This window comes from Mycobacterium sp. IDUB_28, from assembly GCF_055419285.1.
Window position 1 is genome coordinate 134,391 of the sequence record NZ_JBVAXK010000003.1, and the last position, 111,329, is coordinate 245,719.

The following is a 111,329-nucleotide window of genomic DNA, read 5'->3' on the forward strand; positions in this document are numbered from 1 at the left end:
ACCACCGCGTTCAAGGTCGCCGACGAATTTCACCGGGATCCGGCCGGTTCGACCGCCTAGCGCAGATCCCACACCTGCAACCGGGTGCCGGCCGGCACCTCCACAACATCTTCGGGGATGTCGAGCAGCCCGTTCGCGGTGGCCAGCCAGCGCAGGTGGTGCGAAGCCGGCGGGCCGTAACTGGTGACCTGCCCGGTCTCAGCGTCCAGCACCGCCCGGCGGAACTGGCGTTTGCCCCGCGGTGAGGACACCGTCTCGGTCAGCACCGCCGCGCGCAGTGGGCGGCGCGGATCCGGTAGCCCCATGGCGGTGCGCAGCGCCGGCCGGATGAACACCTCGAAGGACACCAGCGCACTGACCGGGTTGCCGGGCAAGGTGACGATCGGGGTGCCGCCCACCCGTCCGACGCCCTGCGGCATGCCCGGCTGCATCGCGACCTTGACGAACTGCACGCCTCGATCGCCACCGAAGGCGTCCTTGACCACCTCATAGGCGCCGGCACTGACCCCGCCGCTGGTGACGATCAGGTCGGCGGCGGCGGCGTGACTGTCCAGCACCGCGTTGAACTGGGCGACGTCGTCGCCGGCGGTCGCGGTGGCCACCACCTCGGCGCCCGCCTCCCGGACGGCGGCGGCCAGCATGACCGCGTTGGACTCGTAGATCTGCCCGGGCAGCAGCGCAGCGCCCGGCGGCGCCAACTCCGAGCCGGTGGAGATCACCAGCACCCGCTGTCGCGGTAGCACCGCCAACTCGGCCAGTCCCAACGCCGCCACCAGGCCCAGCGCGGCCGGGGTCACCACTCGGCCGGCGGACAACACGGTGGTTCCGGCGGCGACGTCCTCACCGGCGCGGCGGATGTGGCGGCCGGGGCCGGCGGGCCGGCGGATCCGCACCGTCTCGACGCCGCCGTCGGTGTCTTCCACCGGCACGATGCCCGTCGCACCCGCCGGCAGCGGCGCGCCGGTCATGATCCGGTGGGCGGTGCCCGGTCGCAGTTCGAGCGGGTCGGTGCGCCCGGCCGGAATGTCCTCGGCGACGGGCAACTGCACCGGATGGTCGGGGGTGGCGGCCACGGTGTCCTGCGCCCACACCGCGTAGCCGTCCATCGCGGAGTTGTCGAACACCGGCAGTGACAGCGGCGCAACCACATCCTCGGCCAGCGTCAGGCCCAGGGCGTCGCGCAGCGACACTGCGACCGCCGGGCGCGGCCGGATCAGGTCCGCGACGATCCGCTGATGTTCGGTGACCGAGCGCATGTCAGACGGGGAACCGAACCCCGGTGAGCTGTTCGGAGATGTCCCAGAGCCGGCGTTGCAGCTCGACGTCGTGCGACTGGGCGCTGGACTGGACCACGGTGGGATTGCCGCGCTGCTCGGCGAAGCCGTCCGGCCCGTAGTACTGGCCGCCCTGCACCGCGGGGTCGGTCGCCGCGCGCAGCGTCGGCAGGGCCCCGGCCTCGGCGCTCTGGAACAACACCGGTCCGAGCACCAGCAGTGGCTGCAGGTACCACGGCACGTTGCGGGCCAGCTCGGTGCTGGAGCCACCCGGGTGCGCGGCGACGGCGATGGTGGGTGCGGCCGCCGCTGCCAGCCGGCGCTGCAATGCGTAGGTGAACAACAGGTTGGCCAGCTTGGACTGTCCGTAGGCGCCGACGCGGCTGTAGCCGCGTTCCCACTGCAGATCGTCGAAGTGGATGGCTGCGCGCAGCCGGTGACCGAGGCTGCTGACGGTCACCACCCGGGAACCTCGCACCGGCAGCAGGTGCTCCAGCAGCAGGCCGGTGAATGCGAAATGCCCCAGATGGTTGGTGCCGAACTGCAGCTCGAAGCCGTCCGCGGTGAGTTGCCTGGGCGTCCACATCACCCCGGCGTTGTTGATCAGCAGGTCGATGCGGGGGTAGCTGTCGCGCAGCCGGTCCGCACAGCGGCGGACTGAATCCAGCGAACTGAGGTCCAGCTCGGTCAGCGTGACGTCGGCCGGGCGGTCTTCGCGGCCCGCCGCGGCGGCGATGCGGGCCAGTGCCGCGTTGCCCTTCGCCAGGTTGCGCACCGCCAGCACCACGTGCGCGCCGCGGAAGGCCAGGGCTTCGGCGGTGTGGTAGCCCAGCCCGGTATTGGCGCCGGTGATGACGATGGTGCGCCCGCTCTGATCCGGGATGTCGCCGGCTGCCCAGGTGCGGTCACCGTCGCCGTTGGAGGCCATGGCCCGAACATACCCAACTGGGCCGGGGCCTTCTTGCACTCGGCATAGGCGAGTGCTAAAAATGACGTTGGCACTCGCGACCGGCGAGTGCTAGGTCGGGACGGTGAGGCCATTCGGTCGTCCGTCGCGGGCACTGCGCCCGGCCAGCGTAAGTAACGGGACTGCCGTCACCCGATAGCGCCCGTTTCATCCCCAATCCGGAGGAATAACTTCGCAATGGCCAAGACAATTGCGTACGACGAAGAGGCCCGTCGCGGCCTCGAGCGGGGCCTGAACAGCCTCGCCGACGCGGTAAAGGTGACGTTGGGCCCCAAGGGTCGCAACGTCGTCCTGGAGAAGAAGTGGGGCGCTCCCACGATCACCAACGATGGGGTTTCCATCGCCAAGGAGATCGAGCTGGAGGACCCGTACGAGAAGATCGGCGCCGAGCTGGTCAAGGAAGTCGCCAAGAAGACCGACGATGTCGCCGGTGACGGCACCACCACAGCCACCGTGCTGGCCCAGGCGCTGGTCAAGGAGGGCCTGCGCAACGTGGCCGCCGGCGCCAACCCGCTGGGTCTCAAGCGCGGCATCGAAAAGGCTGTGGAGAAGGTGACCCAGACCCTGCTCGACTCGGCCAAGGATGTCGAGACCAAGGAGCAGATCGCGGCCACCGCTGGCATCTCCGCCGGTGACCAGTCGATCGGCGACCTGATCGCCGAGGCGATGGACAAGGTCGGCAACGAGGGCGTCATCACCGTCGAGGAGTCCAACACCTTCGGCCTGCAGCTCGAGCTCACCGAGGGCATGCGGTTCGACAAGGGTTACATCTCGGGCTACTTCGTCACCGACGCCGAGCGTCAGGAAGCCGTCCTGGAGGACCCCTACATCCTGCTGGTCAGCTCCAAGGTCTCGACCGTCAAGGACCTGCTGCCCCTGCTGGAGAAGGTCATTCAGGGTGGCAAGCCGCTGCTGATCATCGCCGAGGACGTCGAGGGCGAGGCGCTGAGCACCCTGGTCGTCAACAAGATCCGCGGCACCTTCAAGTCCGTCGCCGTCAAGGCTCCGGGCTTCGGTGACCGCCGCAAGGCGATGCTGCAGGACATGGCCATCCTCACCGGTGGTCAGGTCATCAGCGAAGAGGTCGGGCTCTCGTTGGAGAACGCCGACATCGCGCTGCTCGGCAAGGCCCGCAAGGTCGTCATCACCAAGGACGAGACCACCATCGTCGAGGGCGCCGGTGACTCCGACGCCATCGCCGGCCGGGTGGCCCAGATCCGCGCCGAGATCGAGAACAGCGACTCCGACTACGACCGCGAGAAGCTGCAGGAGCGCCTGGCCAAGCTGGCCGGCGGTGTTGCGGTGATCAAGGCCGGGGCTGCCACCGAGGTGGAACTCAAGGAGCGCAAGCACCGCATCGAGGACGCCGTCCGCAACGCCAAGGCGGCCGTCGAGGAGGGCATTGTCGCCGGTGGTGGCGTGGCCCTGCTGCAGTCGGCGCCCGCGCTGGCCGAGCTGGACCTCAAGGGTGACGAGGCGACCGGTGCCAACATCGTGCGCGTCGCGCTCGAGGCGCCGCTCAAGCAGATCGCCTTCAACTCCGGGCTGGAGCCCGGCGTGGTGGCCGAGAAGGTGCGCAACTCGCCCGCCGGGACCGGCCTGAACGCCGCCACCGGTGAGTACGAGGACCTGCTCAAGGCCGGCGTTGCCGACCCGGTCAAGGTGACCCGTTCGGCGCTGCAGAACGCGGCGTCCATCGCGGGCCTGTTCCTGACCACCGAGGCGGTCGTCGCCGACAAGCCGGAGAAGGCGGCCGCTCCGGCGGGCGACCCGACCGGCGGCATGGGCGGTATGGACTTCTAAGTCCGGGTACGAAAAGAGCCCGGTCCCTGGCAACAGGGACCGGGCCTTTTTCGTCTCAGCGGGACGCGGTGCCGGCGGTGTGGATGCCGTAGGGCACCGCGTTGAGCAGCGTGACCGTCACCGCGGCGCCGTTGGGCAGGCGATACGCCCGGCGCTCCCCAGGTCGCGCGCCTTCCAGCGCGGCGCCCAACGGGGCCTGGTTGGAGTAGACCTCGATGTCACCGTGTTCGGCACTGCGCACGCCCAGCAGGAACGTCTCGACCGCACCGGTGTCGTCGAAGCGGACGGTCAGCACCATGCCGGGTTCGGCGATCCCGTCGTCCGGGGGATCCTGCCCCACCGTGACGTCGGTCAGCAGATCGTGGATCTGCTGGATGCGCAGCTGCCGTTGCAGCTCGTCGGCCTGCGCCTCGGCGTCGCCGTCGAGAGCCGCGGTGCGACCCGACTCGCGAAGCGCGGCGAGTTCCCGCTGTAACCGGTCATAGCCGCGCTTGGAGATCCATACGCGTTGAGCATCGGCAAGAGTCATTCGGTGTCCTTTCGGTGTTGTCAGGGTCGACTGATGTGGCCGCGGCCCTCGCCGGTCACATCGGCCAGCTCCGGTCGCCAGCTGTCGTAGCGGGACCGGCGCAGCAGCTTGCGGACTCCGATGAAGATCAGTCCGGCCGCAACCGTCACGTTCAGCCAGACCGCCAGCGCCGCGAACACCGCTTCGCGCGCGGCGGACATCTGCGGCGCGCCGGCGTAGGAGCCGTCCCGATTCACCGAGATCTCGATGGTCTCGCCCGGTTTCGGTGCCGTGCGCGCGTGGACCTTGCCGGTGTGTTCCACCCCGGCGGCGAACCACCTGGCGTGCACCTGGGTGAGATCGCTGCGGGCGGGCACATCGAGCACGGTCGCGGTGACCTCGGTTCGACCCTGCGCCTGCGCGGCATGGAACTGGGTGCGGGAGCCGTAGACCGCGGTACCGATGGCGCCGGCGGCGGGAGCTGCCAGCAGCGACACCGCGACGGTCAACACGAGAGCGAACGCTTCGAGTCGATCGCTGACGCGGATCAGCGGGTTGCGGCTGAACAGCACCCGCAACCAGAGCGGCGCGCGCACGGTGAAGGCGGCGCCGTCGCCCGACCGCTGCTGCGGATCGGCGTGCCGGCGGGTCATCGGCGGTCTCCTATCGATGGGCCGCCAAACTTCGGCGGCAATTCCAGGATGACCCGGACGGCCCCGGCACCTGTTGGCCCAGCCGCACAATCGCACCGACTCACGTTGTAGCGTCTCGACACCGCACAGCGGCTCAGTCGAAATCGGTGGCCGCCAGCTGAATCATCATCGCGAGCCGCTTCTCGGCGTCGTCCAGGGCGAGGTCGGTGACCTCGACCATCTTGCGCATCCGGTTTCGCACGGTGTTCTCATGCACTCCCAACCGCGCACCGGCGGCGGCCGGGTCCCCCTGGGCCGCGAGCCATGCCCGCAGCGTCGCCACGTACGTGGTGCCGTGCGCGTCGTCGTGGCGACGCAGATCGGCGACGGGACCCCGGTCCGGCAGCCGGCCGGACCGCGACGCCGTGCGCAACCGCTGCAGCAGAATCTCGTCCCAGCATTCGTCGTACACCGGGACGGCGGCCGACGGCGACGCCTCGTGTAACGCCAGGCACTCGTCGGCCTCCTGCCGGGCGCCGGCCAGGTCGGTCGGCTCGGTTGCGCCGCTGATGCCGGCCACCACGGTGACCCCCTCGGGCAGTGCAGCCCTCAGCCCGGCAACCCATTGCCGGGCCGTTTCCGCTGCCTCGCCGGGTAGCAGGGTGTAGACGGTGCTGCCGACCAGGGCGCTGCGGCCCGGCCGGGACCAACCGAACCCGGCGGTGGCACGCTCGAACGCCAGCAGCAGTACCGCGTCCCGATCGGCAGCGACGGACGGTTGCAACGCGATCACCCGCAGGGGAGTGCGCGGTAGTCCCAGTCTGCTGAGCACCGTCGCGGCGTCGGCTGTGCTTTCCAGCAACCGGATCACCAGCTCGGATTCCACCTGGCGCTCGAGGTCGGCACTTGCGCGTGACCGCAACAGGTGGACGGCCACCGTGTGGGCGCTGTCGACCAGCGCGACGCGGGCCGCACCGTCCAGCGGGCGGGCACACGCCACCCAGACCGATCCCATCAGTTCGCGCCCGGAGCGCACGGCGACCACCGTCCGTCCCGTCACGCCGTGCTCGGCGTCCTCGGGAATGAACAGCGGTTCATCGGAAGCCGCCAGATGCGTGAACACGCCGTCTTCGTCGAAGAACGCCCGCAACCGCTCCGGTGTCTGGCGGGCCAGGATGGTCTGCACCCGTGCGGAATCCGCGTGCTGCTGCTGTCGGGAATATGCCAGCACCTGCATCAACCGGTCGTGGATGACGACGCCGCCACCGATCGCGTCGGCCAGACTGTCGGTGAGGGCGAACAAATCGGTCGGTCCTCGCCCGGATTCGGTCTCGCGGCCCTCCAACACCAGCCCGTAGACCACCGCGGCCAGCTCGCTCCACGACAGCGCCTCGTCGACCAGCAGCACCGCGCCGGGTTCACCGTCGAAGGACGGCTCGACCTCGGCGCGCAGCAACGTCACGACCGCATGCGCCGCGTCGGCCCACCGCATCGCCTCCTCGAGCGAGGTGGCACCGATGGCGAGCAGCACGTCGCCCGTCACCGGGCCGCGCGGCGTGGTCTCGTGCATCACGACGTTGCGCAGCTCGGTCGATCGCGGAATCGACGACCACCGCAGTCGCACCCCGTAACTACCCAGTACGTTGACCAGGCGATCCAGCGTGATCACGCGCCGCTCCTCCAGTTGCCCACAGCGTAATTCAGGGTGCGGTCACGGTAGTTTCGGTGGCGTGGCTCTCCCGACTCCATCCCCCGCCAGCACCGCCGTCGTGACCGGGGCCTCGTCGGGCATCGGCGCCGACATCGCCCGCGAACTGGCCGGCCGCGGTCACGGCGTCACGCTGGTCGCTCGCCGCGAAGACCGGTTGCGCGAGCTGGCGGACGAACTCTCCGACGGGTCCGGGTGGAGGTGAGCCTGTTCCAGGCCCAGTGCCGTCCATGTCTGCGCCGACCACGATCCGGTGCGCTCCAGTTCGTCGACGGCCTCGATCAGGGTGCGGTCGGGTGGCCCCAGCTGGTGATACCGGCGGCGTCGGCGTCGCTCCACGGCGGTGCGAGAGGTTCGATGCGGCTCATGCGTCCGGCACGCTGAACACGACGCAGTCGTGCAGACAGCCCGCGGTCGCGGACTCGGCATTGCGGTGCAGCAGGGCGCGGGTGGGCACCACCGTGCAGCGCGCGGCGTCGGTGCCGGCGTCGGCGATCTCGGCGCGCCCGTCGACGATCAGCGAGTAGCCGCCCGGTACCGGCGGCGGCCAGAGCAGGGTGACCTCGACGCGGCGGGCCAGGTTGGCCCGGGTGCCGCCGCCGACCAGGCCCACCTCGACGGTCTGATCGCGCAGCACCGGCTCGATCGTCACGGTGTGCACCCGATAGTTGTCGTCGACGGTGATCAGATAGGCGAACGGGAAGTCCGGCAGGGCGGCGGCCAGCCGCTGGAAGTCAACCTTTTTCGCGGTCTTTGCAGCCATGCACCGAGGATAGGCGCGCTACTGCGACCGCACCGGGAACTTGATCACCCGGCTCTGATCCGCGGTGTCGCGCTCAGACGGCGGATGGAACCCGGACTTGGGGATCGGGTCGCTGGGCAGGCTCAGGCTGCTCAGCACCGACTCGCGTGCCAGCGTGGGGCGCGCGCCGGGATCGCCGGACGGGTAGAAGCCGGTCGGGCTGCCGCCGTTGGTGCGCAGGCCTGAGTTGGCGGCGGGGCTGCTGGTGGGGTTGGCCGAGACGGGACTGGGGCCGCCCGGTTCGCCGGCGGCGGCCGGCGGGGGCGCCGACGCGACGACGGGTCCGCTGATGCCGGAGTTCAGCGCGCCGGCCAGACCGGGATGCAGCCCCCCGGTGGTGGCCAACGCCGAGCCGAGCAGGCCCGAACCGAGCGCCGCGGTTCCCAGACCGCCCGTCGCGTAGTGCGCATTGCCGGCCACCGCGGAGTCCAGGCCGGCCGCGCTGCTGTACATGCCCGAGTTCCAGTGGCTCAGCGGGCCGCCGAGTCCGGCGTCGCCGGAGTTGCCGACCCCGGCGTTGAGGGAACCCGAGTTGCCGAAGCCCATGTTGTCGGTACCGGAATTGAAGAAGCCGCTGTTGCCGCTGCCGGAGTTGCCGAAGCCGGTGTTGCCGCTGCCGGAGTTGAGCCCGCCGAAGCCGAACTGGTGGTCGCCGGTCAGTCCGAAACCGAAGGAGTCGCTGCCGGTGTTGGCGAAGCCGAGGTTGCCACTGCCGAAGTTGGCGATGCCCATGTTGCTGGTGCCGGTGTTGCCGAAGCCCAGGTTGTAGCTGCCGGTGTTGCCGGCGCCGACGTTGCCGATGCCGCTGTTACCGCTGCCCAGGTTGTAGTTGCCGACGTTGTTGTTGCCGATGTTGCCGCTGCCGGTGTTGCGGAAGCCGAAGTTGATCCCGTTGTTGCCGACGTCGATGCCCAGGTTCCGCAGCACCTGCTGCCAGGGGGCCAGTTGGGCGGCCGCCTTCGATGCGTCGAAGTGGTAGTTCACCATCGCAGCCACGTCCGCGGCCCACATCGCTTCGTAGGCGGATTCGGTGTCCATGATGGCGGGCCAGTTCATCCCGAAGAAGTTCGTGGACGCCAGCATCTGCACCAGGCCGCGGTTGGCGGCCACCACGGCCGGCTGCACGGTGGCGGCCACCGCGGCCTCGAACGCCGCCGCGGTCGCCACGGCCTGCGCCGCGGCCAGGTCGGCCTGCACCGCCGCCGCGCTCAGCCAGGCCATGTACTGGGTGGCGACCTCCATCATCGCCGCGGCGGACGGTCCCAGCCAGGACGAGGTGGTCAATTCTTGGGTGACAGCGGTGAACGACGCCACCGACGACGCCAGCTCCTCGGCCAATCCGCCCCATGCTGCGGCAGCAGCAAGTAACGGTCCCGCGCCGGGACCGGCGAACATTAGTGCCGAATTGATCTCAGGCGGCAACCACGCGAAATGCGGGCTTGTCACCACCCAAACCTACCCGGCTGGGACTGGCCACCGTGGGCTTATCGGGTAACCCGCTCAGACCGCCGCGGGTGCGGCCTGCCGGCCGCGCATCAACCGACCCGGCCGGGCCGCGGTGGGCTGACCGTGCTCGGCGATCACCTGGCCGGATACCACCGTCGCGACGTAGCCGTCGGCGGTCTGGTCCAGCCGACGCCCACCGGCCGGCAGGTCGTAGGCGATGACGGGTTTGTGCAGCCGCAGCCCCGCGTGGTCGATGACGTTGAGGTCGGCCTTGAAGCCGACGGCGATGCGGCCGCGGTCGGCCAGTCCGGCGATCCGCGCCGGCACCGAGGTGAGTTCGCGGACCGCTTCGGCGACGGTGAAGCGACCGGTCGCCCGGTCCCGGGCCCAGTGCGTGAGGAAGTACGTCGAGTAGCTGGCGTCGCAGATCATGCCGTAGTGCGCGCCGCCGTCGCCGAGTCCGAGTATCACGTCGTCGCGGTGCAGCAGTTCGCCCACGGTGTCCAGCGAGTTGTTCTCCAGGTTGCTGGTGGCGACCAGCAGCATCGCCCGGCCGTCGTCGTCGAGCAGCCGGTCGTAGGCTTCCGCCATCGGGTCCACCCCGCGGGCCCGGGCGCGCGCGCCGATGCTGGTCGACGGGTCCGGCTCGTAGTCGGGGTTGTCGTCGAGCGGGAAGATCCAGTCCCACAGCTGGGCGACGTAGAGGATCGGGTGCCCGGTGCCGGGCTTGTCGGCCAGGATGCGGGCGCGTACCTCCGGCTTGCGCATCTCGGCGACGCGTTCGGCCAGCGGCAGGTCGGCGATCTCGCCGTAGCTGGGGTAGAGCACGAACGGGTTGGCGCTCAGCAGCAGCCCGATGATCAGCCCGATCGGACGGGGCAGTAGCTGCGCGCTGACGTCACCACCGGCCGCGTTGGCCTTATCGATCATGGTGATGGCCTCCGGCCAGGTGGGGTCCCCGGAGTTGCCGACGATCAGGGTGAAGGTGAGCGGCAATCCCACGTCCTCGGCGACGTCGAACACCGTCTGCAACACCTGTTGGTAGCCGCCGGCCGGCACGTCGGGCACGAACTGCAGCAGGCCGCCGCCGCCGTCGACCACGCCCCGGGCGATCTGCTCGATCTCTTCCCGGGCGGCGTCGTAGCTGGGGATCGGAGCGCCGCTCTCGGTTTTGTGGATCATCAGCCGCGAGGAGGCGAAGCCCAGCGCCCCGGCTTCGGTGGCCTCCTTGGCAAGCGCCCGCATCTTGGCCAGGTCGTCGGCGGTGGCGGGCTCGCGGTCGGCGCCGCGTCGGCCCATCACGAAGACCCGCAGCGGGGAGTGCGGCAGGTATGCGGCGACGTCGATATCACGGCGGCGGGCGTCCAGTTCGTCCAGATATTCCGGGAAGGATTCCCAGGTCCACGGCAGACCGTCGGTCATCACGACACCGGGGATGTCCTCCACGCCGGCCATCACGTCGACGAGCACCTCGTGGTCCTCTTGTCGGCACGGCGCGAAGCCGACTCCGCAGTTGCCGACCACGACGGTGGTCACCCCGTGCGCCGAGGACGGCGTCAGCCGGTCCGACCAGATGGCCTGTCCGTCGTAATGGGTGTGCAGGTCGACGAAGCCCGGCGTGACGAGCAGTCCGGTCGCGTCGATTTCCCGCTCGGCTCCCCCGATCACCGACCCGACCGCGGCGATCACACCGTCCCGCACCGCGACATCACCGACGTACGGCTCACCTCCGAGTCCGTCCACGATGGTGCCGTTGCGGATCAGCAGGTCGTAGGTCATCTGAATAATCTACGACCGGGCGCAGGGTCGTGCCAGGATCGCATCGTGATCGATCACCTGGGCATCAACTGTGCCAACTATGCCGATTCGAAGAACTTCTACGACACCGTGCTCGGTGTGCTGGGTTACTCCCGGCAGCTGGATTTCGGTGTGGCCATCGGGTACGGCCGCAACGGTAAGCCGGACTTCTGGATCGCCGACGGCGTCGGCAACGGCGCCGGTTCGGGCCCGAATCGCGAGGTCCACATTGCGTTCCAGGCGCAGGACGAGGCTGCGGTGCGCGCCTTCTACGAGACTGCGGTGAGCCTGGGTGCGGAGCCGTTGCACGCCCCGCGGCGGTGGCCGGAGTATCACGCCGGTTACTACGGCGCCTTCGTGCGCGATCCGGACGGCAACAACGTGGAGGCGGTCTGGCACGGCGGCCCGTAGGGTCGGCCTGGTGACAAATCCCGACGCCGCCGTGCAGGAACTGCTGCGCGATGCATTCACCCGATTGATCGAGCACACCGACGAAATCACCGACGGGCTCACCGCTGAGGTCGCCGACTACCGGCCGACTCCCGAAGCCAACAGCATCGCCTGGCTGGTCTGGCACAGCGCCCGCGTGCAGGATCTGCAGCTCGCCGATATCGCGGGGGTCGAGGAGGTGTGGACCCGCGACGGTTGGGTGGACCGGTTCGGGCTGGACCTACCGCGGCGCGACATCGGGTACGGGCACGGTCCCGACGACGTCGCCAAGGTGCACGCGCCCGCCGACCTGTTGGCCGGCTACTACCGGGCGGTGCACGAATTCACCCTGGAGTACGTCGCGACGGTGACGGCCGCCGAGCTGGCCCGCGTGGTGGACACCAACTGGGATCCGCCGGTCACCGCGAGCGGGCGGCTGGTCAGCATCATCGACGATTGCGCGCAACACCTGGGCCAGGCCGCCTACCTGCGGGGCATCGTGAAGTAGGGCCGGCGCGTCAGCCCAGCGGCAATTCGGCGAGCACCGGGCTGGTCGGCTGCAGCGACCCGGTGCCGGGTTCGACGGTGAACGCCAGCACGGTCGAGCCGCCCAGATTGTCCAGCGTCGCCTTCGTGGACGGCGCCACCGCCGCAACGCCCATGGTGCCCGCCGACGTCGGGCCGCTCGTGCCGATCAGCCACATCTGATACACGCTGCCCGGCGGCGGCGGCGGCACGTTGTTCATCACCAACACGCCCGCGTTGCGGTCGCGGGAGAACATCACCGTCGCCGTTCCCGGCCCCAGCGGCCGGGACACGGTCCGCACGTCGGGTGCGGCCAGAACCTGCTCGGCCATCGTCGGCGACGGCCGCATCAGTACACCGAGGCCGAACGCCCCCAGGCCGATCGCGATGGTCGCCGCCGCCGCGATGAGGGCGGTGCGCCGCTGCGGCATCCGGCGCAGCGGTGTCGCAGCGGGGGTGGCCCGGGCCAGCACGGCGGCGCGCAACTGATCGGGCGGTTCGGCCGCACTGGCCGACGACAGCACCGCCATGGTCTCGCGGATGGCGCGGACCTCGTCGGCGAAGGCCGCGGCGACCGGCGCCGGCGCGGCGTCGACCCGGGCGTCGACCTCGACCCGCTCGGCGTCGGACAACGCGTGCAGGGCATAGGGGGCCGCCAGCTCCAGCAGGTCGAAGCCGTGGGGGGCGGTCATGACACGTCCAGACAGTTGCGCAACCCGCGCAGCGCGTCGCGCATGCGTGACTTGATCGTGGACAGGTTCGCCGCCAACCGCTGCGACACCTCGGCGTAGGTCAGTCCGCCGTAGTAGGCCAGCTCGATGCACTGTCGTTGCGCTTCGGTCAACCCCTCCAGACACCCGACCACCCGGCGGCGTTCGTCGCCGGCTATCGCCGAATCGGCGACGACGTCGGTTGCCGACTCGAAATTCGCTGTGCCGTAGCGTGATTCGCGTTCAGTCCCGGCCTGTTCGCTGCGCACCCGATCCACCGCGCGCCGGTGCGTCATGGTCATCAACCAGGCCAGCGCCGAGCCCTTGGCGGTGTCGAAGTCCGACGCCGTGCGCCACACCTCGAGGTAGATCTCCTGAGTGGTCTCTTCGCTGTAGCCGGAGTCACGCAGCACCCTGGTCACCAGCCCGTACACCCGGGTTTTCGTCTGGTCGTAGAACGCCGCGAACGCGGCGTCGTCGCCTGCGGCCACCCGGCGCAGCAAGGCGTCCAGGTCGTTGCTGGAGGGGGGCGGGCCGGTCATCGATCGGTAGCCTAACGCCCCTTGGTTGCACACCTGCTATTCGGAGCCCGGGGCTGCCCGGATGGCCGGACCGACGGGACTAACGGTCGCCGCTGAGCGCCGGTATCCGCTCGGTCGGCCGCTCGATGCGCGCCAGGGCGGGGCTGCGGGCCGGGCGCGTCCGCACCCGGATCGGCCACCAGAACCAGCGGCCCAGCAGCGCGGCAATCGACGGCGTCATGAAGGCGCGCACGATCAGCGTGTCGAACAGCAGACCCAGCCCGATGGTGGTGCCCACCTGGCCGATCATGCGGGCATCGCCGATGATCATCGAGGCCATGGTGAACGCGAACACCAGACCCGCGTTGGTCACCACCTTGCCGGTGCCGCCCATCGACCGGATGATTCCGGTGTTCAGACCGGCGTGGATCTCCTGTTTGAACCGGGAGACCAGCAGCAGGTTGTAGTCCGATCCCACGGCCAGCAGCACGATGACCGACATCGCCAGCACCAGCCAGTGCAGCGGGATGCCGAAGATGTGCTGCCAGACCAGCACGGCCAGGCCGAAGGAGGCGCCCAGCGACAACGCCACCGTCCCGACGATCACCGCGGCGGCCACGAAGGCGCGGGTGATGATCAGCATGATGATGAAGATCAGGCACAACGAGGAGATGCCGGCGATCAGCAGATCCCATTTGGCGCCGTCGGAGATGTCCTTGAACACCGCCCCGGTGCCGGCCAGGTAGATCTTGGCGTCTTCCAGGGGCGTCCCCTTCAGGGATTCCTCGGCCGCGGTGCGTATCTGGTCGATGCTGGCGATGCCTTCGGGCGACGCGGGATCACCCCGGTGCAGGATGATGAACCGCGCCGCGTGCCCGTCGGGGGTCAGGAAGTTCTTCATGGCGCGCTTGAAGTCTTCGTTCTTGAACACCTCGGGCGGCAGGTAGAACGAGTCGTCGTTCTTGGCGGCGTCGAATGCGTGGCCCATCGCCGTCGCGTTCTCGCTCATCTCGTCCATCTGGCTGAAGATCCCCGACATGGTGCTGTGCATCGTCAGCATCATGGTCCGCATGCTCACCATGGTGTCGATCATCGGCGGGAAGGTGGCGATCATCTGCGGCATCAGTGTGTCCAGCTGTTTGATGTCGCCGACCAGGACGTTCAGTTGCTCGGTGAGCTGATCGATCCCGTCGAACGCGTCGAAGATCGACCGCAGCGTCCAACACACCGGGATGTCGAAACAGTGCTTCTCCCAATAGAAGTACGAGCGGATGGGCCGGAAGAAGTCGTCGAAGTTGGCGATCTTGTCGCGCAGGTCGTTGGTGATCTGCTGCATCGCCTCGGTGTCGCCGACCATCTTGTGCGTGAGGCCGACCAGCTTCGTCATCAGCGCGTACATGTTCTGCATCAGCGCGATCGTCTTGGTCATCTCGTCGGCCTGCTTGAGCATGTCGTCCATGCGGTCGCGCTGGAATTTCATGGTCTGCACCTGACCGGCGTTCTGCATGCTCATCTGGAACGGGATCGACGTGTGGTCCATGGTGGTGCCGTCGGGCCGGGTGATGGCCTGGACGCGGGAGATGCCGGGCACCCGGAAAATGCCTTTGGCCAGCTTGTCGAGCACCAGGAAGTCGGCCGGGTTGCGCAGGTCGTGATCCGATTCGATCATCAGGATCTCCGGCTTCATGCGGGCCTGGGAGAAGTGCCGGTCGGCGACGGTGAAGCCCTGGTTGGCCGGGATGGACGGGGGCAGGTAGGCGCGGTCGTCGTAGCTGGGTTTGTAGCCCGGCAGCGTCAGCAGGCCGATGATCGCGATCGCCAGGGTGACCGCCAGGATGGGCAGCGGCCAGCGCACCACGGCCGTGCCGATGCGGCGCCAGCCCCGCACCGACAGCACCCGCTTGGGATCGAACACCCCGAACTTGCCGCCCACCACCAGGATGGCCGGGCCCAGCGTCAGCGCGACCAGGACCGCCACCAGCATGCCGACCGCGCAGGGGATGCCCAGCGTCTGGAAGTAGGGCATCCGGGCGAAGTGCAGACAGAACAGGGCGCCGGCGATGGTCAGCCCGGAGCCCAGGATCACGTGCGCGGTGCCGTGATACATGGTGTAGAACGCCGACTCCCGGTCCTCGCCGGCCTGACGCGCCTCCTGGTAGCGGCCGATGATGAAGATGCCGTAGTCGGTGCCGGCCGCGATCGCCAGTGACGTGAGCAGGCTGACCGAGAACGTGGACAGCCCGATCAACCCGTTGTGTCCGAGCAGTGCCACCGCGCCGCGTGCCGCGCTCAGTTCGATACCGACCGAGATCAACAGCAGGAAGACGGTGAGAAACGAGCGGTAGATGAACATCAGCATCAGCGTGATCACCAGGACCGTGGTGATGGTGATCTTGGCCATGGACTTGTCGCCACTGTCATGCAGGTCGGCGGCCAGCGCCGACGCGCCGGTGACGTAGGCCTTGAGACCGGGCGGGGCCTTGATGCCGTCCACGATCTTGCGCACGGCCAGGACCGACTCGTTGGCCAGGGGTTCGCCCTGGTTGCCGGCCAGGGTGAGCTGGACGGTGACGGCTTTGGCGTCGTTGCTCTGCGCGCCCGCGGCGGTCAGTGGGTCACCCCAGAAGTCCTGGATGCTCAGGACGTGTTTCTTGTCCTCGCGTAGCTTGCGGACCATCTCGTCGTAGTACTTGTGCGCCTCGGCGCCCAGCGGTTTGTCGCTTTCCAGGACGATCATCCCGAAGCTGTCGGTGTCGCCCTCCTTGAAGGCGTTGCCGATGTGCTTGAGCGCCACGAAGGACGGCGCGTCACCCGGGCTCAACGACACCGACCGTTCCTGCCCGACGACTTCCAGCGACGGCAGGAAGACGCTGAGCAGCACCACGACCACCAGCCAGAACAGGATGATCGGCACCGCGAGGGCATGGATCATCCGCGGGATGAACGGCCGATGGGTGTCGGTGGCGGGCCCCGGCGCCGGCGCGCCGGGGGCGTAGGTGGTGGTCACGCGGACTTGACCAGACAGAAGGTGAACGCGTTGACGCTGTTGCTGACCCGCTCGGCCTTGACCTCGTCGTCGATCAGGATGCGGCAGCCGATGCTGTCGCTATCGCCTTGTGCCGCAAGGTTGCCCACCATGGCCGCCTTGGTGGTGCTGATGTGCAGCGACCAGGGCAGCCGGGCATTCTCGACCCGTTGCGGATCGCTGTTGACGTCGAAGTAACTGATGTCCGCGACGGTACCCGGCGGACCGAACACCTCGTAAACGATGCGCTTGGGGTTGAACGGCTCGGGGTTCTTGAGGTTGCTGTCGGCGTAGGTTTCGCGCTTCTCCGAGCCGAAGTAACCGTGTACCCGGTAGACCACGAAGGCCCCCACCGCCACCACCACCAGCACGACCAGTGGAATCCACGCGCGCGACAGCAGTCTGAACATCGCAGATCCCCTTCACCCGTTGGTATGTGAATTTCGGCGACCGCGACCGGCGGCGGCCCACCGCCTCGACGCCGCATGTCCCGGGGCGGCCCTGTCGAGCGGAACTACTAAGCCTTGCCTAAGTAAATCACGGCGACGGACGGCACTGTCCACTCCTTCCCCTCGCGCACTGGATTGTAACGCATATCACGTGCGTAACAAGGCGGGTCCGATGCCTGCCACCTGCACAAATCACACTACGTGCGTTATGCAAATCACATGTCGTGCGTTATCCTCTGCCGGTGGCGCAACTCGCATTTCGGCGCGCCCGCACCGAGGAGAACAAGCGCCAACGGGCGGCGGCGCTGGTAGAGGCCGCGCGGTCGCTGGCCCTGGAAACCGGTGTCGCATCGGTGACATTGACCGCCGTGGCCAGCCGGGCCGGCATCCACTACTCCGCCGTGCGCCGCTATTTCACCTCACACAAAGAGGTATTGCTGCACCTGGCTGCGGAGGGATGGGTGCGGTGGTCGGGCACGGTGTGCGAGAACCTGGCCCAGCCCGGGGCAATGACGCCGGACCGGGTGGCCGAGACGCTGGCCAACGGACTGGCCGCCGACCCGCTGTTCTGCGACCTGCTGGCCAATCTGCACCTGCATCTCGAGCACGAGGTCGAGATCGAACGGGTCATCGAGATCCGGCGGACCATTTCGGCCGCCGCGATCGCCCTGGCCGACGCGATCGAACAGGCACTGCCGGCGCTCGGGCGTCCGGGAGCTTTCGACATCCTGATCGCCGCCTACTCGTTGGCCGCGGCGTTCTGGCAGATCGCCAACCCGCCGGCGAAGATCTCCGACGTCTACGCAGAGGAGCCCGAGGTGTTGCCGCCCGAATGGAACATCGACTTCGCCTCGGCGCTCACCCGGGTTCTCACCGCGACCTGCATCGGCACCCTCACGGGGTCCCGATGACGTCGTCGCTCGTATTGGCGAAGGCCACGGCCTCCATTAGGTTAGGGTACCTAAGTTGACTCTCAGGCTAATCAGTTGGCGGTTCTCGTATCGGTTAGGACAGCGCCCATGACGACGACCGAGCCAAGGACTGACCAGATGACGACCCCGGACTCCGTTCGCAACGAGAAGACGGCGACTCAGCGGCCGCCCAAGCGCCGACGTCTGGCCCGCCTCATCACCCGGTTCTGGCTCGTCCTCACCGTGCTGGCCGTCGTGGCCCTATCGGGCTTCGTCGTGCACCGGTTGCACGGCATCTTCGGCGTCCACAAGGGTTCCTTCGGCGGCGGCTCCTCCGGTGACGTCATCGACCAGTTCAACCCCAAGACGATCACCCTCGAGGTCTGGGGTGCACCGGGCAGCACCGCGACCATCAACTATCTCGACGAGAACTCCCACCCCCAGCAGGCGCTCAACGTGCCCCTACCTTGGAATACGGTATTGAAGTCGACCAAGCCCGGGATCCCGGCCAACTTGATAGCGCAGGGGACCGGCAGCTGGATCGCCTGCCGCTTCCTGGTGAACAACAACGACGGCCGCGGTGACGTCATCAAGGCGCCGAACCACTCGCCTCCCGAGCAGACGGTGAATGCGTTCGTCTACTGCCTGGACAAGTCCGCATGAGCGAGACCACCGAAGCGCCGCCGCGGGTCGAACAGCCGCTGATCCCGCCGTTCCTGCCGCGGATGATCCACCGGCTGGCGCTGCCGATCGTGCTGATCTGGTTGGGCATCGTGTTCGTGACCAACACCGTGGCCCCGCAGCTGGAGGTGGTCGCCAAGACCCACTCGGTGTCGATGAGTCCGACGGACGCAGCGTCCTTCCAATCGATGATGAAGGTCGGATCGAAGTTCAAAGAGTTCGACTCCGACAACTCGGCCATGATCCTGCTGGAGGGCGACAAGCCACTCGGGGCCGAGGCGCACCGCTACTACGACGACATCATCCGGCGCATCGAGCAGGACAAGAAACATGTTCAGCACGTCCAGGATTTCTGGAGCGATCCGCTGACGGCGGCAGGCTCCCAGAGCCACGACCAGAAGGCCGCGTACGTCCAGGTGTACCTCGCCGGCAACATGGGCGGCGGCCTGGCGAACGAGTCGGCCGAAGCCCTGCGCAAGATGGTGGACTCGGTGCCCGCGCCGCCGGGGATCAAGGCCTACGTCACCGGCGCGGGCCCGCTGTTCGCCGACCAGTCCCACGCCGGGGAAAAGGGCGTCATGGTCGTCACGCTCATCACCTTCGTGGTGATCATCGTGATGCTGCTGTGGGTCTACCGGTCGATAGCCACCGTCCTGATCATGCTGGCCATGGTCTTCATCGAGTTGGCCGCGGCCCGCGGTGTCGTCGCGACGCTGGGCAACTACGGGATCATGGGGCTGTCGACCTTCGCCAACAACATGCTGGTGTTGATGGCCATCGCCGCCGGTACGGACTACGCGATCTTCGTGGTGGGCCGCTATCAGGAGGCCCGTGGGCTGGGCGAGAGTCGCGAAGACGCGTTCTACACCATGTTCCACAGCACCGCGCACGTCGTGCTGGGGTCAGGACTGACCATCGCCGGCGCCATGTACTGCCTCAGCTTCTGCCGATTGCCCTATTTCCAGTCGCTGGGCGTGCCGTGCGCGGTCGGCATGCTGGTCGCGGTGTTGGCGGCGTTGACGCTGGGCCCGGCACTGCTGACCGTCGCGTCGTTCTTCAAGCTGATGGATCCGAAGCGGACGCTGCAGACCCGGGGCTGGCGTCGCATCGGCACCGCCGTCGTCCGTTGGCCCGCACCGGTTTTCGCGGTGACCATCGCGGTCGCGCTGGTCGGTCTGCTCGCGCTGCCCGGCTACCAGACGGACTACGACAACCGGCACTACCTGCCGGCGGACACGCCGGCCAACGTCGGGTACGCGGCCGCCGACCGGCACTTCGACCAGGCCCGGCTCAATCCTGAGCTGTTGATGATCGAGACCGACCACGACCTGCGTAATTCGGCCGATTTCCTGGTCCTGGACAAAGTCGCCAAGGCCGTCTTCCACATTCCCGGCATCGGCCGGGTGCAGACCATCACCCGGCCGCTGGGCACGCCGCTGGACCACAGCACCCTCGGATTCCAGATGGGTGCGCAAGCCGCCAGCCGCCTGCAGACCCAGCACTATCAGGACGAGCAGGCGAAAAACCTGCTGAACCAGGCCGACGAGCTGCGCAAGACGATGGCGACCCTGCACGAGCAGATGCAGGTCACCCAGGACCTCAGCAACACCACGCACGAGACCACCAAGCTCACCAAAGAAACCGTGAAGATCACCGAAGCGTTGCGCGACGACATCGCCACTTTCGACGATTTCTTCCGGCCGATTCGCAGCTACTTCTACTGGGAGAAGCACTGCTACGACATTCCGATCTGCTGGGCGCTACGGTCCATCTTCAATGCGCTGGACGGGATCGACCAGGTGGCGCAGAACATCCTGAGCCTCAGCGCCAACCTGGACCGGCTGGATGCGATCCAGCCCAAGCTGGTGGAGCTGATCCCGCCGCAGATCGAGAGCCAGCAACGCAATCTCGACACCATCATGTCGAACTACGCGACCACCATGGGTCTCAATCAGCAGGCGAGGGCGCAGGCCGACAACGCCACCGCCCAGGGGGATGCGTTCGACCGGGCCAAGAACGACGACACGTTCTATCTGCCGCCGGAGGCGTTCCAGAGCCCCGACTTCGCGCGGGGACTCAAACAGTTCATCTCGCCGGACGGGCATGCGGTCCGGTTGATCATCTCCCACGAGGGCGACCCGGCGACCCCGGAAGGCATCCGCCACATCGAGCCGATCAAGCAGGCCGTGCACGAGGCGATCAAGGGCACGCCCTGGGAGGGCGCCAAGGTTTACCTCGGCGGTACCGCCGCGACATTCAAGGATATGCACGACGGGTCCAACATCGATCTGCTGATCGCGGCAATCGCCGCGGCCACCCTGATCTTCATCATCATGCTGGTGATCACCCGAAGCGTCGTGGCGGCCATTGTGATCGTCGGCACGGTGTTGCTGTCGCTGGGCGCCTCGTTCGGACTCTCGGTCCTTTTGTGGCAGTACATCCTCGGCGTCAAGTTGCACTGGATGGTGCTGGCGATGGCGGTGATCCTGCTGCTGGCGGTCGGCTCGGACTACAACCTGTTGCTGATATCGCGGTTGAAGGAAGAGATCCATGCCGGGCTCAAGACAGGGACGATCCGCGCGATGGCCGGTTCGGGCTCCGTCGTGACCTCGGCGGGTCTGGTCTTCGCCGCGACGATGGCGACGTTTGCCTTCAGCCCGTTGAAAGTCATGGCGCAGGTGGGTACGACGATCGCGCTCGGTCTGTTGTTCGACACGTTGATCGTGCGGTCGTTCATGACGCCGTCCGTGGCCACCCTGCTCGGGCGCTGGTTCTGGTGGCCGCAACATGTGCGCCCCCGCCCGGCCAGCACCATGCTGCGCCCGTACGGACCGCGTCGCGCGGTGCGCCAGCTGATCCTCAACGACGTCGACGAACACCCGCCGGGCGGGCTGGTCAAGAAGCGCTGAATACGCCCGAGCGCCGCCGCGCCTACAGGGCGGCGACGTCGCGCATGATGTCGCGCAACTCGGACACCGGGGCGCCGCAGGTCAGGCAGTAGGTGCCGGACGTGCGCGCGAGCTGGCCGACCTGGACCAGCACCTCGGCCTCGGCGTGCCACAGGCAGGCGATGCACAGGATTTCGACGACATTGCCGAACGGGTCGACCTGCGGATGGTTGCATTCGTCCACCGCGTGCCGGTGCACAACGTAGCTGGCCCGGTTGGTGCACCCGGAGTCGGACTGACAGGTGATCGTTTGCCAGTCCAGGGCCGCGAGCGTGCCAGGGATCCCGTTGCCAGTCGTTTGGCTCATGATGACCTCCAGCTCCCGTACCACAGTTGCATCCGTCGTTTGCACGTATTGCGGAAATTGGCTGGGCCGGAGTGTCCATTATGGGTACCTTCAACCCGTCCGGGCAAGGGTCGGCCGCATGTGATTATCCGCGTTCCCTTAGTTATGGCACCCTAAGAAAACCGTACTTTTCTGACCACTACGATTCTTCCCGCTGGTCAGAGGTTCGAAACATCCGCCAAACGGTCACCGACAGGATGAATTCCGGGTCCCCCGATCGGGGGACAACGCCGTGAAGCTAGGGTCCGGTTGTCGGCTCGATCACGCAGAACGCCACACACATCGCCGACGCGGGAATGGACACCCACTGCAGTTGTCCGTCTGCCTGCCGCTGGCAGTAGATGGGACCGGGTTTTCCCCACACTTTGGCGCCCTCCGGCGAGCACGCTTTGCCCAGATCGCTGTCGGCGTGCGCCGGGGCACTCCCGACAAGGAGGGCGACCGGAACGGCCGCCGCCGATACCGCGAGCGCGACGAGTTTGCGCACCGCTATCCGGCCCAGTTCCAGACGGACATGTCGCCACGCGGGTACTGGTTGCAGATTTCAGTGCCCTTGGCGACGACACCCTTGTTGTTGAAGAAGATCTTCATGTGATTGACCCAGGCGAAGGTCAGCGGGTCGCCGTTGTAGAAGTTCTCCGAGTAGTCCCGGCGCTCTGCCGGCGACAGCGAGTAGAACCAGTGCGCCTTGTTGATCGTCGCTTCCTGGAGGTTCGCATGGTTGTTGAAGTCGATCATGTACCGCTGGTAGTACACCGGGCTGGTGTCGCGGACCGCCGCCAGGTACTGCTCGGCGTCACAGGTGGTCGCGATCTGCCGGCGCGGGATCGGGAAGTCTTCGGTGGAGTCGGCGGACGCGGTCGCAGGGGACACCGCGGCGGCCACGCCGAGAAGTAGCGCCAAGGCGCCGGTGCGGAGGCTGTTACTGAGCCGAGACATATTGATTACCGTAGCACTTCCAGGAGGCCGACGGGATGCCGGGAGAGAATCTGTAGCTCATCTCACTACCCACTGCGATCAGGAATTATCACGTGTGAGGGATCGGGCCGCAGCTCGGGCGGCGCCTGGCTGTAGTCGCCGAACGGGCCGTCTCTGCGCTCGACGGCGCTGCGCACCCCCTGCGCTTGTGCCGTCCGGATGAAGTCCAGTGCATCTGGGGTGTTCCGCATCAGTCCGTCGAGAATGCCGCCCAGCAACTGGGTGGACGCCAGGCCCATGTTCTCGTAAGCCTGGTTGACGATCAGCTTCTGCGCCCGCAGCTGCGAGAGCGGGATCTGCGCCAGTTCCGCGGCGATCTCGGCGACCCGCGCCTCCAGTCGCTCGAACGGCACCGCCTCGTTGATCAGCTCCACCTCGGCGGCTTGGACACCCGTCAGCGGCCGGCCCGTCAACGAATGCCACTTCACTTTCGCCAGGCTCAGCCGGTACAGCCACATGCCGGTCAGGTACGCGCCCCACATCCGGCTGTACGGGGTGCCGATCACCGCGTCCTCGCTGGCGATGACCAGGTCAGCGCACAACGCGTAATCGCTGGCACCACCGACACACCAGCCGTGCACCTGCGCGATCACCGGTTTCGAGGCGCGCCAGATCGCCATGAATTTCTGCGTGGGGCCGGTCTCGCGGGCGCTGACCATCGCGAAATCCTTGCCCGGGTCCCACTGGCCATCGGTCATCATCGCCTCGCCCCAGTGCTGAAAACCGCCGCCGAAGTCGTAGCCGCCGGAGAACGCGCGGCCGGCACCGCGTAGCACGATGACCTTGACGTCCTGGTCGCGTTCGGCCAGGCCGATGGCGGTCTCGATCTCGTCCGGCATGGGCGGGACGATGGTGTTGAGCTGCTCCGGACGGTTCAGCGTGATCGTGGCCACCGGACCGGCGGTGGAGTACAGCAGCGTCTGGAACTCGGGTGTCATAGCGCGAAGCGAAGCCGGTGCCGGACGCCGATGTCAAGAACCTCAGCATTCGGCAGCGGCGCGGGCCCGGCGCCGCAGCGCCCACCCGATCACCGCCGCGATGCACAGCACCCCGGCCGCCACCAGCAGGTATTTCTCGTACGGCTGGAAGTACTCGTAGAGCGCTGCGATGTGGTTGCCGGCCAGGTATCCGGCCAGCACCCAGATCACCACCCACACCGCAGAGCCGACCGCGTTGTAGCCCAGATAGCGCCGCCACGGCATGCGGGCCAGCCCCGCGACGATGCCACTGGCCTGGCGCAGCCCGTCGACGAACCGGCCGAGCGGCACCACAATGGGGCCGCGCTTTTCGAAGAAGCGCTCGGCCTTGGCCAGCCGCTCGTCGGTCAGGAACACATAGCGCCCGAACCGCAGCACCAGCTCACGTCCCCCGAACCGCCCGATGGCGTATCCGGCGTTGTCGCCGACGACGGCGGCCAGGAATCCCGCGACCATGACCAGGGCCACGTGCAGGTGGCCGGCACCGGCGTACATGCCGGCCGTGATCAGGATGATCTGACCGGGCAGGGGGATGCCCACGCCCTCCAGCCCGACCAGCACGATCACCGCCGCGTACCCGAACTTGTCCAACGTGGGGCCGAGCGACTCGAAGACACCCGGCAGCTGCGATGACATGACTTCCAGGGTGCCCAAAGAGCCGCGGTGTTAGACGTGTGGCGGTAGAGGCGAACCTCACGATGCCTGGTTCACCGGGCCCTCGACCGGGTACCAGCCACAGGCAGGATGTCCGCGCTCGGACAGGGGTGACTAGGACTTATGCGCCGTACTTCGAACAACGCCCGGCCCCGGCGGGAGAGCGGGGTGCGCCGGGCGCTGCATGAATTCCTCGGCGTGCCGCTGGCCATCATCGCCGGCTTCATCGTGCTGGCGATCCTCAACAGCGTCCTGGACGGTAACGAGGTGAGCTGGCTGCAACCGGCCAAACACCTGCTGGCCAAAGTGGCACCGCCGCAGGAGAACCAGTCGATGCTGCGCACGGTGGCGCCCGGGATGCTCACCTTGATGACGATCACGTTCGTCCTGTTGCTCACCCTGGTGCAGCGGATGTCCGACGTCTTCACCTGGGTGGTGGTGGAACAGTTTCTCAGCCGTCGGGTGAACCAGACCTTCTTCGGCTACTTCGCCGGCCTGTCGGCGTACTACGTCGTGGTGCTGACGCTGGTGGATCCGCAACAGGCCGTGTTCAGCACCGTCGCGGCGCTGATACTCAGCGTGCTGGCCCTGATGGGGCTGGTGGTGTTCGGCTACCTGGTGCTCGACCAACTGCGGCCGCCGTCGGTGGTGGAGCGCATCGTGCAGGTCACCATCGCCACCCGCGCCCACCAGCTGTACTGGCTGCGCAGGGTGCGGTCGCAACCGCTGCTCGCGCACCTGCCCGGCCGCACCGTCCGCTCCGGCTGCACCGGATACCTGGTCGACATCGACCTGGACCTGCTCGACCGCGCCCTGCAGTCCGCCCAGGGACCGGCCGAGATCGAGTTCAACGCCAAGCTGGGATCGCACATGGTCACCGGGACCGACCTGGCGACGGTGCGTGCCGCGCGGGACGACGAGCGCGAGCGGCTGGCCGATGTCGTCCTGGACGCCCTGTGCTGCGGCCGGGAGCGCCAGCTCACCCGGGAGCCCTCCTACGGGGTGCACCAGCTGTCCAGCATGGGATGGGGCGCGGCCACCCAGCGGGACTCCGAGGCGGCCCTGGTGACGGTGGACGGGCTGCATGCGCTGCTGGCCCACTGGGCGCAGGAGGAAACCCCCGGCCCGAAGGGCGACGACCTGGCGGTGGTGTACCGGTACGACACGATCTGCGAGGTGTTGAAGGCGTTGTCGAGCGTCGCGGCCGCCGCCATCGTGGGCGGTCAGCATCAGACGTGCGCCCAGGTGCTCAACGTCTACGCCAAGGCGCTACCGACGCTGTCCGCTGAGCACCAGCGCACCGCGGCCCAGCATGTGCGCAACACGCTGACGACCGTCGCGCAGCACCCGCGCACCGCGGAACTCGAGCATGCCCTGAGCGAACTGGGCCGGGCGCTCGGCGACAACGGGCACGGCGAGGTCGCGGCCGAACTGAAGCGCATCGAGGCGGACCTGGACAACCGGGTGCCCGAGCACCGCTGATCAACCCAGCATCCGCCACAGGAACGAGTAGGTCAGCGCCGACTTGAACGCGAGTTGCTCATTGTCGGCCGCCCCGCCGTGCCCGCCCTCGATGTTCTCGTAGTACCAGACCCGGTGACCGGCGGCCTCCAGCGCGGCGGTCATCTTGCGGGCGTGTCCGGGGTGCACCCGGTCGTCGCGGGTCGAGGTCGTCAAGAGGATCGGCGGATAGCTCCGGTCGGCCGAAATGTTCTGGTACGGCGAATACTCGGAGATGAACGCCCAGTCGTCCGGGTTGTCCGGGTCCCCGTATTCAGCCACCCACGAGGCGCCGGCCAGCAGCAGGTGATAGCGCTTCATGTCCAGCAACGGCACGTTGCAGACCAGCGCACCGAACTTCTCCGGGTACTTGGTCAACATGATCCCCATCAGCAACCCGCCGTTGCTGCCGCCCTGGGCGCCGAGCTGGCCGACGGTGGTGATGTCACGGCGCACCAGATCGTCGGCGACCGCCGCGAAATCCTCGGCCACCTTGTGTCGCCCCTCGCGCATCGCCTGGGTGTGCCAGCCGGGGCCGTACTCGCCGCCGCCGCGGATGTTCGCCAGCACGTAGGTTCCGCCGCGGGCCAACCACAACCGGCCCAGTACGCCGCTGTAGCCCGGCGTGTTGGCCGTCTCGAAACCGCCGTAGCCGTACAGCAGCGTCGGGCCCGGGCCGTCGATCCCGGCGGGTCGCACCAGGAAGTAGGGGATGGCCGTCCCGTCCGCCGAGGTCGCGAAATGCTGTGTCACCGTGAGGTTTTCCGCGTCGAAGAAGGCCGGCGCGGACTTGATCGGTTCGAGTTCGGCGGGGCCGGTGCCGCGCAACAGCCGCGATGGTGCGGTGAACCCGCTGGAATCCAGAAAGAATTCGGCGCCGGTGTCGTCGGCCGCCACGACCACGGTATTGGTCGAGTCGGGGATGCCCGTGATCGGTTCGCGCTGCCAGCTGCCCGGTGACGATCGCAAGGGCGGCGACGCCGGGCGCGGCGGGTCGTCACGCGAGGGTGGTGTCACCATCTCGACGCGGCTGGCGACGTCGGCCAGCGTGACGATCAGCAGCCGGTCCCTGGTCCATGCGTAGTGGTACAGGCAGGTGTGCTCGTCGGGCTCGAACACCACACTCAGATCCCTGGTACCGGCGAGGAACTCGTCGTACCTGGCGGCCAGCAGCGACCCGGCCCGGTAGGTGGTGTCGCCGACCGTCCAGTCACTGCGCAGGTCGATCAGCAGCCATTCGCGGTGCACCGACATGCTGCTGGCGTCGCTGGGCACCTCGATGGGCAGCAGCTCGGCGCCGCGCAGCTCGTATCGCTGCCGGTTCCAGAAGTCCAGGGAGCGACCGACGAAGGTGCGCACGAAGCCGGGGGTGCGGTCGGTGGATCCGCCGACGCTGACATCGGTGCGTTCGCCCTCGAACAGGGTCTCCGCCTCCGCCAACGGGGTACCGCGCCGCCACCGCTTGACGATGCGCGGGTAGCCGGATTCGGTCATCGAGTCCGGACCGAAGTCGGTGCCCACCAGGACGGTGTCCGGATCTGCCCAGTCGATCTGCGACTTGGCTTCGGGCAGCTCGAACCCGCCGGTGACGAATTCGCGGGTCAGCATGTCGAATTCGCGCACGATCACCGCGTCCGAACCGCCCGGGGACAGGCTGACCAGCGCGCGGGTGAGTTCGGGCTCGATCACGTTGGCCCCGGCCCACACCCAGTTCCGACCGTCCGCGCGGCCCAGTTCGTCGACGTCGATAAGCACGTCCCAGTCGGGTGCGTCGGTGCGGTAGCTGTCCAGCGTGGTGCGCCGCCACAGCCCCCGGGGATTGGCGGCATCGCGCCAGAAGTCGTAGAGGTATTCGCCGCGCCGGCGCACATAGGGGATGCGCGCGTCGGTGTCGAGCACCTCCAGCGCCTCGGCGCGCATCGTCTCGAAGTCGCCGGTGCAGTATTCGGCAGTGGTGGGCTCGTTGCGCGCGCGTACCCAGTCCAGCGCCTCCTCGCCGGTGACGTCTTCCAGCCACAGGTAGGGGTCGTCGGGAGCTTCAGCTGACATGAACCCATTGTGGTCCCGGCGGTACTGTGAGCTGTATTACACGAACTGACGAGGAGCCGAGAAATGCCTGTCTTCGCACGCCCGGGTTCCGCAGATGCGGTGATGACCTTCGAGTCCCGGTACGGAAACTTCATCGGCGGCGAGTGGGTCGCGCCCGCGTCCGGCCGTTATTTCGAGAACCCGACGCCGGTGACCGGCCAGTCGTTCTGCGAGATCCCCCGCTCCGACGAGGCCGACATCGAGAAGGCACTGGACGCCGCGCATGCCGCGGCGCCGGGCTGGGGCAAGACCGCGCCCGCCGAGCGGGCCGCGATCCTGAACAAGATCGCCGACCGCATCGACGCGAACACCCAGGCGCTGGCGGTGGCCGAGGTATGGGACAACGGCAAACCGGTCCGGGAGACACTGGCCGCCGACATCCCGCTGGCCGCCGACCACTTCCGCTACTTCGCGGCAGCCATCCGTGCCCAGGAAGGCGCGCTGTCCCAGATCGACGAGGACACCGTCGCCTACCACTTCCACGAGCCGCTCGGGGTGGTCGGGCAGATCATCCCGTGGAACTTCCCGATCCTGATGGGCGCCTGGAAGTTGGCGCCCGCGCTGGCCGCCGGCAACGCGATCGTGCTCAAGCCCGCCGAGCAGACCCCGGCCTCGATCCTGTACCTGATGTCGCTGATCGGCGACCTGCTGCCACCCGGCGTGGTCAACGTCGTCAACGGCTTCGGCGCCGAAGCCGGTAAGCCGCTTGCCTCCAGCAACCGGATCGCCAAGGTCGCATTCACCGGCGAGACCAGCACCGGGCGACTGATCATGCAGTACGCCAGCCAGAACCTGATCCCGGTCACCCTGGAACTCGGCGGCAAGAGTCCCAACATCTTCTTCAACGACGTGATGGCCGCCAACGACGACTTCCAGGACAAGGCGCTGGAAGGCTTCACGATGTTCGCTCTCAACCAGGGCGAGGTGTGCACCTGCCCGTCGCGCAGTCTGATCCAGTCCGCGATCCACGACGAGTTCCTCGAACTCGCGGCGATCCGCACCAAGGCCGTCCGGCAGGGTGACCCGCTGGACTCCGAGACCATGATCGGATCCCAGGCCTCCAACGACCAGCTCGAAAAAATCCTGTCCTACATCGAGATCGGCAAGGGCGAAGGCGCGAAAGTCATCACCGGCGGGGAGCGCGCCGAGTTGGGCGGTGACCTGGCCGGCGGCTTCTACGTGCAGCCGACCATCGTCACCGGCAACAACAAGATGCGGGTGTTCCAGGAGGAGATCTTCGGCCCGGTGGTCGCGGTGACCCCGTTCGACAGCTACCAGGAGGCGATGGACATCGCCAACGACACCCTGTACGGCCTGGGCGCGGGGGTGTGGAGCCGCGACGGCAACACCGCCTACCGGGCCGGGCGCGAGATCAAGGCCGGACGAGTGTGGGTGAACTGCTATCACGTGTATCCACCGCACTCGGCTTTCGGCGGCTACAAGCAGTCCGGGTTCGGCCGCGAAGGCCACAAGATGGCGCTCGAGCACTACCAGCAGACCAAGAACATGCTGGTCTCCTACTCCGACAAGGCGCTCGGCTTCTTCTGATCGCGGCCCCGCCGGGGCGCGGAAACCGCACTGCGGCAACGTGACCGGCGGTCGATTCGTGGTCATGTTGTGACCGGCAACGCGCCGCGAACGTGCCCGGCCCGGCAGCGCTGACTCAGTAAGGTCGTACAGCGTGATTCCCCTTCCGCGTGCGTGGCTGCTGGCCAGCGCCATGCTCGTCGGGTGCGTGGCCGGGCAACTGCTCGCGGTGGCAGCGCGTCTGCTGGTGGACACCCGGATGCGTCCCGATGTGGTGATCGCGCTGGTGGTGGGGGTGCCCAGCGTGCTCGGCCTGTCGTTGATCCTGGTCTCCGGGCGGCGCTGGGTGACCATGCTCGGTGCCGCGGTCCTCGCGCTGGCCCCCGGCTGGTTCGGGATGCTGGTCGCCCTGCAGGTGGTGTCGGGTGCCTGACAAGAAGGTCGACGAGGAGTCGAGCCCGGGCACCGAACCGTTCGTGCCGGATTTCGACACCGGTGCGCAGCCACCGGTGCCCGAATACGATGCCGGCGAGCCGTCGGTGCCGTTCGTGCCGGACTTCGACACCGACTCCCAGCCGTTCCTGCCACTGGCCGGGTTGCAGCAGCTGGAGAAGAAGTCCGTGCAGCCCGCGGCGGACGTCCCGGAACCGGACGATTCCGCACCGGACAGCGCGGAACCGGACACCTCGGCCGAGCCGCCCGGACCGGTGACCGTCCCGGGCCGGTATCTGTACCTGAAGTGGTGGAAGTTCGCGCTGGTGCTGTTCGGCGTGTGGTTCGTCGCCGCGGTGTTCGGGCTCAGCCTGTACTACTGGTGGTACCACGACCTGGACAAGACGCCGTCGGTCTTCGTGGTGTTCGGGTACGTCGCCACCTGCACCGTGGCGGGGCTGATTCTGGCGATGGTGGAAGCCAGGCCACTGATCGCGGCGCTGGCGATCGCGGTGATGTCGGCGCCGTTCGCCTCGGTCGCCGCCGCGGCGCCGCTCTACGGCTACTTCTACTGCGAACGTGTCGCCACGCCCTGCCTGATGAACGTCGTGCCCTACTAGGGTGGGCTCGTGACTTCTCACTATGACGTCGTCGTCCTTGGAGCCGGCCCCGGTGGATACGTAGCGGCCATTCGCGCAGCACAGCTCGGGCTGAAAACCGCGATCGTGGAACCGAAATACTGGGGCGGGGTGTGTCTGAACGTCGGATGTATCCCGTCCAAAGCGCTGCTGCGCAACGCCGAACTCGCCCACATCTTCACCAAAGAAGCCAAGGTGTTCGGCATCAGCGGCGAGGCGACCTTCGACTTCGGGGTGGCCTATGACCGCAGCCGCAAGGTGGCCGAGGGCCGGGTTGCCGGTGTGCACTTCCTGATGAAGAAGAACAAGATCACCGAGATCCACGGCTACGGCAAGTTCACTGACGCCAACACCATCTCGGTGGACCTCAACGACGGCGGCACCGAAGAGGTCACCTTCGACAACGCCATCATCGCCACCGGCGCCAGCACCCGCCTGGTGCCCGGCACCTCGCTGTCGGAGAACGTGGTGACCTACGAGAAGCTCATCCTGACCCGCGAGCTGCCCGCGTCGATCGTGATCGCCGGCGCCGGCGCCATCGGCATGGAATTCGGATACGTGTTGAAGAACTACGGCGTGGACGTCACCATCGTGGAGTTCCTGCCCCGCGCGCTGCCCAATGAGGACGCCGACTGCTCCAAGGAGATCGAGAAACAGTTCAAGAAGCTCGGCGTCAAGATCCTCACCGGTACCAAGGTCGAGTCCATCACCGACGACGGCGACGAGGTCACGGTCAGTATCAGCAAGGACGGCAAGTCCGACGAACTGAAGGCCGAAAAGGTGTTGCAGGCCATCGGGTTCGCCCCCAACGTCGAGGGCTACGGGCTGGACAAGGCCGGCGTGGAACTGACCGACCGCAAGGCGATCGGAATCACCGACTACATGCAGACCTCCACGTCGCACATCTATGCCATCGGCGACGTCACCGGCAAGCTGCAGTTGGCCCACGTCGCCGAGGCGCAGGGCGTGGTGGCGGCCGAGACCATCGGCGGCGCGGAGACGCTGGCCCTCGGCGACTACCGGATGATGCCGCGCGCCACGTTCTGTCAGCCCAACGTCGCCAGCTTCGGTCTCACCGAAGAGCAGGCCCGCGACGAAGGCTACGACGTGGTGGTGGCCAAGTTCCCGTTCACCGCCAACGCCAAGGCGCACGGGGTGGGCGACCCGAGCGGCTTCGTCAAACTCATCGCCGACGGCAAGTACGGCGAGCTGATCGGCGGCCACCTGGTCGGTCACGACGTGTCCGAGCTGCTGCCCGAGCTGACGCTGGCGCAGAAGTGGGACCTGACCGCGACCGAGCTGGCCCGCAACGTGCACACCCACCCGACCATGTCCGAGGCCCTGCAGGAATGCTTCCACGGGCTCATCGGTCACATGATCAACTTCTGAGCAGCATGCGAACCACGACCGCCGAGACGGTAGTCGGAACGATCGGCGGGCTGGTCGTCGGCTACGTCCTGTGGCTGGCCGCCATCACCGTCGGTGACGACGTCACCACGGTGCGCAATTGGAGTCAGTTGGTGCTGTTGGGCGCGGTCGCCCTGGCGGTCGGCGCGGCGCTGGGCGGCCTGCTGATGCGCTGGCGCCGCAGGCCCGGCTGGTCGGCGTTCGCGTTCGCGGTGCCGGTGCTGCCGGTGGTGCTGAGCCTGGCCGTGCTGGCCAACCTGTACCTGTAGCTCCCGCACCGGCGCCGCCGAGCGTCACGCCAGAGTGGCTGTCGGCGCCGAGCGTCACGCCAGAGTGACGCCCCGGGGCGAGCGCGCGGCCAATGTCAGCGCGGGTTGTCCAGCGGGATCCCCAGCGCGGTGATCGTGGCCGCCAATCCGTCGTATTGCGTTGCCAGCAGGCAGAATTCGATCAACCGGGCCCGGTTCAGGTGGGACGCCAGCTGCTGCCAGGTCTCGGTGCTGATGGTGCGGTCCTTGATCAGCTCGTCGGTGGCGCGCAGCAACGCCTGCTGCCGCGTGCTGAGCACCGCGCGGGGCCCGTCGCCGTCCGGGGACTCCGGCCAGGCGAAGATCGCGGCCTGCGCCAGGGCGTCCAGCCCCGCCGTGCGGGCCATCCCACGATGGTGCTGCAGCTCGTACTCGCAGGACCGCAGGTGCGCGACCCGCAAGATGACCAGTTCGGAGTCGATCGCCGGGAGTCGGCCGCGCATCAGACGTCCGGAATAGATCGCCCACAGCCAGAACAGCGTCTGCCGGGAACCCAGGGTGGTGAACAGGTGCATCTCGGGCGCGCGCACCTTGCGCGCAGCCAGCTTGGCGATCACCCAGTTGATCGGACCCAGTTGGCGCAACCGGCCGGGCGGGATGCGCACCACCTGGTCGCCGGTCATGCCTGCTGCACCAGGTACGGCGACACGGTGCTGCGGTGCTCGTCGATGTCGAGTGCGCGGCCGAGCGCGGGGAACGCCCGCTGGGGACAGTTGTCGCGTTCGCAGACCCGGCAGCCCGCGCCGATCGGAGTGGAGACGTCCCCGGACAAATCGAGTCCTTCCGAATAGACGAGCCGGTGCGCGTGGCGGAGCTCGCAACCCAGCCCGATCGCAAAGGTCTTACCGGGCTGACCATATCGGGCCGCGCGCCGCTCGACGGTGCGGGCCACCCACATGTAGTTGCGGCCGTCGGGCATCTGGGCGACCTGCACCAGGATCTTGCCGGGGTTCGCGAACGTTTCGTAGACGTTCCACAGCGGGCACGTCCCGCCGCTGGAGGAAAAGTGAAAACCCGTGGCGGACTGGCGTTTCGACATATTGCCGGCGCGGTCGACCCGGACGAAGGACAGTGGTACGCCGCGCATCGACGGCCGTTGCAGCGTGGAGAGCCGGTGCGCGATGGTTTCGTAGCTGACCAGGTAGAAGGCCGACAGCCGTTCGACGTCGTAGCGGAAATTCTCGGCGACATCGTGGAACTGGCGGTAGGGCAGCACCGTGGCGGCGGCGAAGTAGTTGGCCAGTCCGAGCCGGGCCAGCGTGCGCGACTCGGCACTGGTGAACTTGCCCTCTTCGACCAGGCCGTCGATCAGGTCGCCGAACTCGAGGTAGGCCAGCTCGGCGGCCATCTTGAACACCTGCTGGCCGGTGGCCAGGTGGTTGCTGATCTCCAGCGTCTTGGCCGCGGGGTCGTAGCGGTGCAGCACGTTCTCGCCGAGGTCGATGCGCCGGGTGATACGCACCCCGTGCACCTCGGTGAGCCGGCGGGTCAGTTCGCGGGCCAGATCGCCGTGGTGCATCCGCATCTGGACGGTCAGGTCTTCGGCGGCGGTGTCCAGCGCGTGCAGGTAGTTCTGACGTTGGTAGAAGTAGTCGCGCACCTCTTCGTGCGGCATGGTGATGGACCCGCTGCCGCTGCTGCCGTCGAAGTAGCGGTCCTCGGTGGCGGCGGCCAGTTGCGCGGTGGTGAGCCGGTAGCGACGGTGCAGATTGACCACTGCGCGGGCCAGGCTCGGGTGCGCGTTCACCATCTCGGCGATCTCGGTGGGGTCGACGTCGATGTCCAGATCGCGGTCCAGGGTGACTTCGCGCAGCTCGGCGACCAACCGGGTGGCGTCCTGGGAGGCGAAGAAGGTGGCGTCCACCCCGAACAACTCGGTGATCCGCAGCAGCACGGCCACCGTCAGCGGGCGCACGTCGTGCTCGATCTGGTTGAGGTAACTGGGCGAGATGTCCAGCATCTGGGCCAGTGCGGCCTGGCTGAATCCGCGCTCGTTGCGGAGCTGGCGGACCCGGGCGCCGACGAACGTCTTGGACACTCCAGGAGCCTACGCTTGTTGCTAAGACTCAGTTAGCAGAGTTGGCAGGTTGGTGTTTCGGGCCGGCCATTGGCATGATTCGCATCGGCCTTCCTGGGTAAACCCGGGGGCACCGAGTGAAAATGGGGACGGGGAGCAGCACCGTGAGCCTTGACAAGAAGTTAATGCCGGTTCCGGACGGGCACCCTGACGTCTTCGACCGCGAGTGGCCGTTGCGGGTCGGCGACATCGACCGGACCGGCCGGCTGCGGCTGGACGCGGCCTGTCGGCATATTCAGGACATCGGCCAGGACCAGCTGCGCGAGATGGGTTTCGAGGAGACGCACCCGCTGTGGATCGTGCGGCGCACCATGGTCGACCTGATCCGGCCCATCGAGTTCGGCGACATGCTGCGGTGTCGGCGCTGGTGCTCGGGAACATCCAACCGCTGGTGCGAGATGCGGGTGCGCATCGACGGCCGCAAGGGCGGGCTGATCGAGTCGGAGGCGTTCTGGATCCACGTCAATAAGGAAACCGAGATGCCGGCGCGGATCGCCGACGACTTCCTGGCCGGACTGCACAAAACCACGTCGGTGGATCGGCTGCGGTGGAAGGGCTACCTGAAGCCCGGCGGCCGAGACGACGCGGCGGAAATCCATGAGTTTCCGGTGCGGGTGACCGACATCGACTTGTTCGACCACATGAACAACTCCGTGTACTGGAGCGTGGTCGAGGATTACCTGGCCTCCCACACCGACCTGCTGGACGGCCCGCTGCGGGTCACCATCGAACACGAGGCGCCGGTCGCGCTGGGCGACAAGCTGGAGATCATTTCGCACGTCCACCCGGCCGGATCGACCGACAAGTTCGGGCCGGACCTGGTCGACCGGGCTGTTACAACGCTCACATATGCGGTCGGCGACGAGACGAAGGCCGTCGCGGCGCTGTTCGCTCTCTAACAGGACAAGCGTTCTGTTAAATTAGTGTTGACCTGCGGTTCTTGTTACCGGGCGGTAGCTTCTGAACCGGTTCAGAAAATTTGCGGCTTCGCAAGATTTGCAAAATGACCGCAGGTCATAGCCGAAATTGGCAAGTGAAATGGGTAGACCAGCAGGAATGCCCTGTGCCAAGGTCGTGTTAGCACAGCAGTGAAGATGGAAGTCGAACCCGAAGCTTCCGGCTGGGTGGCAAGCAGCCACCAGCAATTCAGTAGTGAGTGAACCGTTAAGGAGCTGTCCAATGTCTGTCGTTGGAACCCCCAAGAGCGCTGAGCAGATCCAGCACGACTGGGACCACAACCCCCGCTGGAAGGGCGTCAACCGCACCTACACGCCGCAGGACGTCGTCGCGCTGCAGGGCCACGTCGTCGAGGAGCACACCCTGGCCCGCCGCGGCGCCGAGGTGCTCTGGGAGCAGCTGCACGAGATGGACTTCGTCAACGCGCTGGGCGCGCTGACCGGAAACATGGCCGTCCAGCAGGTGCGCGCCGGCCTCAAGGCGATCTACCTGTCCGGCTGGCAGGTCGCCGGTGACGCCAACCTCTCCGGGCACACCTACCCCGACCAGAGCCTCTACCCGGCCAACTCAGTGCCGCAGGTGGTGCGTCGCATCAACAACGCGCTGCTGCGCGCCGACGAGATCGCCAAGGTCGAGAACGACCGCTCGGTGGACAACTGGCTGGCCCCGATCGTCGCCGACGGCGAGGCCGGCTTCGGTGGTGCGCTCAACGTCTACGAGCTGCAGAAGGCCATGATCGCCGCCGGTGTCGCCGGGTCGCACTGGGAAGACCAGCTGGCCTCGGAGAAGAAGTGCGGCCACCTCGGTGGCAAGGTGCTGATCCCGACTCAGCAGCACATCCGCACCCTGACCTCCGCCCGCCTGGCCGCGGATGTCGCCGGTGTCCCGACGGTCGTCATCGCCCGTACCGACGCCGAGGCCGCCACCCTGATCACCTCCGACGTCGACGAGCGGGACCGCCCGTTCATCACCGGTGAGCGCACCAACGAGGGCTTCTACCGGGTCAAGAACGGTCTCGAGCCGTGCATCGCCCGGGCCAAGGCCTACGCGCCGTACGCCGACCTGATCTGGATGGAGACCGGTACTCCGGACCTGGCGCTGGCCAAGCGGTTCGCCGAGGGCGTCAAGGCCGAGTTCCCCGACCAGATGCTGGCCTACAACTGCTCGCCGTCGTTCAACTGGCGCAAGCACCTCGACGACGCGACGATCGCGAAGTTCCAGAAGGAACTCGGTGCGATGGGCTTCAAGTTCCAGTTCATCACGCTGGCCGGATTCCACGCGCTGAACTACTCGATGTTCGATCTGGCCCACGGCTACGCCCGCAACCAGATGACCGCGTACGTCGAGCTGCAGGAGCGCGAGTTCGCCGCCGAGGAGCGTGGGTACACCGCCACCAAGCACCAGCGCGAGGTCGGTGCCGGCTACTTCGACCGGATCGCCACCACGGTGGACCCCACTTCGTCGACGACGGCGCTGGCCGGCTCGACCGAAGAGGGCCAGTTTCACTGAGGATGAGGCCAGTGCGGAGCCGGGCGACCCCCGGTTCGCGCTGAAGTAGCATAGGCCCCGCCCGGCAACCCTGGGCGGGGCCTATTGCGGTGCAGGACAATTCGGGCGATCAGTGGAGAAGACAGTGAGCGATGCAGCAATCCAGCGGGTAGGTGTGGTCGGGGCCGGGCAGATGGGCGCCGGTATCGCCGAGGTGTCGGTTCGTGCGGGTGTCGCCGTCACCGTGTTCGAGACCACCGAGGCGCTGATCACCGCGGGCCGTAACCGCATCACCAAGTCGCTGGAACGGGGTGTGAGCGCCGGCAAGGTCACCGAACGCGAGCGCGACCGCGCACTGGGGCTGTTGACGTTCACCACCGACCTGGGCGACCTGGCCGACCGGCAGCTGGTCATCGAGGCCGTCATCGAGGACGAGACGGTGAAGGCCAAGATCTTCGCCGAGCTGGACCGCGTGATCACCGACCCCGAGGCGGTGCTGGCGTCCAACACCTCCAGCATCCCGATCATGAAGATCGCCGCGGCCACCCAGAACCCGCAGCGGGTGCTGGGCCTGCACTTCTTCAACCCGGTCCCGGTGCTGCCGCTGGTGGAGCTGGTGAGCACCCTGGTGACCGACGAGGCCGCCGCCGCCCGCACCGAGGAGTTCGCCGGCGCCGTGCTGGGCAAGCAGGTGGTGCGCTGCTCGGACCGCTCCGGCTTCGTGGTGAACGCCCTGCTGGTGCCCTACCTGTTGTCGGCGATCCGGATGGTGGAGGCGGGCTTCGCCACCGTCGAGGACGTCGACAAGGCCGTCGTCGCGGGATTATCCCATCCGATGGGGCCGCTGCGGCTCTCTGACCTCGTCGGCCTGGACACCCTCAAGCTGATCGCGGACAAGCTGTACGAGGAGTTCAAAGAGCCGCACTACGGACCGCCGCCGCTGCTGCTGCGGATGGTGGAAGCCGGCCTGCTGGGCAAGAAATCCGGCAAGGGCTTCTACACCTACTGAGCTACTTCTGCAGGGTGAACTGGTCGACGTCGGTGTAGCCCTGGCGGAACAGCTTCGCGCAGCCGGTCAGGTACTTCATGTAGCGGTTGTAGACCTTCTCCGACTGGATCGCGATGGCCCGCTCGCGCTGGGCCTCGAGCGCGGTCGCCCAGATCTCCAGCGTCCTGGCGTAGTGCAGCTGCAGCGACTGAATGCGCTTCATCGTGAAGCCCGCGGCCGCCGCCTGCTCCTCGACCACCGGAACCGTGGGCAGGTCGCCGCCCGGGAAGATCTCGGCCAGGATGAACTGGCTGAAGTGCACGATCTCGCGGGTCAGCGGCAGGCCCTTGGCCCGGGCCTCGCGCATCGTCGGGCGCACGATCGTGTGCAGCAACATGCTGCCGTCGCTGGGCAGCACCTCGTGCGCCATCTTGAAGAACCGCTTGTAGCGGTGGCGGCCGAAGTGCTCGAACGCGCCGATCGAAACGATGCGGTCGACGGGTTCATGGAACTTCTCCCAGCCCTCCAGCAACACCCGCCGGGACCGGGACGTGTCCAGCTCGTCGAACTTCTGCTGCACGTGGGCGGCCTGGTTCTCGGACAACGTCAAGCCCACGACGTTGACGTCGTATTTTTCGATGGCGCGCCGCATTGTGGCGCCCCAGCCGCAGCCGATGTCCAGCAACGTCATTCCCGGCTCGAGGTTCAGCTTGCCTAAGGCCAGGTCGATCTTGGCGAGCTGGGCCTCTTCCAGCGTCATGTCGTCGCGCTCGAAGTAGGCGCAACTGTAGGTCTTCGTGGGGTCGAGGAAGAGCCGGAAGAAATCATCGGAGAGGTCGTAGTGCGCTTGCACGTTGCCGAAATGCGGCGTGAGCTGCACGGCCATACGATGTCTGCCTTTCTTTTATCGGAGCGAAAGCCTGCACCCCGCCCCGATGCATTCCCTGCATGCTAGCCGCTGTCCAGCACCCCGATAGCCCACTGAAGGTAATGCCGCAGGTGAAGGGGGCTTTACGTGCCCTAACTCACTGGTCCCGGGGCGGCACGATGGGGGACGGGTGCGGTTGACCGCGGAACTTCTCCAGTGAGCCGCCGGCCTCGACGATCCCGCACAGCGCGCTCCAGCTCAGCATGGTGAGGTAGTCGATCAACTCGTCGCTGCTCATCCGCGGGTCCGACATCCACGAGTGGGTGGCCAGTTGCACGCCGCCGACGATCAGGTAGGCCCAGGGCTCCACGCCGCCGACATCCATGCCGACCTCGCGCATCCGGCGGCGCAACATCACCGCGATCATCCGGGCGATGATCCGCTCGGAATCGGCGATCACCTTGCTCTTACTGCCCGAGCTGTTCGCCATCACGAACCCGTACGGTTCGGGTTCGGCGGCCATGGTCTCCACGTACACCCGGATCACCTCGCGGGTCAGCTCGTAGCCGTCCAGATTGGAGGACAGTGCCGCGGCCATGTTGGGGATCAGGGTGGTCTGCGCGAAGCGCATCATCACCGCGGTCGTCAGATCGTTCTTGTCGACGAAGTAGCGGTACAGGACGGTTTTGGACACCCCGATCTCGGCGGCGATCTCGTCCATGCTCAGGAACCGGCTCTGCCGGCGAATCGCCTCGATGGTTCCGTCGACCAGCTCGTTGCGGCGGTCCACTTTGTGTTGGTGCCAGCGCCGCTTGCGACCATCGGTCTTCGCGCTGCGAGCCGGAATTTGCTGTGCCACTTTCGCCGATTCCCAATCGTTTAGTCGCATCGATACTACGGCTTCGGGTGGCGCGTTCGGCGGACATGCCCGCACCTGCGTGAGGGCTCCCACCAGTGTGGGTAACACTGACCGGTGGTCGAGATGGCGCATGATGGTTGTGATGACGCACAGGGCTGATGGTTCGGGCGCAACAGTGGGGACCGGGTTGAGCGCGCGGCCGCCCGAGCCGCGGCCGTCGCGCACCTCACTGGCGGAATCCTTCGCCGGCGCCGATCAGCAGGCCGATGCCGAACGGCGCACCGCCCTGCGCCGGATGAAGGCGGTCGCGCTGGGCTTTCTGCTCGGCGCCACAGTGGTGTTCCTGCTGTGCCGGTGGGCGAACGTGCACGGTGACGCCCCCGCGTGGGTCGGCTACGTCGGTGCCGCCGCCGAGGCGGGCATGGTGGGCGCCCTGGCGGACTGGTTTGCGGTGACGGCCCTGTTCAAACACCCACTGGGCATTCCGATCCCGCACACCGCGATCATCAAGCGCAAGAAAGACCAGCTCGGCGAGGGTCTGGGCACCTTCGTGCGGGAGAACTTCCTGTCGGCCGAGGTCGTCGAGAACAAGCTGCGCGACGCCCAGGTGCCGAGCCGGCTGGGCAAGTGGCTGGCCGAGCCCGCGCATGCGCAGCGGGTGGCCGCCGAAGCGTCGACGGTGCTGCGCGTGGGAGTGGAGTTGCTGCGCGACGACGACGTCCAGCAGGTGATCGACCGGATGATCGTGCGCCGCATCGCCGAGCCGCAGTGGGGTCCGCCGGTGGGCCGGGTGTTGCAGACGCTGTTGGCCGAGAATCGGCAGGAGGCGCTGATCCAGTTGCTGGCCGACCGGGCTTTTCAGTGGTCGCTGAACGCCGGCGTGGTCATCCAGCGGGTAGTCGAGCGGGATTCCCCGACCTGGTCGCCGCGCTTCGTCGACCATCTGGTCGGCGACCGCATTCACCGGGAGTTGATGGACTTCACCGACAAGGTGCGCCGCAACCCTGATCACGAGTTGCGCCGCTCAGCCACCCGTTTCCTGTTCGAGTTCGCCGACGACCTGCAGAACGATCCCGACACCATCGCGCGTGCCGACGCCGTCAAGGAGCAGTTGATGGCGCGGGAGGAGGTGGCGAACGCTGCCGCGACGGCGTGGGCCACGCTCAAGCGGCTGGTGCTCGAGGGTGTCGACGACCCGTCGAGCACGCTGCGCACCCGGATCGCCGACACGGTGATCCGGATCGGGGAGTCGTTGCGGGACGACGCCGACCTGCGCGACAAGGTCGAGGGGTGGATGGTGCGGGCCGCGCAGCACCTGGTTTCGCAATATGGGGTAGAGATCACAGCGATCATTACCGAGACGATCGAGCGCTGGGACGCCGAGGAGGCCAGCCGGCGCATCGAGCTTCATGTGGGCCGTGACCTGCAGTTTATCCGGATCAACGGGACGGTCGTCGGTGCGCTGGCCGGGTTGGTGATCTACGCCGTCGCGCAGCTGTTGTTCTGAGCGGACGGCCGACCGCTTGCAATTGCAAGCACTCCTTCGTAATCTGGATGGTGTACGTGACCACCCCGATCAAGGAGCAACCATGCCGGCGGAGGAGAAGCTGGGCACCAAAGTGTCCACCAAGGCTTCCGACGTGGCCTCCGACATCGGCAGCTTCATCCGGTCGCAGCGCGAGACGGCACAGGTGTCGATGCGGCAGCTCGCCGAGCGGTCCGGTGTCAGCAATCCCTACCTGAGCCAGGTGGAGCGCGGATTGCGAAAGCCGTCCGCCGACGTACTGCGCCAGATCGCCAAAGCGCTGCGGGTTTCCGCTGAGGTTCTCTATGTGCAGGCCGGGATTCTCGAGCCCCGCGACGCCAGCCAGGTGCGGGACGCGATCGTCACCGACGCGGCCATCACCGAGTCGCAGAAGCAGGCTTTGCTGGATGCATACGCCTCGTTCGTTCAGCAGAACGAAGCCGACCTGGCCTAGCCAACCGAGATCGGTGGGCCGCGACGAACCACTCACAACTTCCCGCCGACCCGACCAACCAGGAGGTTCCAGCAAGCCGCGTGACCGACGTCAATCCGCGGGTCTTGACCACCTCCCCAGCAGGAGCCGCCGCTTGCGCCAACTTCCAAATCAAAACTCAATGCTCTGATATCGCAACAGTGAAAGGAATTAGCAATGGCTGAGAACACCAACAACATCGAAGACCTCCGCGCCCCGCTGCTCGCCGCGCTCGGTGCGGCCGACCTGGCGTTGGCCACCGTGAACGACCTGATCGCCAACCTCCGGGACCGTGCCGAGGAGACCCGCACCAACTTGCGGGACCGTGCCGAGGAAACCCGCAGCAACCTGCGCGAGCGCGCCGAGGAGACCCGGACCGACACCCGCAGCCGGGTCGAGGAGAGCCGCGCCCGCCTGTCCAAGCTGCAGGAGGACCTGCCCGAGCAGCTGACCGAGCTGCGTGACCGCTTCACCGCCGAAGAGCTGCGTAAGGCAGCCGAGGGCTACCTGGAAGCCGCCACGACCCGCTACAACGAGCTGGTCGAGCGTGGCGAGGCAGCGCTGGGCCGGCTGCGCAGCCAGTCCGCCTTCGAGGACGCCTCCGCGCGGGCCGAGGGTTACGTGGACCAGGCGGTCGAGCTGACCCAGGAGGCGCTGGGCACCGTGGCGACCCAGACCCGCGCGGTCGGCGAGCGGGCCGCCAAGCTGGTCGGCATCGAGCTGCCCAAGAAGGCCGAAGAGGCTGCCGCCCCGGTGAAGAAGGCCGCGCCGGCCAAGAAGGCTCCCGCCAAGAAGGCCGTTCCGGCCAAGAAGGCTCCCGCCAAGAAGGCCCCGGCCAAGAAGGTCACCCAGAAGTAGTCCGTCCGGGAACCGCACGAACAACTCGACTCCGAGTCGCCCTCGCCTGGGGTGACTCGGAGTCGACGTTTTCCAGGCACCCCGCATAGGCTGGTGGACGTGCACATGGTGAACCTCATCCTGATCGTTCTGAGTATCGCTGTCGCCCTGACCGCGGTTTATGCCTTTGTGCACGCGGCTTTGCAGAGGTCGGACGCTTATATCGCCGCCGAGAAGCTGACCAAGCCGGTGTGGTTGGTGATCCTTGGCCTCAGTGCGCTGCTCAGCTATTTCCTGGGCATCATGGGGACGGTGCTGGCCGCGGTCGCCACCGGCGTCTACCTGGCCGACGTGCGGCCCAAGCTGCTCGAAGTGCAGGGCAAGTCGCACTAGCGGATGAAAATCCTGATCGTCGCGCCGGCGGCGGCGCTGCTGTCGCTGACCGGCGCGGGTCCCGCGGGCGCCGCACCGGTGAATCCGCCGCCCTACATCGACCACACCGAATGGGTGTCCTGGGGACCTGCCAGCCTGCGCGTCTATCCGACGCCGTCGGGTCGTGCCGCGGCCCGCGCCTCGGATCTGCCCGCCGCCGGTCAGGCCTGGGCAGAGGTGCTGGCGCGCTCGCCGCAGGCCGACACCCCCGGGATGCGCGCCCAGTTCGACTGCCACTGGCAGTTCGCCGAACTCGCCCGGCCCGGCAAGACCAGCTGGAATCTGGAGCCGTGGCGACCGGTGGTCGACGACGCGGCCATGGTCGCGGCGGCGTGCAATCCCGGCGGACAGGAGGAACCGTTCTGATGCCCAGCCCGCCGACCCGCAGCCAGCTCGCTGCACTGGTGGACCACACCCTGCTCAAACCCGAGGCGACCCCCGCCGACGTCGCCGCGCTCGTCGCAGAAGGCGCCGAGCTGGGCGTCTACGCCGTGTGCGTCTCCCCGACGTTGGTGCCGGCTGCGGTGCGCGCCGGCGGCGTGCGAGTCGCCGCGGTGGCCGGCTTCCCGTCGGGCAAGCATCTGGGCGCAGTCAAGGCGCAGGAGGCGGTCGCAGCCCTGGACGCCGGCGCCACCGAGATCGACATGGTCATCGACGTCGGTGCGGCCCTGACCGGCGACTTCGATGCGGTGCGTGCCGATATCGCGACCGTGCGGGCGGCCGCCGTCGACGCCGTGCTGAAGGTGATCGTGGAATCGGCCGTGCTGCTGGGCAGCGCGGACGAGGGCGCGTTGACGGCCGTCTGCCGGGCGGCCGAAGATGCCGGCGCCGACTTCGTCAAAACGTCGACCGGGTTCCATCCGGCCGGCGGGGCGACGGTGCGTGCCGTCGAGGTGATGAGCGCCGCGGTCGGCGGGCGCCTCGGAGTCAAGGCCAGCGGCGGCATCCGCACCGCCGCCGACGCGATTGCGCTGCTCGACGCCGGCGCCACCCGCCTCGGGCTGTCCGGCACCCGGGCGGTGCTCGACGGGCTGGATTAACTCACAGGTCGGCGAAGCAGGGATCGGTCTCGCCGGCGGGAATGGTGGCGTTGCGCGACGAAAAGTGGACGATCACGCCGCTGTCGGTGACGTCCACACTGTCGGCCTTGATTCCCAGCGGAAGTTTCGTGGTGAAGTCGGACGTGTATTCGTCGAGCGATGATTGCACCGACTCTTTGGGCAGCTTGAAGCCCAGCGCATTGAAACTTACGATGTCCAGTTTCAACCCGCCGTTGGACACCGTCGGCTTGGCGACGATGTCGTTGAGGGTGCCCTTCAATTCGACCGTTTTGTCGTTGGGATGAGTGGTCACGCTGCGGGTGACGAACTCGCCCACCGCCGGGATCGCGTTCTGCACCGTTTCCTTGATGCCCTCGGAGGTCCAGGTGACGGTGGCGTCGATCGCGCCGATGGTGCCCTTGGAATCGGGCGTGCTGTCGAGCTTGACGTCTCTGATGTCGATCTGCAGCTTCATGCCCTTGGCATCTTTGATCTGGTTGCCGGCCGTCTCGATCGAGATGTTGGTGTAGTGGTCGGTGAGCACCTGCCAGGTGACCAGCGGGGTCACTCCGAACGACGCGGTGGCCTGGTCCTGGACCTTGCAGGCCGTCGCCGCGGCGATCTTGTTGTTCGCTTTGTTACGCACTATCAGTTCGACGAGGATGCCGCCGGCCACCACCAGCGCCAGCACGATGATCAGCACCAGCACGATCGACAGCGGGTCGCGCAACGACCGCTTCTTCTTTTTGACCTCGGCCGGCCCGTCCGTCGGGGTGGCGGTCGGGGTCGCTTGGCCGGCCGTCGGACCGGGCGGCTGCGGCTGGTTGAGCCGGCGCGTACTGGCGTTGCCCAGCGCGAAGTTCTCGGTCGGCTGCGACGACGGTGGGGGATTCTGTGGTCCGCCGCGGGGATCGCCGGACTGCGGCCTCCCGCCGTAGGGGCTGCCCGGTGCCGGGGGTCGGCCGAGCGGTCCCTGGTCGCCCGGACGCGCCCAACCCGACGGGCCGTCGTTGCGTGGTCCCTGCGGAGTCGTCACTCCCGAGATTCTGCCCTATCGAGGGCCGCAAAGTCTGCCCGGTTGTGCAGGACAGCGATCTTCTCCCGGGCCGTGGCCACCGTGTCGAGATCGAGGTCGGCGACCAGCAGTTCCGGTTCGGCGCCCGCCGAGGCCACCACCGCGCCGAACGGAGAGGCCACCAGGCTGCCGCCGACGCCGGTCGGGGCGCCCGAACCGCCGGCGCCGTCACCCGGGTCGGCCTGGCCGGCGGCGGCGATATAACAGGTCGAATCCACCGCGCGGGCCCGCGTCAGCAGCGTCCACTGCTCGAGTTTGCCCGGGCCCGATCCCCAGGACGCGCACACCACGATCAGCTGGGCGCCGCGGTCGGCGAGGTCGGTGTAGAGCGCCGGAAACCGGACGTCGTAGCACGTCGTCAAACCCACGCCGACGCCGTCGACGGTGATCACCACCGGTTGCTGGCCGGGCGCGACGGTGCGTGATTCGGTGAAGCCGAACGCGTCGTAAAGGTGGATTTTGTCGTAGCGGGCGTCGGTGCCCGGCCCGGCCGCGATCAGTGTGTTCGTCACCCTGCCGTCGCCGGACGGGGCGAACATCCCGGCGACCACGGTGATGCCGGCGCTCGCCGCGATCTGGCGGACCCCGTCGGCCCAGGGGCCGTCCAGCGGCTCGGCGACCGGTTTCAGTGACACCCCGAACCGGCACATGGTCGCCTCGGGGAACACCACCAGCGCCGCGCCCGCCTCGGCGGCCCGCTCGGTGTACTCGCGCACCAGCTGCAGATTCTCCGTCGGGTCGGTGCCGCTGAGAATCTGGGCCAGTGCGATGCGCATGGCCGCGAGTTTAGTTCCGGGCGCGCGGCGGGCGACTACGCGCTTTTCGCGATCCAATCCGTGGTGTAGCGCTGCTCGATATTGATCAGCTCCGCCAACTGGGTGCCGATCAGCCGCTCCAGCTTGCCGCCGATCAACGGCACCCGCACCTGCATGGACAACTGCACGGACATGCGGGAGCCGCGGGTGTCGGGGGCGGGCGCCAGGACCGCCGTGCCCCACACGTTCACCGGGGCGCCGACCACCAGGGCCGCGATCGACGCGGTGGCGACCCGGTTGTTGATCGGAGTCCACGTCTCCTCGCGCCGCACCGACAGATCGCCCCGAAGCAGCTGTGTGATCAGGGCGGGCAGGTTCTCGTTCAGCACCGTCTGCACCGTGACCACCTCGATGGTGCCGGTGTCGCCGGACTCCCCGCCGATCCGCAGGGATTCCAGGGTGGCGATGTCGACCGGCGTTTCAGCCAGCCGGCCCAGCCAGTAGGCCTCCTGGTAGAAGGCCCGGTGAACTTCTTCGACGCTGCCCTCGTAGTCGGCCGACATGTCGAATGAACGCGGCATAGCTGCCCAGGCTACCGTTACCAGCGATGAATTCGGCCGATTCCGGTGCGCTGTTCGCCGGTGCGCGCGTCGCCGAATCGGTCCCGCTGGCGCCGCTGACCACCTTGCGGGTGGGGCCGGTGGCGCGGCGCGTCATCACCTGCGTCAGCAGCGATCAGGTCATCGCGGTACTGCACCGGCTCGACACGTCGGGCGGCGGTCCGGTGCTGGTGCTTGCCGGCGGTTCCAATGTGGTGATCGGCGACGCGGTCGCCGACCTGACCGTGGTGCGGCTGGCCAACGACGGCGTTGTCGTCGACGGGCACCTGGTTCGCGCGCAGGCCGGCGCGGTGTGGGATGACGTGGTGCGGCGATCCATCGAGGCAGGTCTGGGTGGGTTGGAATGCCTGTCGGGCATCCCGGGCTCGGCGGGGGCCACCCCGGTACAGAACGTCGGCGCGTACGGGGTGGAGGTGTCCGACACGATCACCCGGGTCCGGCTGCTGGATCGCGGCAGCGGCGAGGCCCGCTGGGTACCTGCCGATGAACTCGGATTCGGCTACCGCAGCAGCGTGCTCAAGCGCGCCGACGGCCTCGACGTGCCGGCGGTGGTCCTGGAGGTGGAGTTCGCGCTCGATCCCGCGGGACGCAGCGCGCCGTTGCGGTACGGGGAGCTGATTGCGGCCCTGCGCACCCAGCCCGGCGAACGCGGCGATCCGCCGGCGGTCCGTGCCGCGGTGCTGGCGCTGCGCGCCCGCAAAGGCATGGTGCTCGACGCGGCCGATCACGACACCTGGAGCGTGGGGTCGTTCTTCACCAATCCGGTGGTCGAGCCGCGGGACTACGCACGGCTGGCCGCTGCGAGCGACACCCCGGTGCCGCACTATCCGGCGCCGGACGGCGTGAAGCTGGCCGCGGGTTGGCTGGTTGAGCAGGCCGGATTCAGCAAAGGCTATCCGGGGGCCGAAGCGCCGTGCCGGCTCTCCACCAAGCATGCGTTGGCGTTGACCAACCGGGGCGGCGCCACCGCGGAAGACGTGATGGTAGTGGCCCGCGCCGTTCGGGACGGGGTGCGTGATGTGTTTGGTATCACACTGAAACCCGAACCTGTCCTGGTCGGTTGCGTTTTGTAACTGCTACTTTCGTGCACAGTTCCCCCGCCGCGCGTTGTTGCGGTGGGGCCACCTGTGTTTCGCCCGGTATCTTTGGATCTCGTGACGTCGTCCAGCAACCCCGCCAAGCCGGGGCCGATCAATCGCCGCATGGCGTTGGCGGCCCTCGGGCTCGGCGTGCTGGCGCCCAGCGCGCTGGCAGCCTGCGGGGGCAAGGTCACCAATCCTCAGGCCGAGCGCAAGGCGCCGCCGTCGGCGCGGCTGAACTTCCAGCCCGCTGATGCCGCGCAGGACGTGGTGCCGGTCGCACCGATCAGCGTGCAGGTCAGTGACGGTTGGTTTCAGCGGGTGGCGCTGACGAACTCGGCCGGTAAGCCGGTCGCTGGCACCTTCAACCAGGACCGCACCGTCTTTATGACCACCGAGCCGCTGGGTTACGACTCCTCCTACTCCTGGACCGGGTCGGCGGTCGGCCACGACGGCAAGGCGGTCCCGGTGGCGGGCAAGTTCACCACCGTGTCGCCGAAGAAGAAGATCGACGGCGGATTCCAGCTCGCCGACGGGCAGACCGTCGGCATCGCGGCGCCGGTGATCATCCAGTTCGACGCGCCCATCAGCGACAAGGCCACCGTCGAGCGCGCCCTGAAGGTGACCACCAATCCGCCGGTCGAAGGCAGCTGGGCATGGCTGCCCGACGAGGCCAAAGGCGCTCGCGTGCACTACCGGCCGCGCGAGTACTACCCGGCGGGCACCACCGTCAACGTCGAGGCAAAGCTCTACGGCCTGCCGTTCGGCGACGGCGCGTACGGCGCCCAGGACTTCTCGTTGAACATCCAGATCGGACGCCGCCAGGTGGTCAAGGCCGAGGTGTCCTCGCACCGTATCCAGGTGGTCACCGACGCCGGCGTCATCATGGATTTCCCGTGCAGCTACGGCGAGGCGGACAAGGCCCGCAACGTCACCCGCAACGGCATCCACGTCGTGACCGAGAAGTACGCCGACTTCTATATGTCCAACCCGGCCGCCGGCTACAGCAACGTGCACGAGCGGTGGGCGGTGCGGATCTCCAACAACGGCGAGTTCATCCACGCCAACCCGTCCAGCGCCGGCGCGCAGGGCAACAGCAACGTCACCAACGGCTGCATCAACCTGTCGACGTCGGACGCCGCCGAGTATTTCCCGACGGCGATGTACGGCGACCCGGTCGAGGTCACCGGCAGCTCGATCCAGCTTTCCTACGCCGACGGCGACATCTGGGACTGGGCTGTGGACTGGGACACCTGGGTGGGCATGTCGGCGCTGCCGCCGCCGGCAGCGCGTCCGCCGGGCTCCCAGATCCCGGTCACCGCACCCGCCACGCCGTCCACCGCGCCCAGCCTGTCGGGCACGCCCACGACGACGACCACGACGACGACCACGACGACGGCGCCCGGCTCTAGGCCAGGTGGTTGAACCTTCGCGTCGCCGACGCCTGGTCGCGCGGCCGGATGATGATCTGGTCCAGGTTCACATGCGACGGACGGGACGCGACGAACCCGATGACCTCAGCGACGTCGGCCGCCACCAGCGGGGTCATGCCGGCGTAGACGGCGTCGGCGCGCTCCTGATCCCCGTCGAACCGGACCAGCGAAAACTCGGTTTCCACCGCACCGGGGGCGATCTCGGTCAGTCGCACTGGCTTGCCCAGCAGTTCGCCGCGCAGCGTGCGGTGCAGCGCCCCTTGGGCGTGTTTGGCGGCGGTGTAACCGGCGCCGCCGTCGTAAATCTCAAGTGCGGCAATCGAAGTCACGGTGACGATCAGGCCGTCGCCGGACTCGATGAGTTTGGGTAACAGAGCGCGGATCAACCGTAACGTGCCCAGCACGTTGGTCTCCCACATCCAGCGCCAGTGCTCCAGGTCGGCCTCGGCCACCGGCGCCAGCCCCTTGGCGCCCCCGGCATTGTTGACCAGCACGTCCACCCGGTCCAGGCCCCGGGCCAGCGCCGCGACGTCGGCGTCGCGTGTGACGTCTGCCACCACGGCGGTGCCGCCGAGTTCGGCGGCCAGGGCATGCACGCGATCTGCCCGGCGTGCCACCGGCACTACGTGAAAGCCTTGTGCGGCAAGGGTTCTGGTGGTGGCCTCGCCGATTCCGGAGCTGGCTCCGGTGATCACCGCGACGCGCTGGCCTGGGTCGGGGACAGTCATCGAGACAACTCTAATAAACGGTGCTAAGTTTTCGGTGTGCACCAAAGCGTCTTGTTCCGCACCGCGGCCGCGTGTTTCTACGCGGGCGCGTGTTGTTGTCGCGCAACTCGCCGCGCCTGAACTGACGCAAGTCACGGGTGTGGCCAGGGACCCGGCCATCGCAACTCGGACAAGGACTGCCAGTGCACTCGACTACTTTCACCCACCAATCCCATCGCCGCGGGCGTATCGCCGGCCCGGCCGGACCGCTGCGCTCGTATCGTCAGGTGGTGCCCCCAGCGCTGCACCTGTCCGACTCCGCGGCGGCGTCGGTGTTCCGGGCGGTGCGACTGCGCGGACCGGTCGGCCGCGACGTCATCGCCAACGTCACCTCGCTGAGCATCGCCACGGTGAACCGCCAGGTGATCGCGCTGCTGGACGCCGGGCTGCTACGGGAACGCGCCGACCTGGCCGTGTCCGGGGCGATCGGACGTCCGCGGGTGCCGGTGGAGGTCAACCACGAGCCGTTCGTGACGTTGGGCATCCACATCGGCGCCCGGACCACCAGCATCGTGGCCACCGATCTGTTCGGCCGCACCCTGGACACCGTCGAGACCCCCACCCCGCTCAGCGCCGCCGGCCCCGCTCTCACCACGCTGGCGCACAGCGCCCGCCGCTATCTGCAGCGTTGGCACCGTCGTCGGGCCCTGTGGGTCGGTGTGGCGATCGGCGGGACCGTCGACAACGCCAGCGGTCTGGTGGACCACCACCGGCTGGGCTGGCGTCAGGCCCCGGTCGGGCCGGTGCTGGCTGACGCGCTGGGACTGCCGGTGTCGGTGGCCTCGCACGTCGACGCCATGGCCGGCGCCGAGCTGCTGCTGGGCATGCGGCGGTTTGCGGCCAACTCCTCGACCAGCCTGTACGTCTACGCCCGGGAGACGGTCGGGTACGCGCTGGTGATCGACGGGCGGGTGCACTGCCCCACCAGCGGCCCGGGCACCATCGCGCCGTTGCCGGTGCAATCGGAGTTGCTGGGCGGTTCGGGACAATTGGAGTCCACGGTCAGTGACGAGGCGGTGCTGGCAGCTGCCCGCACGCTGCGAATCCTGCCCGGCGTGGCCCCGGCGAACCGCACCGGCGCCTCGAGCGCCGCGATGGCGGACCTGTTGCGGGTAGCGCGCAACGGCAACCAGCAGGCCCGCGAGCTGCTGGGGGAGCGGGCCAAGGTGCTCGGCGAGGCCGTCGCCCTGCTGCGCGACCTGCTCAATCCCGACGAGGTGGTGGTCGGCGGCCAGGCTTTCACCGAGTACCCCGAGGGCATGGCGCAGGTGGAGGAAGCGTTCGCGGCCCGGTCGGTGCTCGCCCCGCGCGACATCCGCGTCACCGCGTTCGGCAACCGGGTGCAGGAAGCGGGGGCGGGAATCGTGTCGCTGGACGGGCTCTACGCCGACCCGCTGGGCGCGATGCGCAGGTCGGGGGCCTTAACCACCCAGTTGCCGGACGCCGAGCCCGAGGCGATCGCCAAGTAGCGCCACCAGGTCCGCGCGATCGCGTCCTGTAAAGATGAAGGGGTGCGGTACCCAGTTGTTCGCGACGACGAGAGCGCGCTGACCCGCGTCGCCCTGCTGGCGGTGCACACCTCGCCGCTGGCCCAGCCGGGCACCGGCGACGCCGGTGGGATGAACGTCTACGTACTGCAGACCGCGTTGCACCTGGCCCGCCGCGGCGTCGAGGTGGAGATCTTCACCAGGGCCACCGCGTCCGCGGACCCGCCGATCGTGCGGGTGGAACCGGGGGTGCTGGTGCGCAACGTGGTGGCCGGGCCGTTCGAAGGGCTGGACAAGTACGACCTGCCGACCCAGCTGTGTGCGTTCGCCGCCGGGGTGTTGCGCGCCGAGGCTGCCCACGAACCGGGTTACTACGACCTGGTGCATTCGCACTACTGGCTGTCCGGTCAGGTCGGTTGGCTGGCGCGCGACCGCTGGGCCGTTCCGCTGGTGCACACCGCGCACACCCTGGCCGCGGTTAAGAACGCCGCGCTGGCCGACGGCGACGCGGCCGAGCCGCCGTTGCGGACGGTGGGTGAGCAGCAGGTCGTGGACGAGGCGGACCGGCTCATCGTGAATACCGATGATGAAGCGCGCCAACTGATTTCACTGCACCATGCCGATCCGGCACGCATCGACGTGGTGCACCCCGGGGTCGATCTGGAGGTGTTCCGGCCGGGTGACCGGGCGGCGGCCCGCAGCGCGCTCGGGCTCGCGCCGCACGAGCCGGTGGTGGCCTTCGTCGGGCGTATCCAGCCGTTGAAGGCCCCCGACATCGTGTTGCGGGCGGCGGCGCGGCTGCCGGGGGTGCGCATCGTGGTCGCCGGTGGACCGTCGGGCAGCGGCCTGGCGTCACCGGACGGTTTGGCGCGACTGGCCGGCGAACTGGGTATCGCCCAGCGGGTGACGTTCCTGCCGCCGCAGTCCCGCACGGATCTGGCCCGGTTGTTCCACGCCGCGGATCTCGTTGCGATACCCAGTTATTCGGAATCCTTCGGGTTGGTCGCGATCGAGGCCCAGGCCTGCGGCACGCCGGTGGTGGCGGCCGCGGTCGGCGGACTGCCGGTCGCGGTGCGCGACGGCATCACCGGCACCCTGGTGTCCGGCCACGACGTCGGGCAGTGGGCTGATGCCATCGATCACCTGCTGCGGATCGGCGCCGGCCCGCAGGGGTGGGCGATGAGCCGGGCCGCGGTCCAGCACGCCGGCACGTTCTCCTGGGAGCACACCACCGACGCGTTGCTGCGGAGCTACCGGCGTGCGATCGGCGGCTTCACCGCCGAGCGTCAGCGTCGGCGCCGCGATCTGGTTGCCAAGCGCAGGCCGCGGCGCTGGACGGCCCGCCGCGGGGTGGGCGCATGACCGCGCAGGTGCAGCGGCTGATCGAGGATGCGTTGCAGGCCAGCGATCTGACGTACTCGGCGCACGCCGGCGCGCACGGCGGGCTGCCTGGGCTCATCGTGGAACTCCCCGGCGAGCGCAGGCTTAAGACCAACACCATCCTGAGCATCGGCGAGCATTCGGTGCGGGTCGAGGCCTTCGTGTGCCGCAAGCCCGACGAAAACCACGAGGGTGTCTACCGGTTCCTGCTCAAGCGCAACCGTCGGCTCTACGGCGTCGCCTACACGATCGACAATGTCGGCGACATCTACCTGGTCGGTCGGATGTCGCTGGCGTCGGTCGACGCCGACGAGATCGACCGGGTGCTCGGGCAGGTGCTGGAGGCGGTGGATTCGGACTTCAACACGTTGCTGGAGTTGGGTTTTCGCACGTCGATCCAGAAAGAATGGGAGTGGCGGGTCTCGCGCGGGGAGTCGCTGAAGAACCTCAAGGCGTTCGCGCACCTGATCGACGACGACGCGTGAGAGACTTTGCGGCATGGGAGACACTGCCACTCTGGTGCTGCTGCGGCACGGCGAGAGCGAATGGAATGCCCGCAACCTGTTCACCGGCTGGGTTGACGTCGGGCTGACCGAGAAGGGCCGGGCCGAGGCGGTCCGCGGCGGCGAGCTGCTGGCCGAACAGGACCTGCTGCCCGACGTGCTCTACACCTCGTTGTTGCGCCGCGCGATCAGCACCGCGCACCTGGCCCTGGACGCGGCCGACCGGCTGTGGATCCCGGTGCATCGCAGCTGGCGGCTCAACGAACGCCATTACGGGGCGCTGCAGGGGCTGGACAAGGCCAAGACGAAAGAGAAGTACGGCGAGGAGCAGTTCATGGCGTGGCGGCGCAGCTACGACACCCCGCCGCCGGAGATCGAGAAGGGCAGCGAGTTCAGCCAGGACGCCGACCCGCGCTACGCCAACATCGGTGGCGGGCCGCTGACCGAGTGCCTGGCCGACGTCGTCGACCGGTTTCTGCCGTACTTCACCGACGTGATCGTCCCGGACCTGCGGACCGGCAAGACGGTGCTGATCGCCGCGCACGGCAACTCGCTGCGGGCCCTGGTCAAGTACCTGGATCAGATGTCCGACGAGGACGTGGTCGGATTGAACATCCCGACCGGCGTTCCGTTGCGTTACGACCTGGACGCCGACCTGCGGCCGACGGTTGCCGGCGGCACCTACCTGGATCCCGAAGCGGCCGAGGCCGGTGCCGCCGCGGTGGCCGGTCAGGGTGCGTCGAAGGGCTGAATCCGGCCGGTAAAGAACAGCTTGCTGAACATCGCGTAAACGCGAGCGGAACACCTGCGCCGAAGCATGTGACTTGTCTGGTTTTAGCCGCGCTCCGCTAGGGCGCCGTTCACCTGATTTGTAGGATTTGGGCTGTGACTGTGTTCTCGGCACTGTTGCTGGCCGGGGTCTTGTCCGCGCTGGCCCTGGCCGTCGGTGTCGCGGTCGGCTTCCGGCTGGCGCGGCGGGTGCGGCAGCCCAGCCAGCAGCCCGCCGAGTGGACGGGTATCACCGTCGCGCAGATGCTGCAGCGAATCGTGGCACTGATGCCGATGGGTGCTGCGGTGGTGGATACCCACCGCGACGTCGTCTATCTGAACGACCGGGCCCGCGAGCTCGGTCTGGTCCGCGACCGCCAGCTCGACGACGACGCCTGGAAGGCCGCCAAGCAGGCCCTGGGTGGCGATGACGTCGAATTCGACTTGGCCACCGACAAGCGCGCAGGTGCCAAGTCCGGACTGTGCGTGCACGGCCACGCCCGGTTGCTCAGCGAGCAGGACCGCCGCTTCGCGGTGGTCTTCGTGCTGGACCAGTCCGACTACGCCCGGATGGAGGCCACCCGGCGGGACTTCGTCGCCAACGTCAGCCACGAACTCAAGACCCCGGTCGGAGCCATGACCCTGCTCGCCGAGGCGCTGCTGGCGTCCGCGGACGACACCGAGACGGTCCGACGGTTTGCCGAAAAGGTGCTCATCGAGGCCAACCGGTTGGGTGACATGGTCGCCGAACTGATCGAGCTGTCCCGGCTGCAGGGTGCCGAGCGACTGACGAACGAGACCGACGTCGACATCGATGCCGTTGTCTCCGAGGCGATCTCACGCCACAAGGTGGCCGCCGACAATGCCGACATCGAAGTTCGCACCGACGCGGCCAGTGGGCTGCAGGTGGTGGGGGACCAGACGCTGCTGGTGACCGCGCTGGCCAATCTGGTGTCCAATGCGATCGCCTATTCGCCGCGGGGGTCGCTGGTCTCGATCAGTCGCCGCCGGCGCGGTGACAACGTCGAGATCGCGGTCACCGACCGGGGCATCGGGATCGCGCTGGAGGATCAGGAGCGGGTTTTCGAGCGGTTCTTCCGTGGCGACAAAGCGCGGTCGCGCGCCACCGGGGGGAGCGGGCTGGGACTTGCCATTGTCAAGCACGTCGCAGCCAACCACGGCGGCAGCATCGGCGTCTGGAGCAAGCCGGGGACCGGATCGACATTCACGCTGTCGATCCCGGCGTCCGAATCCGCCGCGGTGAACACCCAGGACAAGGTGAAGCCGCTGGGCCGGGACCTGAGGCCGGGCAGAGCACAACGAGAGGAAGAGCTGAGTCGATGACCCGCGGTTACGACCATGCAGTGGGAAGCGATGAAGGAGAGTGGCGCAAATGACGAGCGTGCTGATCGTGGAAGACGAGGAATCGCTGGCCGATCCGCTGGCCTTCCTGCTGCGCAAAGAGGGTTTCGAGGCCACCGTGGTGACTGACGGACCCTCGGCGCTGGCCGAGTTCGACCGGACCGGTGCCGACATCGTGCTACTGGACCTGATGCTGCCGGGCATGTCCGGGACCGACGTCTGCAAGCAGCTGCGGGCCCGCTCCGGGGTGCCGGTGATCATGGTGACCGCGCGCGACAGTGAGATCGACAAGGTGGTCGGTCTGGAGCTCGGCGCCGATGACTACGTGACCAAGCCCTACTCGGCGCGCGAGCTGATCGCCCGGATCCGGGCGGTGCTGCGCCGGGGTGGCGACGACGACTCCGAGATCAGCGACGGGGTGCTGGAGTCCGGCCCGGTCCGGATGGACGTCGAACGGCACGTCGTGTCGGTCAACGGGGACACGATCACGTTGCCGCTCAAGGAGTTCGACCTGCTGGAGTACCTGATGCGCAACAGCGGGCGGGTGCTGACCCGCGGCCAGCTGATCGACCGGGTCTGGGGTGCGGATTACGTCGGCGACACCAAGACTCTCGACGTGCACGTCAAGCGGTTGCGGTCCAAGATCGAGTCCGATCCGGCCAACCCGGTGCATCTGGTGACGGTGCGGGGGCTGGGCTACAAGCTCGAGGGGTGATCCGGCGGCCGGTATCGGCCGTGTTCGGTGACGACGGCGGTGATCAGCTCGGCCGGGGTCACGTCGAAGGCCGGATTGAAAACGTCGGCGTCCGGCGGGGTGATGGCGGCGCCGCCGAACGTGCGCAGTTCTTCGGGCGCGCGTTCCTCGATGGCGATCTCGGCCCCGCTGGCCAGCGCGGTGTCGACGGTGGACGAGGGGGCGACCACGATCAGCGGCACCCGATGATGGTGCGCCACGACGGCTAAGCCGTAGGTGCCGATTTTGTTGGCGACGTCGCCGTTGGCCGCGATCCGATCGGCGCCGACGAGCACACAGTCCACCAGGCCCCGTGCCATCGCCGCGGCCGCGGCGCCGTCGGGTTGCACCCGGTAGGGCACGCCGGCCTGGGCCAGCTCCCAGGCGGTGAGGCGGGCGCCCTGCAGCAGCGGGCGTGTCTCGTCGACCAGCACCGACTCGACCAGGCCCCGTTCGTGCAGGTGCCAGACGACGCCCAGCGCGCTGCCCCAGGCCACGGTGGCGAGATGGCCGGCATTGCAGTGGCTGAGCAGCCGCAACGGCCGCCGCGGGCATACCTCGAGCAGGATCTGCGCGGCGTGGGCCGATGCGGCGCGGTTGAGACGTTCGTCCTCGTCGAGGATCTCCAGCGCTTCGGCCAGCACGGCCGCGCCGCCCTGGTCGAGTTTGGCGAGGGCCCGGGCGACACCCCAGCTGAGGTTGACGGCGGTCGGCCGGGCCGTGGCGACCCGTCGGGCCGCGACCGGAACGTCACCCCCTTCGCGGGCAGCGAGCACAACGCCGAGGGCCCCCGCCGCGCCGAGTGCCGGCGCTCCCCGCACCGCCAGCCGGCGGATCGCGTCGATCAGCTCGTCGACGCTGGTCAGCCGCAACACCCGGTAGTCGGTCGGCAGGGCGGTCTGGTCGATGATCGTGACGGCATCGCCGTCCCAGTCGATGGTCCTGCGCATCAGCCGACCCTAGCGTCCGGTCAACGTCCAACGATCTGATCGGCCACCGCCAGCGCGAGCGCCATGATCGACACCTGCGGGTTGACCTCAGGGCAGCTGGGCAGGATCGAGGCGTCGGCCACCCACACGCCGTGCACGCCGCGTAGTCGGCCGGCGGGATCGACCGGGCAGAGCTGATCGTCGGCGCCGGCGGCCGCGGTCCCGGTCGGGTGAAACGCGGACAGGTGCAGACTGCCGGGATCGGCCCTGGCCAGCACCTGCTGCAGCTCGGCTGCCGAGGACACCGTCATGGCGCCGGGCAGGCCGGTGAGCACTTCGACGGCGCCGGCAGCGAACAACAGGCGACCGATCGCGGTCAGCGCCACCCGCAACTTGGCGACATCGGCCGGCGCGATGTCGTAGCGCACCAGCGTCTGGCCGCGCACCGAGTGCACCGATCCGACGCCCCGGTCGGCCACCATCGCACCGAAGGTGGCGATCTGCGTTGCCCGGTCCAGCCAGTGCAGCAACTGGGCGCCGAAGCCGGGGAAGACGATCGACCCCATTCCCGGCGGCGTGGACGTCGCCTCGATCAGCACGCCGTCGGACTCGTGGAATTCATGCACGGCCGCGCTCTGCAGCACACCGCGCCAGGCGTAGACGTCGTCCTCGAAGCGGCCGGCGAGCAACGTCGCGGGATGCAGTGCGAGGTTGCGGCCCAGTCGCGGATGTCCGCCGATCCCACTGCGCTGCAACAACATTGGTGTCTCGGTCGCGCCGGCGGCGATCACGACGGTGGCGGCGAGGACGTCGATCGCGGTGCCGTCGGGACGACGTGCACGGACGCCCCGGGCCCGTCCGTTCCGGTGCAGCACCCGTTCGGCGCGCGCGTGGGAGACGATCCGTGCCCCGGCTGCACACGCCTGCGGCAGGGCGTTGAGGTGGACGCCGAACTTCGCGTTGTGCGGGCAGCCGATCGCGCACTGGCAGCAGCCCCCGCAACCCGGCGCGTTGCGGGGGATCGGTGCCGCCCGCCAACCCAGCGTGTCGGCGGCGTCCAGCAGAAGATCGCCGTTGCGGCCCAACATATTTCGTGGTGACGGAGCCACCTGCAGGGTGCGCTCCACCTCGTCGAGGTAGCCGGCCAACCGGTCGGGGTCGGCCAGGCCGAGACCGAATTCGTCGCACCAGCGCCGCTGCACCGCGACCGGTGGGCGAAAGCAGGTGCCGGAATTGACCACGGTGGTACCGCCTACCGCGCGGCCCATCGGCAGCACCACCGAGGGGCGACCCAGCGCGATGGTGGCCCCGGCGCCGCGGTACAGGCCGGCGTAGCGGTCGATCGGGTGGGTGGTGCGGAATTCCTCCACCGTCCAGCGGCGTCCCTCCTCGAGCACCACCACCTCGAGGCCGGCACGGGCCAGCGTGCGGGCCGTCATCGCGCCACCGGCGCCGGAGCCGACGATCACCACGTCGGCGGTGACAACGGAGGCGCTCTCGGCCGCCGGGGTGACAGCCAGCGGCGCATCCGGGCGCACCGCGCCTTCGTGCTGGGCGCGGGACAGCAGTTCGGCCGCGTAGCTGTCGGCACCGTTGGCCAACAGGCCGACCACCTTCATGCCCTCGACCGCCGCCCGGACGTCGGCGCCCAGCGCGGCGACGCGGTGCAGCACCCGTTCCCGCTCGGGCGGCCGCAGGCGCGCCAGGGACCGGCCGGTGGTCAGGTAGCTCGCCGCCGCCAGCGACAGCAGCCCGGCCCGTACCGCCAGCCGCGAGGGGCCGGGAAGCTGCGCCAGGTAGCGGTCGACGCGTTCGGCGAACTGCGCCGGCGCAGGGCCGCCGTGCTCCTCGGGCAGCAGCGCAGTGCCGAAGGATGCCGTCGCCCGTGCCGCCAACCGGGGGCTCACGAGCGCGCAGCGACCTGCCGCCCGAGGGCGCGGCCCAGCTTGAGGAAGAACGGATACGTCGCGAAGATGCCGCCGGCAGTGGCGTGCGCGGGCCAGTCCAGCTCGTCGGTGGCAACGTCGAAAAAGCCGCTGTTCCACATGAAGTCGCGTCCGTTGCGGGCGCGGAACGGACGCCACAGGAAGCCCAGTCCGGGCACGTTGTGGTACAGGCCGAATGACCCGGCGAAGAATACGCCGAGCACCGCGGCCTCCACGAGGTCGCGGCGATGCGCGGGAAAGCGGCGTTCGATCAGCACGCCGGAGGCGAACAGCAGCGGTGGGTCCAAGGCGAAACTCATCAGGGTGTCCTCTCATTGACCGGTGGTGCCTGGTCGCCGCGCAACCCGACCTCGGCATGGCCGGTGCCCAGCACCGACCACCGCCGTTCGCCGAGTTCGATGTGAATGTCGGCCTGCTCGGTGTTGGTGCACACGCATCGGCCACCGTCGGGATCGGTGTACTCCAGGCTCACGCAGCGCTGCGGCGGCTGGTCGACCCGGATCAACAGCGCGCGGCCGCCGATCCGCCCCTCCAGCTGCCAATGCCACAGGCCCAGCGTGGTGCGCAGCCGCAGCGAGGGCGAAAGCACTGCCGGCCAGTCTTTTCCGTCGATACGGAAGCGCACGAAAGCCAACGGCGGCAGACGGTTGAGTCCCGGCTTGTGCGACTGTGCGGTGACGACTTCCACGACATCGCCGCCACCGAGGTCGGCGTGGAGCCAGCCCCACCGCTTGGCGTTGCCGTGCCCGTAGATGTGCGCGACGTTGCCGCGCCAGCGGTCCACTCGCGACGTGGTGCCGTCGATGGTCAGGCAACCGGTGAAGTCCGCGGTGGGCGCTGCCACCACCTGGGCGCCGGGTAGCAGTTCGCGTTCCCACAGCACGCGCGGAAACGTCCACAGCGGCGCCGCGGTGTCCGTCCAGGCGAGCTGCCAACCGATCGAACCCGCTTGGCCGGCAAGCGTTTCCGGCGCCACCAGAGCGCCGGCTGCCGCGAACCACGCGGTGCCGCCGGCGGGTTCGACGGGTGCGGGACCGAACCGCTCGGTGCGCGGTGGGCCTTCGGGCGCGAACCAGGTCACCCAGCCGTGGGCGTACGGACTCCCGTGCGTCGGTGCGACGGTCTCACAGTGCACCCACAGTCCGGCGCGGGTGTCCGGATCGGAGAGGGTGGCGTACCACACCTCCAGTCGCCCCGGGTCGCCCCGCCAGCGCGGGGCCACGGCTGAGCGCATCGCGTCATCCATCACGTGCCTTCCGGTCGGGAACACGCGGCGGTCAAATACGCCGGCGCGGTCCGGTCGCCTTCTATAATTGGTTGAGCCAATGAACCAGTCAAGTCCGATACCCCCGCCGGATCGACAGCGAGTCGATGAGCAGATCGCCGCGTCGATGGCCGACGCGATCCTGGACGGCGTTTTCCCGCCCGGCTCGACCCTGCCGCCGGAGCGCGAACTGGCTGATCAACTCGGGGTCAACCGGACATCCCTGCGGCAGGGTCTGGCCCGGCTGCAGCAAATGGGACTGATCGAGGTCCGGCACGGCAGCGGCAGCGTGGTTCGTGATCCCGAGGGCCTGACCCATCCGGCGGTGGTCGAGGCGCTGGTGCGCAAGCTCGGGCCGGAGTTCCTGGTCGAGCTGCTGGAGATCCGCGGCGCCCTGGGCCCGCTGATCGGCCGGCTGGCGGCGCAGCGCAGCACCACCGCGGATGCCGAGGAACTCACCGCCGCGCTGGACCGGTTACGCGGGGCGGATACGGCCGCCGCCCGGCAGGCGGCCGACCTGGCCTACTTCCAGGTGTTGATCCACAGCACCCGCAACCGCGCGCTGGGTTTGCTGTATCGCTGGGTGGAACAGGCGTTCGGCGGTCGCGAACACGAACTCACCGAGGCCTACGACGATGCCGAGCCGGTGGTCGCCGACCTGCAGGCGATCACCGGCGCAGTGCTGGCGCACGACGCGGATGCCGCCGCGGCGAGCGTGGCGGCCTACCTGAACGCCAGTGCGCTGCGCATGGTCCTGGTCTACACCAGAAGGAACAGCGTCTGACTCGCCGACGCTGTCGCCTACTCGGCGGCCCGCGTCGCCGGGTGCACCGCAACGAGCCCTAATTGGCTGCGGCGCTTGCACATTGCGGCCAACTCGGCGTACGCCTTCTCGCCCAGCAGCTCGGTGAGTTCGTCGGCCAGGCTCTGCCACACCTGCTTGGCCCCGACATGGGCGCCCGGATCGCCGGTGCAGTACCAGTGCAGATCGGCGCCACCGGAGCCCCAGCCGCGCCGGTCGTACTCGGTGATGAAGGTCTTCAGGATCTCGGTGCCGTCCGGCCGGGTCACCCACTCCTGGCTGCGCCGGATCGGCAGCTGCCAGCACACGTCGGGTTTCATCGTCAACGGTGGAACCCCCAGCTTGAGGGCTTTGCTGTGTAGCGCGCAGCCGACACCACCGGCGAAGCCGGGCCGGTTCAGGAACACGCACGCGTCCTTGTGCTTGCGGGTGCGGTACTGCGGCTCGCCCTCGTGCTCGTCGAGCTCCAGGTAACCCTTGCGGCCCAGGCCCTTGTCGCGGAACTGCCAGTCGTCCTTGGTCAGCTTGCGGACCGCGTCGTCCAACCGAGCGCGGTCGTCGTCGTCGGACAGGAACGCCCCGTGCGAGCAACACCCGTCGTCCGGGCGGCCGGCAACGGTGCCGTGGCAGGCCGGCGTGCCGAACACGCACGTCCAGCGCGACAGCAGCCAGGTGAAGTCGGCCGCGATCAGGTGCTCGGGATCGTCGGGGTCGTAGAACTCCACCCACTCACGGGCGAAGTCCAGTTCGACCTCCTGTCCCGGTCGCGAGTTAGCCACGGGTGCAACATTAGTCCTCCGGCCGGCCGGCGACCGGCTCCCGCGCGCAGCGCGATAGCACGGGTCGACAGGCGAGTGCCTGGTCAGCCCCGCTAGTTTTGATTCCGTGCGATTGGGCGTGCTGGACGTGGGTAGCAACACGGTCCATCTACTGGTGGTCGATGCGCATCGGGGCGGGTGTCCGGCCCCGATGAGTTCGACCAAGGCCACGCTGCGGCTGGCCGAGGCGACCGACAGTTCGGGCAAGATCACCAAGCGCGGCGCCGACAAGCTGATCGCCACGGTCGAGGAGTTCGCCAAGATCGCGGTCAGCTCCGGTTGTGCCGAGTTGATGGCCTTCGCCACCTCCGCGGTCCGCGACGCCGAGAATTCCGACGACGTGCTGGCCCGGGTACGCAAGGAAGCCGGGGTCGAGCTGCAGGTGCTGCGCGGGGTCGACGAGTCCCGGTTGACCTTCCTGGCGGTGCGGCGCTGGTTCGGCTGGAGCGCGGGACGCATCATCAACCTCGATATCGGCGGCGGCTCGCTGGAAGTGTCCAGCGGCGTCGACGAGGAACCCGAGGTGGCGTTGTCGCTACCGCTGGGCGCCGGACGGCTGACCCGCGAATGGCTGCCCGACGACCCGCCCGGGCGACGCCGGATCGCAATGCTGCGCGACTGGCTGGATGCCGAGCTGGCCGATGCCAGCGCGACCCTGCTCGACGCCGGTGAGCCCGACCTCGCGGTCGCCACCTCCAAGACCTTCCGGTCGCTGGCGCGCCTCACCGGCGCCGCCCCCTCGGCGGCCGGCCCCAACGTGCGGCGGACCCTCACCGCGAATGGCCTCAGACAACTCATATCTTTCATCTCTAGGATGACGACCGCTGACCGGGCAGAACTGGAAGGAGTCAGCGCCGAGCGTGCGCCGCAGATCGTGGCGGGTGCTCTGGTGGCGGAGGCGAGTATGCGAGCGCTGTCGATAGAAACGGTGGACATCTGCCCGTGGGCGCTACGGGAGGGTCTGATCTTGCGCAAACTCGACAGCGAAGCGGACGGAACCGCCTTCATGGAGACGTCGACCGTGCAGACGTCGGCGCGTGATTCCGCAGGTCAGGCAGCTGATCGGGTAGCGTCAAACCGGTCGAGAGGCAAATCATGACTGGACCACACCCCGACGCCGAAGACACCAAGCAGATCTCGGTGGCCGAGCTGCTGGCCAGGAACGGAACCGGCGGTACGCCCACGGCCACCCGCCGGCGCCGTCGTCGTCGGGGCGACGACTCGATCAGCGTCGCCGAGCTGACCGGTGAGATACCGGTCATCCGTGACGAGCCTCGCGAGAAGGTGTCACCTGAACCGCGACCGGCGGCCGCGCCCGCCGCCGAACCCGAGGTCCGCGAGACCCCCGCCGTCGATCCCGAACCGGAGGTTCCGGCGGCCTACTGGGCCGAGCCCGAGCCGCGCTGGCCCAGATCGGAACCGCTCGCGCCGCGCAAACCCGGTCCGGAGCGCAGCCAGTACCCGCGGCCGCTACGCCAATCCGGCGTCACCGACGCCGAGCAGCAGTCGGGTGCCGAGCACATGAGTCCGGATCCGGTGGGTCACTACACCGACGCGTCGGTCGACGTGATGGACAGCGAGGTGCGCGACGCGGAATCGGTGGTCGAAGACTCCGCGTATGTGCGCTCCTACCTGCACGGCGCCGACGCGGACGAGACCCCGGACGACACATTGTTCGGCGGTCAGTCCCTCGCCGACGAGGTCGCCCGCCGGCGCAGCGACCCCCTGCCGGCCGCAGCCGACGACGCACCCGAAGCCGACCAGGGCAGTGCCCGGCGTTCGCACGGCAGGATGGCGGCGCTGGGCCGCGCCCTGCTGACCGTGCTGCAGTCGATCCTGGCGGTCGCGTTCGGTGGCGGCTTGTTCATCGCTTTCGACCAGCTGTGGCGGTGGAACCCCATCGTGGCGCTGGTGCTCTCGGTGCTGGTCATCCTCGGGCTGGTGGTGGGTGTCCGGGTGGTACGCAAGACCGAGGACATTGCCAGCACGTTGATCGCGGTCGCCGTGGGTGCGTTGATCACCCTGGGACCGATGGCCCTGTTGCAGACGAGCTAGGCGCCCCCAGAGGAGACTGTGCGCCCAGCGATCAAAGTCGGCCTGTCGACGGCCTCGGTGTACCCGTTGCGGGCCGAGGCCGCGTTCGAGTATGCGGCCAGGCTCGGTTACGACGGCGTCGAACTGATGGTCTGGAGCGAGTCTGTGAGCCAGGACATCGACGCCGTCGCCAAGCTGTCGCAGCGATATCGCGTGCCGGTGCTGTCCGTGCACGCGCCCTGCCTGCTGATCTCGCAGCGGGTGTGGGGGGCCAACCCGATCCTCAAGCTGGACCGCAGCGTGCGGGCCGCCGAGCAGTTGGGCGCCCAGACGGTGGTGGTGCACCCGCCGTTCCGGTGGCAACGGCGGTACGCCGAGGGCTTCAGCGACCAGGTCAAGGCCCTGGAAGAAACCAGCAATGTGCTGGTGGCGGTCGAGAACATGTTCCCGTTTCGCACCGACCGGTTCTTCGGACTCGACCAGACCCGGGAACGGATGCGCAGGCGTGGCGGCGGGCCGGGCCCCGGCGTTTCGGCGTTCGCGCCGTCGTACAACCCGCTGGACGGCAACCACGCGCACTACACGCTGGACCTCTCGCACACCGCGACCGCCGGCACCGACTCGTTGGAGATGGCGCGACAGATGGGTTCGGGATTGGTGCACCTGCATCTGTGTGACGGCAGCGGATTGCCCGCCGACGAGCACCTGGTGCCCGGCCGCGGCACCCAGCCCACCGTCGAGGTGTGCCAGATGCTCGCCGCCGGCGATTTCACCGGCCACGTGGTGCTGGAAGTGTCGACCTCGAGTGCCCGATCGGCCGCCGAGCGCGAAGCGATGCTCGTCGAGTCGCTCCAATTCGCCCGCACCAACCTGCTGCGCTGACATGGACGCGTTGTTCACCGCCGCGATGGCGCTGCGCGAAATCGGATCCGGACCAGGCGGGCCGGTCTTCGAAGGCGCGCTGGACCAGCATTGGACCATCGGTCCCAAGGTGCACGGCGGCGCCATGGTGGCGCTGTGCGCCAACGCCGCGCGGACCGCGTTCGCCGGCCCCCGCCAGCAACCGGTCGCGGTCTCGGTGAACTTCCTGTCCGCGCCCGATCCGGGACCGATGCGCCTGGAGACCACGCTGCGCAAGCGGGGCCGCCGGATCACCGTGGCTGACGTCGAGCTGGTCCAGGGCGAGCGCACCGCCGTGCACGCGGTGGTCACCCTGGGCGAACCGGGACACGAGGCGGCGCCGTTGTTGTCGGTCAATCCGGTGATCGAGCTGATGGTCCCGGAGCCGCCCGCTGACGTCGCGCCGATCGGGCCCGGCCACCCCTCGGCCGGTCTGGTGCATCTGGGTGCGGGTTGCGATATCCGGCCGCTGCTGTCGACTCAGGGGCGCGGCGCCGACGGCGGGCCGCCGGTGTTCCAGATGTGGGCGCGGCCGCGAGGGGTGTCGCCAGACCCGCTGTTCGCCCTGTTCTGCGGCGACCTGTCGGCCCCGGTGACGTTCGCGGTGGACCGCACCGGTTGGGCGCCCACGGTGCAGTTCACCGCCTACCTGCGGGCCCTGCCCGTCGACGGCTGGCTGCGGGTCATCAGCACCTGCGTCGAAATCGGGCAGGACTGGTTCGACGAGGACCACACCGTGGTCGACTCCGCCGGGCGCATCGTGGTGCAATCCCGCCAATTGGCACTCACACCTCCCGGGTGACCCGGTCGCCGGGTCTGCGATGCTTTGCGGCATGGCAAGAATCGCGATCATCGGCGGCGGCAGCATCGGCGAAGCCCTGTTGTCGGGTCTGCTGCGGGCCGGCCGGCAGGTCAAGGACCTGGTGGTGGCCGAACGGATGCCGGATCGGGCCAAGTACCTGTCCAGCACCTATGGCGTGCTGGTGCAGACCTCGATCAGCGAGGCGGTGGAAAACGCCTCGTTCGTGGTGGTTGCGGTCAAACCCGCCGACGTCGAAGCGGTGGTCGACGAGCTGGCCGAGGCGACCGGGGCGGCCGACAACGACAGCGTCGAGCAGGTTTTCGTCACCGTGGCCGCTGGTGTCACCCTCACCTTCTTCGAGTCCAAGCTGCCGGCCGGTACCCCGGTGGTCCGGGCCATGCCCAACGCGGCGGCACTGGTGGGGGCCGGCGTCACCGCGCTGGCCAAGGGCCGTTTCGTCACCGCGCAGCAGCTCGACGAGGTCTCTGCGGTGTTCGACGCGGTCGGCGGGGTGCTCACCGTGCCCGAACAGCAGCTGGATGCGGTGACCGCGGTGTCGGGTTCCGGCCCGGCCTACTTCTTGCTGTTGGTCGAGGCACTGGTGGACGCGGGTGTCGCGGTGGGGCTGAGCCGCCAGGTGGCCACCGACCTGGCCGCTCAGACCATGGCCGGTTCGGCGGCGATGCTGTTGGAGCGGATGGACTCCGAGCGGCGCCCGGTCGACGGCGAGCCGATGGGACTGAAGGTGGACGCCTCGGCGGCGCAGTTGCGCGCGTCGGTGACCTCACCCGGGGGGACCACCGCCGCGGCGCTGCGGGCGCTGGAGCGGGGCGGATTCCGGGTGGCGGTCGACGCCGCCGTTCAGGCCGCCAAAACCCGCTCTGAGCAGCTGAGAATTACATCAGAATAATTCACCAATTTTGGACTGATTGTCTCTCACCAGTACCAGTAACCCCACTAGTCCCGCTATTCTCCTCTTTGTACGCACGTGTTAGTGCCAGCGGAGGGGAAGCCGCTGGCATTGCGCGTGCCTGACACGATTGGGTTGCGATGACGTCTACGAACGGGCCGTCGGCAGGGAATTCAGCAGGTAAAGCGGCACGGGACGGTGGTTCGGCCGACGCCGCCGGATCCCGGACGCAGTTTCTCACCGTCGCCGAGGTCGCGACGCTGATGCGGGTGTCCAAGATGACGGTCTACCGGTTGGTGCACAACGGCGAGCTGCCCGCCGTTCGCGTCGGGCGCTCCTTCCGGGTGCACGCCAAAGCCGTACACGACATGTTGGAGACGTCATATTTCGACGCGGGCTGATCCGCGCACTGCACGTCCCACCACAGCCGTCCGCTCTACGCCCGCAGGCCGTCGGAAGCCGGTTTGGCGTTGCGTGCGTACGGTTGGGTAAAGTGTCCCGGTCATTCAGTTAGAGCCGGTACAGGTCAGATAGCGGAGTTCATGGGTTCAGTAATCAAGAAGCGGCGCAAGCGTATGTCGAAGAAGAAGCACCGCAAGCTGCTACGTCGCACTCGAGTGCAGCGCAGAAAACTTGGCAAGTAAGTCCTGGCCGCGCGTACCGTCACCGGTCCGTAACACTCCCGTTTCGCCTCGTCGATAGGCTGTCGAGGTGGATTCGTCCAGTCCGGATGGCGGGGGGACCGGCGGCCGGCCTACCGATGCCGACACCGTGCACTACCCCAAGGTGGTGCTCGTCACGGGTGCCTGCCGGTTCCTGGGCGGCTACCTGACCGCGCGGCTCGCGCAGAACCCGCTGATCAATCAGGTCATCGCGGTCGATGCGATCGCGCCCAGCAAGGACATGCTGCGCCGGATGGGCCGCGCCGAATTCGTGCGCGCCGACATCCGGAACCCGTTCATTGCCAAGGTAATTCGGAACGGCGACGTCGACACCGTGGTACACGCCGCGGCGGCGTCCTACGCGCCGCGCTCCGGCGGCAGCGCGGCACTCAAAGAGCTCAATGTGATGGGGGCGATGCAGCTGTTCGCCGCCTGCCAGAAGGCGCCGTCGGTGCGCCGGGTGGTGCTGAAGTCCACATCCGAGATCTACGGGTCGAGTCCGCGCGATCCGGTGATGTTCACCGAGGACAGCAGCAGCCGCCGGCCATTCCGCGAGGGATTCGCCAAGGACAGCCTCGACATCGAGGGCTACGTGCGGGGACTGGGCCGGCGCCGGCCCGACATCGCCGTGACCATCCTGCGGCTGGCCAACATGATCGGCCCGGCGATGGACACCACGCTGTCGCGTTATCTCGCAGGGCCTTTGGTGCCGACGATGTTCGGCCGCGACGCCCGACTGCAACTGCTGCACGAGCAGGATGCGCTGGGCGCGCTGGAACGCGCGGCGATGGTGGGCAAGGCCGGAACGTTCAACATCGGCGCCGACGGCATCATGATGTTGTCCCAGGCGATCCGTCGTACGGGACGAATTCCGTTGCCAGTGCCCGGTTTTGGCGTATGGGCACTCGACTCGCTGCGGCGCGCCAACCGGTACAACGAGATCAGTCGCGACCAGTTCGCCTACCTGAGTTACGGCCGGGTGATGGACACCACCCGCATGCGTTCCGAGCTCGGCTATCAGCCGAAATGGACGACCGCGGAAGCCTTCGACGACTACGTTCGCGGCCGTAGCCTGACTCCCATAATCGACCCGCATCGGGTACGCTCCTTGGAGGGTCGTGCTATAGCGGTAGCGCAGCGCTGGGGTAGCCGAAATTCAATTCCGCGCATCGGGGTCAGATAGGTTTGGGCATTTAACGTGGCGGGCGAAACCAGAGCGAATGTTATTCCACTGCACAGCAATCGGGGGCGGGTAGCGGCGCGCCGCCGCGCTGCCAGTCAGCGTGCGGACGCTTCGCATCAGCACCCCTCGTTGCTCTCGGATCCAAGTGGTCGCGCCTCAGCCGACGAGATCGCCGCAGTCGTCCGCGAGATCGATCAGCACCGGCGCGCCGCGGGTGGTTTGTCCGGTGGCGAGCCACCGCTCAACGACCTCGCCCAGCGCGTCGCCGCGGTGGCCGGCTTCCTCCGGCAACGACTCACCGGTGATTACAGCGTCGACGAATTCGGCTTCGATCCGCACTTCAACGACGCGATCGTGCGGCCGCTGCTGAGGTTCTTCTTCAAGTCGTGGTTCCGGGTCGAGGTCAGTGGCATCGAGAACATTCCCACCGAGGGCGCCGCGCTGGTGGTCGCCAACCACGCCGGGGTGCTGCCGTTCGACGGGTTGATGCTGTCGGTGGCGGTGCACGACGAGCACCCCGCCGAGCGGGACCTGCGGCTGCTGGCCGCCGACATGGTGTTCGACCTGCCGGTGGTGGGCTCGACGGCCCGCAAGGCGGGCCACACCATGGCCTGCACGGCCGATGCGCACCGGTTGCTGGCCTCTGGCGAGCTCACCGCGGTCTTCCCGGAGGGATACAAGGGGCTGGGCAAGCGCTTCGAAGACCGGTACCGGCTGCAGCGGTTCGGGCGCGGCGGGTTCGTGTCGGCGGCGCTACGCACGAAAGCGCCGATCGTGCCGTGCTCGATCATCGGTTCCGAAGAGATCTACCCGATGCTGACCGACGTGAAGTTGCTGGCGCGGCTGTTCGGTCTGCCGTACTTCCCGGTGACGCCGCTGTTCCCGCTGGCCGGGCCCGCCGGGCTGGTGCCGCTGCCGTCGAAGTGGCGGATCGCGTTCGGTGAGCCGATCCAGACCGCCGACTACGCGCCGAGCGACGCCGACGATCCGATGGTGACCTTCGAGTTGACCGATCAGGTTCGCGAGACCATCCAGCAGACGCTGTACCGGTTGCTGGCCGGCCGCCGCAACGTTTTCTTCGGCTGACAGCAGCGCACGAAAAACCCCCGGAGGCACAGCCGCCGGGGGTCTGTCGTTGGACCGTCGTCGTTACTTGACCAGCGTGAACTGGCAGACGTTGGTGTAGCCGTCGCGGAACAGGTCCGAGCAGCCGCGCAGGTACTTCATGAACGTCTCGTACTCCTGCTCGCCCTTGAGCTCGATGGCCTTGTCCTTCTGCGCCTCCAGCGCATCGGCCCAGGTGTTCAGGGTCGGGACATAGTTCTTGCCGATGTAGTGGTGGCGTTCGATCTTGAAACCGGCCTCGGTCGAATACCGGTCCACCTGCTCGACCTGCGGCAACTTACCGCCGGGGTAGATCTCCTTGAGGATGAAGCTGATGAAGCGCAGCAGGCTCATCGTGGTCTTCAGGCCCATCGCCTTGCCCTCTTCGGCCGTGGGCACCACGATCGAGTGCAGCAGGAAGCGGCCGTCGTCGGGCAACAGGCTGTAGTACTTCTTGAAGAAGGCGGCGTAGCGCTCGTAGCCGGCGTCGCCCGCGCCGTCGGCGAAGTGCTCGAAGGCGCCCAGCGAGACGATCCGGTCCACCGGCTCGTCGAACAACTCCCAGCCCTGCAGGCGAACCTCTTTGCGGCGGGGGCTGTCCATCTCGGCGAACTTCTGCTCACAGTGGGCGAGCTGGTTCTCGCTCAGCGTCAGGCCGATGACGTTGACGTCGTAGTGCTCGACCGCGTGCCGCATGGTCGAACCCCAGCCGGAGCCGATGTCGAGCAGCGTCATCCCGGGCTCGAGGTTGAGCTTGTCCAGCGCCAGCTTGCGCTTGGCGAACTGCGCCTCTTCCAGCGTCTTGGTCTGCGGCGCATCGATGTCCGGGTTCTCATCGAAGTACGCGCAGCTGTAGGTCATCGATGGGTCGAGCCACAGCTTGAAGAATTCGTTGGACCGGTCGTAGTGCGACTGCACTGCCTCGACGGGCGGCTTCAGCTGGGTGCTGCCCGTATTGCCTTGTGATGTCATTAAAAAGACGCTACCTGCTTCGATCAGATGGATGCAATTGCGGCGACGGTCGCCTCGGCGTCGGCGTCATGGTTCGCCGCCTCGCCAAGCATGGTGACCACGCTGGTCACCACCGGCTTGCCTTCGGCGTCGGTGACTTCGCTTCGGATTTCGGCCAGTACCGTGCCGTGGGACTGGATCACCGAGTCCAGGTAGGTGTCGAAGTGCAGCTTGTCGCCGACCATGATCGGGCGGTGGAAGAAGAATTTCTGGTCGCGGTGCATCACCCGGGCAATGTTGATCGGGATGCTGAACTTGGTGAAGATCTCCAGCTGAACGCGGCGCCCGGCGATGGCCAGGAAGGTCAGCGGGGCAGGCAGGGACGAGTAGCCGGCTTCGGCCGCCGCCGCCTCGTCGTAGTGCAGCGGATTGTCGTCCTGCACCGAGGCCGCGAATTCGCGGACCTTCTCGCGTCCGACCTCGAAATAGTCCAGCTGCCGGTAGTGCTTACCGATGATTCCTTCGGCGCCCTCGGGAAGTGTCATGCTGCCGCTCTCCGCTCAAACGATGCTCAGCGGCGCAGCTTATCAGCGTGATTGCCGGCGGGAGGCCAGCGCGGCCAGCGCGCCACCGGCCGCCCCCAGCGCCAGGGCGGACGGAACGCCGATGCGGGCGGCCTTGCGGGCGGTGCGGAAGTCGCGAATCTCCCACCCGCGCTCGCGGGCCAGGCTGCGCAACCGGGCGTCGGGATTGATCGCGACCGCGGTGCCTACCAGCGACAGCATCGGGACGTCGTTGTAACTGTCGGAGTAGGCGGTGCAGCGTCGGAGGTTCAGTCCCTCCCGGATGGCCAGCGACCGCACCGCGTGCGCTTTGCCGACCCCGTGCAGGATGTCGCCCACCAGCCGGCCGGTGAACACGCCGTCGACCGATTCGGCCACCGATCCCAGCGCGCCGGTCAGGCCCAGCCGGCGGGCGATGGTGGCCGCGAGCTCATAGGGCGTGGCGGTGATCAGCCACACCTGTTGGCCGGCGTCCAGGTGCATCTGGGTCAGCTCCCGGGTTCCCGACCAGATCTTGTCCGCGATGATCTCGTCGTAGATCTCCTCGCCCAGGCGCACCAGTTCGTCGACGGACCGGCCTTCGATGAAGGCCAGCGCTTTGCGGCGGCCGGCCGCGACATCCTCGGCGTTCTCTTTGCCGAGAATCTGGAACTTGGCCTGCGCGTAGACGAATCCGAGCACATCCCGATAGCTGAAATAGTCGCGTGCGGCCAGTCCGCGGCCGAAGTGCACGGCCGAGGAGCCCTGCACCAGCGTGTTGTCCACGTCGAAGAACGCGGCGGCGGTCAGATCGACGGGCGGCGGCGGACGCTCGCCCGTCGGGGCGGCGTGCAGGTCTTCGAGGGCGCGTTCGGCGCTGGCATTGGCGGCCAGCGCCTCCAGGTCCGGGTTGCCGGTGTAGACGATGTCCTCGCCGGGGTCGGAGGAAGCCATCACAAACCTCCCATGTCACTGTCTGGCCCGGTTGCCGGTCCCTGCCCGCCAACCCTATCCGGCCGGACTGTGACGCCGCCTGCCACCGGCGGCGGAGATGCCACACTGATGGCCATGACGACGAGCCGGCCTCAGGTGCAGTTGCTGACCCGCGCCGGGTGCGCGATCTGCCTGCGCGTGCAGGCCCGGTTGACCGAACTGGCCGGCGAGCTGAATTTCGACCTGGCCAGCGTCGACGTCGACGCCGCGGCACTGGCCGGGAACGCCGAGTTGCGAGCCGAATTCGGGGACCGGTTGCCGGTGGTACTGCTCGACGGCCGCGAGCACAGCTACTGGGAGGTCGACGAGCCGCGGCTGCGGGCCGATCTCGCCGCCCGCTGACGCGCTGGGCGGTGCTGTGAGCCGAGCCGGTAACCAGGCCGTGTCTGGGCCGGAAGTTACGGCCTGAGCGCAGCTTCGGTGCCCTCAGTACAGTCTCGACGCCGCCCGGTGACCTCGGTCGCTCATTTGGTAGCCCGCCGCAGAACCGACTACCTTGGGAAGGAGTTCACTTTCACAGAGGCAAGGGAGCGGGCCAGGTGATGCTGCCGTGAGCATCCTGCTCTTCGGGGTTTCGCACCGCAGTGCGCCGGTCTCCGTCCTGGAACAACTCAGCATCGACGAGTCCGATCAGCTCAAGATCGTCGACCAGGTGCTGCAATCGCCGCTGGTGACCGAGGCCATGGTGCTCTCGACGTGCAACCGCGTCGAGGTGTACGCGGTGGTGGAAGCGTTTCACGGCGGGCTGTCGGTGATCGGGCAGGCGCTGGCCGAGTTCTCCGGGATGTCGATGGGCGATCTGACCAAGCACGCCTACGTCCGGTACAGCGAGGCCGCCGTCGAGCACCTGTTTGCGGTGGCCAGCGGCCTGGATTCGGCGGTGGTGGGCGAACAGCAGGTGCTCGGCCAGGTCCGGCGCGCCTACGCCGCCGCGGAGACCCACAGCACGGTCGGCCGGGTGCTGCACGAACTGGCGCAGCGGGCCCTGTCGGTGGGCAAGCGGGTGCACAGCGAAACCGCCATCGACGCCGCCGGTGCCTCGGTGGTCTCGGTGGCGCTGGGTATCGCCGAACGCAAGCTGGGCACCCTGGCCGGCAAGACCGCCGCGGTGGTCGGTGCCGGGGCCATGGGTGGGCTGGCGGTCGCCCACCTGACCCGCGCCGGGATCGGCCGGGTGTTCGTGTTGAACCGGTCGGTGGACCGGGCGCGGCGGCTGGCGGCCCGGCTCAGCGAATCCGGCGTGCCGGCCGAAGCGATGGCCCTGGAGCAGTTGCCCGACGCGATGGCCGCGGCCGACGTGGTGGTCAGCTGCACCGGGGCGGTGAGCCCGGTGGTGTCGCTGGCCGACGTGCACCACGCGCTGGCCGGGGTGCGCCGCGACGAAACTGCAAAGCCGCTGGTCATCTGCGATCTGGGGATGCCCCGCGACGTCGACCCGGCGGTGGCCGGCCTGCCCGGTGTCCTGGTCGTCGACGTGGACCGGGTGCAACATGAGCCGTCGGCGCACGCCGCTGCCGCCGACGTCGACGCCGCCCGCCTCATCGTCGCCGCCGAGGTCGCTGCCTACCTGGCGGGGCAGCGGATGGCCGAGGTCACCCCCACTGTCACCGCGTTGCGCCAGCGGGCTGCTGACGTGGTCGAGGCGGAATTGCTGCGCCTGGACAACCGGTTGCCCGACTTGGCGAGCGCTCAGCGCGAAGAGGTGGCCCGTACGGTACGACGGGTGGTCGACAAGTTGCTGCACGCGCCCACGGTGCGCATCAAGCAACTCGCCAGCGCCCCGGGGGGCGACAGTTACGCCGAGGCCCTGCGGGAGCTCTTCGAACTCGACCAGACTGCGGTGGATGCGGTCGCCGCAGGCGAATTGCCAGTTCTACCAAGCGGTTTCGATAGCTCAAAGCAGTCCGCCGAGTAGTTTGGCGCACGTGATCCGGATAGGCACTCGGGGCAGTCTGCTGGCCACCACCCAGGCTGCGACGATCAGGGACGCGTTGATCGCCAACGGTCACCCCGCGGAGTTGGTGACGATCAGCACGGTGGGTGACCGGTCGTCGGCGCCGATCGAAACACTCGGCGTCGGCGTGTTCACCACCGCGCTGCGCGAGGCCATGCAGGACGGCCGGGTCGACGCGGCCGTGCATTCGCACAAAGATCTGCCCACCGCCGACGACCCGCGCTTCACCATCGCGGCGATACCGCCGCGCAACGATCCCCGCGACGCGCTGGTGGCACGCGACGGGCTGGTGCTGGGCGAATTGCCGGCCGGTTCGCTGGTGGGGACGTCCTCGCCGCGACGGGCCGCACAGCTTAGAGCACTGGGTCTCGGTTTGGAAATCCGCCCCCTAAGAGGCAACCTAGATACCAGGTTGAACAGGGTAAGCAGTGGTGATCTTGACGCCGTCGTGGTGGCCCGGGCCGGTCTGGCCCGACTGGGTCGTCTCAATGACGTCACCGAGACGTTGGAGCCCGTGCAAATGTTGCCAGCGCCTGCTCAGGGCGCCCTCGCAGTCGAATGCCGGGCCGGCGACAGCCGGTTGGTCGCCGTGTTGGCGGAGTTGGACGATGCCGACACGCGGGTAGCGGTCACCGCGGAGCGAACTCTGCTCGCCGAACTGGAGGCGGGCTGCTCCGCACCGGTGGGCGCGATCGCTGAGGTGGTCGAGTCCATCGATGAGGAGGGGCGCATCTTCGAGGAGGTGTCGCTGCGCGGCTGCGTGGCGGCGCTGGACGGATCCGACGTGATCCGCGCGTCCGGGATCGGCACGGTCGACCGGGCCCGCGAACTGGGGCTCTCAGTTGCCGCGGAATTGTTCGAGCTGGGCGCACGAGAGCTGATGAGGGGAGCGCGGGAAGACCCCGTGCAAGGAAATTGAGTGGGATTCGATAACACGTGGGAGCGACAACGATGACGCGAGGGCGTAAGCCGAGGCCGGGCCGCATTACTTTTGTGGGTTCCGGTCCTGGCGACCCCGGTCTACTGACCACCCGAGCCGCCACGGTGCTGGCGAATGCCACCCTGGTTCTCACCGACCCCGATGTGCCGGAGCCGGTGCTGGCGTTGATCGGGAAGGATCTGCCGCCGGTGTCCGGGCCGGTGCCCGCCGCACCTGCGCCGGGCAGCGCGGACGGGTCGTCCTCGGACAGCCCGCCGGACGGCCACGCCGCGCCTGCGGTGGTGTCGGGTGAGCCCGATGTCCGCCCGGCGCTCGGCGACCCGGCCGAGGTCGCCAAGACCCTGGCGCACGAGGCCCGCCTGGGCGTCGATGTGGTGCGGCTGGTGGCCGGCGACCCGCTTGCGGTGGACGCGGTGATCACCGAGGTGAACGCGGTCGCGCGCACCCACCTGCACGTCGAGATCGTGCCGGGCCTGGCGCCCAGCAGCGCCGTGCCGACCTATGCCGGCCTGCCGCTGGGTTCTGCGCACACCGTCGCCGACGTGCGCGGGGACGTGGACTGGGAGGCGCTGGCCGCCGCACCCGGACCGCTGATCCTGCAGGCGACCGCGTCGCACCTGGCCGAGGCCGCACGCACCCTGATCGACCACGAGCTGGCCGACACCACCCCGTGCGTGGTGACCGCGCAGGGCACCACCTGCCAGCAGCGGTCGGTCGAATCCACGCTGCTTGGTCTGACCGACCCGGCGGTGCTCGGCGGCGGCAGCGACCCGGCCGGCCCGCTGACCGGACCGCTGGTGGTCACCATCGGCAAGACGGTGACCAGCCGGGCCAAGCTGAACTGGTGGGAGAGCCGCGCCCTGTACGGCTGGACCGTGCTGGTGCCCCGCACCAAGGACCAGGCCGGCGAGATGAGCGAGCGGCTGACCTCCTACGGTGCCCTGCCCATCGAGGTGCCCACCATCGCCGTCGAGCCGCCGCGCAGCCCCGCGCAGATGGAGCGGGCGGTGAAGGGACTGGTCGACGGCCGCTTCCAGTGGGTGGTGTTCACCTCCACCAACGCCGTGCGCGCGGTGTGGGAGAAGTTCGGTGAGTTCGGCCTGGACGCGCGGGCGTTCTCCGGGGTGAAGATCGCCTGCGTCGGCGAGTCGACGGCGGACCGGGTCCGCGCGTTCGGGATCAGCCCCGAGCTGGTGCCGTCCGGCGAGCAGTCATCGATGGGGCTGCTGGACGAATTCCCGCCCTACGACAGCATTTTCGACCCGGTGAACCGCGTGCTGCTGCCGCGTGCCGACATCGCCACCGAGACGCTGGCCGAGGGTCTGCGGGAGCGGGGCTGGGAGATCGAGGACGTCACCGCCTACCGGACGGTGCGCGCCGCACCGCCGCCGGCGTCCACCCGCGAAATGATCAAGACCGGTGGTTTCGACGCGGTGTGCTTCACCTCCAGCTCGACCGTGCGCAACCTGGTCGGCATCGCCGGCAAGCCGCATGCGCGCACCATCATCGCCTGCATCGGCCCCAAGACCGCCGAGACCGCAGCCGAATTCGGGTTGCGGGTGGATGTGCAGCCGGAGACCGCTGCGGTGGGTCCGCTGGTCGATGCGCTGGCCGAACACGCCGCCCGGTTGCGCGCTGAGGGTGCGTTGCCGCCGCCGCGGAAGAAGAGCCGCCGGCGATGACTGGCGGCTAGGGGCAGCGCTGATGGTCTACCCACGGCAGCGTCCGCGCCGGCTGCGCTCTACCCCGGCCCTGCGCCGTCTGGTGGCCGAAACCTCGGTGGAGCCACGGCATTTGGTGCTGCCGATGTTCATCAGCGCTGAGGCCGACGCGAAAGGCGAGCCACGCCCCATCTCGTCGATGCCGGGCGTGCTGCAACACACCCGCGACTCGCTGCGCAGCGCCGCCGCAGCCGCGGTGGCCGCCGGGGTGGGCGGGTTGATGCTGTTCGGGGTGCCCGACGAGGACGACAAGGACGCGCACGGCTCGGCCGGGACCGACCCCGACGGCGTTCTCAACGTCGCCCTGCGCGACTTGGCCAAGGATCTCGGCGATGCGACCGTGCTGATGGCCGATACCTGCCTGGACGAGTTCACCGACCACGGGCACTGCGGCGTCCTGGACGCGCGGGGCCGGGTCGACAACGACAAGACCCTGGATCGGTACGTGAAACTTGCTGTGGCACAAGCAGATTCGGGTGCACAGGTGGTCGGTCCCAGCGGCATGATGGACGGACAGGTGGCCGCCATCCGGGACGGGCTGGACGCAGCCGGCCACACCGACGTGGTGATCCTGGCGTATGCGGCAAAGTTTGCCTCGGCGTTCTACGGTCCGTTCCGCGAGGCGGTGGCCTCCAGCCTGTCCGGGGACCGCCGCACCTATCAGCAGGAGCCCGGCAACGCCCGCGAGGCATTGCGCGAGATTGAGCTCGACCTCGCCGAAGGCGCCGACATCGTCATGGTCAAGCCCGCGATGAGCTATCTGGACGTGGTGGCGGCAGCGGCCAGCGTGTCAGCTGTCCCGGTGGCTGCGTACCAGGTGTCGGGGGAGTACGCGATGATCTGTGCGGCGGCGGCCAACGGGTGGATCGACGAACGCGCCGCAGCGCTGGAGTCGTTGACCGGGATCCGGCGGGCGGGGGCCGATATCGTGCTGACCTATTGGGCGGCCGACGTGGCGGGTTGGCTGGCGTGACGGAGGCGCACATGACATCTGCGGGGGAACCCGACGAGACGCGGCTGTTCTACGAGTCCGGTGCCAGCTGGTACTGGGTGCTGGCCGGTCCCCTGTCGGCGGCGTCGTTGATCTATATCCAGTGGGCCAACCACGTGCCGATCTCGCTGCTGGTCCCGTTCATCTTCCTGGTGCTGGTGACGGCGTTCGTGGCGCTGCAGGTGTATGCGGCGCGGGTGCACACCTCCGTCGAGCTGACCGAGGACGCGTTGCGCCAGGGCACCGAGACCATCCTGGTCTCCGAGATCGTCAAGGTCTTCCCCGAAGCCGAGAATTCGGTGGCATCCGGCAAACCGCTGGCCAGGTGGCAGTCGGCGCGGGCGCTCGGCGAACTCGTCGGGGTGCCGCGCGGCCGGTACGGGATCGGCCTGAAGCTCACCGGTGATCGCACTGCGCAGGCCTGGGCGCGTCGGCACCGGCATTTCCGGGACGCGCTGACCGCGCTGGTGGAGAAACGGATGGGTCCTTACGTGCCGGACATCGCCGACGAGCTGGATGTCTCCGACGACGAGTCGTCGCTGTGACCGGGCGGACATTCGCCGAGTTGGTGCTGGCCGGTCTGGCGCTGGTGGCTGCCGCCGTCAGCTGGGGTCATACCCGTTCCACGATCGCCGTCGCGCCGATCATCGAGGGGCAACCGGCCACTTCATCGGTCGTCTACGACCCGCAGCTGTTGGTGCTGACGCTGTCGTTGGTGACGGTCGCCGGGATCCTGGTGGTGATCGCGGTGGCCAGGTGGCGACGGGACAGAACGCTCAGGCCGACTTCTTCAGCAGCGGCAGAACCATTTGACGCCGCCAGGTGATGGCGTCGGCCAGGCCGCGCAGGGCCTGGTGCACCGAGTGGGCAACCGGGAACGAATCGTCGAGCAGCGTGGCGACGGTCTGGTTCGCGACGAGCATCCACTCGACGTCGGCGGCGCGGCACTCTTCGTCCATGGCGCACAGCAATGCGATACCTGCTGAGGAGAAGTGGCTGACGCCGCTCAGGTCCAGCACCACCGGGTTGTCGGCCTGCACGAAGCGGCGAACGTGGTCGCCGACCTGCTCCACATTGACGGCGTCGATTTCGCCGCGGATGGTCACCACCGTCGCCAGATGACGACAGTGCGCGCGGATCTGGGCGCCCCCGCAGTCGATCGTGCTCGAAACCGGCATCGCGATCGTCATGAACAGCCCCATTTCCCTGTTGCCCACCAAACCTGCCTTTAAAGTGCCCGCAAAACTTAATGGCACCGCTAGTCACGACTAATTCTTTGCTAAGAAGTGGCGCGACGCCCGGCCCACCGACGCCGCTGTTAGGCTGCCTCAGCGGCCGGTTGCCGGCCGGCAGCGGAGTCCAGGCGGAAAGAACCTCGTGCAAAGCGGTGAACTCAGGAGCCAGATCAAAGGCGAGATCAAGGCCCTGACCGGACTCCGCATCGTCGCCTCCCTATGGGTGGTGCTCTTCCACTTCCGGCCCATGGTGGCCGACGCGTCGCCCGATCTGCGGGAAAATCTGGCCCCGGTGCTCAATTGCGGCGCGCAGGGTGTGGACCTGTTCTTCATCCTGAGCGGATTCGTGTTGACCTGGAACTACCTGGACCGGATGGGTCACTCGTTCTCGCTGCGCGCCACGGTGCACTTCCTGTGGCTGCGGCTGGCCCGGGTGTGGCCGGTGTATCTGGTCACCCTGCACCTGGCCGCCGCGTGGTTCATTCTCACCTTGCACATCGGACATACGCCGATGCCCGACGTGGGCCGGCTCACCGCGATCAGCTATGTACGGCAGCTCCTGCTGGTCCAGCTCTGGTTTCAGCCGTATTTCGACCTATCCAGCTGGGACGGGCCGGCCTGGTCGATCAGCGCGGAATGGCTGGCGTATCTGCTGTTCGGTGGCCTGGTGCTGGTGATCTTCCGCATCCAGCACGCGACGCGGGCGCGGGGCCTGATGCTGATGGCTGTCGCGGCGTCGCTGCCGCCGGTGGTGTTGTTATTGGCCAGTGGCGTGTTCTACACCCCCTGGAGTTGGCTGCCCCGGATCGTCACCCAGTTCGCCGCCGGAGCGATCGCCTGTGCCGCGGTGCGCAGGCTGCGGCTGACCGAGCGGGGGCGACGCATCGCCGGGTACTTATCCCTGCTGCTCGTGGTGGCCATCGTCGGGATCCTGTACCTGCTCGATGCGTTCCCGATCACCGGGGTGTACGACAGCAGCGGGGTGGTCGACCTGTTGTTCGTTCCGCTGGTGATCACCCTGGCCGTCGGCATCGGCAGCTTGCCGTGGCTGCTGTCGACGCGGGTGATGGTGTACGGCGGCGAGATCTCGTTCTGCCTGTACATGGTGCACGAATTGGTGCACACCCCGTGGACGTGGGCGGTGGTGAATTTCGGGTTGCACCCGTGGCTGCCGGACAGCCCATGGCGCTGGAACATCTTCGGCCTGCTGGCCGTCGCGGTGGGACTGTCGATCCTGCTGTACCACTTCGTCGAAGAGCCGGCCCGCCGCTGGATGCGCCGGATGGTCGACGCGCGGCCCACGCCGGCGGGGCACGAACCCGACGATTCGCCCGGCACCAATCTCGATCCCATCAGCGTTGCCCCGGAAAGCATTTCGGCGCGCGCCGCCGTGCGCTGACTCAATTGAGACCGGAAACACCGCGCGTTCGACGCGGGTTCGGATCCAGAGCGACCTAAACTCGGGGGAGTCTGATGCCCCGTGAAGGTGGCCGGTTTTCCTGGAGGCGTGTCGTGGTGGGTCGGCTGGCCACGTGGATCATTGGTCTCTCGTTGTTGGCCGCTGCGACGGTTCACAGTCCGGCGCAGCCGGTGCGTCTGACGAGCTTCGATTTCCGCCCGAGCCGCATTGCGGTGATCGGCGATTCGTACACGACTGGCACCGACGAGGGCGGCCTGGGCGCCACATCGTGGACGTGCCGCGCCTGGCAGCTGCTCGCCCAGCGCGGGCTGCGCATCGACGCCGACGTGGCGGCCGAAGGTCGCGCCGGTTACGGCACGGTCGGCAACCGCGGCAGCGTCTTCGCGGACCTGACGGCCCGGGCGGTCAAGCCGGACGACGTGCTGGTGATGTTCTTCGGCTCCCGCAACGACCAGGGTGTGGAGCCACGGCTGCTGGCCGACCGGGTCCGCGTCACCTTCGACATCGCGCGCCGATTGGCGCCTGCGGCACGGTTTTTGGTGATCGGCCCGCCCTGGCCGACCGCCGACGTGCCCGGTGCGGTGTTGCAGATCCGCGACATCATGCACGCGGCGGCACGCGACGCGGGGGCGGCGTTCGTCGACCCGATCGAGCGCCGCTGGTTCGTGGATCGACCGGACCTGATCGGCACCGACGGTGTGCACCCGAACGACACGGGACACGCTTATATGGCGCGCAAGATCGCGCCGCTGGTGCGGGATCAGTTGGCCAGGTGAGGGACGGGTTGCCGACTGGAGCCGACGCCTGCTAACGCAGTGAGTCGACGCTGAGGGCGATGCCGCCGTACTCTGCTTGAATTCGATCAGCAACTCATTTTGCCGGGAGCGGCTGCAGCCCCGTTCTGCATAGCAAAGAGGGGATACAGTTTGGCGAAGTCCCCGGCTGCGGGCGGCCGCCCAGTCATCGAAAGTGGCGGGATAGGATCGGCCGCAAGTGAGCCCTAACCCAAAGCAACTAGTACGCGGTGCCAATACTCCGGTGCCGACTGCTCAGCTGACGATCCGGCTCCGATGGGGATCAGGTATCCGCGTCGACCCTGAGGCGCTTTTGGTTACCTCGACGCGGAAAGTGCGATCTGATCACGATTTCGTGTTCTATAACGCGCCCCGACACCAATCCGGCGCAGTGGCGCTTCAGGAAACGACATCTACCGCTGCCACGATGGTGGTTGATCTTCGTGCGGTCGAGTCCGGTATCGACGCGATTGTTATCGCAGGTTCTGTGGATTCCGGCACATTCGCGGACACCCGATTCGTCTCTATCACCGTTGGGTCGGTCGCCGGAGCACTGGTCGAATTCCAGCTCGCAAATCCTCAGGCTATTTCGGCGATGGTATTGGGCGAGATATATCGTCGAAACGACGGTTGGAAGTTCCGTGCCGTCGGCCAAGGATGGGACAGCGGGTTAAAGGGCCTTGCCATCGATTACGGCATCACGGTCAACGAGGAACCGCTGGTCCAACGTATTGCCCCACCCGGTGGATCGAATCCGGATATCCGACTGCCGCCCTTAGGCCGACGCGCCGACTGGTACCCAGATCCTGCTGATGGGAGCGTTCAACACTGGTGGGACGGTAGCCGCTTCACCGGCGAATCCCACCGCCTACCGGCACAGCACGACCCGGTCATCTGTGATCGCTGCGGCCAACCACGAAAGAAGCGCCGATTCGGCGCGCCCCGCCCCTGTCGGACCTGTGAAAACCATGACAACGCCGTCCTCAGCCAGTGGCGGGTGGATGCCACGAATGTGCTCGCCACGACCGGACCCCACGGACCGCCTTGGGATTCTCTCTGGACAACACTTCGGCGGGCTCGGATCGCTGAGGAGTCCGGGCGCGCAATCCTACGCCCGCTCGGACTAGCCCACCTGGAACGTGTCGTTACGTTCGCCTTCGCGGACGGCGTGATCGAACAACACGAATTCGACGAATTCGAAACTAGCGTCGCGGCACTGGGGATCGCCGATCCCTCCATTGACGCCATGCGCAACCGGTTGCTTCGTGGCCTGGAGCTTTCCCGCATCCGCGACGGTAATCTCCCTCGCATTCAGGCCCGAAGTCTGCACCTAGACATAGGCGAAACCGTGCACCTCGATGTGCCGGCGACACAGATCCGCTACCTCGCCAGTGGGCCGAAACAGAACCCAGGTCGGCTGGTCGCCAGCAGCCGCAAGCTTCGATTCGTCGGCGTCGGGAGTGGCATCGAGTTGCCCTGGACGAAGGTGATCTCGGTGCGTAGCGAATACAGGACCGTTGTCATCGAGGCGACCACGGGGCGAGGGAGCGCCACCTATGTGGTGGACGATAGTGCTTATGTGACCGCGGTTATGGCAGGAACGCTGCGAGTCGCAAAACGTCTCATACTCGATCCCGGCCGGCGGGATACCCGCGCAATCCCACAACACGTGAAAGTGGCTGTCTGGCAGCGCGACGGCGGCATGTGTAGGCAGTGTGGCGCGCAACACTATCTCGAATACGACCACAACATCCCGCTCGCCCTCGGCGGCGCCACAAGCGTCGACAACCTGCAAATCTTATGCCGTAAATGCAATCTCGAAAAAGGCGCACGAATCTGAGCCGAGAGAGCCCCACCAGGCGTGTGAGCGGTCGGGACGAGATGAGCGCAACCTGCACCAGTTTGTAGCCACCGTGGGCATGTGGCCAAACCCGGTGCCTCAATGCGTCAAAGGGCAACAGCCCACACCCTCGGCAACGCTCTACGACCTGCTCCGCAAGCAGAGTAAGCGGATTTGCAACCATAGACCGTGCCACCGATGTCACTTAAAACGTTGTGCAACAACGAGTTCCGGCATCGAAGCCCGACGTGAAAGGAGGAGTTCACGCTAGACTAGTTGGCCTAGCGACCCGTTCACAGCATTCGCTGGCGGACGGCTCTATATGAATGATTCAAGAGCTGCTGCATCGCGAGACACCATGCGGTTAAGAAGCTGAGGAATGCGACGGTCAGGGCAAATCAGACACTGCAATCATTGTTGCGCTGTCGAATTTTTCATTCAGTCGTTGCCAACATGATTGGCGGGTCAGCCGTAGATCAGGCCGCCGCCGCCGGCCAGGCCGTCGAGTCCGCTGAGTCCGGCAGTGCCTGGATCATGGTTGGCGTCCCCCGGCCCGCCCGGCCCACCGGACCCGGCGCGGCCAGGGGGTCCGCCGCTGCCGATCAAACCCGCGTTTCCGGCGTTCCCGCCGTTGCCGCCGTTACCGCCGGAATGACCGGCCCGGTAGGTGTTGCCGCCCGTCCCGCCGACTCCGCCGGCCCCGCCGCTGTTGGGGCTGCCGCCATCGCCTCCGTACCCGCCGGCCCCGCCGGCACCACCGTCGCCGTAGCCGCCGTGCAGGTTTCCGCTGCCGCCGGCGCCGCCGGACCCGCCCAGTCCACCGGTCCCGAACAGCAGTGCGCCGGTAGCGCCGGTGCCACCGGTGCCACCGGCACCTGCACTGAACAGGCCGGAGCCGCCGCCGCTTCCGCCGGTCCCACCGCCCCCGCCGGCGCCGAACAACGAGGCGACGCCGCCGACGCCACCTGCCCCGCCCAGCCCGCCGTGCAGACCTCCGGCAGTGGCGTTGCCGTCCCCGCCGGTCCCGCCCGCCCCGCCGGTCCCGCCGTTGCCGTAGAGGAATCCGCCACCGCCGCCGGCTCCACCGACGCCGCCGCTGCCGCCGGCAACGCCGACGCGGGACATGTTGTCCGAGCCGCCGGCGGCACCGCCCCGGCCGCCGTGACCACCGGTCCCGCCGTCCCCGAACAGTCCCGGCCGGCCGCCGGCCCCGCCCGTGGCACCGTTGGCGCCGTTGAAGCCGGGGCTGCCCGGTGCGGCGTCGCCACCGGCGCCGCCGGCTCCGCCGTGGCCGAACAGGTAACCGCCGTGGCCGCCGCTCCCACCGGCGCCGCCCAGCCAGCCCCGGCCGCCGGCGCCGCCGGTACCGATCAGGCCGGCCGCGCCGCCGGCGCCGCCGGCTTGGTTCACTGCGCCGCCGGTGGGGCTGTATCCGGCACCGCCGTTGCCGTACAGCAGCCCCCCGGCCTGACCATTCGGACTGGCCGCCGTCCCGTCCGCGCCGTCCCCGATCAGCCCACGCCCGAACAGCTCCTGCGCCCGAGTGTTCAACGTCCCCAACACGTCGTGCTGGGCGATCCAGGAACCTGCTTGGGCGCCGGAGGTGCCGTAGATCAGGCCGCCGGCTCCGGCGAGACCGTCGAGTCCGCCCAGCCCGGCGGTGCCCGGCCCGAGGGCGGTGTCGGCGGGCGCGCCACGCCCCCCGGTGCCGCCCTGCCCGGCGATCCCGCCGTCGCCGAAAAGCCGGGCCGCTCCGCCGTTTCCGGCGTTGCCGCCGTTGCCGCCGGAATGGCCGGCCTGGTAGGTGTCACCGCCTACGCCGCCGGCTCCGCCAGCGCCACCAGTGCCGTACACCCAGCTCCCAGCGCCGCCGTTGCCACCGCCTCCGCCAGCCCCGCCGTCACCGTAGCCGCCGTGCAGGTTGGCGCTCGCACCGGCGCCGCCGGCCCCGCCCTGCCCGCCGGTTCCGACGAGGAACGCTGCGGTGCCTCCGGCGCCGCCGGTGCCACCGGCACCTGCGCTGGACAGACCGGAGGTCCCACCAGTCCCGCCGGTCCCGCCGATTCCACCCGCCCCGAACATTCCTGCCACGCCGCCGACGCCACCTGCCCCGCCCAGCCCGCCGTGCAGACCTCCGGCAGTGGCGTTGCCATCGCCGCCGGTCCCACCGGTGCCACCGGCGCCGCTTGTGCCGTAGAGGAATCCACCCGCCCCGCCGGCTCCACCGACGCCACCGCTGCCGCCGGCAACGCCGACGCGGGACATGTTGTCCGAGCCGCCGGCGGCACCGCCCCGGCCACCGTGACCACCGGTCCCGCCGTCCCCGAACAGTCCCGGCCGGCCGCCGGCCCCGCCCGTGGCACCGTTGGCGCCGTTGAAGCCGGGGCTGCCCGGTGCGGCGTCGCCACCGGCGCCGCCGGCTCCGCCGTGGCCGAACAGGTAACCGCCGTGGCCGCCGCTCCCACCGGCGCCGCCCAGCCAGCCCCGGCCGCCGGCGCCACCGGTACCGATCAACCCGGCGGAACCCCCGGCGCCGCCGGCTTGGCTCACTGCGCCGCCGGTGGGGCTGTATCCGGCACCGCCGTTGCCGTACAGCAGACCCCCGGCCTGACCATCCGGACTAGCCGCCGTGCCGTCGGCCCCGTCGCCGATCAACGCACGGCCAAACAACGCCTCAGCCTGTGAATTCAACGTCCCCAACACATCAACGTTGGCGGCCTCGGCGCCGGCGTACGTGACGCCACTGGCCGCGAACGCGTCAGCGATGTGCTGATGAAACCGCGCGACCTGCGTGTTCGCCTGTTGATAAGTCTGGCCGAAGGAGCTGAACAGTTCGGCGACGGCCGCCGATACTTCGTCCTGGGCGGCGGCGGTGACACTGAGAATTCGAAGCGAGGCGCTGGAATGTGCGCCATGCAGGGCGGACTGGATCTCCGCCAGATTCCCCACGGCACCCGCTAGAGCGTCGGGGGCGACCAGCAGGTACGACATCGTTGTCAACCGTACGTTCAGCTCGCCCGGCGAGTTGGGCCTTTTGGACTTCCGGGGGAGGCTGACCGCAGTCCTCAACGACGCACTAGTCCTCCGAGTGCCGCTCGTCGTCCCGTCGTTTCTATCCGTAACGGGTTCAGGTGTCGCCCCGAGATCGCAGCGACTAGGTCACCGGTGTGGGCCCGGCCGTCCGGAAGGCACAGCTGGTAAATACGATCTATCGCCTGGTGTGGGATGAGTTCGGCGGCAAGGTTTCAGAAACGTAGTCGATACAACAACGAATCGAAGAAGGCGGCGTCACGTGTGCACACGAGTCCTCTGGCCGGACACCGGCGACAAGACCGGCCACTTGGTTTTGGTAGGCCGGAACATGGACTTTCACACAGACCTGATGACCAACCTGTGGAAGCAACCGCGCGGCGTACGACGCGACGACACAGTGGCCGGGAAACTCACCTGGACATCGAAGTACGGCAGTGTCGTAGCCACCGCCTACGACATCACCTCCGTGGACGGTATGAACGAAGCGGGTCTGGCGGGACACATTCTGTGGCTCGCCGAATCCAGCTATGGGGAGCCGGACGATTCGCGCACGCAGCTCGGGCAGGCAATTTGGCTGCAGTACTTCCTGGACAACTTCGCTACCGTCGCAGAGGCCACCGCGTGGATCACCGAGACCGACGTACAAGTGGTGCAGATGGACGACCCCACCGGCGGCAAACGCCCCGGCTTGCATCTGGCCCTCGACGACGCCGCCGGCGACTCGGCGATCATCGAATACATCGACGGCCACGCGCAGGTGTACCACTCGAAGGACTACCGGGTGATGACCAATTCACCGACCTTCGATCAGCAACTCGAGCTGGTGAAATCGTTCACGGGTCTGGGCGGTGACTTCCCACTGCCCGGCAGTACCGACGCCCGTGACCGGTTCGCGCGCGCGAGCTACTACCTCGAGCGGTTGCCCGCCCCGGACAGCCAGGTCGATGCCGTCGCGGCCATGTTCTCGGTTATCCGCAATGCAGCGCAACCTTTCCGCATCCCGGATCCGGGCAAACCGGATGCCTCGCAGACCATCTGGCAGGTCGTGCTCGATCTGACCACTAAGCGCTACATCTACGAATCCACCACCCGCCCCAACATCGTGTGGGTCGACCTGGCCGACCTCGACTTCACCGAGGGCACTGCCCAACTCAAGCTGGATCTGATCAGCGAACTCGCGGTCGAGGGCGGCATCTCCGGCAAGGTTGCGGACAAGTTCGAAGACAAGGGCCCGATGACATTTCTGTCCCTCGAGATGCTCCGGGGCCCGGAAGGCACGGGGCGCCGACCGAGCCCCTAACGCTGACCCAAAACCGTTGCGGCTCTAATCCTCTGCGTGCCGCTCGTAATCCCAACGTTCGAGGCGAGTCTGTAATTGCCAGACACCGAGCCCGGCGACTGGCGCAGCTGCCGTAACCAGCACCATCAACATCGGACTCATCTCAAACCTCCAAAACCCTTATATTCGTACCACGTTCGTCGGCGCATCGTGGTTCATTCGGCAACGGTGTCGCTACGAAATCGACGCGATTCAGGCACCGGGCAACGCGTGGTCGGCCGAGGCGCCGATGACGGGTGACAACAGCTGGGCGTACTCGGTGGTGACGTGATTGTCGTCCCGGAACACCAGGGTGTTGCCGACGATCATCGGGCAGCGTTCCGGCGTGCAGAACAGGTCGGTCAGGTCGGCGTAAGAGCCGCCCGCCGCGGTGGTCACCCGTTGCTCGGCGGCAATACCGTCGCCGTCGACCGCCACCGAGCGCATCGGTGCGCAGGCGCCGGCGTCGTCGAGGTGGGCCGACAGGCAGGTCGGAGCCGACGATTGCGGATCGGCGACCGGCCCCAGCACCAGCACCGTGGAACCCATGCCGCGCAGGTAGGCGACGATGGCCCCCAACTTGTCGATCCACGCCGGGTCGTACGAGGCGAAGCTGAAGTCGCCGTGGTAGCGCCGACTCATGCTCAGCACCACCAGCTTCGGTGGCTTGGCCCGCAATCGGTCCACGATCTGCGCGCGCCACTGCTCGCACTCGGTGTACTTGCGGCCCAGGTAGGGGCTGACGATCGGCAGGTCCAGAAACGGGCAGGTGACCTTGGTCAGCGTTTCCAGCCGCCAGTGCCGTTGTCCGGCCACCTGCTCCCACGCCGGATTCCACATCGCCGCGTGCGAGTCACCAATCAGCGCCACCGTGGTCGGCGACGCGGTGTCCGCCGAGGCGCACTCGCTCTGACCCACCTCGCGCCAGGACCGCATGCATCCGTTGACGAACACCGGCGCCTTATCGCCCGGCGCCGCCGCCAACGTCGGGTCCAAGTTCGACGGCACCGCCCGCAGACCCGCCGAGGCGGCGAGTGCCGCGCGGGCCTGGGCGAACGCTTGGCGCACCGCCGCCTCCTGCGGACTGAGCTGCGGGTCAGGCGCCGGCGGCAGCGCCTCGATTTTCGCCTGCGGCGCCGCGGTCCCGTGACCCACCGGCGCCGGCACCGCCGTCAGCAACACCGCGCACGCGCACGCCGCTACCGCGCTGGCGGCACCGGCCACGGCCAGGCTGACCCGTGCCGAGCGCCGCAGCGCCGCGGCGAAGCGACCGGGGTTTTCCACCGCATGCATGGTGATCACCGCCAGGCCCGCGGACACCGTCGTCGCCGCCAACCGGCCGGGCAGCCCGCCGGGATCGCCGAGCAGCGCCGGCAGCAGCAGCAACACCGGCCAGTGCCAGAGGTACCACGAGTACGACACCCGCCCGATCGCCCGCATCACCGGCGGGCACAGCACCCGTCCCACCCCCATGCCGCCGGTGACCGAACCGCTTCCGATCACCAGCGCGGTGCCCAGCACCGGCAACAGCGCCGAGGTGCCGGGGTAGGGGGTGTGCGGACCCAACTGGGTGCAGGTCAGCAGGATCAGCGCCAGCCCGCCCCACCCGGCGACCGTCGCCGGCACCAACGGCAGCCGCCGCCACTGGTCGATGGTGAGTGCGACCAGCCCGCCGGCGGCCAGTTCCCAGGCGCGGGTGGGCAGCGAGAAGAACGCCCACGGCGGCGAGCTGTGCGTCCAGATCACCGCGGCCGTCAACGACGCCGCGCCGACCACGCCCAGCAGCACCGCATACGGTGCCGCGCTCGAGGTGTCCCGGCGCAACCGGCCGACCAGCCACGCCGTGCCGATGATGAGCGCCGGCCACACCAGATAGAACTGCTCCTCCACGCCCAACGACCAGTAGTGCTGGAACGGCGACGGCAGGTCGGCGCCCATGTAGTCGGTGCCTTGCGCGGCGAATCGGTAGTTGCCGACGTACAGCATGCTGGCGATGCCGTCGACGAACACCCGTCGGGCCTGCAGCGGCGGCAGCACGATGGCGGCCACCACCGCGGTGACCACCCCTACCGTCGCCGCGGCCGGCAGCAGCCGACGCGCCCGGGCAGCGTAAAAGCCGCCGAGTGCAACGGTTTTCGTGGTCGCGACCTCACGCCACAACAGCCCGGTGATCAGGAAGCCGGAGATGACGAAGAAGACGTCGACGCCGATGTAGCCGCCGCCGATGCCCGGCACGCCGGCGTGATAGAGGACCACGGCGACGACCGCGATGGCGCGCAGGCCTTCGATGTCCGGACGGAACGCAGCCCGGGGGATGCGCTGCTCCGCGGTGACTGCCATATGTCAGGTCGCCATCCAGGCCAGCTCGGCCGGCAACTGCGCGCGCCAGTAGTCGACGTCGTGACCGCCGGGGGAGAAGCTGCCCGCCGGCTTCTTCTTGAGCTGGCTGACGAATTGGCTGCTGGAGAAGAAGAACCGGTCGCCGATCCCGCAGTCGACCCGGATGGGAATCGAGTTCAGCACCGGCAAGCCGAACACGGTGTTGCGGTTCCAGTCGTCGATGCTGTCGAACGCGCCGGGTGCGGCGCCGAGGTAGGACAGGTACAGCGCCGGGCTGATCGCGCAGATCCCGGCGGTGCGGGCCGGACCCAGCCGGGCGCCCAGCAGCAGCGCGCCGTACCCGCCCATCGACCAGCCCAGGAATCCGACCCGCGAGGTGTCCATGCCCATCGAGGTCAGCATCGGCAGCAGCTCCTCGAGCACCATGGTGCCGGCGTCCTCGCCGTTGGAGCGCCGATGCCAGTAACTGCTGGGGCCCCCGTCGACGCCCACCACCGCGAACGGCGGTTTGCCGTCGGCGACCAGCTGGGCCAGCGCGTCCTCGACACCGCAGTCCAGCATCATGTTCGCGTCGCTGTCCTTGCCGTGCAACGCGATCACCGGCCGCAGCATCTTGGTCTGCCCCGGCGGCATGGCGATGACCCAGTTGGTCTTGACGCCGCCGCGCGCCGCCGACACGAACGAACCGGTCAGTTTGGTCGGCAGGGTCTTGCCCGCCGTCGGGGGATCGAACGGAGCGGGCGCGGCCGGTGCGGCCACGGTGCTGGCCGGGTCGGCCAGGGCGCCGAGCGCCCACGCACCGGCCGCTCCGAGGCTGGCGCCGGCGCCCATGCGCAGCACCGTACGGCGGGTCAGGTCGGCCACGATCGTCAATGATGCCGGGACAACCGGAGTTTGACGCCCGTGCCACGCCGTATTGGAAGACACTCGTGACACTGCCTTGATCCACCGACGTCCGGGCTCGCGATTCACAGCGGGATGTGCTGTCGTTAGACGCCATGAGCGGCACCACGCAGCTGCGCCAAGGGTTGTCGCAACGCCAGCTGAACATGATCGCCATCGGCGGGGTGATCGGGGCGGGGCTGTTCGTCGGTTCCGGTGTGGTGATCCACAAGACCGGACCGGCTGCGTTCCTGACCTACGCGATCTGCGGTCTGCTGATCATCCTGGTGATGCGGATGCTGGGTGAGATGGCCACCGCGAACCCGTCGACCGGCTCGTTCGCCGACTATGCGACAACGGCACTCGGGGGTTGGGCCGGGTTTTCGGTGGGCTGGCTGTATTGGTATTTCTGGGTGATCGTGGTGGGCTTCGAGGCGGTCGCCGGCGGCAAGGTGCTCAACTACTGGTTCTCGCTACCGCTGTGGTTGTCGTCGCTGGGCTTGATGCTGTTGATGACCGCGACCAACCTGTTCTCGGTGTCGTCGTTCGGCGAGTTCGAATTCTGGTTCGCCGGAATCAAAGTCGCGACCATCGTGATCTTCCTGGGTCTGGGGACGGCGTTCGCGTTCGGCTGGCTGCCGGGTCGGCACACCGGCTTTGCCAACCTGACCGCGCACGGCGGTTTGTTTCCGCACGGTGTCGGGGCCGTCTTCGCGGCCATCGTGGTGGTGATCTTTTCCATGGTGGGCGCCGAGGTCGTCACCATCGCCGCGGCCGAAAGCCGGGAACCCGAGCGCGCTGTGGCCCGGGCGACGAATTCGGTGGTGCTGCGCATCGCGTTCTTCTTCGTCGGTTCGGTTTTCCTGCTCGTCGTGGTAATGCCGTGGAATTCAGTGGAATTGGGTGCATCACCCTATGTGGCGGCGCTGAAGCACATCGGCATTCCCGGCGCGGACCAGATCATGAACGCCGTGATGCTCACCGCGGTGCTGTCCTGCCTGAACTCGGGCCTGTATACCGCGTCGCGCATGCTGTTCGTGCTGGCCGACCGCAACGAGGCGCCGGCCCAGCTGGTCAGGATCAGCCGGCGCGGCGTGCCGCACATCGCGATCATCGGGTCCTCAGTGGTGGGCTTTCTGTGTGTGCTGATGGCCTGGCTGGCGCCCGACACCGTGTTCCTGTTCCTGCTCAACTCCTCGGGCGCCATCATCTTATTCGTCTACCTGCTGATTGCGTTGTCGCAGATCGTGCTTCGGCGTCGTACGCCGGACGAGCAGTTGCGGGTCAGGATGTGGTTCTTCCCAGTGCTGTCGGTGCTCACCCTGGCCGGGATCGTGGCGGTGCTGGTGCAGATGGCGTTCGATCACGAGGCCCGTACCCAACTGTGGCTGAGCCTGTTGTCGTGGATGGTGGTGCTCGGGTTGTACTGCGCGGTGCAGCGGTCGGGCCGTCGCAGGGCTTAGCCCCAACGCTTTTCGACCGCCTTGACCACGGCGGTCAGCGTGGCGTTGACCGGTGCCTCGACGCCGACCCGCGCGCCGTGGCGCGGCACCGCCCCGTTGATGACGTCGATCTCGGAGACCCGACGGGCCTCATGGTCCAGCAACGCAGACGGTTTCGCATCGGGCATGCCCGCGCCGAAGTCGCGGATGTGCGCGACGGGATCCTCGACGTCGATCGCGATGCCGGAGGCTCGGGCCACCGTCCACGCTTCGATGGCCGCGGCCCGGCTGACCGGTCCCATCTCGGCGTCGTCCATCACCTGCCCGACGGTCATGCCGGTCAACGCACACGGCGCACTGTAGGCGACGTTGCAGATCAGCTTCTCCCACTGCATCGCGGCGATGTCGGTGACCGCGGCCGCGTCGAAGCCGGCGTCGCTCCACACCTGCGCGACGGCCGCGACCGTTTGATGGGGCAGTGACGAGTACGCGCCGAAACGCATGGCGCGCATGGCATTGTGGTGCACGTGTCCGGGTGCGACCCGGGCCGCTCCGAAGCCGCTGGCGATCCCGACCGCGACCCGATGCTCGCCAACGATGTCCGCCACCGTGTCGGCCGAACCCAGGCCGTTCTGGATGGTCAGCACCGGGGTGGCGCCGTCGAGCATCGAAAGTGCTTGTCGCGCACCCGTTGTCACGTCCGCGGCCTTGACGGCCAGCACGATCAGGTCCATGGGCTCGTCCGGTGCGACGGTGGCGGCCCGCAGCTGCACAGTCCGGTCGTAACCGGGACCGGTGACCCGCAGTCCGTGCCGGGCGATGACGTCGATGCCGGGTTGGTAGCTGTCGATCACCGTGACGTCGTTACCCGCCGCGGCCAATCTGGTCGCGTAGATCGAACCCATTGCACCGCAACCGATTACCGCGACCTTCATCCGACCAGCTCCTCGATCAGTCCGGACAGGCCGGGTTTTTCCTCCAGCCCGAAGCCCGGTGCGTCGGTGGGTGAGATCCGGCCGTCTGCCAACGCACAACCCGGCGAGTAGCCGCCGAACGGCTGGAACACCCCGGGGTAGGCCTCACACCCGCCCAGACCGAGCCCGGCCGCGATGTGCAGGTTGATCAGGTGCCCGCCGTGTGGATAGGCGAACCTGCGGTCGAACCCGTGCGTCTCGAGAACCGCGAGCATGCGGGTGTATTCACCCAACCCGTAGCTCAGGCCGGCATCCATCTGGAAGATGTCCCGTCCCGCCCGCATGCCGCCGTAGCGGACCAGGTTGACCACATCGGGCACCGAGAACAGGTTCTCCCCGGTGGCCACCGCGCCGTCGTAACAATCGGTCACCGCATGGTTGAGCTCGAAATCCAGCGGATCGCCGGGCTCCTCGAACCAGCGCAGCCCGTAGGGCGCCAACGCGGTGGCCCACCGGGTCGCCGCGGCCCGGTCGAAACGGCCGTTGGCGTCCACCGCGACCCGGTCGCCCCGGCCGACCGCGTCGATGACGGCCTCGATGCGCGCCAGGTCGCCCGGCACGTCCGCCCCGCCGATCTTCATCTTCACCGCGTCGTACCCGAGGTCCAGATACGAACCCACCTCCGCCCGCAGTCCGTCCAGGCCGGCGTCCGGGTGGTAGTACCCGCCGGCGGCATACACCGCGACCGAGCGGACCGGTTCCCGACCGACATGACGTGCGATGGTCGCGTAGGCAGGCTCGTCGTTCAGCTTGGCGGTGAGGTCCCAGCACGCCAGTTCCAGCGCGGCGGCCGCGGTCGCCCGGTCCCCATGGCCACCCGGCTTCTCGTCGCGCAGCGCGCACGCCAGCACCGCGGCCGGGTCGAGTAGGCCCGCGCCGTCCAGCAGCGTCTCCGACGGCGCGGCCAGCACTCGCGGGATCAGCCGGTCCCGCAGGATCCCGCCCTGCGCGAACCGCCCGATCGAGTTGAAGGCCACCCCGACGGTGCGCCTGCCGTCCCGCTCGGCAACCAGCGCCACCAGCGACACGGTGTGGCCGGCGAAGTTGACCACCGCGTTGGCCGGCGCACCCTGCAGGGCTACCGGCCGTTCGAGGATCGAGACAATGCGCATCAAGACCCGGTGCGGTCGAGCAGCAACACTTCCTCGAACGGCAGTGCGGGGAAAACCGAGCGCCAGACCCCGTTCACGTGCCGGGCCGCCTCGTCCTTGCCGACCACCCGCGGTTCGCTCACCCGGAAGGTCTTGGCGTTGCGGCGCACCTGCGCACCGCCGGCGGCCTTGATGTTCTTCAGCCAGTCCCGGTCGGGTCCGTATGCCAGCGGGACGGCCAGGCCGGGCCGGCCGTCGACGTTGGTGTAAAACGCGTTGACCGGGGTGCGGTAGGGCTTTCCGGAGCGCCGTCCGACGTGTTCGATGATGGCGAACGGGGGCAGCCAGCCTGCCCACAGACGCTGTACGGGGTTGGTGACGTACCGGTTGATCCGGGCCAGGCGTTGAGGGAATCGCATGATCGCCATCCAACTCGCCGAGCCCGGCGCACATCAACCCGCCGTGATCTTCTACACCCTGTAGTTGATCGGGGGGCGGCGGCTGGGACACTAGTCAGCATGGGGACTGACCAGGCAACGGCGCGCACGCGCGCGTCCGCACAGCTGTTCTCCGACGCCTGCGCGGTGATCCCCGGCGGAGTGAACTCCCCGGTGCGGGCGTTCACCGCGGTGGGCGGCACCCCCCGGTTCATCACCCAGGCGCACGGCTGCCGGCTCACCGACGCCGACGCCAACACCTACATCGACCTGGTCTGCTCGTGGGGGCCGATGATCCTCGGGCATGCACACCCCGCGGTCGTCGACGCGGTGGTCAAGGCCGCCGCCGACGGCCTGTCGTTCGGGGCGCCGACCCCGGCCGAGACTGAACTGGCCGCCGAGATCATCGGGCGGGTCGCCCCGGTGCAGCGCCTCCGGTTGGTGAACTCCGGTACCGAGGCCACCATGAGCGCGATCCGGTTGGCGCGCGGCTTCACGGGTCGGCCCAAGATCGTGAAGTTCTCCGGCTGTTACCACGGGCACGCCGACGCGTTGCTGGCCGACGCGGGTTCGGGCGTGGCCACCCTGGGCCTGCCGTCCTCGCCGGGGGTCACCGGTGCAGCCGCGGCCGACACAATTGTGTTGCCCTACAACGATATCGACGCCGTCGAGCAGGTCTTCGCGCAGGCCGGCGAGCAGATCGCCGCGGTGATCACCGAAGCCAGCCCCGGCAACATGGGCGTCGTCCCACCCGCACCCGGCTACAACGCCGCCCTGCGACGAATCACCGCAGCGCACGGTGCGCTGCTGATCGTGGACGAGGTGATGACGGGGTTCCGGGTCAGCCGAAGTGGTTGGTACGGAATCGATCCCGTCGATGCCGACCTGTTCACGTTCGGCAAGGTGATGAGCGGCGGGCTGCCCGCCGCCGCGTTCGGGGGCCGGGTCGAGGTGATGGAGCGACTCGCCCCGCTGGGCCCGGTGTACCAGGCCGGCACGCTGTCGGGTAACCCGGTGGCGATGGCCGCCGGGCTGGCGACGTTGCGGGCGGCCGATGACGCGGTGTACGCCGCCCTGGACGCGAACGCCGACCGCCTGGCCGCGCTGTTGACCGAATCACTGACCAATACTGGTGTGCCACATCATATTCCGCGTGCCGGCAACATGTTGAGTGTGTTATTCGCCGACGCGCCGGTGACGGATTTCGCGTCCGCGCGCGCTAGCCAGACGTGGCGCTATCCGGCGTTCTTCCATGCCCTGCTCGACGCCGGGGTCTACCCGCCGTGCAGCGCATTCGAGGCGTGGTTCGTATCGGCGGCGCTCGATGACGACGCTTTCGACCGGATCGCCGCAGCCCTACCCGCAGCGGCCGCCGCGGCCGCACAGGAGGACCAGCCCTGATGGCCGAGGAAACCCGCGTGCACGTGGTGCGTCACGGTGAGGTGCACAATCCGACCGGCATCCTCTACGGCCGGCTGCCCGGTTTCCGGCTGTCGGACAACGGGGTCGCGCAGGCAGCGGCGGTGGCGGATTTCCTGGCCGACCGCGACGTCGTCGCCGTGATCGCCTCACCGCTGCAGCGGGCACAGGAGACCGCCGCGCCCATCGCCGCGCGGCACAACCTGCCGGTGGACACCGACCCCGACCTGATCGAGTCGGAGAACTTCTTCGAGGGCAAGCCGATGGGACCCGGCGACGGTGCCTGGCGTAACCCGCGGTACTGGTGGCAACTCCGCAACCCGCTCCGACCGTCGTGGGGCGAGCCGTACGTCGAGGTCGCCAGCCGGATGTCCAGTGCGGCCGACAAGGCGCGGGTGCGGGGCGCCGGGCACGAGGTGGTGTGCGTGAGCCACCAGCTGCCGGTGTGGACGCTGCGCCTGCACGTGACCGGCCAGCGGCTCTGGCACGACCCGCGGCGTCGGGAATGCGGGCTGGCGTCGGTGACGACACTGGTCTACGACGGCGATCGGCTGGTCGACGTGGAGTACTCGGAGCCGGCAGCCGGATGACCCGGTGGCTTGTCGCCGTGACACTGCTGACCGGGTTTCTCACGGGTTGTTCGGCCGGGAAGGACGCGGTTGCCCAGGGCGGCACATTCGAGTTCGTGTCCCCGGGCGGCAAGACAGACATCTTCTACGACCCGCCGGACACCCGCGGCCGGCCTGGCCCGCTGTCCGGGCCCAGCCTCACCGACCCGGCACGCACCGTGTCACTGGACGACTTTCCCGGCAACGTCGTCGTCGTCAACGTGTGGGGCCAGTGGTGCGGGCCGTGCCGGGCCGAGATCACCCAACTGCAGCGGGTCTACGACGCCACCCGCGCAACCGGGGTGTCCTTCCTGGGCATCGACGTGCGTGACAACAGCCGCCAGGCGGCCCAGGACTTCGTCAGCGACCGGCATGTGACGTTCCCGTCGATCTACGACCCGCCGATGCGCACCCTGATCGCGTTCGGCGGCAAGTACCCGACCACGGTCATCCCGTCCACCCTGGTGCTGGACCGCCGGCACCGGGTCGCCGCGGTGTTCCTGCGCGAACTGCTGGCCGAGGACCTGCAACCGGTGGTGCAGCGGATCGCCGCCGAGACGCCACCCGGGACGTCGGGACCGCAGTGACCGGCTTCGCCCACCTCGCTGCCGCCGGGCCCCTGGTGGTGGCCCTCGGGGTCTGCATGCTGGCCGGGCTGGTGTCGTTCGCGTCGCCGTGCGTGGTGCCGCTGGTACCGGGCTACCTGTCGTATCTGGCGGCGGTGGTCGGGGTCTCCGACGAGCAACCCGGCACCCTCAAGGCCCCGCCGGCGGCGCGCTGGCGGGTCGCCGGGTCCGCCCTGCTCTTCGTCGCCGGGTTCACCACGATCTTCGTGCTGGGCACCGTCGCGGTCCTGGGCATGACCACCGCGTTGATCGACAACCAGCTGGTGCTGCAGCGCGTCGGCGGCGTGCTCACCATCGTGATGGGACTCGTCTTCGTCGGGCTCATCCCGGCGCTGCAGCAACAGGCCAGGTTCAGCCCCGGACAGTGGACGACGGTGGCCGGTGCGCCGCTGCTCGGCGCGGTGTTCGCACTGGGCTGGACGCCCTGCCTGGGGCCGACGCTGACCGGGGTGATCACCGTGGCCTCCGCCACCGACGGCGCGAACGTGGCGCGCGGTGTCGCGCTGGTGATCGCCTACTGCCTGGGCCTGGGCGTGCCGTTCGTGCTGCTGGCAGTGGGGTCGGCCAAAGCGGTGACCGCGCTGGGCTGGCTGCGCCGGCACAGCCGGGCGATCCAGATATTCGGTGGCGTGCTGCTGATCTCGGTGGGCTTCGCGCTGGTCACCGGGGTGTGGAACGACTTCGTGTCCTGGCTGCGCGACGCTTTTGTGTCCGACGTGAGGTTGCCGATCTGATGCTCACGGGACTTGCGGCGAGGGCGCGCAATACCTGGCGCTCCCTGACATCGATGGGCACCGCGCTGGTGCTGCTCTTCCTGCTCGCGCTGGCCGCGATACCCGGGGCGCTGCTACCGCAGCGCAGCCTCAACGCCGGCAAGGTCGAGGAGTATCTGCACACCCACCCGATGATCGGGCCGTGGCTCAACGAGCTGCAGGCCTTCGACGTGTTCTCCAGTTTCTGGTTCACCGCCATCTACGTGTTGCTGTTCATCTCGCTGGTCGGCTGCCTCACCCCGCGGATCTTCGAGCACGCCCGCAGCCTGCGCGCCGAACCGGTGGCCGCGCCGCGCAACCTCGCCCGGCTGCCCAAGCACGCTGAGCAGGAGCTGACCACCGGACCGGCGGAGGTCGACGCGCTGGCCACCGCCATCGAGGCCCGGCTGCGGGGCTGGCGCACGGCGGTCAGGCACCGCGCTGACACCGTCGAGATCGCCGCCGAAAAGGGGTATCTGCGCGAATTCGGCAACCTGGTGTTCCACTTCTCGCTGCTGGGCCTGCTGGTGGCGGTCGCCGTCGGCAAGCTGTTCGGTTACGAGGGCAACGTGATCGTCATCGCCGACGGTGGTCCGGGGTTCTGCTCGGCGTCGCCGGCCGCGTTCGATTCGTTCCGTGCCGGCAACACCGTCGACGGCACCTCGCTGAATCCGATCTGCCTGCGGGTCAACAACTTTCAGGCGCACTATCTGCCGTCGGGGCAGGCCACCTCGTTCGCCGCGGACATCGCCTACCAAGCCGGGGCCGACCTCGACGCCAACACCTGGCGGCCCTACCGGCTGGAGGTCAACCACCCGCTGCGCGTCGGCGGGGACCGGGTCTACCTGCAGGGCCACGGTTACGCGCCGACCTTCACCGTCACCTTCCCCGACGGTCAGACCCGCACCTCCACCGTGCAATGGCGACCCGACAACCCGCAGACGCTGCTCTCGTCGGGCGTGGCCCGCGTCGACCCGCCGGCCGGCAGCTACCCCACCGCCCAGGAGCGGCGCCAACACCAGATCGCGATCCAGGGCCTGCTGGCGCCCACCGAACAGCTCGACGGCGCCCTGCTGTCGTCGCGCTTCCCGGCGCTCAACGACCCGGCGGTGGCCATCGACATCTACCGCGGCGACACCGGGCTGGACACCGGCCGGCCGCAGTCGTTGTTCACCCTGGACCCCCGGCTGATCGAACAGGGCAGGTTGACCAGGGAGAAGCGGGTCAATCTGCGCGCCGGGGATCAGGTCCGCATCGATCAGGGCCCGGCCGCGGGCACCGTCGTGCGTTTCGACGGCGCGGTACCGTTCGTCAACCTGCAGGTGTCGCACGACCCCGGACAGGCCTGGGTGCTGGTGTTCGCGATCAGCATGATGGCCGGACTGTTGGTATCGCTGCTGGTGCGCCGGCGCCGGGTGTGGGTTCGACTCACGCCGGACAGCGACCGGCCCAGTACCGTGAACGTCGAACTGGGCGGTCTGGCACGGACCGACAACTCCGGCTGGGGCGACGAGTTCGAGCGCCTCACCGAGCGATTATTGGCCGGTTTGGGCGGATCCGGTGTGCCGGCCGGCATTTCCAGTAAGGCCGGAAGGAACCTCACATGAACACCCAGCACATCGACCTCGGCCTGGCCCGCTATTCCGACTGGGCGTTCACCTCGGCGGTGGTCGCACTGGTCGTGGCGCTGCTGTTGCTGGCCTACGAGCTCGCCTACGTCCGGGCCCGCAAACTCGAGCCGGTCGCCGCCGGCGGCGTCAGCACCGACAGCGCGACGCCCGGCGTCGTCGCGGATGCCCCGCAACGCCCGTTCGACGAACGCGTGGGTCGCGCCGGGTTGTCCGTGCTGTACCTCGGTTGCGGACTGCTGCTCGCCTGCATCGTGCTGCGGGGACTGGCCACCATGCGGGTGCCCTGGGGCAACATGTACGAATTCATCAACCTCACCTGCATGTGCGGTCTGGTCGCCGGCGCGGTGGTGCTGCGCCGCCCGCAGTACCGTCCGCTGTGGGTCTTCCTGCTGCTGCCGATCCTGATCCTGCTCACGGTGTCCGGGCGCTGGCTCTACACCAACGCCGCGCCGGTCATGCCGGCCCTGCAGTCCTACTGGCTGCCCATTCACGTCTCGGTGGTCAGCCTGGGCTCCGGGGTATTCCTGGTCGCTGGCATCTGCAGCATCCTGTTCCTGCTGCGGACCTCGCGCTTCGGGGACCCCGAGACCGAGGGCCGGCTGGCGCAGCTGACGCAGCGCTTCCCCGACGCCCAGACCCTGGACCGCATCGCCTACCGGACCACGATCTTCGCCTTCCCGGTGTTCGGGTTCGGGGTCATCTTCGGCGCGATCTGGGCGGAAGAGGCCTGGGGCCGGTACTGGGGCTGGGACCCCAAGGAAACAGTGTCGTTCATCGCATGGGTGATCTACGCGGCCTACCTACATGCCAGGTCAACGGCGGGTTGGCGGGACCGTAAGGCGGCGTGGGTCAACGTCGCGGGGTTCGTCGCGATGGTCTTCAATCTGTTCTTCGTTAACCTGGTGACCGTCGGCCTGCACTCGTACGCGGGTGTCGGCTGACCGACGGCTACCGACCCGAGCAAGCGGGCAAGAGGGGGAGTGCAGTGTCAGAACATCCAACACCGGCCGTGGGGGCGCCGCAGGTCTATTCGGCGGACGGCGCAGGCCAGAATGCCGGTTCAGATCAGCCGACGACGCAGTTGCCTGCCGTGCCGCCCGCCGAACACGGTGCACCGACGCGGGCCTTCGCCGGCTTCCGCACCGAGCGGCGGGGATCAGCGGCCAGCGACAGCACCGTCGGTTCGGCCAGCATGACGCCGCCGCCCCAACCGGTCGAACTGCCCCACGGCCGTCCGCAGTGGGAAGCCGGGCCGACGACGGGCCCGGTCACCGGCATCACCCGGGTGGACCCGACGGCCTACGGCGCCTACTACCCCGGCCCGCCCGACGACGCCGGCACACGGGAACGGCCGCAGTTCCGCCCGGAGCCGCTGCCCCAGACGCCGTATCCGGAGCTGTCCACCACCGTGCTGCTGCGACCGGTCAAGCCGCCACCTTCGGAGGGCTGGCGCCGAGCGCTGTACGTCATGTCCGGTCAGCTGATCAACCTCGGGGAGAGTCCCCGAGCGATGCGGCACCACAACCTGGTGGCCCAGATCAACCGGCCACTGCGGGGCAGCTACCGCATCGCGGTGCTGTCGCTGAAAGGCGGGGTCGGCAAGACCACGATCACCGCGACCCTGGGCTCCACATTCGCGTCGATCCGCGGTGACCGGGTGGTCGCGGTGGACGCCAACCCCGACCGCGGCACGTTGAGCCAGAAGCTCCCGCTGGACACCCCGGCCACGGTGCGGCATCTGCTGCGCGACGCGGAGAGCATCGAGCGCTACAGCGACGTCCGCGGCTACACCTCGCAGAACGAGAGCGGGCTGGAAGTGCTTGCCTCCGACAGCGATCCGACCGTTTCGGAGGCATTCAGCGGCGACGACTACACCCGCACCCTGGACATCTTGGACCGCTTCTACGGCCTGGTGCTCACCGACTGCGGGACCGGGTTGCTGCACTCCACGATGTCGGCGATCCTGGCCAAGGCCGACGTGCTGATCGTGGTCGCTTCGGGTTCCATCGACGGCGCCCGCAGTGCCTCGGCGACGCTGGACTGGCTGGAGGCGCACGGCCACGAAGACCTGGTGCGCAACTCGATCGCGGTCATCAACGCGGTGCGGTCGCGGTCGGGCAAGGTCGATATGCAGAAGGTGGTCGACCACTTCGCGCGGCGCTGCCGGGCGGTGCGGGTGGTGCCGTTCGACCCGCACCTCGAGGAGGGCGCCGAGATCAACCTAGATCGGTTGAAGCGGGAGACCCGCGAGGCGCTGGCCGAGCTCGCGGCGGCCGTCGCCGATGGATTTCCGGGTGATCAGCGGCGGGCGAACCCGAACTTCGTCTGACCCGCTCAGCGAGGCTTGTTCTCGCCCAGTCGGCGCAGGAATTCGGGATCGTCGTCGGGCCCGATGACCCGGCTCTTCGGCCGGCTCGTCTGCGACTTCGCCGCACGCAACCCCAGATAGATCAACGTCCCGAGAATCAGGACGACGAGCAGGTAAAGCACTCGACACCTCCTGTAGAGCGAATATACCCGCGACCGGCCGGTGGCTAGGCTCAAGTTGTGTCAGAAGCGCCCAGTGACAAGACGGTTCAGGGTCCGGAGAATCAACGCGGCGTCGTCGACGTCCTCCTCTATGCGGCGGCGAGGCTGCTGCTGGCGGTGGTGGTCAGCGTAGCGATCTACGCGGTTGCGCGGCTGCTCGGTGTGAACGACTTCCCGCTCGCCGTCGCCGGCCTGTTCGGGCTGGTCGTCGCGATGCCGCTGGGCATGTGGCTGTTCAGCCCGCTGCGCCGGCGCGCCGCCGGGGTCCTCGAGGTCACAGGCGAGCGGCGGCGCACCGAACGCGCGCAGTTGCAGGCCCGGCTGCGCGGCGAGGCGCCGGCGGGCCGGGACCCCGATCCGGAGCCTGAACGGCAGGCCGGCGGCGGGACATGAGCGCCGGGCTTCAGCCCGTCGGCATCCGCACCACCTGCGCGGCGTAGCTCAGACCGGCGCCGTAGCCGATCAGCAGGGCCAGGTCACCACCCTTGGCCGCGCCGGTCGCCAACAGCTCGTGCATCGCCAGCGGAATCGAGGCCGCCGAGGTGTTGCCGGTGTGCTCGATGTCGTTGGCGACGACGGCGTCTGGGCGCAGCTGCATGTTCTTGGCCAGCAGCTCGTTGATCCTGCTGTTGGCCTGGTGCGGGATGAAGACGTCGATCTCATCGGACCGCACTCCTGCGGCGTCCATCGCCTGCCGGCCGACCTTGCCCATCTCGAACGCGGCCCACCGGAACACGGCGGTGCCCTCCATCCGCAGAAACGGGCGGGGTCCGGTCGGGTTCTCCGTGTAGGTGATCCAGTCGATGTCCTGACGGATGGCGTTGGCCTGTTCCCCGTCACTGCCCCAGACGGCCGGCCCGATGCCCTGCTCGGGCGTCTCACCCACCACCACCGACGCGGCGCCGTCGGCGAAGATGAAACAGTTGCTGCGATCGAGCATGTCGACCGTCGGGGACAGTTTCTCGGTGCCCACCACCAGCATCTTGCGGGCGCTGCCGCCGCGGATCATGTCCGCGGCGACGCCGAGCGCGTAACCGAAACCCGCACATCCCACCGACAGGTCGAATCCGGGCACACCCTTGGCGCCCAGCGCCGTGGCGACCGCGGGTGCGGCGGCCGGCGTCTGCAGGAAGTGGGTGTTGGTGGCCACGATCACGCCGTCGATGTCGGAACCGTCCACCTCGGCCCGGGCGAGTGCTTCCCGGCTGGCTTCGATCGCCATCGAGGTCGCGGACTCGTGGTCGGCAGCGAAGCGCCGCGTCTTGATGCCGGTCCGGGCATAGATCCATTCGTCGGACGAGTCGATGTTCTGGCAGATCTCGTCGTTGGTGACGACGCGTTGGGGGCGGTAGGCCCCCACGCTGAGCAGGCCGATCTTCTTGGGTCCGGTGACCGAGGCGATCTCAGACATCTTCGTCCTTCCGGGCAGTCTCGAATCCCCCAAGCCTGATCGACTCTAGGCGCGTCGGTGCGGGGCGCGCATCCGGGTCGTCAACACGTTCTCACCTGGCCAGTGTCAGCGCCGCGGCCACCGCGGTCGCCCACACCACCATGGCCAGGCCGGTGTCGCGCAGTACCGGAATCAGCTCCGGCCCGCCACGCCCCGAGCGCACCGGGCGATCGGCGCGCAGCGCCAGCGGCGTCGCGACCAAGCCCGCGGCACACCACGGTGTCGCGATCATCAGCACCAGCGTCAGCACCGCGGTGCCGGCCAGCAGGGCGTGGTAGAGCACCCGGGTGCGGCTGTCGCCCAGTCGGACCGCCAGCGTGATCTTGCCGGACACGGTGTCGGTGGGTATGTCGCGCAGATTGTTGGCCACCAGCACCGACGACGACAGCGCCCCGATCCCCACGGCCAGCACCAGCCCCACCCAGTCGATCCGCAACGCCTGCGTGTACTGGGTGCCGAGCACCGCGGTCAGGCCGAAGAACACGAAAACCGCGGCCTCGCCCAACCCTGAGTAGCCGTACGGTTTGGCGCCCCCGGTGTACAACCAGGCGCCGGCGACGCAGGCGATACCGACCCCGATCAGCCAGGGCCCACTGACCAGCGCCAGCACCAGGCCGGACACACACCCCAGGAACAGGCTGACCAGCGCCGCGGTGGCGACCGCTCGCGGCGTGGCCAGCCGCGAACCCACCAGGCGCATCGGCCCGGCCCGCTCGTCGTCGGTGCCGCGGATGCCGTCGGAATAGTCGTTGGCGTAGTTCACGCCCACGATGAACGGAATCGCGACACCGAGCGCCAGCAACGCTTTCCACCACACCGCCGCGTGCAACCAGGCCGCCGCGCCGGTGCCGGCGATCACGGGCGCCACCGCGTTCGGCAACGTCCGCGGGCGAGCACCGGACACCCATTGCGCAAATGTGGCCACCAACTGATCCTGCCCTATACGTGACAATGGGCGGATGCTCGGAGTGATCGGTGGCACCGGCTTCTACACGTTTTTCGAGTCCCGCACCCGGACGGTGTCTCCCGACACGCCATGGGGCAGTCCCAGCGCGCCGATCACGATCGGCGCCGTCGGCGAGCACGACGTCGCCTTTCTGCCCCGGCACGGTGCCAAGCACGAGTTCTCGCCGCACACCGTGCCGTACCGGGCCAACATGTGGGCGCTGCGTGCCCTCGGCGTGCGGCGGGTGTTCGCCCCCTGCGCGGTCGGCAGCCTGCAGCCCGAGGTTGGGCCGGGCACGGTGGTGGTGCCTGATCAGTTGGTGGACCGGACCAGTGGGCGGGCGGACACCTACTTCGACTCCGGCGGGGTGCACACCAGCTTCGCCGACCCGTACTGTCCGTCGTTGCGGACTGCAATCACCGGGCTGGGCGATGTCGTCGACGGCGGCACCATGGTGGTCATCCAAGGCCCCCGATTTTCCACCCGCGCGGAGAGCCGGTGGTTCGCCGCGGCCGGGTTCGGACTGATCAACATGACCGGGTATCCGGAGGCGATACTGGCTCGCGAACTCGAATTATGTTATGCCGCAATCGCCTTGATCACCGATGTCGACGCCGGAGTCGAGGTGGGGGAGGGCGTCAGAGGCATCGACGTGTTCGCTGAATTCGAGAAGAACATCCCGAAGTTCAAAGGGCTGGTGCGCGCGGCGATCAGCCGGGTCGCGGGTGAACGTACCTGCACGCACTGTCGCCGGCATGCCGGCGTTCCGTTGCCGTTCGAGCTGCCCTGAAGAACTACGACGGGTTGCCCGGGGGGCGGTAGATCTTCGGCCGCGGTGCCGATTCGCCGGGCCGGAAAATCCGCGGCGACGGGCCGGACAGCACCGAGGTAGGTGCCTCATGCCTGCCCCCGGCAGCCCCGAACCGGGTGGTGCTGGCTTCCGATGGTGGTGGCGCCATGCCGGGCCGGGTCGGGATGGGCGCGGCCGGGCGCCCCGGTCCGGGTGAGCCCGCGGTGGGCCGCTGGCCGGGTCGCCGTATCCGGCGCCGAGGTTTGCGGATACGTCCCGCGATGATGACCGCGGCGAAAATGCAGAAGGCGAGTCCGCAGAGTGTCACGTCGAACATGCTGTCGATCTGTTGCGCCAGGTTGTTCCCGTAGACCGGGTTGACCGAGACCTGATCGAAGCGGGGCGCCAGCAGTACGCCGAGGACGACCCGGGAGATCGCGAGGGTGAACACCAGCCCGCTCAGCCAGACCAGCAGCGACGACCGCAGCGGTCCGCTGGCCAGCTTGGCGCGCAGCCACCACGCCAACACCCCGGTGGCGAGAGCGAACACCGCCAACGTCATGGTGTCGTAGCGCGAGAACGGGTAACGCAGCATCACCGCGACGGCCAGGTCGGTGAATCTCATCAGCACCGAGCCCAGGCACCAGACGATGATCAGCGCCAGGCCTTTGCGGATGGCGGCCCGCCACAGCTCCCGGTCCGACCGGGTCTGGGCGGAGCTGAACAGGGCCAGCGGCGCGAACAGCGCCGCCGCGCCGGCCCACGCCAGGTATCCCTCGTACCCGACGCCGGCCGTGGAGGTGTTCTGCGCGATGCCGTGGAACGCGTCGATCTCGCGGCCGCCCGGCAGGGTCCACACGACGATGCCGGCCACCACGCTGGAGGCGCCCAGGGCCAGCGTCGCCAACCGGGATCCGTTGGTGTTGCGCAGGATCCACCGCGACGCGACCAGCACGGCGGCCAGCGCCACCGCTCCGTAGACGACGGATGTCAGGATCACCGCGATGTTCTGGGTGCCGAATTCCCCGGAACCCTCGACGCCCTGTAAGGCGTAGCGCAACCGCCAGCACAGGTTGAAGCCGGCGCTCAGCGCCGCCCCGAACATCGAGACGTAACCGATGAACCGCGCGGCCCGCAGCCCCCGGGCGTACCGACTTTCGTCGATGACCGGACTGACGAACACCGGCTGCGCACTGAGCAGAGCGCCGGCGAACCCCAGCCAGGCGCCCGGTCCGACGCCCCCCGGCACATGCACCTGGCCACCGAATTCGATCGATTGGATCGCGTCGAAAACGATGAAGCCCACGATCACCAGCACGTAGGGAAGGTTCAGGCTCAACCGCAGCTTGGCGAGCTTTGCCGGGTCGAGTCGGGCACGCGACACCGCGATCGCCGTCAGCGACAGCAGCGTCACCACTCCCACGACGGCCCACAGCACCGCTCTGCTGCCCGGGATGCCCAACCCGAAATACAGGTTCCACGGGAACAGCGGTGCCAGCAGCAACAGGACCACCGCAACGAGGTCGCGCAGGGTGTTGCGCTTGGCCAGCTGCGCGGCGGCTTCCCGCGCCGGTGCGGGGCGCTGCGCCGTACCCGCGGCGGGTGGCGATCCGGGCGGCGCCGTGCGAGTGCCCGCGATGGGGCCGGTCGGCGCGTCGTCGCTGTTCAGGCTCACGGTGCCCCCCAGGGTTTGAGGTCGGGTGCTGCGGGTGCCGCGTTGGTCTGGCGGCAAGGGAACCCCCTGCCGGGGCCACTGCGTTGTTCGGTTGCGAACATATTCTCCATTCGGACGACGTGGCAGTGGCTGAGAGCAGGCTATGAACAGCGGAAGGATTCGCTATGCCCGGCCCCGCCGGTTGAGAATGCGGTTACGCTGCGCTCATAGGTGCAAACCTTGTCGCCTGAATGACGAATAGTGCCTGACGGTATCGCAGTGTAATTATGCCGGGACATCGCTGGTTGTGGGGTAACCAGCTGAAGGAGAGCCGCAATGGACGTCGTGTTGGGGGTGGCGGTCACGGACCGGGTCGCACGCCTGGCTCTGATCGACGTGGCTGCCCGCCGTGATGAGGTCATCGACCAGTATTCGATCAATTTGCCCGCAGACTCGGTCGGGATGCTGACCGACACCGTGGTCGGCACCAGCCGGTTGCTGGCCGACGAAGGGCACCGGCTGTTCGCGACCGAGTTGTGCTGGTCCGACCACTATCAGGCCGAGCGCTTACGGCAGGCGCTGGACTACGCGGGCGTGCCGAATGTGCAGCTGGTCCCGGAGTCGCAGGCGGCCATGCGGCCGGTGGGTCCCGGCCGCGCCGCCGCTGTGGCGTTGCTGTTCGGCAGCCACCTGTCCAGCCCGATGGCATCCGGTGACCCGTCGGCGCCGGCGACCATGATGTCGGCGACGCCGATGGACGGCAATTACGGCGCGGGCCCGGACGCGACGATGGCTGCCCCGGCGTTGTCTCCCGATGCCACCATGGCCGCGCCCGCGCTGGGCGGCGACGGTGGCTACGGCTCCGGTCCCACGGGGTCGGGATTCGACCAGTCGGCACCGCCCGTCGATGGTGGCGGTTTCGGGTCCGCCAACGCGACGATGGCTCAGCCGGTGTTGCCCTCGGATGGCGGCTCATCCAGCTCGGCCGGCGGCTTCGGGCCGTCCGGCTCGGGCGTGGACCAGTCGGCGGTACCCGGCGACGGTGGCGTTTCCGGTCCGGTGGGCGACGGCGGCGGCTATGCGTCGCCGATCGAAGATCCGCACCTGCCCCCGGACCACGGCGGGTTCGGCCCGTCGGGTTCGGGCGCGGATCACTCGGCGTTCCCGGCGGATGCGACCACGGCCAGCCCGATCTGGGGCGACGGCGGGGCGAACGCCCCTCAGGGGGTCACGTCCGACGACATGACTCTGGTCTCGTACTCGCACTCCTACACCGACCCGAGTGCTTCCCCGGGCGACCCGGGTCTGGCCGGTGACGCGAACCCGCATGCGTATTTCCATTCGGGTGCGCCCGCGGGTGACCCGGGGACCCCGGGAGATGCAACCGCATACATGCAGCCCGCCGACGGGGGTCCGCCGGGGTCGGGCGACGAGCAGCTGGCGTATTCGCAGGCCGGCGAGTACGACATCCTGCCGGTCGACTCCGACGGCCTCGACGAGTACGGCGACGGGTACGCCGATGAGTACGACGACGGGTTCGACGAGGATGACCCCGAAGCGGCCGGTGGCCAACCGCAGAGTCTGCGGCGGCTGCTGATCAGCAATGCCGTGGTCGGGTTCGCGGTTCTCGGCTTCGCCTCGTTAGCGGTCGCGGTGGCCGTGACCGTCCGTCCGACCGCGGCGTCGATGCCGGTCGAAGGTCACCAGAATGCGCAGCCCGGCAAGTTCATGCCCCTGTTGCCGACGGAGCAGCAGGCGCCGGTGCCGCCCCCACCGCCTGAGGCGCCCACCGTCGGGTTCCAGGGCGGCACAGTTCCCGCTGTTCAGGCGCCGCCGCGCCAACAGAGCCCGGTGCCCGGTGGGACGCCCGCCGCTCCCGTGCCGAATCAGGCGCCGGTCGCTCCCGTGCCCATCCCGGTGCCGATCATCGTTCCGTTCCCGGGCTGGCAGCCGGGCATGCCGACCTGGCCGGTGGTGACGCCGCCGACGACGCCGTACACCACACCGGTCACCACCACGGCGCCCACGACGACTGCTGTCACGACGCCGCCCACGACTGCGCCGACCTCACCGCCCAGCACGACGGCGGTCACCACCGAGCCCACCACTACGCTGCCCCGGACGACGACGATTCCGCCCACCACGGCGCCCCCGTCGACGGCCGTTCCCACCACCGCCGCTCCCCGGCAGACAACGGTGGCACCGCAGCCGACCCAGGCGCCACAGCCGACCCAGGCGCCGCAACCGACCCAGGCGCCGCAGCCGACCCAGGCGCCGCAGCCACGGACGCAGGCCCCGCAGACGCAGGCCCCGCAGACGCAGGCACCGGCGCCGCGCACGCAGGCCCCGCAGACACAGGCGCCGGCGCCGCGCACGCAGGCCCCCCAGACGCAGGCGCCGCGAACGCAGGCACCCCAGACCCCGCGGGGTCCGCGGTAACGCCGGTTAGCGCGCCGCTTCGAATCGTCGTGCCAACGCCGCCCGGTCGAGTTTGCCGATCCCGCGGCGCGGCAGGTCTGCGACGATGTGCAGCTCGCGAGGCGCCGCGGTGATGTCCAGGGTGTGATCGGCATGGGTCCGCAGCGCCTCCAACGTCGGGGCCGTCGACCCGGGGCTCACCACGATCGCGGCGACCACCCGCTGGCCCAATCGGGCATCGGCAACTCCGAAGACAGCGCAGTCGGCGACCGCGGGGTGGGTGCGCAGCGCCGCCTCCACCAGATCCGGCAACACGGTCAGCCCCCCGGTGCTGATCGCGTCGTCCACTCGGCCGAGCACGGTCAGCGTCCCCGAATCGTCCAGTGCGCCAAGGTCATCGGTGACGAACCAGCCCGGTTCGGCGAACGGGTCGGGGTTCACCGGATTGCGGTAACCGCGGGCCAGGGTGGCACCGCCCAGCACGATGCGGCGGTCGGCGCGCACCCGCACCTGGACCCCGTCCAGCGCGACACCGTCGTAGACGCAGCCGCCGGCCGTCTCGCTCATGCCGTAGGTGCGCACCACGGTGAGACCGGCACTCGCCGCGGCATCCAGCACCGGTCGCGGCGTCGGCCCGCCCCCCAGCAGGATGGCGTCCAGCTCGGCCAGGGCGGCGGTGGCTGCGGGATCGGTCAGCGCCTTGGCCAGCTGCGCTGCGACCAGCGATGCGTATCGTCTGCCAGGCCCCAATCGTGTTATCGCAGCGGGCAATTCGTCGATGTCGAAGCCGCCCGACACATCGAGTTCCACCGGCGGTGCACCGGCGACGACGCTGCGGATCAACACCTGCAGACCGGCGATGTGATAGGGCGGCACCGCCAGCAGCCAACGGCCCGGTCCGCCGAGACGGCGGTGGGTGGCCGTCGCGCTCGCGCGCAGCGCCGCTGCGGTCAGCAACGCGCCTTTGGGTGCACCGGTGGTGCCCGAGGTCGTCACCACCACGGCCACGTCGTCGTCGATGGCCTCGCCGACCCGCAGCGCGCGCAGCAGAGCGTCGGAGTGGGGTTGGTCCGGTACCGCGACCAGCGCGGGATCCTGCCCGTCCAGGACGCGCCGAAGGGCGGGCAGCAGCAGTGCGGTGGCCGAGCCCGGCGGGACGCGCAGCTGCCGCAGGATAGCTATGCGCGGTCTCCGTTGTCCCGGGCGTCGTCGAGCGGCCAGCCCTTGGTGGCCAGTCGGGTTCGCACCCGTTCCACGTCGGCCGGAGTCGGCAGGTCGTCGGTGAGCTGAGTGATTGCGACACCGATGTCGATGTTGTCGACGTTGAGCTCGCCGCGCCGCATCAGTTCGCTTGCGACGGCTTTGATTTCGTCGTTCGTCAACCGGCGTGCCAGCAACGCGAGCACCGCAAAGGAGTCCGTCGGTGGTATGCCTTCGGGATAGCCGGCCCGCAACCACGACACAATCGAGCTGAGGAATCGGTTCATCGTTTGATCAACTTACCCGGCAGGACGGCCGGAAAACCTAGGTCGACCAGGTTTGCGTCGTCACAGCTTGGCCCCCAGGAACGGATAGTGAGTGTGATGCGCGATGAAGTCGCGCGCGATGTAGAGCACCCCGAAGATGACGACGCCGACAACCAGGGCATAGATCGTCCAAGCCAGCACCACCAGCGCGGGATTCCGTTTGTCGGCGTTGACGTTTCCGGTGCCCACGGCCTGCAACCGGACACCCAGCGCGAAGATCCCCGGCAGGGCCGCGCCGGCGAGCAGGCTGAACAGCAGGATCTTCAGGGTGGCTTCGTAATTGAACCAACCGGTCATGAGGCGTTCCTCGCTGGAATCTGGTCGTCGGTGCCGAACTCGGTTGGCGGGGATGGCGGAACATCAGGTGGCTCGACGCCGGCGACCTCGAGGCCGGCGGTGACGCTGCCCTCCCACGCCTCGTTGACGTTCCGGTGGTCGACCTTGACCTTGCGCGACTGGCGGTAGATGGCGGCGGACACCCCGACCAGCAGGCCGAAGCCGATGATCGCGCCGGGATAGCCGCCGATGAGGTGCACTATCCAGTACGTGAGCGCCCCGACCAGCCCGGCCAGCGGCAGCGTGACCAGCCATGCGGTCGCCATCCGCCCGGCGACACCCCAACGCACCTCGCCACCGGGCTTGCCCAGTCCGCTGCCCATCACCGAGCCGGTGCAGACCTGCGTGGTCGACAGCGCGTAGCCGAAGTGGGCGGACAGCAGAATGACTGCCGCCGAAGATGATTCGGCAGCCATGCCCTGCGGGGACTTGATCTCGACCAGGCCCTTGCCCAGCGTGCGGATGATCCGCCAGCCGCCCAGGTAGGTTCCGGACGCCATCGCCACCGCGCAGGCGACGATCACCCACAGCGGCGGCACGGTGGCGGTCTTGCTGACGGCGCCGTAGGAAATCAGCGCCAGGAAGATGATGCCCATCGTCTTCTGCGCGTCGTTGGTGCCGTGCGCCAGCGAGACCAGCGAGGCCGAGCCGATCTGGCCGCGCCGGAATCCGGCCTCGGTGCGCTCGATCGGGACGCCGCGGGTGATTCGGTAGACCAGCCAGGTGGCCAGTGCCCCGACGAAGATGGCCAATAAGGCCGAGACCACGGCCGGGATGATCGCTTTGGAGATGACACCCTTCCAGATCACCCCGTGACCGCCGACCGCGGCGATCGTCGCACCGACGATGCCGCCGATCAGTGCGTGCGAGGAACTCGAGGGGATCCCGAGCAACCA

111 protein-coding genes and 1 pseudogene (2 of these 112 cut by a window edge) are annotated in these 111,329 nt (G+C 68.4%); 63 read left to right on the plus strand and 49 right to left on the minus strand.

Annotated features, from left to right (window positions below; genetic code table 11):
* Positions 1–60 carry the final stretch of an MFS transporter gene (locus ACZYZ9_RS07390; RefSeq protein WP_463825968.1) on the plus strand. The gene continues 1,113 nt to the left of window position 1, outside the view, so only the last 60 of its 1,173 coding nucleotides appear in the window; its start codon lies off the left edge, out of view; its stop codon occupies positions 58–60.
* Here ACZYZ9_RS07390 and moeA read toward each other — a convergent pair.
* Complete coding sequence (gene moeA, locus ACZYZ9_RS07395; protein ID WP_463825591.1) at positions 57–1,256, minus strand: molybdopterin molybdotransferase MoeA; 1,200 nt, start codon at positions 1,254–1,256, stop codon at positions 57–59. The two genes, ACZYZ9_RS07390 and moeA, sit on opposite strands and share 4 nt — an antisense overlap.
* A 1-nt stretch (position 1,257) precedes the next feature.
* Entirely contained in the window at positions 1,258–2,202 is a 945-nt protein-coding gene (locus tag ACZYZ9_RS07400) for an SDR family NAD(P)-dependent oxidoreductase (protein WP_463825592.1), read from the minus strand.
* A gap of 216 nt (positions 2,203–2,418) precedes the next feature.
* Between ACZYZ9_RS07400 and groL the strand changes: the two genes are divergently transcribed.
* Positions 2,419–4,044 carry a chaperonin GroEL gene (gene groL / locus ACZYZ9_RS07405; protein WP_463825593.1) on the plus strand — a complete coding sequence of 542 codons (1,626 nt, stop codon included), beginning with the start codon at positions 2,419–2,421 and terminating at the stop codon, positions 4,042–4,044.
* 55 nt (positions 4,045–4,099) lie between these two features.
* Here groL and ACZYZ9_RS07410 read toward each other — a convergent pair whose 3' ends face one another.
* The 3 genes from ACZYZ9_RS07410 to ACZYZ9_RS07420 form a co-directional block, all read right to left on the minus strand.
* On the minus strand, positions 4,100–4,573 hold the full coding sequence (locus ACZYZ9_RS07410) for a GreA/GreB family elongation factor (protein WP_463825594.1): 474 nt from the start codon (positions 4,571–4,573) through the stop codon (positions 4,100–4,102).
* Positions 4,574–4,593: 20 nt separating this feature from the next.
* On the minus strand, positions 4,594–5,205 hold the full coding sequence (locus tag ACZYZ9_RS07415; protein ID WP_463825596.1) for an Rv1733c family protein: 612 nt from the start codon (positions 5,203–5,205) through the stop codon (positions 4,594–4,596).
* 133 nt (positions 5,206–5,338) lie between these two features.
* The gene (locus ACZYZ9_RS07420) at positions 5,339–6,853 is read right to left on the minus strand and encodes a PucR family transcriptional regulator (RefSeq protein ID WP_463825597.1); all 1,515 of its coding nucleotides are present in this window, start codon (positions 6,851–6,853) and stop codon (positions 5,339–5,341) included.
* Positions 6,854–6,914: 61 nt separating this feature from the next.
* Between ACZYZ9_RS07420 and ACZYZ9_RS07425 the strand changes: the two are divergent.
* A pseudogene (locus ACZYZ9_RS07425) lies at positions 6,915–7,096 on the plus strand (SDR family NAD(P)-dependent oxidoreductase); the annotation flags it as partial.
* Between the two features lie 160 nt (positions 7,097–7,256).
* On the opposite strand, the gene ACZYZ9_RS07430 reads toward ACZYZ9_RS07425, so the two are convergent.
* The 3 genes from ACZYZ9_RS07430 to ACZYZ9_RS07440 are packed head-to-tail and all read right to left on the minus strand — an operon-like array spanning position 7,257 to position 10,919.
* Positions 7,257–7,655 carry a pyridoxamine 5'-phosphate oxidase family protein gene (locus ACZYZ9_RS07430; RefSeq protein WP_463825598.1) on the minus strand — a complete coding sequence of 133 codons (399 nt, stop codon included), beginning with the start codon at positions 7,653–7,655 and terminating at the stop codon, positions 7,257–7,259.
* A gap of 18 nt (positions 7,656–7,673) precedes the next feature.
* Positions 7,674–9,140, minus strand: a complete 1,467-nt coding sequence (locus tag ACZYZ9_RS07435; RefSeq protein WP_463825599.1) for a PPE family protein — start codon at positions 9,138–9,140, stop codon at positions 7,674–7,676.
* Between the two features lie 54 nt (positions 9,141–9,194).
* Complete coding sequence (locus ACZYZ9_RS07440) at positions 9,195–10,919, minus strand: N-acyl-D-amino-acid deacylase family protein (protein ID WP_463825600.1); 1,725 nt, start codon at positions 10,917–10,919, stop codon at positions 9,195–9,197.
* A 45-nt stretch (positions 10,920–10,964) separates the two neighbouring features.
* Between ACZYZ9_RS07440 and ACZYZ9_RS07445 the strand changes: the two genes are divergently transcribed.
* A complete protein-coding gene (locus ACZYZ9_RS07445; protein ID WP_463825601.1) occupies positions 10,965–11,348 on the plus strand; it encodes a VOC family protein in 384 nt (127 codons plus the stop codon).
* 10 nt (positions 11,349–11,358) lie between these two features.
* A complete protein-coding gene (locus ACZYZ9_RS07450; protein WP_463825602.1) occupies positions 11,359–11,874 on the plus strand; it encodes a mycothiol transferase in 516 nt (171 codons plus the stop codon).
* A gap of 10 nt (positions 11,875–11,884) precedes the next feature.
* On the opposite strand, the gene ACZYZ9_RS07455 is transcribed toward ACZYZ9_RS07450, so the two are convergent.
* The 4 genes from ACZYZ9_RS07455 to ACZYZ9_RS07470 all read right to left on the minus strand — a co-directional run bounded on the left by ACZYZ9_RS07455 (position 11,885) and on the right by ACZYZ9_RS07470 (position 16,557).
* Positions 11,885–12,583 (minus strand): anti-sigma factor, encoded by a 699-nt coding sequence (locus ACZYZ9_RS07455; RefSeq protein WP_463825603.1) that lies wholly within the window; start codon positions 12,581–12,583, stop codon positions 11,885–11,887.
* On the minus strand, positions 12,580–13,143 hold the full coding sequence (locus ACZYZ9_RS07460; protein WP_463825604.1) for a sigma-70 family RNA polymerase sigma factor: 564 nt from the start codon (positions 13,141–13,143) through the stop codon (positions 12,580–12,582). Before ACZYZ9_RS07460 ends, ACZYZ9_RS07455 begins: the two co-directional genes overlap by 4 nt.
* 79 nt (positions 13,144–13,222) lie before the next feature.
* Positions 13,223–16,054, minus strand: coding sequence for an MMPL/RND family transporter (locus ACZYZ9_RS07465; RefSeq protein ID WP_463825969.1), 2,832 nt, complete (start codon positions 16,052–16,054; stop codon positions 13,223–13,225).
* Between the two features lie 71 nt (positions 16,055–16,125).
* Entirely contained in the window at positions 16,126–16,557 is a 432-nt protein-coding gene (locus tag ACZYZ9_RS07470; RefSeq protein ID WP_463825605.1) for an MmpS family transport accessory protein, read from the minus strand.
* Positions 16,558–16,820: 263 nt separating this feature from the next.
* Here ACZYZ9_RS07470 and ACZYZ9_RS07475 point away from each other — a divergent pair, with 263 nt between their 5' ends.
* The 3 genes from ACZYZ9_RS07475 (at position 16,821) to ACZYZ9_RS07485 (ending at position 21,097) form a co-directional block, all read left to right on the plus strand.
* On the plus strand, positions 16,821–17,507 hold the full coding sequence (locus tag ACZYZ9_RS07475) for a TetR/AcrR family transcriptional regulator (protein ID WP_463825607.1): 687 nt from the start codon (positions 16,821–16,823) through the stop codon (positions 17,505–17,507).
* A 138-nt stretch (positions 17,508–17,645) separates the two neighbouring features.
* Positions 17,646–18,170 carry an MmpS family transport accessory protein gene (locus ACZYZ9_RS07480; protein WP_463825608.1) on the plus strand — a complete coding sequence of 175 codons (525 nt, stop codon included), beginning with the start codon at positions 17,646–17,648 and terminating at the stop codon, positions 18,168–18,170.
* Entirely contained in the window at positions 18,167–21,097 is a 2,931-nt protein-coding gene (locus ACZYZ9_RS07485) for an MMPL/RND family transporter (RefSeq protein WP_463825609.1), read from the plus strand. Before ACZYZ9_RS07480 ends, ACZYZ9_RS07485 begins: the two co-directional genes overlap by 4 nt.
* A gap of 22 nt (positions 21,098–21,119) precedes the next feature.
* Here the strand turns inward: ACZYZ9_RS07485 and ACZYZ9_RS07490 are convergent, their stop codons facing one another.
* From ACZYZ9_RS07490 to ACZYZ9_RS07510, 5 genes are all read right to left on the minus strand, one after another.
* Positions 21,120–21,443 carry a hypothetical protein gene (locus ACZYZ9_RS07490; RefSeq protein WP_463825610.1) on the minus strand — a complete coding sequence of 108 codons (324 nt, stop codon included), beginning with the start codon at positions 21,441–21,443 and terminating at the stop codon, positions 21,120–21,122.
* A gap of 277 nt (positions 21,444–21,720) precedes the next feature.
* Entirely contained in the window at positions 21,721–21,969 is a 249-nt protein-coding gene (locus ACZYZ9_RS07495; protein WP_463825611.1) for a hypothetical protein, read from the minus strand.
* 2 nt (positions 21,970–21,971) lie between these two features.
* Positions 21,972–22,421, minus strand: a complete 450-nt coding sequence (locus ACZYZ9_RS07500; protein ID WP_463825612.1) for a DUF5078 domain-containing protein — start codon at positions 22,419–22,421, stop codon at positions 21,972–21,974.
* Positions 22,422–22,486: 65 nt separating this feature from the next.
* On the minus strand, positions 22,487–23,398 hold the full coding sequence (locus ACZYZ9_RS07505; RefSeq protein ID WP_463825613.1) for a crotonase/enoyl-CoA hydratase family protein: 912 nt from the start codon (positions 23,396–23,398) through the stop codon (positions 22,487–22,489).
* Positions 23,399–23,440: 42 nt separating this feature from the next.
* Positions 23,441–24,073: a DedA family protein gene (locus tag ACZYZ9_RS07510; protein ID WP_463825614.1), complete on the minus strand. Its 633-nt coding sequence runs from the start codon at positions 24,071–24,073 to the stop codon at positions 23,441–23,443.
* A gap of 141 nt (positions 24,074–24,214) precedes the next feature.
* Here ACZYZ9_RS07510 and ACZYZ9_RS07515 point away from each other — a divergent pair, with 141 nt between their 5' ends.
* Positions 24,215–25,573 carry a DUF2254 family protein gene (locus ACZYZ9_RS07515; RefSeq protein WP_463825615.1) on the plus strand — a complete coding sequence of 453 codons (1,359 nt, stop codon included), beginning with the start codon at positions 24,215–24,217 and terminating at the stop codon, positions 25,571–25,573.
* Here the strand turns inward: ACZYZ9_RS07515 and ACZYZ9_RS07520 are convergent, their stop codons facing one another.
* Entirely contained in the window at positions 25,574–27,640 is a 2,067-nt protein-coding gene (locus ACZYZ9_RS07520; RefSeq protein WP_463825616.1) for a prolyl oligopeptidase family serine peptidase, read from the minus strand.
* A 63-nt stretch (positions 27,641–27,703) separates the two neighbouring features.
* Between ACZYZ9_RS07520 and exaC the strand changes: the two genes are divergently transcribed.
* The 5 genes from exaC to ACZYZ9_RS07545 all read left to right on the plus strand — a co-directional run bounded on the left by exaC (position 27,704) and on the right by ACZYZ9_RS07545 (position 31,952).
* The gene (gene exaC, locus ACZYZ9_RS07525) at positions 27,704–29,227 is read left to right on the plus strand and encodes an acetaldehyde dehydrogenase ExaC (protein WP_463825617.1); all 1,524 of its coding nucleotides are present in this window, start codon (positions 27,704–27,706) and stop codon (positions 29,225–29,227) included.
* 133 nt (positions 29,228–29,360) lie between these two features.
* Positions 29,361–29,639 (plus strand): putative holin, encoded by a 279-nt coding sequence (locus ACZYZ9_RS07530; protein ID WP_463825618.1) that lies wholly within the window; start codon positions 29,361–29,363, stop codon positions 29,637–29,639.
* Positions 29,632–30,258: a hypothetical protein gene (locus ACZYZ9_RS07535; RefSeq protein WP_463825620.1), complete on the plus strand. Its 627-nt coding sequence runs from the start codon at positions 29,632–29,634 to the stop codon at positions 30,256–30,258. Before ACZYZ9_RS07530 ends, ACZYZ9_RS07535 begins: the two co-directional genes overlap by 8 nt.
* Positions 30,259–30,267: 9 nt before the next feature.
* Positions 30,268–31,665: a dihydrolipoyl dehydrogenase gene (lpdA, locus tag ACZYZ9_RS07540; RefSeq protein ID WP_463825621.1), complete on the plus strand. Its 1,398-nt coding sequence runs from the start codon at positions 30,268–30,270 to the stop codon at positions 31,663–31,665.
* A 5-nt stretch (positions 31,666–31,670) separates the two neighbouring features.
* Complete coding sequence (locus tag ACZYZ9_RS07545) at positions 31,671–31,952, plus strand: hypothetical protein (RefSeq protein ID WP_463825622.1); 282 nt, start codon at positions 31,671–31,673, stop codon at positions 31,950–31,952.
* Between the two features lie 95 nt (positions 31,953–32,047).
* On the opposite strand, the gene ACZYZ9_RS07550 is transcribed toward ACZYZ9_RS07545, so the two are convergent.
* Positions 32,048–32,614 (minus strand): carboxymuconolactone decarboxylase family protein, encoded by a 567-nt coding sequence (locus ACZYZ9_RS07550; RefSeq protein WP_463825623.1) that lies wholly within the window; start codon positions 32,612–32,614, stop codon positions 32,048–32,050.
* The gene (gene ramB / locus ACZYZ9_RS07555) at positions 32,611–34,029 is read right to left on the minus strand and encodes an acetate metabolism transcriptional regulator RamB (RefSeq protein WP_463825624.1); all 1,419 of its coding nucleotides are present in this window, start codon (positions 34,027–34,029) and stop codon (positions 32,611–32,613) included. The genes ACZYZ9_RS07550 and ramB overlap by 4 nt, the downstream gene beginning before the upstream one ends.
* Before the next feature lie 143 nt (positions 34,030–34,172).
* Between ramB and ACZYZ9_RS07560 the strand changes: the two genes are divergently transcribed.
* The 3 genes from ACZYZ9_RS07560 to ACZYZ9_RS07570 all read left to right on the plus strand — a co-directional run bounded on the left by ACZYZ9_RS07560 (position 34,173) and on the right by ACZYZ9_RS07570 (position 37,522).
* Positions 34,173–34,967 carry an acyl-ACP thioesterase domain-containing protein gene (locus ACZYZ9_RS07560; protein ID WP_463825625.1) on the plus strand — a complete coding sequence of 265 codons (795 nt, stop codon included), beginning with the start codon at positions 34,173–34,175 and terminating at the stop codon, positions 34,965–34,967.
* A 280-nt stretch (positions 34,968–35,247) separates the two neighbouring features.
* Complete coding sequence (aceA, locus tag ACZYZ9_RS07565) at positions 35,248–36,534, plus strand: isocitrate lyase (RefSeq protein WP_463825626.1); 1,287 nt, start codon at positions 35,248–35,250, stop codon at positions 36,532–36,534.
* Between the two features lie 124 nt (positions 36,535–36,658).
* Positions 36,659–37,522 (plus strand): 3-hydroxybutyryl-CoA dehydrogenase, encoded by an 864-nt coding sequence (locus tag ACZYZ9_RS07570; protein WP_463825627.1) that lies wholly within the window; start codon positions 36,659–36,661, stop codon positions 37,520–37,522.
* Between the two features lies 1 nt (position 37,523).
* Here ACZYZ9_RS07570 and pcaA read toward each other — a convergent pair whose 3' ends face one another.
* Both pcaA and ACZYZ9_RS07580 read right to left on the minus strand, forming a co-directional pair.
* Complete coding sequence (gene pcaA, locus ACZYZ9_RS07575; protein WP_463825628.1) at positions 37,524–38,387, minus strand: cyclopropane mycolic acid synthase PcaA; 864 nt, start codon at positions 38,385–38,387, stop codon at positions 37,524–37,526.
* A 139-nt stretch (positions 38,388–38,526) separates the two neighbouring features.
* The gene (locus tag ACZYZ9_RS07580; RefSeq protein WP_463825629.1) at positions 38,527–39,228 is read right to left on the minus strand and encodes a TetR/AcrR family transcriptional regulator; all 702 of its coding nucleotides are present in this window, start codon (positions 39,226–39,228) and stop codon (positions 38,527–38,529) included.
* A gap of 139 nt (positions 39,229–39,367) precedes the next feature.
* Between ACZYZ9_RS07580 and ACZYZ9_RS07585 the strand changes: the two genes are divergently transcribed.
* The 6 genes from ACZYZ9_RS07585 to deoC all read left to right on the plus strand — a co-directional run bounded on the left by ACZYZ9_RS07585 (position 39,368) and on the right by deoC (position 43,534).
* Positions 39,368–40,735 carry a DUF445 domain-containing protein gene (locus ACZYZ9_RS07585; protein WP_463825970.1) on the plus strand — a complete coding sequence of 456 codons (1,368 nt, stop codon included), beginning with the start codon at positions 39,368–39,370 and terminating at the stop codon, positions 40,733–40,735.
* An 82-nt stretch (positions 40,736–40,817) separates the two neighbouring features.
* A complete protein-coding gene (locus ACZYZ9_RS07590) occupies positions 40,818–41,207 on the plus strand; it encodes a helix-turn-helix domain-containing protein (protein ID WP_463825630.1) in 390 nt (129 codons plus the stop codon).
* Between the two features lie 195 nt (positions 41,208–41,402).
* Entirely contained in the window at positions 41,403–42,083 is a 681-nt protein-coding gene (locus ACZYZ9_RS07595) for a heparin-binding hemagglutinin (protein WP_463825631.1), read from the plus strand.
* 105 nt (positions 42,084–42,188) lie between these two features.
* The gene (locus ACZYZ9_RS07600; RefSeq protein WP_463825971.1) at positions 42,189–42,455 is read left to right on the plus strand and encodes a DUF2516 family protein; all 267 of its coding nucleotides are present in this window, start codon (positions 42,189–42,191) and stop codon (positions 42,453–42,455) included.
* 3 nt (positions 42,456–42,458) lie between these two features.
* Positions 42,459–42,860, plus strand: coding sequence for a DUF2599 domain-containing protein (locus tag ACZYZ9_RS07605; protein ID WP_463825632.1), 402 nt, complete (start codon positions 42,459–42,461; stop codon positions 42,858–42,860).
* Positions 42,860–43,534: a deoxyribose-phosphate aldolase gene (gene deoC / locus ACZYZ9_RS07610; RefSeq protein WP_463825633.1), complete on the plus strand. Its 675-nt coding sequence runs from the start codon at positions 42,860–42,862 to the stop codon at positions 43,532–43,534. Before ACZYZ9_RS07605 ends, deoC begins: the two co-directional genes overlap by 1 nt.
* A gap of 1 nt (position 43,535) precedes the next feature.
* Here the strand turns inward: deoC and ACZYZ9_RS07615 are convergent, their stop codons facing one another.
* The 3 genes from ACZYZ9_RS07615 to ACZYZ9_RS07625 are packed head-to-tail and all read right to left on the minus strand — an operon-like array spanning position 43,536 to position 45,945.
* The gene (locus ACZYZ9_RS07615) at positions 43,536–44,570 is read right to left on the minus strand and encodes an LmeA family phospholipid-binding protein (RefSeq protein ID WP_463825634.1); all 1,035 of its coding nucleotides are present in this window, start codon (positions 44,568–44,570) and stop codon (positions 43,536–43,538) included.
* Positions 44,567–45,385: a carbon-nitrogen hydrolase family protein gene (locus tag ACZYZ9_RS07620; protein ID WP_463825635.1), complete on the minus strand. Its 819-nt coding sequence runs from the start codon at positions 45,383–45,385 to the stop codon at positions 44,567–44,569. Before ACZYZ9_RS07620 ends, ACZYZ9_RS07615 begins: the two co-directional genes overlap by 4 nt.
* Before the next feature lie 35 nt (positions 45,386–45,420).
* A complete protein-coding gene (locus tag ACZYZ9_RS07625) occupies positions 45,421–45,945 on the minus strand; it encodes a DUF2505 domain-containing protein (protein ID WP_463825636.1) in 525 nt (174 codons plus the stop codon).
* Between the two features lie 26 nt (positions 45,946–45,971).
* Between ACZYZ9_RS07625 and ACZYZ9_RS07630 the strand changes: the two genes are divergently transcribed.
* Both ACZYZ9_RS07630 and ACZYZ9_RS07635 read left to right on the plus strand, forming a co-directional pair.
* A complete protein-coding gene (locus ACZYZ9_RS07630; RefSeq protein WP_463825637.1) occupies positions 45,972–47,057 on the plus strand; it encodes a UDP-N-acetylmuramate dehydrogenase in 1,086 nt (361 codons plus the stop codon).
* 72 nt (positions 47,058–47,129) lie between these two features.
* Positions 47,130–48,488, plus strand: coding sequence for a L,D-transpeptidase (locus ACZYZ9_RS07635; RefSeq protein WP_463825638.1), 1,359 nt, complete (start codon positions 47,130–47,132; stop codon positions 48,486–48,488).
* Here ACZYZ9_RS07635 and ACZYZ9_RS07640 read toward each other — a convergent pair.
* Positions 48,472–49,224, minus strand: a complete 753-nt coding sequence (locus tag ACZYZ9_RS07640; RefSeq protein ID WP_463825639.1) for an SDR family NAD(P)-dependent oxidoreductase — start codon at positions 49,222–49,224, stop codon at positions 48,472–48,474. The two genes, ACZYZ9_RS07635 and ACZYZ9_RS07640, sit on opposite strands and share 17 nt — an antisense overlap.
* 182 nt (positions 49,225–49,406) lie before the next feature.
* Between ACZYZ9_RS07640 and ACZYZ9_RS07645 the strand changes: the two genes are divergently transcribed.
* The 6 genes from ACZYZ9_RS07645 (at position 49,407) to regX (ending at position 55,478) form a co-directional block, all read left to right on the plus strand.
* A complete protein-coding gene (locus ACZYZ9_RS07645; protein ID WP_463825640.1) occupies positions 49,407–50,732 on the plus strand; it encodes an ROK family protein in 1,326 nt (441 codons plus the stop codon).
* A gap of 42 nt (positions 50,733–50,774) precedes the next feature.
* On the plus strand, positions 50,775–52,112 hold the full coding sequence (gene mshA, locus ACZYZ9_RS07650; RefSeq protein WP_463825641.1) for a D-inositol-3-phosphate glycosyltransferase: 1,338 nt from the start codon (positions 50,775–50,777) through the stop codon (positions 52,110–52,112).
* Positions 52,109–52,615 (plus strand): type III secretion system chaperone family protein, encoded by a 507-nt coding sequence (locus tag ACZYZ9_RS07655; protein ID WP_463825642.1) that lies wholly within the window; start codon positions 52,109–52,111, stop codon positions 52,613–52,615. Before mshA ends, ACZYZ9_RS07655 begins: the two co-directional genes overlap by 4 nt.
* Positions 52,616–52,628: 13 nt before the next feature.
* Entirely contained in the window at positions 52,629–53,384 is a 756-nt protein-coding gene (locus ACZYZ9_RS07660; RefSeq protein ID WP_463825643.1) for a phosphoglyceromutase, read from the plus strand.
* Positions 53,385–53,518: 134 nt separating this feature from the next.
* A complete protein-coding gene (locus ACZYZ9_RS07665) occupies positions 53,519–54,745 on the plus strand; it encodes a sensor histidine kinase (protein ID WP_463825644.1) in 1,227 nt (408 codons plus the stop codon).
* A gap of 49 nt (positions 54,746–54,794) precedes the next feature.
* Positions 54,795–55,478 (plus strand): two-component sensory transduction protein RegX, encoded by a 684-nt coding sequence (gene regX, locus ACZYZ9_RS07670; protein ID WP_463825645.1) that lies wholly within the window; start codon positions 54,795–54,797, stop codon positions 55,476–55,478.
* On the opposite strand, the gene mtnA is transcribed toward regX, so the two are convergent.
* Genes mtnA through ACZYZ9_RS07690 form a run of 4 tightly spaced genes read right to left on the minus strand, consistent with a single transcriptional unit; the run spans position 55,460 to position 59,617 of the window.
* On the minus strand, positions 55,460–56,446 hold the full coding sequence (gene mtnA, locus ACZYZ9_RS07675) for an S-methyl-5-thioribose-1-phosphate isomerase (protein ID WP_463825646.1): 987 nt from the start codon (positions 56,444–56,446) through the stop codon (positions 55,460–55,462). The two genes, regX and mtnA, sit on opposite strands and share 19 nt — an antisense overlap.
* Before the next feature lie 20 nt (positions 56,447–56,466).
* On the minus strand, positions 56,467–58,332 hold the full coding sequence (locus ACZYZ9_RS07680; protein ID WP_463825647.1) for a GMC family oxidoreductase: 1,866 nt from the start codon (positions 58,330–58,332) through the stop codon (positions 56,467–56,469).
* The gene (locus tag ACZYZ9_RS07685) at positions 58,329–58,670 is read right to left on the minus strand and encodes a hypothetical protein (protein WP_463825648.1); all 342 of its coding nucleotides are present in this window, start codon (positions 58,668–58,670) and stop codon (positions 58,329–58,331) included. Before ACZYZ9_RS07685 ends, ACZYZ9_RS07680 begins: the two co-directional genes overlap by 4 nt.
* Positions 58,670–59,617: a hypothetical protein gene (locus tag ACZYZ9_RS07690; protein WP_463825649.1), complete on the minus strand. Its 948-nt coding sequence runs from the start codon at positions 59,615–59,617 to the stop codon at positions 58,670–58,672. The genes ACZYZ9_RS07685 and ACZYZ9_RS07690 overlap by 1 nt, the downstream gene beginning before the upstream one ends.
* Positions 59,618–59,696: 79 nt before the next feature.
* Between ACZYZ9_RS07690 and ACZYZ9_RS07695 the strand changes: the two genes are divergently transcribed.
* The gene (locus ACZYZ9_RS07695; RefSeq protein ID WP_463825650.1) at positions 59,697–60,419 is read left to right on the plus strand and encodes a FadR/GntR family transcriptional regulator; all 723 of its coding nucleotides are present in this window, start codon (positions 59,697–59,699) and stop codon (positions 60,417–60,419) included.
* A 17-nt stretch (positions 60,420–60,436) separates the two neighbouring features.
* Here ACZYZ9_RS07695 and ACZYZ9_RS07700 read toward each other — a convergent pair whose 3' ends face one another.
* The gene (locus ACZYZ9_RS07700; protein WP_463825651.1) at positions 60,437–61,216 is read right to left on the minus strand and encodes a DUF3109 family protein; all 780 of its coding nucleotides are present in this window, start codon (positions 61,214–61,216) and stop codon (positions 60,437–60,439) included.
* Between the two features lie 106 nt (positions 61,217–61,322).
* Here ACZYZ9_RS07700 and ACZYZ9_RS07705 point away from each other — a divergent pair, with 106 nt between their 5' ends.
* The 9 genes from ACZYZ9_RS07705 (at position 61,323) to ACZYZ9_RS07745 (ending at position 68,832) form a co-directional block, all read left to right on the plus strand.
* Positions 61,323–62,354, plus strand: coding sequence for a Ppx/GppA family phosphatase (locus ACZYZ9_RS07705; RefSeq protein WP_463825652.1), 1,032 nt, complete (start codon positions 61,323–61,325; stop codon positions 62,352–62,354).
* The gene (locus ACZYZ9_RS07710; RefSeq protein ID WP_463825653.1) at positions 62,351–63,310 is read left to right on the plus strand and encodes a hypothetical protein; all 960 of its coding nucleotides are present in this window, start codon (positions 62,351–62,353) and stop codon (positions 63,308–63,310) included. Before ACZYZ9_RS07705 ends, ACZYZ9_RS07710 begins: the two co-directional genes overlap by 4 nt.
* An 18-nt stretch (positions 63,311–63,328) precedes the next feature.
* Positions 63,329–64,171: a sugar phosphate isomerase/epimerase family protein gene (locus tag ACZYZ9_RS07715; RefSeq protein ID WP_463825654.1), complete on the plus strand. Its 843-nt coding sequence runs from the start codon at positions 63,329–63,331 to the stop codon at positions 64,169–64,171.
* Between the two features lies 1 nt (position 64,172).
* On the plus strand, positions 64,173–64,991 hold the full coding sequence (locus tag ACZYZ9_RS07720) for a thioesterase family protein (RefSeq protein WP_463825655.1): 819 nt from the start codon (positions 64,173–64,175) through the stop codon (positions 64,989–64,991).
* Positions 64,992–65,022: 31 nt separating this feature from the next.
* Positions 65,023–65,901 (plus strand): pyrroline-5-carboxylate reductase, encoded by an 879-nt coding sequence (gene proC, locus ACZYZ9_RS07725; RefSeq protein WP_463825656.1) that lies wholly within the window; start codon positions 65,023–65,025, stop codon positions 65,899–65,901.
* 140 nt (positions 65,902–66,041) lie between these two features.
* Entirely contained in the window at positions 66,042–66,302 is a 261-nt protein-coding gene (locus ACZYZ9_RS07730) for a helix-turn-helix domain-containing protein (protein ID WP_463825657.1), read from the plus strand.
* A 141-nt stretch (positions 66,303–66,443) separates the two neighbouring features.
* A complete protein-coding gene (locus ACZYZ9_RS07735) occupies positions 66,444–66,545 on the plus strand; it encodes a 30S ribosomal protein bS22 (protein WP_003402602.1) in 102 nt (33 codons plus the stop codon).
* A 67-nt stretch (positions 66,546–66,612) separates the two neighbouring features.
* On the plus strand, positions 66,613–67,746 hold the full coding sequence (locus tag ACZYZ9_RS07740) for an SDR family oxidoreductase (RefSeq protein ID WP_463825658.1): 1,134 nt from the start codon (positions 66,613–66,615) through the stop codon (positions 67,744–67,746).
* 15 nt (positions 67,747–67,761) lie between these two features.
* A complete protein-coding gene (locus tag ACZYZ9_RS07745; RefSeq protein ID WP_463825659.1) occupies positions 67,762–68,832 on the plus strand; it encodes a lysophospholipid acyltransferase family protein in 1,071 nt (356 codons plus the stop codon).
* Between the two features lie 63 nt (positions 68,833–68,895).
* On the opposite strand, the gene ACZYZ9_RS07750 is transcribed toward ACZYZ9_RS07745, so the two are convergent.
* The 3 genes from ACZYZ9_RS07750 to ACZYZ9_RS07760 are packed head-to-tail and all read right to left on the minus strand — an operon-like array spanning position 68,896 to position 71,297.
* Positions 68,896–69,822: a cyclopropane mycolic acid synthase family methyltransferase gene (locus ACZYZ9_RS07750; RefSeq protein WP_463825660.1), complete on the minus strand. Its 927-nt coding sequence runs from the start codon at positions 69,820–69,822 to the stop codon at positions 68,896–68,898.
* Between the two features lie 23 nt (positions 69,823–69,845).
* Positions 69,846–70,346, minus strand: a complete 501-nt coding sequence (locus ACZYZ9_RS07755) for an FAS1-like dehydratase domain-containing protein (RefSeq protein ID WP_463825661.1) — start codon at positions 70,344–70,346, stop codon at positions 69,846–69,848.
* 42 nt (positions 70,347–70,388) lie between these two features.
* Positions 70,389–71,297 carry an HAD family hydrolase gene (locus ACZYZ9_RS07760; protein ID WP_463825663.1) on the minus strand — a complete coding sequence of 303 codons (909 nt, stop codon included), beginning with the start codon at positions 71,295–71,297 and terminating at the stop codon, positions 70,389–70,391.
* A 108-nt stretch (positions 71,298–71,405) separates the two neighbouring features.
* On the opposite strand from ACZYZ9_RS07760, the gene ACZYZ9_RS07765 reads away from it, so the two are divergent.
* From ACZYZ9_RS07765 to ACZYZ9_RS07795, 7 genes are all read left to right on the plus strand, one after another.
* Positions 71,406–71,678, plus strand: a complete 273-nt coding sequence (locus ACZYZ9_RS07765; RefSeq protein ID WP_463825972.1) for a glutaredoxin family protein — start codon at positions 71,406–71,408, stop codon at positions 71,676–71,678.
* 208 nt (positions 71,679–71,886) lie between these two features.
* Positions 71,887–73,251 (plus strand): glutamyl-tRNA reductase, encoded by a 1,365-nt coding sequence (locus tag ACZYZ9_RS07770; protein WP_463825664.1) that lies wholly within the window; start codon positions 71,887–71,889, stop codon positions 73,249–73,251.
* Between the two features lie 10 nt (positions 73,252–73,261).
* Positions 73,262–74,209 (plus strand): hydroxymethylbilane synthase, encoded by a 948-nt coding sequence (gene hemC / locus ACZYZ9_RS07775; protein ID WP_463825665.1) that lies wholly within the window; start codon positions 73,262–73,264, stop codon positions 74,207–74,209.
* Between the two features lie 32 nt (positions 74,210–74,241).
* On the plus strand, positions 74,242–75,912 hold the full coding sequence (locus ACZYZ9_RS07780; protein ID WP_463825666.1) for a bifunctional uroporphyrinogen-III C-methyltransferase/uroporphyrinogen-III synthase: 1,671 nt from the start codon (positions 74,242–74,244) through the stop codon (positions 75,910–75,912).
* Between the two features lie 22 nt (positions 75,913–75,934).
* The gene (hemB, locus tag ACZYZ9_RS07785) at positions 75,935–76,924 is read left to right on the plus strand and encodes a porphobilinogen synthase (protein WP_463825667.1); all 990 of its coding nucleotides are present in this window, start codon (positions 75,935–75,937) and stop codon (positions 76,922–76,924) included.
* Between the two features lie 11 nt (positions 76,925–76,935).
* The gene (locus tag ACZYZ9_RS07790; protein ID WP_463825668.1) at positions 76,936–77,487 is read left to right on the plus strand and encodes a DUF3093 domain-containing protein; all 552 of its coding nucleotides are present in this window, start codon (positions 76,936–76,938) and stop codon (positions 77,485–77,487) included.
* Positions 77,484–77,768 carry a hypothetical protein gene (locus ACZYZ9_RS07795; RefSeq protein ID WP_463825670.1) on the plus strand — a complete coding sequence of 95 codons (285 nt, stop codon included), beginning with the start codon at positions 77,484–77,486 and terminating at the stop codon, positions 77,766–77,768. Before ACZYZ9_RS07790 ends, ACZYZ9_RS07795 begins: the two co-directional genes overlap by 4 nt.
* Here the strand turns inward: ACZYZ9_RS07795 and ACZYZ9_RS07800 are convergent.
* Positions 77,719–78,132 (minus strand): STAS domain-containing protein, encoded by a 414-nt coding sequence (locus ACZYZ9_RS07800; protein ID WP_463825973.1) that lies wholly within the window; start codon positions 78,130–78,132, stop codon positions 77,719–77,721. The two genes, ACZYZ9_RS07795 and ACZYZ9_RS07800, sit on opposite strands and share 50 nt — an antisense overlap.
* A gap of 187 nt (positions 78,133–78,319) precedes the next feature.
* Between ACZYZ9_RS07800 and ACZYZ9_RS07805 the strand changes: the two genes are divergently transcribed.
* The 3 genes from ACZYZ9_RS07805 (at position 78,320) to ACZYZ9_RS07815 (ending at position 82,231) form a co-directional block, all read left to right on the plus strand.
* The gene (locus ACZYZ9_RS07805) at positions 78,320–79,576 is read left to right on the plus strand and encodes an acyltransferase family protein (RefSeq protein WP_463825671.1); all 1,257 of its coding nucleotides are present in this window, start codon (positions 78,320–78,322) and stop codon (positions 79,574–79,576) included.
* Positions 79,577–79,692: 116 nt separating this feature from the next.
* Entirely contained in the window at positions 79,693–80,373 is a 681-nt protein-coding gene (locus ACZYZ9_RS07810) for an Rv0518 family GDSL lipase (RefSeq protein ID WP_463825974.1), read from the plus strand.
* A gap of 217 nt (positions 80,374–80,590) precedes the next feature.
* Positions 80,591–82,231: a TerD family protein gene (locus ACZYZ9_RS07815; protein WP_463825672.1), complete on the plus strand. Its 1,641-nt coding sequence runs from the start codon at positions 80,591–80,593 to the stop codon at positions 82,229–82,231.
* 465 nt (positions 82,232–82,696) lie between these two features.
* Here ACZYZ9_RS07815 and ACZYZ9_RS07820 read toward each other — a convergent pair whose 3' ends face one another.
* The gene (locus ACZYZ9_RS07820) at positions 82,697–85,222 is read right to left on the minus strand and encodes a PE family protein (RefSeq protein WP_463825673.1); all 2,526 of its coding nucleotides are present in this window, start codon (positions 85,220–85,222) and stop codon (positions 82,697–82,699) included.
* Positions 85,223–85,523: 301 nt separating this feature from the next.
* Between ACZYZ9_RS07820 and ACZYZ9_RS07825 the strand changes: the two genes are divergently transcribed.
* The gene (locus ACZYZ9_RS07825) at positions 85,524–86,564 is read left to right on the plus strand and encodes a linear amide C-N hydrolase (protein WP_463825674.1); all 1,041 of its coding nucleotides are present in this window, start codon (positions 85,524–85,526) and stop codon (positions 86,562–86,564) included.
* A 231-nt stretch (positions 86,565–86,795) separates the two neighbouring features.
* On the opposite strand, the gene ACZYZ9_RS07830 is transcribed toward ACZYZ9_RS07825, so the two are convergent.
* Positions 86,796–88,922: an acyltransferase family protein gene (locus tag ACZYZ9_RS07830; RefSeq protein WP_463825675.1), complete on the minus strand. Its 2,127-nt coding sequence runs from the start codon at positions 88,920–88,922 to the stop codon at positions 86,796–86,798.
* 3 nt (positions 88,923–88,925) lie between these two features.
* Positions 88,926–89,753: an alpha/beta hydrolase gene (locus tag ACZYZ9_RS07835; RefSeq protein ID WP_463825975.1), complete on the minus strand. Its 828-nt coding sequence runs from the start codon at positions 89,751–89,753 to the stop codon at positions 88,926–88,928.
* A 167-nt stretch (positions 89,754–89,920) separates the two neighbouring features.
* On the opposite strand from ACZYZ9_RS07835, the gene ACZYZ9_RS07840 reads away from it, so the two are divergent.
* Positions 89,921–91,267: an amino acid permease gene (locus tag ACZYZ9_RS07840; protein WP_463825676.1), complete on the plus strand. Its 1,347-nt coding sequence runs from the start codon at positions 89,921–89,923 to the stop codon at positions 91,265–91,267.
* Here ACZYZ9_RS07840 and ACZYZ9_RS07845 read toward each other — a convergent pair.
* Genes ACZYZ9_RS07845 through ACZYZ9_RS07855 form a run of 3 tightly spaced genes read right to left on the minus strand, consistent with a single transcriptional unit; the run spans position 91,264 to position 93,730 of the window.
* Entirely contained in the window at positions 91,264–92,181 is a 918-nt protein-coding gene (locus ACZYZ9_RS07845; RefSeq protein ID WP_463825677.1) for a ketopantoate reductase family protein, read from the minus strand. The two genes, ACZYZ9_RS07840 and ACZYZ9_RS07845, sit on opposite strands and share 4 nt — an antisense overlap.
* Positions 92,178–93,332, minus strand: a complete 1,155-nt coding sequence (locus tag ACZYZ9_RS07850) for an enolase C-terminal domain-like protein (RefSeq protein ID WP_463825678.1) — start codon at positions 93,330–93,332, stop codon at positions 92,178–92,180. Before ACZYZ9_RS07850 ends, ACZYZ9_RS07845 begins: the two co-directional genes overlap by 4 nt.
* On the minus strand, positions 93,332–93,730 hold the full coding sequence (locus ACZYZ9_RS07855) for a nitroreductase family deazaflavin-dependent oxidoreductase (protein ID WP_463825679.1): 399 nt from the start codon (positions 93,728–93,730) through the stop codon (positions 93,332–93,334). The genes ACZYZ9_RS07850 and ACZYZ9_RS07855 overlap by 1 nt, the downstream gene beginning before the upstream one ends.
* Before the next feature lie 99 nt (positions 93,731–93,829).
* Between ACZYZ9_RS07855 and hemL the strand changes: the two genes are divergently transcribed.
* The 7 genes from hemL to ACZYZ9_RS07890 all read left to right on the plus strand — a co-directional run bounded on the left by hemL (position 93,830) and on the right by ACZYZ9_RS07890 (position 101,113).
* A complete protein-coding gene (gene hemL / locus ACZYZ9_RS07860) occupies positions 93,830–95,149 on the plus strand; it encodes a glutamate-1-semialdehyde 2,1-aminomutase (RefSeq protein WP_463825680.1) in 1,320 nt (439 codons plus the stop codon).
* A complete protein-coding gene (locus ACZYZ9_RS07865) occupies positions 95,149–95,757 on the plus strand; it encodes a histidine phosphatase family protein (RefSeq protein ID WP_463825681.1) in 609 nt (202 codons plus the stop codon). The genes hemL and ACZYZ9_RS07865 overlap by 1 nt, the downstream gene beginning before the upstream one ends.
* Complete coding sequence (locus ACZYZ9_RS07870) at positions 95,754–96,362, plus strand: TlpA disulfide reductase family protein (protein ID WP_463825682.1); 609 nt, start codon at positions 95,754–95,756, stop codon at positions 96,360–96,362. The genes ACZYZ9_RS07865 and ACZYZ9_RS07870 overlap by 4 nt, the downstream gene beginning before the upstream one ends.
* Complete coding sequence (locus ACZYZ9_RS07875) at positions 96,359–97,135, plus strand: cytochrome c biogenesis CcdA family protein (protein WP_463825683.1); 777 nt, start codon at positions 96,359–96,361, stop codon at positions 97,133–97,135. The genes ACZYZ9_RS07870 and ACZYZ9_RS07875 overlap by 4 nt, the downstream gene beginning before the upstream one ends.
* Positions 97,135–98,760, plus strand: coding sequence for a cytochrome c biogenesis protein ResB (gene resB, locus ACZYZ9_RS07880; RefSeq protein ID WP_463825684.1), 1,626 nt, complete (start codon positions 97,135–97,137; stop codon positions 98,758–98,760). Before ACZYZ9_RS07875 ends, resB begins: the two co-directional genes overlap by 1 nt.
* Positions 98,757–99,725, plus strand: a complete 969-nt coding sequence (gene ccsB, locus ACZYZ9_RS07885) for a c-type cytochrome biogenesis protein CcsB (protein WP_463825685.1) — start codon at positions 98,757–98,759, stop codon at positions 99,723–99,725. Before resB ends, ccsB begins: the two co-directional genes overlap by 4 nt.
* A 68-nt stretch (positions 99,726–99,793) precedes the next feature.
* Entirely contained in the window at positions 99,794–101,113 is a 1,320-nt protein-coding gene (locus ACZYZ9_RS07890; RefSeq protein WP_463825976.1) for a MinD/ParA family ATP-binding protein, read from the plus strand.
* A gap of 5 nt (positions 101,114–101,118) precedes the next feature.
* Here ACZYZ9_RS07890 and ACZYZ9_RS07895 read toward each other — a convergent pair whose 3' ends face one another.
* A complete protein-coding gene (locus tag ACZYZ9_RS07895; RefSeq protein ID WP_463825686.1) occupies positions 101,119–101,274 on the minus strand; it encodes a hypothetical protein in 156 nt (51 codons plus the stop codon).
* A 57-nt stretch (positions 101,275–101,331) separates the two neighbouring features.
* Here ACZYZ9_RS07895 and ACZYZ9_RS07900 point away from each other — a divergent pair, with 57 nt between their 5' ends.
* Positions 101,332–101,706: a DUF4229 domain-containing protein gene (locus tag ACZYZ9_RS07900; protein WP_463825687.1), complete on the plus strand. Its 375-nt coding sequence runs from the start codon at positions 101,332–101,334 to the stop codon at positions 101,704–101,706.
* Between the two features lie 10 nt (positions 101,707–101,716).
* On the opposite strand, the gene fabH is transcribed toward ACZYZ9_RS07900, so the two are convergent.
* Positions 101,717–102,724, minus strand: a complete 1,008-nt coding sequence (gene fabH / locus ACZYZ9_RS07905) for a beta-ketoacyl-ACP synthase III (RefSeq protein WP_463825688.1) — start codon at positions 102,722–102,724, stop codon at positions 101,717–101,719.
* Positions 102,725–102,815: 91 nt separating this feature from the next.
* Positions 102,816–103,688 carry a 1,4-dihydroxy-2-naphthoate polyprenyltransferase gene (locus ACZYZ9_RS07910; RefSeq protein WP_463825689.1) on the minus strand — a complete coding sequence of 291 codons (873 nt, stop codon included), beginning with the start codon at positions 103,686–103,688 and terminating at the stop codon, positions 102,816–102,818.
* A 34-nt stretch (positions 103,689–103,722) separates the two neighbouring features.
* On the opposite strand from ACZYZ9_RS07910, the gene ACZYZ9_RS07915 reads away from it, so the two are divergent.
* Complete coding sequence (locus tag ACZYZ9_RS07915) at positions 103,723–104,499, plus strand: S-methyl-5'-thioadenosine phosphorylase (RefSeq protein WP_463825690.1); 777 nt, start codon at positions 103,723–103,725, stop codon at positions 104,497–104,499.
* 4 nt (positions 104,500–104,503) lie between these two features.
* Here ACZYZ9_RS07915 and ACZYZ9_RS07920 read toward each other — a convergent pair whose 3' ends face one another.
* The gene (locus ACZYZ9_RS07920) at positions 104,504–106,174 is read right to left on the minus strand and encodes a DUF7937 domain-containing protein (RefSeq protein WP_463825691.1); all 1,671 of its coding nucleotides are present in this window, start codon (positions 106,172–106,174) and stop codon (positions 104,504–104,506) included.
* Positions 106,175–106,489: 315 nt separating this feature from the next.
* On the opposite strand from ACZYZ9_RS07920, the gene ACZYZ9_RS07925 reads away from it, so the two are divergent.
* The gene (locus ACZYZ9_RS07925) at positions 106,490–108,592 is read left to right on the plus strand and encodes a DUF7159 family protein (protein ID WP_463825692.1); all 2,103 of its coding nucleotides are present in this window, start codon (positions 106,490–106,492) and stop codon (positions 108,590–108,592) included.
* A gap of 6 nt (positions 108,593–108,598) precedes the next feature.
* Here the strand turns inward: ACZYZ9_RS07925 and menE are convergent, their stop codons facing one another.
* The 4 genes in view from menE to ACZYZ9_RS07945 are tightly spaced (at most 60 nt apart) and all read right to left on the minus strand, a layout consistent with a single transcriptional unit that may run on beyond the window.
* Entirely contained in the window at positions 108,599–109,705 is a 1,107-nt protein-coding gene (menE, locus tag ACZYZ9_RS07930) for an o-succinylbenzoate--CoA ligase (protein ID WP_463825977.1), read from the minus strand.
* A gap of 44 nt (positions 109,706–109,749) precedes the next feature.
* Positions 109,750–110,058: a DUF3349 domain-containing protein gene (locus ACZYZ9_RS07935; RefSeq protein WP_463825693.1), complete on the minus strand. Its 309-nt coding sequence runs from the start codon at positions 110,056–110,058 to the stop codon at positions 109,750–109,752.
* Between the two features lie 60 nt (positions 110,059–110,118).
* A complete protein-coding gene (locus tag ACZYZ9_RS07940) occupies positions 110,119–110,394 on the minus strand; it encodes a hypothetical protein (RefSeq protein WP_463825694.1) in 276 nt (91 codons plus the stop codon).
* Positions 110,391–111,329, minus strand: partial view of an anion permease gene (locus tag ACZYZ9_RS07945; protein ID WP_463825695.1) — the 3' portion only. Its footprint extends 288 nt past the window's final position; only the last 939 of its 1,227 coding nucleotides appear in the window; its start codon lies beyond the right edge, outside the window; its stop codon occupies positions 110,391–110,393. Before ACZYZ9_RS07945 ends, ACZYZ9_RS07940 begins: the two co-directional genes overlap by 4 nt.

What these genes read in the sequence shown, in the direction of transcription:
- ACZYZ9_RS07830 (WP_463825675.1), bottom strand. Translation starts at nt 88,922, where the DNA reads ATGGCAGTCACCGCGGAGCAGCGCATCCCCCGGGCTGCGTTCCGTCCG.
- ACZYZ9_RS07790 (WP_463825668.1), top strand. Translation starts at nt 76,936, where the DNA reads ATGACATCTGCGGGGGAACCCGACGAGACGCGGCTGTTCTACGAGTCC.
- ACZYZ9_RS07800 (WP_463825973.1), bottom strand. Translation starts at nt 78,132, where the DNA reads ATGACGATCGCGATGCCGGTTTCGAGCACGATCGACTGCGGGGGCGCC.
- ACZYZ9_RS07600 (WP_463825971.1), top strand. Translation starts at nt 42,189, where the DNA reads ATGGTGAACCTCATCCTGATCGTTCTGAGTATCGCTGTCGCCCTGACC.
- ACZYZ9_RS07510 (WP_463825614.1), bottom strand. Translation starts at nt 24,073, where the DNA reads ATGTCATCGCAGCTGCCGGGTGTCTTCGAGTCGCTCGGCCCCACGTTG.
- hemB (WP_463825667.1), top strand. Translation starts at nt 75,935, where the DNA reads ATGGTCTACCCACGGCAGCGTCCGCGCCGGCTGCGCTCTACCCCGGCC.
- ACZYZ9_RS07520 (WP_463825616.1), bottom strand. Translation starts at nt 27,640, where the DNA reads ATGTCAGCTGAAGCTCCCGACGACCCCTACCTGTGGCTGGAAGACGTC.
- ACZYZ9_RS07760 (WP_463825663.1), bottom strand. Translation starts at nt 71,297, where the DNA reads ATGGCTTCCTCCGACCCCGGCGAGGACATCGTCTACACCGGCAACCCG.
- ACZYZ9_RS07710 (WP_463825653.1), top strand. Translation starts at nt 62,351, where the DNA reads ATGACTGGACCACACCCCGACGCCGAAGACACCAAGCAGATCTCGGTG.
- ACZYZ9_RS07640 (WP_463825639.1), bottom strand. Translation starts at nt 49,224, where the DNA reads ATGACTGTCCCCGACCCAGGCCAGCGCGTCGCGGTGATCACCGGAGCC.
- ACZYZ9_RS07840 (WP_463825676.1), top strand. Translation starts at nt 89,921, where the DNA reads ATGAGCGGCACCACGCAGCTGCGCCAAGGGTTGTCGCAACGCCAGCTG.
- groL (WP_463825593.1), top strand. Translation starts at nt 2,419, where the DNA reads ATGGCCAAGACAATTGCGTACGACGAAGAGGCCCGTCGCGGCCTCGAG.
- ACZYZ9_RS07620 (WP_463825635.1), bottom strand. Translation starts at nt 45,385, where the DNA reads ATGCGCATCGCACTGGCCCAGATTCTCAGCGGCACCGACCCGACGGAG.
- ACZYZ9_RS07490 (WP_463825610.1), bottom strand. Translation starts at nt 21,443, where the DNA reads ATGAGCCAAACGACTGGCAACGGGATCCCTGGCACGCTCGCGGCCCTG.
- ACZYZ9_RS07845 (WP_463825677.1), bottom strand. Translation starts at nt 92,181, where the DNA reads ATGAAGGTCGCGGTAATCGGTTGCGGTGCAATGGGTTCGATCTACGCG.
- ACZYZ9_RS07595 (WP_463825631.1), top strand. Translation starts at nt 41,403, where the DNA reads ATGGCTGAGAACACCAACAACATCGAAGACCTCCGCGCCCCGCTGCTC.
- ACZYZ9_RS07820 (WP_463825673.1), bottom strand. Translation starts at nt 85,222, where the DNA reads ATGTCGTACCTGCTGGTCGCCCCCGACGCTCTAGCGGGTGCCGTGGGG.
- ACZYZ9_RS07515 (WP_463825615.1), top strand. Translation starts at nt 24,215, where the DNA reads ATGCGCCGTACTTCGAACAACGCCCGGCCCCGGCGGGAGAGCGGGGTG.
- aceA (WP_463825626.1), top strand. Translation starts at nt 35,248, where the DNA reads ATGTCTGTCGTTGGAACCCCCAAGAGCGCTGAGCAGATCCAGCACGAC.
- ACZYZ9_RS07855 (WP_463825679.1), bottom strand. Translation starts at nt 93,730, where the DNA reads ATGCGATTCCCTCAACGCCTGGCCCGGATCAACCGGTACGTCACCAAC.
- ACZYZ9_RS07660 (WP_463825643.1), top strand. Translation starts at nt 52,629, where the DNA reads ATGGGAGACACTGCCACTCTGGTGCTGCTGCGGCACGGCGAGAGCGAA.
- ACZYZ9_RS07730 (WP_463825657.1), top strand. Translation starts at nt 66,042, where the DNA reads ATGACGTCTACGAACGGGCCGTCGGCAGGGAATTCAGCAGGTAAAGCG.
- ACZYZ9_RS07925 (WP_463825692.1), top strand. Translation starts at nt 106,490, where the DNA reads ATGGACGTCGTGTTGGGGGTGGCGGTCACGGACCGGGTCGCACGCCTG.
- ACZYZ9_RS07410 (WP_463825594.1), bottom strand. Translation starts at nt 4,573, where the DNA reads ATGACTCTTGCCGATGCTCAACGCGTATGGATCTCCAAGCGCGGCTAT.
- ACZYZ9_RS07850 (WP_463825678.1), bottom strand. Translation starts at nt 93,332, where the DNA reads ATGCGCATTGTCTCGATCCTCGAACGGCCGGTAGCCCTGCAGGGTGCG.
- ACZYZ9_RS07685 (WP_463825648.1), bottom strand. Translation starts at nt 58,670, where the DNA reads ATGAGTTTCGCCTTGGACCCACCGCTGCTGTTCGCCTCCGGCGTGCTG.
- ACZYZ9_RS07765 (WP_463825972.1), top strand. Translation starts at nt 71,406, where the DNA reads ATGGCCATGACGACGAGCCGGCCTCAGGTGCAGTTGCTGACCCGCGCC.
- ACZYZ9_RS07590 (WP_463825630.1), top strand. Translation starts at nt 40,818, where the DNA reads ATGCCGGCGGAGGAGAAGCTGGGCACCAAAGTGTCCACCAAGGCTTCC.
- ACZYZ9_RS07870 (WP_463825682.1), top strand. Translation starts at nt 95,754, where the DNA reads ATGACCCGGTGGCTTGTCGCCGTGACACTGCTGACCGGGTTTCTCACG.
- ACZYZ9_RS07465 (WP_463825969.1), bottom strand. Translation starts at nt 16,054, where the DNA reads ATGATCCATGCCCTCGCGGTGCCGATCATCCTGTTCTGGCTGGTGGTC.
- mtnA (WP_463825646.1), bottom strand. Translation starts at nt 56,446, where the DNA reads ATGCGCAGGACCATCGACTGGGACGGCGATGCCGTCACGATCATCGAC.
- hemL (WP_463825680.1), top strand. Translation starts at nt 93,830, where the DNA reads ATGGGGACTGACCAGGCAACGGCGCGCACGCGCGCGTCCGCACAGCTG.
- ACZYZ9_RS07935 (WP_463825693.1), bottom strand. Translation starts at nt 110,058, where the DNA reads ATGAACCGATTCCTCAGCTCGATTGTGTCGTGGTTGCGGGCCGGCTAT.
- ccsB (WP_463825685.1), top strand. Translation starts at nt 98,757, where the DNA reads ATGAACACCCAGCACATCGACCTCGGCCTGGCCCGCTATTCCGACTGG.
- pcaA (WP_463825628.1), bottom strand. Translation starts at nt 38,387, where the DNA reads ATGGCCGTGCAGCTCACGCCGCATTTCGGCAACGTGCAAGCGCACTAC.
- ACZYZ9_RS07480 (WP_463825608.1), top strand. Translation starts at nt 17,646, where the DNA reads ATGACGACCCCGGACTCCGTTCGCAACGAGAAGACGGCGACTCAGCGG.
- ACZYZ9_RS07415 (WP_463825596.1), bottom strand. Translation starts at nt 5,205, where the DNA reads ATGACCCGCCGGCACGCCGATCCGCAGCAGCGGTCGGGCGACGGCGCC.
- ACZYZ9_RS07545 (WP_463825622.1), top strand. Translation starts at nt 31,671, where the DNA reads ATGCGAACCACGACCGCCGAGACGGTAGTCGGAACGATCGGCGGGCTG.
- resB (WP_463825684.1), top strand. Translation starts at nt 97,135, where the DNA reads ATGCTCACGGGACTTGCGGCGAGGGCGCGCAATACCTGGCGCTCCCTG.
- ACZYZ9_RS07835 (WP_463825975.1), bottom strand. Translation starts at nt 89,753, where the DNA reads ATGGGCGCCGGCGCCAGCCTCGGAGCGGCCGGTGCGTGGGCGCTCGGC.
- ACZYZ9_RS07865 (WP_463825681.1), top strand. Translation starts at nt 95,149, where the DNA reads ATGGCCGAGGAAACCCGCGTGCACGTGGTGCGTCACGGTGAGGTGCAC.
- ACZYZ9_RS07485 (WP_463825609.1), top strand. Translation starts at nt 18,167, where the DNA reads ATGAGCGAGACCACCGAAGCGCCGCCGCGGGTCGAACAGCCGCTGATC.
- deoC (WP_463825633.1), top strand. Translation starts at nt 42,860, where the DNA reads ATGCCCAGCCCGCCGACCCGCAGCCAGCTCGCTGCACTGGTGGACCAC.
- ACZYZ9_RS07605 (WP_463825632.1), top strand. Translation starts at nt 42,459, where the DNA reads ATGAAAATCCTGATCGTCGCGCCGGCGGCGGCGCTGCTGTCGCTGACC.
- ACZYZ9_RS07780 (WP_463825666.1), top strand. Translation starts at nt 74,242, where the DNA reads ATGACGCGAGGGCGTAAGCCGAGGCCGGGCCGCATTACTTTTGTGGGT.
- ACZYZ9_RS07625 (WP_463825636.1), bottom strand. Translation starts at nt 45,945, where the DNA reads ATGCCGCGTTCATTCGACATGTCGGCCGACTACGAGGGCAGCGTCGAA.
- ACZYZ9_RS07500 (WP_463825612.1), bottom strand. Translation starts at nt 22,421, where the DNA reads ATGTCTCGGCTCAGTAACAGCCTCCGCACCGGCGCCTTGGCGCTACTT.
- ACZYZ9_RS07550 (WP_463825623.1), bottom strand. Translation starts at nt 32,614, where the DNA reads ATGACCGGCGACCAGGTGGTGCGCATCCCGCCCGGCCGGTTGCGCCAA.
- exaC (WP_463825617.1), top strand. Translation starts at nt 27,704, where the DNA reads ATGCCTGTCTTCGCACGCCCGGGTTCCGCAGATGCGGTGATGACCTTC.
- ACZYZ9_RS07720 (WP_463825655.1), top strand. Translation starts at nt 64,173, where the DNA reads ATGGACGCGTTGTTCACCGCCGCGATGGCGCTGCGCGAAATCGGATCC.
- ACZYZ9_RS07460 (WP_463825604.1), bottom strand. Translation starts at nt 13,143, where the DNA reads ATGACCGGCCCGCCCCCCTCCAGCAACGACCTGGACGCCTTGCTGCGC.
- ACZYZ9_RS07940 (WP_463825694.1), bottom strand. Translation starts at nt 110,394, where the DNA reads ATGACCGGTTGGTTCAATTACGAAGCCACCCTGAAGATCCTGCTGTTC.
- ACZYZ9_RS07755 (WP_463825661.1), bottom strand. Translation starts at nt 70,346, where the DNA reads ATGACACTTCCCGAGGGCGCCGAAGGAATCATCGGTAAGCACTACCGG.
- ACZYZ9_RS07690 (WP_463825649.1), bottom strand. Translation starts at nt 59,617, where the DNA reads ATGGATGACGCGATGCGCTCAGCCGTGGCCCCGCGCTGGCGGGGCGAC.
- ACZYZ9_RS07505 (WP_463825613.1), bottom strand. Translation starts at nt 23,398, where the DNA reads ATGACACCCGAGTTCCAGACGCTGCTGTACTCCACCGCCGGTCCGGTG.
- fabH (WP_463825688.1), bottom strand. Translation starts at nt 102,724, where the DNA reads ATGTCTGAGATCGCCTCGGTCACCGGACCCAAGAAGATCGGCCTGCTC.
- ACZYZ9_RS07455 (WP_463825603.1), bottom strand. Translation starts at nt 12,583, where the DNA reads ATGACCGCCCCCCACGGCTTCGACCTGCTGGAGCTGGCGGCCCCCTAT.
- ACZYZ9_RS07750 (WP_463825660.1), bottom strand. Translation starts at nt 69,822, where the DNA reads ATGACATCACAAGGCAATACGGGCAGCACCCAGCTGAAGCCGCCCGTC.
- ACZYZ9_RS07630 (WP_463825637.1), top strand. Translation starts at nt 45,972, where the DNA reads ATGAATTCGGCCGATTCCGGTGCGCTGTTCGCCGGTGCGCGCGTCGCC.
- moeA (WP_463825591.1), bottom strand. Translation starts at nt 1,256, where the DNA reads ATGCGCTCGGTCACCGAACATCAGCGGATCGTCGCGGACCTGATCCGG.
- ACZYZ9_RS07915 (WP_463825690.1), top strand. Translation starts at nt 103,723, where the DNA reads ATGCTCGGAGTGATCGGTGGCACCGGCTTCTACACGTTTTTCGAGTCC.
- ACZYZ9_RS07470 (WP_463825605.1), bottom strand. Translation starts at nt 16,557, where the DNA reads ATGTTCAGACTGCTGTCGCGCGCGTGGATTCCACTGGTCGTGCTGGTG.
- ACZYZ9_RS07735 (WP_003402602.1), top strand. Translation starts at nt 66,444, where the DNA reads ATGGGTTCAGTAATCAAGAAGCGGCGCAAGCGTATGTCGAAGAAGAAG.
- ACZYZ9_RS07440 (WP_463825600.1), bottom strand. Translation starts at nt 10,919, where the DNA reads ATGACCTACGACCTGCTGATCCGCAACGGCACCATCGTGGACGGACTC.
- ACZYZ9_RS07400 (WP_463825592.1), bottom strand. Translation starts at nt 2,202, where the DNA reads ATGGCCTCCAACGGCGACGGTGACCGCACCTGGGCAGCCGGCGACATC.
- proC (WP_463825656.1), top strand. Translation starts at nt 65,023, where the DNA reads ATGGCAAGAATCGCGATCATCGGCGGCGGCAGCATCGGCGAAGCCCTG.
- ACZYZ9_RS07695 (WP_463825650.1), top strand. Translation starts at nt 59,697, where the DNA reads ATGAACCAGTCAAGTCCGATACCCCCGCCGGATCGACAGCGAGTCGAT.
- ACZYZ9_RS07430 (WP_463825598.1), bottom strand. Translation starts at nt 7,655, where the DNA reads ATGGCTGCAAAGACCGCGAAAAAGGTTGACTTCCAGCGGCTGGCCGCC.
- regX (WP_463825645.1), top strand. Translation starts at nt 54,795, where the DNA reads ATGACGAGCGTGCTGATCGTGGAAGACGAGGAATCGCTGGCCGATCCG.
- ACZYZ9_RS07655 (WP_463825642.1), top strand. Translation starts at nt 52,109, where the DNA reads ATGACCGCGCAGGTGCAGCGGCTGATCGAGGATGCGTTGCAGGCCAGC.